The sequence below is a fragment of the Mycolicibacterium bacteremicum genome, from assembly GCF_002086115.1.
Lineage (GTDB): Bacteria > Actinomycetota > Actinomycetes > Mycobacteriales > Mycobacteriaceae > Mycobacterium > Mycobacterium bacteremicum.
This window is the reverse complement of the sequence record NZ_MVHJ01000004.1, coordinates 57672-170258: the sequence shown is the minus strand read 5'-3', so window position 1 is coordinate 170258 and position 112587 is coordinate 57672. Positions and strand designations below refer to the sequence as shown.

118 protein-coding genes and 1 pseudogene (2 of these 119 running past the window's edge) are annotated in these 112587 nt (G+C 67.4%); 62 read left to right on the top strand and 57 right to left on the bottom strand.

Features of this window, described 5'->3' with window-relative positions; translation table 11 throughout:
• Positions 1 to 819, top strand: partial view of a cytochrome P450 gene (locus BST17_RS06570; protein WP_083056338.1) — the 3' portion only. 411 nt of this gene lie to the left of the window's left edge; 819 of the gene's 1230 nt are visible here — the last part of the coding sequence; the start codon falls outside the window, past its left edge; the stop codon is at positions 817 to 819.
• 84 nt (positions 820 to 903) lie between these two features.
• Complete coding sequence (locus tag BST17_RS06565; RefSeq protein WP_083056336.1) at positions 904 to 1458, top strand: type 1 glutamine amidotransferase domain-containing protein; 555 nt, start codon at positions 904 to 906, stop codon at positions 1456 to 1458.
• 21 nt (positions 1459 to 1479) lie between these two features.
• Here BST17_RS06565 and BST17_RS06560 read toward each other — a convergent pair whose 3' ends face one another.
• From BST17_RS06560 to BST17_RS06535, 6 genes are read right to left on the bottom strand one after another with little or no spacing between them, the layout of a single operon-like run.
• Positions 1480 to 2094, bottom strand: coding sequence for a TenA family protein (locus BST17_RS06560; RefSeq protein WP_083056334.1), 615 nt, complete (start codon positions 2092 to 2094; stop codon positions 1480 to 1482).
• Positions 2091 to 2657, bottom strand: a complete 567-nt coding sequence (locus BST17_RS06555; RefSeq protein WP_083056332.1) for a TenA family protein — start codon at positions 2655 to 2657, stop codon at positions 2091 to 2093. The genes BST17_RS06560 and BST17_RS06555 overlap by 4 nt, the downstream gene beginning before the upstream one ends.
• Before the next feature lie 15 nt (positions 2658 to 2672).
• Positions 2673 to 3134, bottom strand: coding sequence for a ribose-5-phosphate isomerase (locus BST17_RS06550; RefSeq protein WP_083056330.1), 462 nt, complete (start codon positions 3132 to 3134; stop codon positions 2673 to 2675).
• Positions 3131 to 4879, bottom strand: coding sequence for a dihydroxyacetone kinase family protein (locus tag BST17_RS06545; RefSeq protein WP_083056328.1), 1749 nt, complete (start codon positions 4877 to 4879; stop codon positions 3131 to 3133). The genes BST17_RS06550 and BST17_RS06545 overlap by 4 nt, the downstream gene beginning before the upstream one ends.
• 14 nt (positions 4880 to 4893) lie before the next feature.
• Complete coding sequence (locus BST17_RS06540; protein WP_083056326.1) at positions 4894 to 5664, bottom strand: SDR family NAD(P)-dependent oxidoreductase; 771 nt, start codon at positions 5662 to 5664, stop codon at positions 4894 to 4896.
• Positions 5665 to 5673: 9 nt separating this feature from the next.
• The gene (locus BST17_RS06535; RefSeq protein WP_083056324.1) at positions 5674 to 6534 is read right to left on the bottom strand and encodes a sugar phosphate isomerase/epimerase family protein; all 861 of its coding nucleotides are present in this window, start codon (positions 6532 to 6534) and stop codon (positions 5674 to 5676) included.
• A 204-nt stretch (positions 6535 to 6738) separates the two neighbouring features.
• On the opposite strand from BST17_RS06535, the gene BST17_RS06530 reads away from it, so the two are divergent.
• From BST17_RS06530 to BST17_RS06510, 5 genes are read left to right on the top strand one after another with little or no spacing between them, the layout of a single operon-like run.
• Complete coding sequence (locus BST17_RS06530; RefSeq protein WP_083056594.1) at positions 6739 to 8073, top strand: MFS transporter; 1335 nt, start codon at positions 6739 to 6741, stop codon at positions 8071 to 8073.
• A complete protein-coding gene (locus tag BST17_RS06525; protein WP_083056322.1) occupies positions 8073 to 8900 on the top strand; it encodes a transketolase in 828 nt (275 codons plus the stop codon). The genes BST17_RS06530 and BST17_RS06525 overlap by 1 nt, the downstream gene beginning before the upstream one ends.
• Positions 8897 to 9880, top strand: a complete 984-nt coding sequence (locus BST17_RS06520; RefSeq protein WP_083056320.1) for a transketolase family protein — start codon at positions 8897 to 8899, stop codon at positions 9878 to 9880. The genes BST17_RS06525 and BST17_RS06520 overlap by 4 nt, the downstream gene beginning before the upstream one ends.
• Before the next feature lie 39 nt (positions 9881 to 9919).
• Entirely contained in the window at positions 9920 to 10579 is a 660-nt protein-coding gene (locus BST17_RS06515) for a GntR family transcriptional regulator (protein ID WP_083056592.1), read from the top strand.
• Between the two features lie 29 nt (positions 10580 to 10608).
• Positions 10609 to 11190 (top strand): TetR family transcriptional regulator, encoded by a 582-nt coding sequence (locus BST17_RS06510; protein ID WP_407937736.1) that lies wholly within the window; start codon positions 10609 to 10611, stop codon positions 11188 to 11190.
• A 53-nt stretch (positions 11191 to 11243) separates the two neighbouring features.
• Here the strand turns inward: BST17_RS06510 and BST17_RS06505 are convergent, their stop codons facing one another.
• From BST17_RS06505 to BST17_RS06495, 3 genes are read right to left on the bottom strand one after another with little or no spacing between them, the layout of a single operon-like run.
• The gene (locus BST17_RS06505; protein ID WP_083056316.1) at positions 11244 to 11741 is read right to left on the bottom strand and encodes an Rv2253/PknI dimerization domain-containing protein; all 498 of its coding nucleotides are present in this window, start codon (positions 11739 to 11741) and stop codon (positions 11244 to 11246) included.
• Positions 11738 to 13021: a cytochrome P450 gene (locus tag BST17_RS06500; RefSeq protein ID WP_083056314.1), complete on the bottom strand. Its 1284-nt coding sequence runs from the start codon at positions 13019 to 13021 to the stop codon at positions 11738 to 11740. Before BST17_RS06500 ends, BST17_RS06505 begins: the two co-directional genes overlap by 4 nt.
• On the bottom strand, positions 13018 to 13242 hold the full coding sequence (locus BST17_RS06495) for a ferredoxin (RefSeq protein WP_083056312.1): 225 nt from the start codon (positions 13240 to 13242) through the stop codon (positions 13018 to 13020). The genes BST17_RS06500 and BST17_RS06495 overlap by 4 nt, the downstream gene beginning before the upstream one ends.
• Before the next feature lie 124 nt (positions 13243 to 13366).
• Between BST17_RS06495 and BST17_RS06490 the strand changes: the two genes are divergently transcribed.
• Together BST17_RS06490 and BST17_RS06485 are read left to right on the top strand one after the other, a co-directional pair.
• A complete protein-coding gene (locus BST17_RS06490; protein ID WP_083056310.1) occupies positions 13367 to 13945 on the top strand; it encodes a TetR/AcrR family transcriptional regulator in 579 nt (192 codons plus the stop codon).
• Between the two features lie 87 nt (positions 13946 to 14032).
• Positions 14033 to 14872 (top strand): mycofactocin-coupled SDR family oxidoreductase, encoded by an 840-nt coding sequence (locus BST17_RS06485; RefSeq protein WP_083056590.1) that lies wholly within the window; start codon positions 14033 to 14035, stop codon positions 14870 to 14872.
• A 10-nt stretch (positions 14873 to 14882) separates the two neighbouring features.
• On the opposite strand, the gene BST17_RS06480 is transcribed toward BST17_RS06485, so the two are convergent.
• From BST17_RS06480 to BST17_RS06465, 4 genes are all read right to left on the bottom strand, one after another.
• The gene (locus BST17_RS06480; RefSeq protein WP_083056308.1) at positions 14883 to 16373 is read right to left on the bottom strand and encodes an aldehyde dehydrogenase family protein; all 1491 of its coding nucleotides are present in this window, start codon (positions 16371 to 16373) and stop codon (positions 14883 to 14885) included.
• On the bottom strand, positions 16343 to 17098 hold the full coding sequence (locus BST17_RS06475; RefSeq protein WP_234807569.1) for a carboxymuconolactone decarboxylase family protein: 756 nt from the start codon (positions 17096 to 17098) through the stop codon (positions 16343 to 16345). The genes BST17_RS06480 and BST17_RS06475 overlap by 31 nt, the downstream gene beginning before the upstream one ends.
• A 79-nt stretch (positions 17099 to 17177) precedes the next feature.
• On the bottom strand, positions 17178 to 17981 hold the full coding sequence (locus tag BST17_RS06470; protein ID WP_083056304.1) for a mycofactocin-coupled SDR family oxidoreductase: 804 nt from the start codon (positions 17979 to 17981) through the stop codon (positions 17178 to 17180).
• Positions 17978 to 18808, bottom strand: a complete 831-nt coding sequence (locus tag BST17_RS06465; RefSeq protein WP_083056302.1) for a mycofactocin-coupled SDR family oxidoreductase — start codon at positions 18806 to 18808, stop codon at positions 17978 to 17980. Before BST17_RS06465 ends, BST17_RS06470 begins: the two co-directional genes overlap by 4 nt.
• Before the next feature lie 80 nt (positions 18809 to 18888).
• Between BST17_RS06465 and BST17_RS06460 the strand changes: the two genes are divergently transcribed.
• The gene (locus BST17_RS06460) at positions 18889 to 19539 is read left to right on the top strand and encodes a TetR/AcrR family transcriptional regulator (RefSeq protein ID WP_083056588.1); all 651 of its coding nucleotides are present in this window, start codon (positions 18889 to 18891) and stop codon (positions 19537 to 19539) included.
• Here the strand turns inward: BST17_RS06460 and BST17_RS06455 are convergent.
• Both BST17_RS06455 and BST17_RS06450 read right to left on the bottom strand, forming a co-directional pair.
• Complete coding sequence (locus BST17_RS06455; protein WP_083056300.1) at positions 19490 to 21094, bottom strand: SLC13 family permease; 1605 nt, start codon at positions 21092 to 21094, stop codon at positions 19490 to 19492. The two genes, BST17_RS06460 and BST17_RS06455, sit on opposite strands and share 50 nt — an antisense overlap.
• A 90-nt stretch (positions 21095 to 21184) precedes the next feature.
• Positions 21185 to 21535, bottom strand: a complete 351-nt coding sequence (locus BST17_RS06450) for a CBU_0592 family membrane protein (RefSeq protein ID WP_083056298.1) — start codon at positions 21533 to 21535, stop codon at positions 21185 to 21187.
• 100 nt (positions 21536 to 21635) lie between these two features.
• Between BST17_RS06450 and BST17_RS06445 the strand changes: the two genes are divergently transcribed.
• Positions 21636 to 22565 carry a LysR family transcriptional regulator gene (locus BST17_RS06445; RefSeq protein WP_083056297.1) on the top strand — a complete coding sequence of 310 codons (930 nt, stop codon included), beginning with the start codon at positions 21636 to 21638 and terminating at the stop codon, positions 22563 to 22565.
• On the opposite strand, the gene BST17_RS06440 is transcribed toward BST17_RS06445, so the two are convergent.
• Entirely contained in the window at positions 22534 to 23106 is a 573-nt protein-coding gene (locus BST17_RS06440) for an isomerase (RefSeq protein ID WP_083056295.1), read from the bottom strand. The two genes, BST17_RS06445 and BST17_RS06440, sit on opposite strands and share 32 nt — an antisense overlap.
• 202 nt (positions 23107 to 23308) lie before the next feature.
• Here BST17_RS06440 and lysE point away from each other — a divergent pair, with 202 nt between their 5' ends.
• The 5 genes from lysE to BST17_RS06415 all read left to right on the top strand — a co-directional run bounded on the left by lysE (position 23309) and on the right by BST17_RS06415 (position 29092).
• Positions 23309 to 23908, top strand: a complete 600-nt coding sequence (lysE, locus tag BST17_RS06435) for an L-lysine exporter (protein ID WP_083056293.1) — start codon at positions 23309 to 23311, stop codon at positions 23906 to 23908.
• 153 nt (positions 23909 to 24061) lie between these two features.
• Positions 24062 to 24835, top strand: coding sequence for an alpha/beta hydrolase (locus tag BST17_RS06430; RefSeq protein ID WP_083056291.1), 774 nt, complete (start codon positions 24062 to 24064; stop codon positions 24833 to 24835).
• A gap of 115 nt (positions 24836 to 24950) precedes the next feature.
• Complete coding sequence (glgX, locus tag BST17_RS06425) at positions 24951 to 27101, top strand: glycogen debranching protein GlgX (protein ID WP_083056289.1); 2151 nt, start codon at positions 24951 to 24953, stop codon at positions 27099 to 27101.
• 30 nt (positions 27102 to 27131) lie between these two features.
• Complete coding sequence (locus tag BST17_RS06420) at positions 27132 to 27932, top strand: alpha/beta fold hydrolase (protein ID WP_083056287.1); 801 nt, start codon at positions 27132 to 27134, stop codon at positions 27930 to 27932.
• The gene (locus BST17_RS06415) at positions 27929 to 29092 is read left to right on the top strand and encodes a SpoIIE family protein phosphatase (protein WP_083056285.1); all 1164 of its coding nucleotides are present in this window, start codon (positions 27929 to 27931) and stop codon (positions 29090 to 29092) included. The genes BST17_RS06420 and BST17_RS06415 overlap by 4 nt, the downstream gene beginning before the upstream one ends.
• Before the next feature lie 12 nt (positions 29093 to 29104).
• Here the strand turns inward: BST17_RS06415 and BST17_RS06410 are convergent, their stop codons facing one another.
• Genes BST17_RS06410 through BST17_RS06400 form a run of 3 tightly spaced genes read right to left on the bottom strand, consistent with a single transcriptional unit; the run spans position 29105 to position 31610 of the window.
• Positions 29105 to 29926, bottom strand: a complete 822-nt coding sequence (locus BST17_RS06410; protein ID WP_407937737.1) for a metal ABC transporter permease — start codon at positions 29924 to 29926, stop codon at positions 29105 to 29107.
• 26 nt (positions 29927 to 29952) lie between these two features.
• Positions 29953 to 30693: a metal ABC transporter ATP-binding protein gene (locus BST17_RS06405; protein WP_083056281.1), complete on the bottom strand. Its 741-nt coding sequence runs from the start codon at positions 30691 to 30693 to the stop codon at positions 29953 to 29955.
• A complete protein-coding gene (locus BST17_RS06400; protein WP_165762224.1) occupies positions 30690 to 31610 on the bottom strand; it encodes a metal ABC transporter substrate-binding protein in 921 nt (306 codons plus the stop codon). The genes BST17_RS06405 and BST17_RS06400 overlap by 4 nt, the downstream gene beginning before the upstream one ends.
• 124 nt (positions 31611 to 31734) lie before the next feature.
• On the opposite strand from BST17_RS06400, the gene BST17_RS06395 reads away from it, so the two are divergent.
• Both BST17_RS06395 and BST17_RS06390 read left to right on the top strand, forming a co-directional pair.
• Positions 31735 to 31977, top strand: a complete 243-nt coding sequence (locus BST17_RS06395; RefSeq protein ID WP_083056277.1) for a hypothetical protein — start codon at positions 31735 to 31737, stop codon at positions 31975 to 31977.
• Positions 31978 to 31985: 8 nt separating this feature from the next.
• Positions 31986 to 32666 carry an alpha/beta hydrolase family protein gene (locus BST17_RS06390; protein WP_083056586.1) on the top strand — a complete coding sequence of 227 codons (681 nt, stop codon included), beginning with the start codon at positions 31986 to 31988 and terminating at the stop codon, positions 32664 to 32666.
• A gap of 18 nt (positions 32667 to 32684) precedes the next feature.
• Here the strand turns inward: BST17_RS06390 and BST17_RS06385 are convergent, their stop codons facing one another.
• Both BST17_RS06385 and BST17_RS06380 read right to left on the bottom strand, forming a co-directional pair.
• Complete coding sequence (locus BST17_RS06385) at positions 32685 to 34121, bottom strand: DHA2 family efflux MFS transporter permease subunit (protein ID WP_234807561.1); 1437 nt, start codon at positions 34119 to 34121, stop codon at positions 32685 to 32687.
• 94 nt (positions 34122 to 34215) lie between these two features.
• Positions 34216 to 35376 (bottom strand): hypothetical protein, encoded by a 1161-nt coding sequence (locus BST17_RS06380; RefSeq protein WP_083056273.1) that lies wholly within the window; start codon positions 35374 to 35376, stop codon positions 34216 to 34218.
• Positions 35377 to 35441: 65 nt separating this feature from the next.
• On the opposite strand from BST17_RS06380, the gene BST17_RS06375 reads away from it, so the two are divergent.
• On the top strand, positions 35442 to 36098 hold the full coding sequence (locus tag BST17_RS06375) for a L,D-transpeptidase family protein (protein WP_083056271.1): 657 nt from the start codon (positions 35442 to 35444) through the stop codon (positions 36096 to 36098).
• A gap of 9 nt (positions 36099 to 36107) precedes the next feature.
• On the opposite strand, the gene BST17_RS06370 is transcribed toward BST17_RS06375, so the two are convergent.
• Both BST17_RS06370 and BST17_RS06365 read right to left on the bottom strand, forming a co-directional pair.
• Positions 36108 to 37181, bottom strand: a complete 1074-nt coding sequence (locus BST17_RS06370) for a spore photoproduct lyase family protein (protein ID WP_083056269.1) — start codon at positions 37179 to 37181, stop codon at positions 36108 to 36110.
• Positions 37182 to 37184: 3 nt separating this feature from the next.
• Positions 37185 to 38138, bottom strand: coding sequence for a TIGR03557 family F420-dependent LLM class oxidoreductase (locus BST17_RS06365; protein ID WP_083056267.1), 954 nt, complete (start codon positions 38136 to 38138; stop codon positions 37185 to 37187).
• Between the two features lie 83 nt (positions 38139 to 38221).
• Between BST17_RS06365 and BST17_RS06360 the strand changes: the two genes are divergently transcribed.
• Positions 38222 to 38674 carry a hypothetical protein gene (locus BST17_RS06360; RefSeq protein WP_133053514.1) on the top strand — a complete coding sequence of 151 codons (453 nt, stop codon included), beginning with the start codon at positions 38222 to 38224 and terminating at the stop codon, positions 38672 to 38674.
• Here BST17_RS06360 and BST17_RS06355 read toward each other — a convergent pair.
• Entirely contained in the window at positions 38659 to 39321 is a 663-nt protein-coding gene (locus tag BST17_RS06355; RefSeq protein WP_083056262.1) for a TetR/AcrR family transcriptional regulator, read from the bottom strand. The genes BST17_RS06360 and BST17_RS06355 overlap by 16 nt on opposite strands.
• 124 nt (positions 39322 to 39445) lie before the next feature.
• Here BST17_RS06355 and BST17_RS06350 point away from each other — a divergent pair, with 124 nt between their 5' ends.
• Genes BST17_RS06350 through BST17_RS06340 form a run of 3 tightly spaced genes read left to right on the top strand, consistent with a single transcriptional unit; the run spans position 39446 to position 42377 of the window.
• A complete protein-coding gene (locus BST17_RS06350; RefSeq protein ID WP_083056260.1) occupies positions 39446 to 40132 on the top strand; it encodes a hypothetical protein in 687 nt (228 codons plus the stop codon).
• Entirely contained in the window at positions 40129 to 40938 is an 810-nt protein-coding gene (locus tag BST17_RS06345; protein ID WP_083056258.1) for an SDR family oxidoreductase, read from the top strand. The genes BST17_RS06350 and BST17_RS06345 overlap by 4 nt, the downstream gene beginning before the upstream one ends.
• A complete protein-coding gene (locus BST17_RS06340) occupies positions 40935 to 42377 on the top strand; it encodes a cytochrome P450 (protein ID WP_234807560.1) in 1443 nt (480 codons plus the stop codon). Before BST17_RS06345 ends, BST17_RS06340 begins: the two co-directional genes overlap by 4 nt.
• A 2-nt stretch (positions 42378 to 42379) precedes the next feature.
• Here BST17_RS06340 and BST17_RS06335 read toward each other — a convergent pair whose 3' ends face one another.
• Entirely contained in the window at positions 42380 to 42874 is a 495-nt protein-coding gene (locus tag BST17_RS06335; protein WP_083056256.1) for a TspO/MBR family protein, read from the bottom strand.
• A 119-nt stretch (positions 42875 to 42993) separates the two neighbouring features.
• Between BST17_RS06335 and BST17_RS06330 the strand changes: the two genes are divergently transcribed.
• On the top strand, positions 42994 to 43437 hold the full coding sequence (locus BST17_RS06330) for a MarR family winged helix-turn-helix transcriptional regulator (protein WP_083056254.1): 444 nt from the start codon (positions 42994 to 42996) through the stop codon (positions 43435 to 43437).
• A gap of 38 nt (positions 43438 to 43475) precedes the next feature.
• Here BST17_RS06330 and BST17_RS06325 read toward each other — a convergent pair whose 3' ends face one another.
• The 8 genes from BST17_RS06325 to BST17_RS06290 all read right to left on the bottom strand — a co-directional run bounded on the left by BST17_RS06325 (position 43476) and on the right by BST17_RS06290 (position 51345).
• Entirely contained in the window at positions 43476 to 43730 is a 255-nt protein-coding gene (locus tag BST17_RS06325; RefSeq protein ID WP_083056251.1) for a metallothionein, read from the bottom strand.
• A gap of 344 nt (positions 43731 to 44074) precedes the next feature.
• Positions 44075 to 45361, bottom strand: coding sequence for a sensor domain-containing phosphodiesterase (locus BST17_RS06320; protein WP_083056249.1), 1287 nt, complete (start codon positions 45359 to 45361; stop codon positions 44075 to 44077).
• A gap of 69 nt (positions 45362 to 45430) precedes the next feature.
• On the bottom strand, positions 45431 to 46213 hold the full coding sequence (locus BST17_RS06315; protein ID WP_083056247.1) for a TauD/TfdA dioxygenase family protein: 783 nt from the start codon (positions 46211 to 46213) through the stop codon (positions 45431 to 45433).
• A gap of 6 nt (positions 46214 to 46219) precedes the next feature.
• Positions 46220 to 47257: a D-alanine--D-alanine ligase family protein gene (locus tag BST17_RS06310; RefSeq protein ID WP_234807559.1), complete on the bottom strand. Its 1038-nt coding sequence runs from the start codon at positions 47255 to 47257 to the stop codon at positions 46220 to 46222.
• Complete coding sequence (locus tag BST17_RS06305; protein ID WP_234807558.1) at positions 47250 to 48596, bottom strand: ATP-grasp domain-containing protein; 1347 nt, start codon at positions 48594 to 48596, stop codon at positions 47250 to 47252. The genes BST17_RS06310 and BST17_RS06305 overlap by 8 nt, the downstream gene beginning before the upstream one ends.
• On the bottom strand, positions 48593 to 49432 hold the full coding sequence (locus BST17_RS06300) for an O-methyltransferase (protein WP_083056244.1): 840 nt from the start codon (positions 49430 to 49432) through the stop codon (positions 48593 to 48595). The genes BST17_RS06305 and BST17_RS06300 overlap by 4 nt, the downstream gene beginning before the upstream one ends.
• The gene (locus BST17_RS06295) at positions 49429 to 50652 is read right to left on the bottom strand and encodes a sedoheptulose 7-phosphate cyclase (protein ID WP_083056242.1); all 1224 of its coding nucleotides are present in this window, start codon (positions 50650 to 50652) and stop codon (positions 49429 to 49431) included. Before BST17_RS06295 ends, BST17_RS06300 begins: the two co-directional genes overlap by 4 nt.
• 27 nt (positions 50653 to 50679) lie before the next feature.
• Positions 50680 to 51345 carry an HAD family hydrolase gene (locus BST17_RS06290; RefSeq protein WP_083056240.1) on the bottom strand — a complete coding sequence of 222 codons (666 nt, stop codon included), beginning with the start codon at positions 51343 to 51345 and terminating at the stop codon, positions 50680 to 50682.
• A gap of 197 nt (positions 51346 to 51542) precedes the next feature.
• Between BST17_RS06290 and BST17_RS06285 the strand changes: the two genes are divergently transcribed.
• The 3 genes from BST17_RS06285 (at position 51543) to BST17_RS06275 (ending at position 54291) form a co-directional block, all read left to right on the top strand.
• On the top strand, positions 51543 to 52124 hold the full coding sequence (locus tag BST17_RS06285) for a TetR/AcrR family transcriptional regulator (protein ID WP_133053513.1): 582 nt from the start codon (positions 51543 to 51545) through the stop codon (positions 52122 to 52124).
• Between the two features lie 323 nt (positions 52125 to 52447).
• Entirely contained in the window at positions 52448 to 53317 is an 870-nt protein-coding gene (locus BST17_RS06280) for an MEDS and STAS domain-containing protein (RefSeq protein ID WP_083056232.1), read from the top strand.
• Complete coding sequence (locus BST17_RS06275; protein WP_083056230.1) at positions 53314 to 54291, top strand: anti-sigma factor RsbA family regulatory protein; 978 nt, start codon at positions 53314 to 53316, stop codon at positions 54289 to 54291. Before BST17_RS06280 ends, BST17_RS06275 begins: the two co-directional genes overlap by 4 nt.
• A 29-nt stretch (positions 54292 to 54320) precedes the next feature.
• On the opposite strand, the gene BST17_RS06270 is transcribed toward BST17_RS06275, so the two are convergent.
• From BST17_RS06270 to BST17_RS06260, 3 genes are read right to left on the bottom strand one after another with little or no spacing between them, the layout of a single operon-like run.
• A complete protein-coding gene (locus tag BST17_RS06270) occupies positions 54321 to 55646 on the bottom strand; it encodes a glycosyltransferase (RefSeq protein WP_083056228.1) in 1326 nt (441 codons plus the stop codon).
• A complete protein-coding gene (locus BST17_RS06265) occupies positions 55634 to 56629 on the bottom strand; it encodes a glycosyltransferase family protein (RefSeq protein WP_083056226.1) in 996 nt (331 codons plus the stop codon). Before BST17_RS06265 ends, BST17_RS06270 begins: the two co-directional genes overlap by 13 nt.
• The gene (locus BST17_RS06260) at positions 56626 to 57555 is read right to left on the bottom strand and encodes a WcbI family polysaccharide biosynthesis putative acetyltransferase (RefSeq protein ID WP_234807557.1); all 930 of its coding nucleotides are present in this window, start codon (positions 57553 to 57555) and stop codon (positions 56626 to 56628) included. The genes BST17_RS06265 and BST17_RS06260 overlap by 4 nt, the downstream gene beginning before the upstream one ends.
• Positions 57556 to 57598: 43 nt before the next feature.
• Between BST17_RS06260 and BST17_RS06255 the strand changes: the two genes are divergently transcribed.
• The 3 genes from BST17_RS06255 to BST17_RS06245 are packed head-to-tail and all read left to right on the top strand — an operon-like array spanning position 57599 to position 60147.
• Positions 57599 to 58633 carry a glycosyltransferase family protein gene (locus BST17_RS06255; protein WP_083056222.1) on the top strand — a complete coding sequence of 345 codons (1035 nt, stop codon included), beginning with the start codon at positions 57599 to 57601 and terminating at the stop codon, positions 58631 to 58633.
• A gap of 46 nt (positions 58634 to 58679) precedes the next feature.
• Complete coding sequence (locus BST17_RS06250) at positions 58680 to 59576, top strand: ATP-grasp fold amidoligase family protein (protein WP_083056577.1); 897 nt, start codon at positions 58680 to 58682, stop codon at positions 59574 to 59576.
• A gap of 19 nt (positions 59577 to 59595) precedes the next feature.
• Positions 59596 to 60147 (top strand): YaeQ family protein, encoded by a 552-nt coding sequence (locus BST17_RS06245; RefSeq protein ID WP_083056220.1) that lies wholly within the window; start codon positions 59596 to 59598, stop codon positions 60145 to 60147.
• 63 nt (positions 60148 to 60210) lie between these two features.
• Here BST17_RS06245 and BST17_RS06240 read toward each other — a convergent pair whose 3' ends face one another.
• The 4 genes from BST17_RS06240 to BST17_RS06220 all read right to left on the bottom strand — a co-directional run bounded on the left by BST17_RS06240 (position 60211) and on the right by BST17_RS06220 (position 64711).
• Positions 60211 to 60456 carry a F0F1 ATP synthase subunit C gene (locus tag BST17_RS06240; protein ID WP_083056218.1) on the bottom strand — a complete coding sequence of 82 codons (246 nt, stop codon included), beginning with the start codon at positions 60454 to 60456 and terminating at the stop codon, positions 60211 to 60213.
• Between the two features lie 962 nt (positions 60457 to 61418).
• On the bottom strand, positions 61419 to 62210 hold the full coding sequence (locus BST17_RS06230) for an SDR family NAD(P)-dependent oxidoreductase (protein WP_083056216.1): 792 nt from the start codon (positions 62208 to 62210) through the stop codon (positions 61419 to 61421).
• Between the two features lie 63 nt (positions 62211 to 62273).
• Positions 62274 to 63779, bottom strand: coding sequence for a flavin-containing monooxygenase (locus BST17_RS06225; protein ID WP_083056215.1), 1506 nt, complete (start codon positions 63777 to 63779; stop codon positions 62274 to 62276).
• The gene (locus BST17_RS06220) at positions 63776 to 64711 is read right to left on the bottom strand and encodes an alpha/beta hydrolase (protein ID WP_083056214.1); all 936 of its coding nucleotides are present in this window, start codon (positions 64709 to 64711) and stop codon (positions 63776 to 63778) included. Before BST17_RS06220 ends, BST17_RS06225 begins: the two co-directional genes overlap by 4 nt.
• Positions 64712 to 64817: 106 nt before the next feature.
• Between BST17_RS06220 and BST17_RS06215 the strand changes: the two genes are divergently transcribed.
• Positions 64818 to 65390 (top strand): TetR/AcrR family transcriptional regulator, encoded by a 573-nt coding sequence (locus tag BST17_RS06215; RefSeq protein ID WP_109750021.1) that lies wholly within the window; start codon positions 64818 to 64820, stop codon positions 65388 to 65390.
• Positions 65391 to 65652: 262 nt separating this feature from the next.
• Positions 65653 to 66279, top strand: a complete 627-nt coding sequence (locus BST17_RS06210; protein WP_234807556.1) for a hypothetical protein — start codon at positions 65653 to 65655, stop codon at positions 66277 to 66279.
• Between the two features lie 40 nt (positions 66280 to 66319).
• Here BST17_RS06210 and BST17_RS06205 read toward each other — a convergent pair whose 3' ends face one another.
• Both BST17_RS06205 and BST17_RS06200 read right to left on the bottom strand, forming a co-directional pair.
• The gene (locus tag BST17_RS06205) at positions 66320 to 68341 is read right to left on the bottom strand and encodes a heavy metal translocating P-type ATPase (protein WP_234807568.1); all 2022 of its coding nucleotides are present in this window, start codon (positions 68339 to 68341) and stop codon (positions 66320 to 66322) included.
• Positions 68342 to 68388: 47 nt separating this feature from the next.
• On the bottom strand, positions 68389 to 68601 hold the full coding sequence (locus BST17_RS06200; protein ID WP_083056209.1) for a heavy-metal-associated domain-containing protein: 213 nt from the start codon (positions 68599 to 68601) through the stop codon (positions 68389 to 68391).
• Between the two features lie 378 nt (positions 68602 to 68979).
• On the opposite strand from BST17_RS06200, the pseudogene ripB reads away from it, so the two are divergent.
• Positions 68980 to 69654, top strand: a pseudogene (ripB, locus tag BST17_RS06195) (NlpC/P60 family peptidoglycan endopeptidase RipB).
• 19 nt (positions 69655 to 69673) lie between these two features.
• Here ripB and BST17_RS06190 read toward each other — a convergent pair.
• From BST17_RS06190 to lpqS, 3 genes are all read right to left on the bottom strand, one after another.
• Positions 69674 to 70933, bottom strand: coding sequence for an MFS transporter (locus tag BST17_RS06190; RefSeq protein ID WP_083056204.1), 1260 nt, complete (start codon positions 70931 to 70933; stop codon positions 69674 to 69676).
• The gene (locus tag BST17_RS06185; protein ID WP_083056203.1) at positions 70933 to 72045 is read right to left on the bottom strand and encodes a PLP-dependent cysteine synthase family protein; all 1113 of its coding nucleotides are present in this window, start codon (positions 72043 to 72045) and stop codon (positions 70933 to 70935) included. Before BST17_RS06185 ends, BST17_RS06190 begins: the two co-directional genes overlap by 1 nt.
• Before the next feature lie 104 nt (positions 72046 to 72149).
• Positions 72150 to 72569, bottom strand: a complete 420-nt coding sequence (lpqS, locus tag BST17_RS06180; RefSeq protein WP_083056202.1) for a putative copper homeostasis (lipo)protein LpqS — start codon at positions 72567 to 72569, stop codon at positions 72150 to 72152.
• 437 nt (positions 72570 to 73006) lie between these two features.
• Between lpqS and BST17_RS06175 the strand changes: the two genes are divergently transcribed.
• Complete coding sequence (locus tag BST17_RS06175) at positions 73007 to 73756, top strand: response regulator transcription factor (protein WP_083056201.1); 750 nt, start codon at positions 73007 to 73009, stop codon at positions 73754 to 73756.
• Entirely contained in the window at positions 73756 to 74919 is a 1164-nt protein-coding gene (locus BST17_RS06170; RefSeq protein WP_083056199.1) for a sensor histidine kinase, read from the top strand. Before BST17_RS06175 ends, BST17_RS06170 begins: the two co-directional genes overlap by 1 nt.
• Positions 74920 to 74937: 18 nt before the next feature.
• Here the strand turns inward: BST17_RS06170 and BST17_RS06165 are convergent, their stop codons facing one another.
• Positions 74938 to 75633 (bottom strand): DUF305 domain-containing protein, encoded by a 696-nt coding sequence (locus BST17_RS06165; protein WP_083056573.1) that lies wholly within the window; start codon positions 75631 to 75633, stop codon positions 74938 to 74940.
• 324 nt (positions 75634 to 75957) lie between these two features.
• On the opposite strand from BST17_RS06165, the gene BST17_RS06160 reads away from it, so the two are divergent.
• From BST17_RS06160 to BST17_RS06150, 3 genes are all read left to right on the top strand, one after another.
• Positions 75958 to 77871, top strand: coding sequence for a flavin-containing monooxygenase (locus BST17_RS06160; protein WP_083056197.1), 1914 nt, complete (start codon positions 75958 to 75960; stop codon positions 77869 to 77871).
• 2 nt (positions 77872 to 77873) lie between these two features.
• Complete coding sequence (locus BST17_RS06155; protein ID WP_083056196.1) at positions 77874 to 78899, top strand: alcohol dehydrogenase catalytic domain-containing protein; 1026 nt, start codon at positions 77874 to 77876, stop codon at positions 78897 to 78899.
• A gap of 238 nt (positions 78900 to 79137) precedes the next feature.
• Positions 79138 to 80454 (top strand): HNH endonuclease signature motif containing protein, encoded by a 1317-nt coding sequence (locus BST17_RS06150; RefSeq protein ID WP_083056195.1) that lies wholly within the window; start codon positions 79138 to 79140, stop codon positions 80452 to 80454.
• A 101-nt stretch (positions 80455 to 80555) separates the two neighbouring features.
• Here BST17_RS06150 and BST17_RS06145 read toward each other — a convergent pair whose 3' ends face one another.
• The gene (locus tag BST17_RS06145) at positions 80556 to 82112 is read right to left on the bottom strand and encodes an FAD-dependent monooxygenase (RefSeq protein ID WP_083056194.1); all 1557 of its coding nucleotides are present in this window, start codon (positions 82110 to 82112) and stop codon (positions 80556 to 80558) included.
• Between the two features lie 8 nt (positions 82113 to 82120).
• On the bottom strand, positions 82121 to 82573 hold the full coding sequence (locus BST17_RS06140; RefSeq protein WP_083056193.1) for a MarR family winged helix-turn-helix transcriptional regulator: 453 nt from the start codon (positions 82571 to 82573) through the stop codon (positions 82121 to 82123).
• A 114-nt stretch (positions 82574 to 82687) separates the two neighbouring features.
• Here BST17_RS06140 and BST17_RS06135 point away from each other — a divergent pair, with 114 nt between their 5' ends.
• Complete coding sequence (locus BST17_RS06135) at positions 82688 to 83092, top strand: organic hydroperoxide resistance protein (protein WP_083056191.1); 405 nt, start codon at positions 82688 to 82690, stop codon at positions 83090 to 83092.
• Positions 83093 to 83145: 53 nt separating this feature from the next.
• On the opposite strand, the gene BST17_RS06130 is transcribed toward BST17_RS06135, so the two are convergent.
• Together BST17_RS06130 and BST17_RS06125 are read right to left on the bottom strand one after the other, a co-directional pair.
• The gene (locus tag BST17_RS06130; RefSeq protein WP_083056571.1) at positions 83146 to 84135 is read right to left on the bottom strand and encodes an agmatine deiminase family protein; all 990 of its coding nucleotides are present in this window, start codon (positions 84133 to 84135) and stop codon (positions 83146 to 83148) included.
• Between the two features lie 20 nt (positions 84136 to 84155).
• Positions 84156 to 85148 carry a nitrilase-related carbon-nitrogen hydrolase gene (locus BST17_RS06125; protein ID WP_083056190.1) on the bottom strand — a complete coding sequence of 331 codons (993 nt, stop codon included), beginning with the start codon at positions 85146 to 85148 and terminating at the stop codon, positions 84156 to 84158.
• Between the two features lie 103 nt (positions 85149 to 85251).
• Between BST17_RS06125 and BST17_RS06120 the strand changes: the two genes are divergently transcribed.
• The 15 genes from BST17_RS06120 to BST17_RS06055 all read left to right on the top strand — a co-directional run bounded on the left by BST17_RS06120 (position 85252) and on the right by BST17_RS06055 (position 97659).
• A complete protein-coding gene (locus BST17_RS06120; protein ID WP_083056189.1) occupies positions 85252 to 85848 on the top strand; it encodes a TetR/AcrR family transcriptional regulator C-terminal domain-containing protein in 597 nt (198 codons plus the stop codon).
• A 94-nt stretch (positions 85849 to 85942) separates the two neighbouring features.
• Positions 85943 to 87301 carry an LLM class flavin-dependent oxidoreductase gene (locus BST17_RS06115; protein WP_083056188.1) on the top strand — a complete coding sequence of 453 codons (1359 nt, stop codon included), beginning with the start codon at positions 85943 to 85945 and terminating at the stop codon, positions 87299 to 87301.
• A gap of 10 nt (positions 87302 to 87311) precedes the next feature.
• Positions 87312 to 88376 (top strand): ABC transporter substrate-binding protein, encoded by a 1065-nt coding sequence (locus BST17_RS06110; protein ID WP_083056187.1) that lies wholly within the window; start codon positions 87312 to 87314, stop codon positions 88374 to 88376.
• Positions 88377 to 88393: 17 nt separating this feature from the next.
• Positions 88394 to 89254: an ABC transporter permease gene (locus BST17_RS06105; protein ID WP_083056185.1), complete on the top strand. Its 861-nt coding sequence runs from the start codon at positions 88394 to 88396 to the stop codon at positions 89252 to 89254.
• Entirely contained in the window at positions 89230 to 90003 is a 774-nt protein-coding gene (locus BST17_RS06100) for an ABC transporter ATP-binding protein (protein WP_083056184.1), read from the top strand. Before BST17_RS06105 ends, BST17_RS06100 begins: the two co-directional genes overlap by 25 nt.
• 44 nt (positions 90004 to 90047) lie before the next feature.
• Positions 90048 to 90155 carry a cytochrome c biogenesis protein ResB gene (locus tag BST17_RS29825; protein WP_165762223.1) on the top strand — a complete coding sequence of 36 codons (108 nt, stop codon included), beginning with the start codon at positions 90048 to 90050 and terminating at the stop codon, positions 90153 to 90155.
• Between the two features lie 56 nt (positions 90156 to 90211).
• Positions 90212 to 91303 (top strand): YeiH family protein, encoded by a 1092-nt coding sequence (locus tag BST17_RS06095; protein ID WP_276071266.1) that lies wholly within the window; start codon positions 90212 to 90214, stop codon positions 91301 to 91303.
• A 95-nt stretch (positions 91304 to 91398) separates the two neighbouring features.
• A complete protein-coding gene (locus BST17_RS06090; RefSeq protein ID WP_083056569.1) occupies positions 91399 to 92346 on the top strand; it encodes an ABC transporter substrate-binding protein in 948 nt (315 codons plus the stop codon).
• A 12-nt stretch (positions 92347 to 92358) separates the two neighbouring features.
• Positions 92359 to 93045 (top strand): queuosine precursor transporter, encoded by a 687-nt coding sequence (locus BST17_RS06085; protein WP_083056181.1) that lies wholly within the window; start codon positions 92359 to 92361, stop codon positions 93043 to 93045.
• Positions 93046 to 93143: 98 nt separating this feature from the next.
• The gene (locus tag BST17_RS06080) at positions 93144 to 93809 is read left to right on the top strand and encodes a 5-oxoprolinase subunit B family protein (RefSeq protein WP_083056179.1); all 666 of its coding nucleotides are present in this window, start codon (positions 93144 to 93146) and stop codon (positions 93807 to 93809) included.
• The gene (locus tag BST17_RS06075; protein WP_083056178.1) at positions 93806 to 94684 is read left to right on the top strand and encodes a 5-oxoprolinase/urea amidolyase family protein; all 879 of its coding nucleotides are present in this window, start codon (positions 93806 to 93808) and stop codon (positions 94682 to 94684) included. The genes BST17_RS06080 and BST17_RS06075 overlap by 4 nt, the downstream gene beginning before the upstream one ends.
• Before the next feature lie 21 nt (positions 94685 to 94705).
• The gene (locus tag BST17_RS06070; protein ID WP_083056177.1) at positions 94706 to 95290 is read left to right on the top strand and encodes a GNAT family N-acetyltransferase; all 585 of its coding nucleotides are present in this window, start codon (positions 94706 to 94708) and stop codon (positions 95288 to 95290) included.
• 206 nt (positions 95291 to 95496) lie between these two features.
• On the top strand, positions 95497 to 96645 hold the full coding sequence (locus BST17_RS06065) for a uroporphyrinogen-III synthase (RefSeq protein ID WP_083056176.1): 1149 nt from the start codon (positions 95497 to 95499) through the stop codon (positions 96643 to 96645).
• A complete protein-coding gene (locus BST17_RS06060; RefSeq protein ID WP_083056175.1) occupies positions 96642 to 97352 on the top strand; it encodes a sirohydrochlorin chelatase in 711 nt (236 codons plus the stop codon). Before BST17_RS06065 ends, BST17_RS06060 begins: the two co-directional genes overlap by 4 nt.
• A 46-nt stretch (positions 97353 to 97398) precedes the next feature.
• Positions 97399 to 97659, top strand: coding sequence for a helix-turn-helix domain-containing protein (locus tag BST17_RS06055; RefSeq protein WP_083056174.1), 261 nt, complete (start codon positions 97399 to 97401; stop codon positions 97657 to 97659).
• Here the strand turns inward: BST17_RS06055 and nirD are convergent.
• Together nirD and nirB are read right to left on the bottom strand one after the other, a co-directional pair.
• Positions 97625 to 97996, bottom strand: coding sequence for a nitrite reductase small subunit NirD (gene nirD / locus BST17_RS06050; protein WP_083056173.1), 372 nt, complete (start codon positions 97994 to 97996; stop codon positions 97625 to 97627). The genes BST17_RS06055 and nirD overlap by 35 nt on opposite strands.
• On the bottom strand, positions 97993 to 100560 hold the full coding sequence (gene nirB, locus BST17_RS06045; protein ID WP_083056172.1) for a nitrite reductase large subunit NirB: 2568 nt from the start codon (positions 100558 to 100560) through the stop codon (positions 97993 to 97995). The genes nirD and nirB overlap by 4 nt, the downstream gene beginning before the upstream one ends.
• Positions 100561 to 100776: 216 nt before the next feature.
• Here nirB and BST17_RS06040 point away from each other — a divergent pair, with 216 nt between their 5' ends.
• Entirely contained in the window at positions 100777 to 101202 is a 426-nt protein-coding gene (locus BST17_RS06040) for an Hsp20/alpha crystallin family protein (RefSeq protein WP_083056171.1), read from the top strand.
• A gap of 145 nt (positions 101203 to 101347) precedes the next feature.
• On the opposite strand, the gene BST17_RS06035 is transcribed toward BST17_RS06040, so the two are convergent.
• Positions 101348 to 102109 (bottom strand): isocitrate lyase/PEP mutase family protein, encoded by a 762-nt coding sequence (locus tag BST17_RS06035; protein ID WP_083056170.1) that lies wholly within the window; start codon positions 102107 to 102109, stop codon positions 101348 to 101350.
• 115 nt (positions 102110 to 102224) lie between these two features.
• Here BST17_RS06035 and BST17_RS06030 point away from each other — a divergent pair, with 115 nt between their 5' ends.
• The 5 genes from BST17_RS06030 to BST17_RS29200 all read left to right on the top strand — a co-directional run bounded on the left by BST17_RS06030 (position 102225) and on the right by BST17_RS29200 (position 106613).
• A complete protein-coding gene (locus BST17_RS06030) occupies positions 102225 to 102518 on the top strand; it encodes an Rv0250c family protein (protein ID WP_019511717.1) in 294 nt (97 codons plus the stop codon).
• A 47-nt stretch (positions 102519 to 102565) separates the two neighbouring features.
• A complete protein-coding gene (locus tag BST17_RS06025) occupies positions 102566 to 103387 on the top strand; it encodes a succinate dehydrogenase subunit SdhC (RefSeq protein ID WP_083056169.1) in 822 nt (273 codons plus the stop codon).
• A gap of 31 nt (positions 103388 to 103418) precedes the next feature.
• A complete protein-coding gene (locus BST17_RS06020; RefSeq protein WP_083056168.1) occupies positions 103419 to 105350 on the top strand; it encodes a fumarate reductase/succinate dehydrogenase flavoprotein subunit in 1932 nt (643 codons plus the stop codon).
• Between the two features lie 2 nt (positions 105351 to 105352).
• Positions 105353 to 106102, top strand: a complete 750-nt coding sequence (locus tag BST17_RS06015) for a succinate dehydrogenase/fumarate reductase iron-sulfur subunit (protein WP_083056166.1) — start codon at positions 105353 to 105355, stop codon at positions 106100 to 106102.
• Between the two features lie 349 nt (positions 106103 to 106451).
• On the top strand, positions 106452 to 106613 hold the full coding sequence (locus BST17_RS29200; protein WP_165762222.1) for a hypothetical protein: 162 nt from the start codon (positions 106452 to 106454) through the stop codon (positions 106611 to 106613).
• Here the strand turns inward: BST17_RS29200 and BST17_RS06010 are convergent.
• Positions 106610 to 107092 carry a flavin reductase family protein gene (locus tag BST17_RS06010; RefSeq protein WP_083056165.1) on the bottom strand — a complete coding sequence of 161 codons (483 nt, stop codon included), beginning with the start codon at positions 107090 to 107092 and terminating at the stop codon, positions 106610 to 106612. The two genes, BST17_RS29200 and BST17_RS06010, sit on opposite strands and share 4 nt — an antisense overlap.
• 13 nt (positions 107093 to 107105) lie before the next feature.
• Positions 107106 to 108077, bottom strand: a complete 972-nt coding sequence (locus BST17_RS06005) for an isopenicillin N synthase family dioxygenase (RefSeq protein ID WP_407937735.1) — start codon at positions 108075 to 108077, stop codon at positions 107106 to 107108.
• 81 nt (positions 108078 to 108158) lie between these two features.
• Here BST17_RS06005 and BST17_RS06000 point away from each other — a divergent pair, with 81 nt between their 5' ends.
• Complete coding sequence (locus BST17_RS06000) at positions 108159 to 109865, top strand: AMP-binding protein (protein ID WP_083056163.1); 1707 nt, start codon at positions 108159 to 108161, stop codon at positions 109863 to 109865.
• A gap of 9 nt (positions 109866 to 109874) precedes the next feature.
• Complete coding sequence (locus BST17_RS05995) at positions 109875 to 110510, top strand: GAP family protein (RefSeq protein WP_083056162.1); 636 nt, start codon at positions 109875 to 109877, stop codon at positions 110508 to 110510.
• Here BST17_RS05995 and pe read toward each other — a convergent pair whose 3' ends face one another.
• Together pe and BST17_RS05985 are read right to left on the bottom strand one after the other, a co-directional pair.
• Positions 110511 to 111653: an acyltransferase PE gene (gene pe, locus BST17_RS05990; protein ID WP_083056567.1), complete on the bottom strand. Its 1143-nt coding sequence runs from the start codon at positions 111651 to 111653 to the stop codon at positions 110511 to 110513.
• A protein-coding gene (locus BST17_RS05985; RefSeq protein WP_083056160.1) for an MMPL/RND family transporter crosses the window boundary here: on the bottom strand, positions 111650 to 112587 show its end. It continues 2038 nt past the right edge of the window; only the last 938 of its 2976 coding nucleotides appear in the window; its start codon lies off the right edge, out of view; the stop codon is at positions 111650 to 111652. Before BST17_RS05985 ends, pe begins: the two co-directional genes overlap by 4 nt.

Genomic DNA, 112587 nt, shown 5'->3' with positions numbered 1-112587 from the left:
GGGCGTTGCGAATTCGTCGAGGAGATCGCACGCCCATATCCCATCCCCGTCATCTGCGCGCTGTTCGGAGCGCCCCGCGAAGACTGGATGATGTTCTCCGGATGGGCGGAGGACATCTTCAAGATCGTCAGCTTCGACATCGATCTCGCCGCGGAGGAACCCGCGGTTCTCAGAGCGTGGGACCAGTTCGACGACTACATCGATGAGATGATCGCCCATCGGCGCACCCAGTTGACCGATGACCTGTTGTCCGAGCTCATCCGGGCCGAAAGCGACGGTGACCGTCTGGATGCCGGCGAGGTCCGCATGCTGGCATTCAGCATCTTGATCGCCGGAACAGACACCACCCGAACGCAATTGGCTGCATCGATGCAGGTCCTTTGTGACCATCCGGATCAATTGACACTGCTCGGGGAGCACCCCGAACTCGCCATGCGTGCTGTCGAAGAGACGATGCGGCACTCCCCTTCGATGTGCAGCACCGTCCGCGGGGTCACCGAGGATGTCGAGATCGGCGACTATTCCTTTCCCGCAGGCACATTCATCCTCGTTAACACCTACGCGGCCAACCGGGACCCGATGGTCTACGCCGATCCGGCACGGTTTGACATCACCCGGCAGGCTCCACCACCCATCTTGACCTTTGGCGGGGGTGCTCATTACTGCCTCGGGGCCAATCTGGCACGACGTGAGCTGTCCGAAGCTCTCAAAGTCCTGTCGCTCCGGCTACCCGGCCCGCGACTCGCCGGAAGTGCGCCGTGGCGGCCGTTGTTGGGAATGAGTGGGCCCACCCGGCTGCCGTTGGAGTTCGGTTCGTGATTCGACGGTTCGAGCCGCTGGGCCGGCGGCCTGGGCCCGCCCGGCCGGTGGTTTGGTCCGGAGGCGATCGGGAACACTGCCGAGATGAGCAACATACTGACCGGGAAAAGGGTCGCCATCCTCGCCACCGACGGCGTCGAGCGTCTCGAGCTGACCGAGCCCCGCGACGCGGTGGACAAGGCGGGTGCGGCCGTCACCCTGCTGTCGTTGCAGGACGGCGAGATCGACGCGCGAGACCATGATCTGGAACCGTCGGGAAGCTACCGGGTGGACCGTCTGGTCAAGGACGCCGCTGCCGACGAGTTCGACGGACTCGTCATCCCGGGCGGGACGGTGAACGCCGACAAGCTGCGCTCCGACGAGGATGCGGTGGCGTTCGTCCGGGCGTTCGTCGAGTCCGGCAAGCCGGTCGGCGTGATCTGCCATGGTCCTTGGACATTGGTGGAGGCCGGCGTCGCCAAGGGCCGCACGCTGACGTCCTACCCGAGTCTGCGCACCGACCTCCGTAACGCCGGGGCGACGGTGGTCGACGAAGAGGTCGTCGTGGACGGCAACCTCATCACCAGCCGGTCCCCCGATGATCTGCCCGCGTTCTGCGCGGCCGTGGTCGATGCGATCGCCAAGGGGTCCGGCGACTAGGGCGCGCTGGGCGCCCGACGGTCAGCCGCGGTACGCGGCGGTGAAGAATTCCAGCTCCAGCCGCATCGCGCGCCGGTAGGCGGCACGGACCGCCGGGGTGTCCTGGCCGTGTTGGTCGAGCAGCCGCTCCAGCAGCGTGGCCACCTCGTCGAATCCGGGATCGGCGTACGTCTGCACCCACTGTGCGTACGGCCCGGCAGCATCCGCGTCCAGCGTCGACCCGATGTGCGCGTAGAGGCGCATGCACGGGGTCATCGCCGCACAGATGACGCCGAGCCCAGCCGTCGACGCGGTCGCCAGCAGGAATTCGGTGTAGGCCAGCGTGGCCGCGGCGGGTTGCACACCGGCCATGTCGATATCCCACTGCGCGGCGTACGAGGCGTGCAGACCGAGTTCCTCGCGCACGCCGGCGAGCAGATCGGCGAAGGTCAGCAGCGAGGCGGTGTCGGGGCTGCGCACCAGCGCCGACGCATAGGCACGCGCGAACGATTCGAGGAAGAAGGCGTCCTGGGCGACATACCCCGCGAACAGGTTCCGCTCCAGCGAACCGTCCGCGATGCCCCGCACGAACGCATTGTCGAGGACCTCGGCGACGATGTCGGCGTTGGCCTCCCACAGCCGGGCGGACAGGCTCATGCCGGGTCCTGCCAGGCCATGTTCCAGAACTCGACCTCCAGTCGCAGTACCTCATCTACCAGTCCGGCGTAGCGCTGCGGCTGGGCCAGTGCAGCCAGACCGTCGACGTATCCGGCGAATTCCGGCACCGTCCAGTGCTCGATGAACTCGGCGTAGGGCGACTCCGACGACCGGGCCGACGTCCAGCCCAGCAGGTAGACCCGCTCGATCACCCACAGTCCGGTGACCGCGGCATCGAATGGCTCGGAGTCCAGGCGTCCCAACAACTCCCGGTAGGCCAGCGTGGTGGGCAGCGGGTCGGGATCCGGGGCCAGCCCGCGTTGCGCCGCGTGACCGTCGAACCAGTCCAACTCGGCGACCAGCGCCGCGCACCCGCCCGCCAACACCTCCTGGGCCGGGCGCGGGGCACGGGCCAGCAGCCGCGCCTGGAATGTCAGCAGATCGGCGACGAACAGGGCGTCCTGGGCCAGCCACCGATCGAAGGACGCGGTGGCGAGGGTGCCGTCCCGCACCGCGGCGAGAAACGGGTGGTGGGTTGCGGCGGCCCAGAGGTCATCTGACACGCCGATGAGACTAGTTCACGCGTGCTGCGGCTCGTACCCGCAGATCGCCGCGACCTTCTCGGCCGAGGCCGACGACGGATCGAACTCGTAGCCCAGCCATTCGGCGGCCAGCCGGCGCGCCAACTCGATGCCGACCACCCGCTGCCCGAAGCACAGCACCTGGGCGTTGTTGCTCAGGATGGCGCGTTCCACCGAGAAGCTGTCGTGCGCGGTCACGGCCCGCACCCCGGGCACCTTGTTCGCGGCGATCGCGACACCGAGACCGGTCCCGCAGACCAGCAGGGCGCGGTCGGCGGTACCGTCGGCGACCATCCGGGCGGCGGTCACCGCGACGTGCGGGTAGGCGGTGTGCTCGTCGGCACCGACGCCGACATCGACCACCGAGGCCACCCGCGGGTCGGCCTCCAGGTCGGCGCGCAGGACGTCCTTGTACTGCAGGCCGGCGTCATCGCAGCCGACCACAATTCGTAATGTCATTCTTGCTCCGCTTCGCTTCGCGGCGGCACGGCCGCGCCTTCGATCAGATCGGCCACTGTCTGGATGCACATGGCCAGGGATATCGCGCCGGCGTCGGGGGTGCCGACGCTGCGCTCGGCAAGGGGACGGGCCCGACCGACCTTGGGCCGCAGCTCGGCGGTGGCAGCCGCGGCCTTCTGCGCCACCTCCACCGACTCCAGCCAGGCTGTGCGCCAATCGCTTCCACGCGCCACCGCGGTCTCGACACTGTCCACGAACGGGCCCAGCGCGTCCAGCATCGTCTTGTCACCGGGCCGCGCACCGCCGAGCGTGGTCAGCGCGTCGTGTCCGGCGCGCAGGGCGGCGGCCACATCGCGATCGGCGGGTACGCCCGCGTTGCCGAGGCGGTCGCCGGCCGCCGACAGTGCGGCGCCCCACAGCACGCCCGAGGTGCCGCCGGCCTTCGCCGCCCAAGCCTCGCCGGCGGTGGCGAGGACCGCCGCGGTACCGCCGGCCTCCTGCACGGTCGCCGCCGCGGCAGCGGCCGCCGCGGTGGACCCCTTGACCATGCCGCGACCGTGGTCGCCGTCACCGGCCACGGCGTCGATCCGGCCGAGTTCGGCCTCGGCGTGGCGCATCTGCGCCGCGATCCGGGAGATACCCTGTGCCACAGCGGCCCCGACGCGACAGGAGTGCTCGTCGCCCGCGGTGATCACGGTTGCCGACGTCGCGGCGGCCGCGGTGGTGCGCCGCGGCGCCATGGCCGCGGTCACCCTGCCCTTGCGGTAGGCCGGGGTGTCGCACGGCGAGGTCCACAGCCGCTCGAGTTCGTCGTCGAGCCACATCACCGTGAGCGAGCAGCCGGCCATGTCCAGGCTGGTGACCAGTTCACCGACCTCCGGGGACACCACGGTGTGGCCCGATCCGGCGAGCCGGGCCGCCACGGTCTTCCAGACCACGAACAGCTCTTCGTATTTGGTGCGGCCCAATCCGTTGAGGATGACCGCGACACGCTCCGATGCGCCGGCCGGCTTCTCAGCGAGTACACCGGCGACCAACAGCTCGGCCAGTTCGGTCGCGGTCGGCATCGCGTGGCTGGAGACCCCCGGCTCACCGTGGATTCCGAGGCCGAGATCCATCTGCCCGGCCTGCACGGTGAACAAGGGCTGGGGTGCGCCGGGCAGCGTGCACCCGTCGAACGCGACACCCAGCGTGCGGGTGGCGGCATTGGCCTTGGCGGCAGTCCGCTCGACAGTATCGAGGTCTGCACCTTCTTCGGCGGCCGCACCGGCGCAGCGGAACACGGTGAAGTCGCCGGCGATTCCCCGGCGTTTGGTGATGTCTTCGGCTGCGGCACTGGCGATGTCATCGGTCACGACGAGAAAACGCGCGTCGATGCCTTCGGACTGCAGTTGGGAAACCGCCAACCCGAAGTTCATCACGTCACCGGCGTAGTTGCCGGTCAGGAACAGCACCCCGGCGTCACCGTGCGCAGCCCGGGCGACCGAGGCGGCCTCCTGCGCCGAGGGCGAGGTGAAGATGTTGCCCACCACCGCACCGTCGGCGAAGCCGTGGCCCACCACGCCGCAGAATGCCGGATAGTGCCCTGACCCGCCGCCCACGACAACCGCTACCTTGCCGGGCGGGGTCGCGGTGGCCCGTACGACGCCGCCGGGCACACCGCTGACATGGTGCGCATTCGCATCGAGAAATCCGGCGAGCATGTCCTCGGTGAAGGTGGCCGGGTCGTTGAACAGTCGAGTCATGGCGCTTACCTCATCTAGTGAATGTGGCTGCCGCCGTTGATGTCAACGGTGGTCCCGGTCAGGTAGCTGGCGTCCTTGCTGGACAGGAAGGTGATCACGGCGGCGACCTCCTCGGTGGTGGCGGTGCGCCCGACCGGGATGTCGGCGGCCAGCTTGGCCTCCTGCTCATCGGTTGAGCCGACGCGGATGTTGGTGTCGACCGCACCGGGGGTGACGGCATTGACGGTGACGCCGGTGTCGGCGATCTCGCGGGCCAACGACTTGGTGAAGCCCAGGATGGCGGCCTTGGCCGACGAGTAAGGGACCTTGCCGAAGACGCCACCGCCGCGCTGCGCGCTGACCGAGGACATGTTGACGATGCGGCCCCAGCCCTGCTCGATCATGGCGGGCAGGAACGCCTTGGTGACCAGGTAGGTGCCGGTGGCGTTGACGGCCATCACCTTGTTCCACAGGTCGAGGTCGGTCTCCAGGAACGGCACCGGCGAAGTGATGCCGGCGATATTGGCCAGCGCACCGACCGGGGGCAGGTTGCCCGCGGTGACCTCGGCGGCGACAGCGGCATACGCGGCGTTCACCGATTCGTCCGAGGTGACATCCACCGCGTGACCGAAAGCCGGCACGGCGTACTGGTTTCCGACCTCGGCGGCGATCTTGGCGCTCTTCTCCCCGTCGAGGTCGAGGATCACCACGGCCCAGCCTTCCCGGGCGTAGCGCTCGGCAACGGCGATGCCGATGCCCTTCGGGGAGGTGGCGCCGGTAACCACGGCTGTTTTCTGGGCGGACATTGTGACTCCTCAGATCAGATCGGTGATCAACAGCCCGGCGGCGGTGGTTGCCGCGGGCCGCTCATCGTGGGTGACATCGCGGGTTTCGAGTTCCAGCGAGAAGTGGCCGGTGTAACCGGCATCGGCGAGCGCCTTGAGGCTGCGGCCGAAGTCGACCACGCCGTTGCCCACCGAGAGATTGATGTTCCCGGGCACCGCGTCACGGATGTGGACGTGTGCGATGCGCGGTCCGAAGCGGTCGATGAACTCGACCGGGTCCCCGCCGGAGGCGACGACATGGCTGAAATCCAGCACGATGCCGACCCGTCCGTCGAGACGGTCGGTCAGCGCCTGGGCACGTTCGAGGTTGAAGCACAGCCGGTGGTAGTGCAGGGACTCCGTCCACAACGCCACCCCGCGCCGTTCGGCGGCGGACGCCGCAGTCAGCAGCTCGGCGGCCACCCGGTCCAGGTCGGCCGGCAGTGACTCGATCGGCTGGTGGTCGAGCGCCCCGCAGGGCAGCACGAGCGCTCGGGCACCGGTCGCGGCCGCGAGTTCGACGAGCATCTCGGTGTGCCGGTCGCGGCCGTCGTGGTCATCAGGTCCAGACCCTCCCCCGTCGCTTCGCTCGACCCGACGATGGGCGTTCAGGTCACCGATATCACCGTTGATCGACCGGACCGTGAGCCCGGATGCGGCAACCGTGCGGGCCACCTCGTCCACCGCTACCTCGTCGAGCACGTAGGGCACGTGGTCGCAGACGCCGGGTAGGGCACCGAGATCGATCTCGGTGAAGCCCAGGCCGGCAATGGTCGTCAAGGCCCGCGCCAGGTTCTGGTGCCTGAAGCTGATCGTCGAGCAGCCCAGCCTGCTGCTGAATGGGCCGGTCATGTCCCCTCCGAACGTTGTGATGCCCGGCACACTATCTGAGTCGACTGTTAACAGCCAACGGGCAACATTAACTTGTTGTTGACTGTTGACAGCTTGCTGTGGGCGTGGTCACACTGAGGGCGTTGCGGCACTGTCAACCGTTGACAGTGACCGGATTCATCGGTCGGAACTCCAGCTGGAACTGGATTTGAAAGGATGTCCACCATGAGCGACGACGCTCTGAAGATGCGGGGCCCGGTCAACGGGACGCCGGAGGCCAAGCGGGTTGCCGTCGGCTCCGGAGTCGGTGCCGTCATCGAGACCTATGACTTCATCGGATTCGGTACCGCTGCGGCGCTGTACTTCGGCACCGCGTTCTTCCCGAACTCCAGCCCGGTCGCCGGCACGCTGGCCGCCTTCGCCACCCTCGGTGTCGGCTTCGCCGCCCGCCCGATCGGCGGCATCATCGGCGGACACCTCGGTGACAAGGTGGGCCGCAAGCCGGTGCTGGTCGCCTCCCTGATCATCATGGGTCTGGCCACCTTCGCCATCGGTCTGCTGCCGACCTATGCCGCGGTCGGCGTGCTGGCGCCGGTCCTGCTCGTGACCGTACGCATCATCCAGGGCCTGGCCTTCGGCGCCGAATGGGGTGGGGCCATCCTGATGAGCTACGAGCACGCCCCCTGGAAACAGAAGGGCCGCTACACCGGCATCGTCCAGGCCGGCTTCCCGGTCGGCCTGCTGCTGGCCAACCTGACCTTCCTGGTCAGCGTCCACCTACCCGGCGACTGGGCCTGGCGGGTGCCGTTCCTGGCCAGCCTGATCCTGGTGATCGTCGGCCTGATCATCCGCGCGAAGGTCCCCGAGTCCCCGGTGTTCACCGACGTCAAGGATTCCGGCAAGATCGTCAAGTCCCCCATCGTCGAGGTGGTCAAGAAGGACTGGCGAAACATCGTGCGCGGCATCGGCCTTCGCGTCGCCGAGACGGCGGGCTATGCCGTCGCGATCACCTACATGATCAGCTACCTGAAGAACTCCGGTCTGGCCACCGCCAGCCAGACGCTGACCGCGCTGTGCGTCGCCTCGTTCCTGGGCATCTTCGCCACCTTCGGCTGGGCCGCGCTCACCGACAAGGTCGGTCGCCGCCCGGTCTATCTGGGCGTGTGCGCCTTCGGCATTCCGTTCGGGGTGCTGATGTTCGCCATGGTGAACACCGGGCTGATGTTGCTGATCGTGGTGACCTTCGTGCTCGCCTACACCGTGTGCCAGAACGCGTTGGCCGGCGCCCAGGGCGCCTGGTTCCCCGAATTGTTCACCGCGGCGACCCGTACCTCGGGAGCCTCACTGGCCTACCAGATCTCGGCGATGGTATCCGGCTTCACCCCGTTCATCACCACCCTGCTCTTCGAGGGGTTCGGTTGGATGGGCCCGGCGCTGCTGTTCTCCTGCTATGCCGCGATCGGTCTGTGGGCCGCACTGCTCACCCGCGAGACCTGGGGGCCTGCCGAGCGCAAGGCCGCCGACGACGCGGTCGCCAACCACCACGAGCTGGTCCGCTGATGCGCACCGAACGGGTACGCCAGGCCGCCTACCGGATGCGCCACCATGCGCTGAACATGGGCGAGGCACAGGGCCAGGGCTATGTCGGGCAGGCACTGGGTGCCGCCGACATGCTCGCCGCGGTGTACGTCGATCAACTGAAGTACCGTGCCGAGGACCCGCACTGGACCGGTCGTGACCGCTTCCTGCTCTCGACCGGGCACTACGCGATCGGGCTGTATGCCGCGCTGGCCGAGGCCGGCATCATCAGCGTCGAGGAGTTGGAAACCTACGGCTCCGACGAATCCCGCCTGCCGATGTCCGGAATGGCGAGCTACACACCGGGAATGGAGATCTCCGGTGGGTCGCTGGGGCACGGGCTGACCGTCGCGGTCGGGATGGCGCTGGGCCTGCGTCACCAGGGCAACCCGGCGCGGGTGATCAACTTCCTCTCCGACGGCGAGCTCGACGAGGGGTCGACCTGGGAGGCCGCGATGGGCGCTTCCCACCACGGCCTGGGCAATCTGATCGCCATGGTCGACATCAACGCGCTACAGGCCGACGGCCCGACCGTCGGGGTGCTGCGCACCGAGCCGGTGGCCGACAAATGGTCAGCCTGCGGATGGCAGGTGGCACGGGTGGACGGTAACGACGTCGACGCCCTGCTGGCCGCATTCGACGCCGTCAGCACCGACCGACCGTCGGTCATCCTGTGCGACACCAGGATCGGCCGTGGGGTGCCGCTGCTGGAGAACCGGGAGAAGGCGCATTTCATGCGCATCGACGCCGACGAATGGCAGATCTGCCGCGAACAGTTGACCGCAGGTTTTGAAGGAGTACCAGCATGAGCGCGCCGGCCAAGTTGAAGACCTCGGCGATGATCGCGTCGTTCGCCGATCCCGGCCAGAAGACCAGCCCGGCGCCCTTCGGGCACGCGCTGGTCAAGGCGGCCCGGGAGAACGACCGCATCGTCGGGCTCACCGCGGATCTGGGCAAATACACCGATATGCACATCTTTGCAAAAGAGTTCCCGGACAGGTTCTTTCAGATGGGCATGGCCGAACAACTGCTGTTCGGCGCGGCGGCGGGAATGGCCGAGACCGGCCTGGTCCCGTTCGCGTCCACCTACTCGGTGTTCGCGGCCCGCCGGGCATATGACTTCATCTGCCTGGACATCGCCGAGCCCAACCTCAATGTCAACGTGGTCGGCGGGCTGCCCGGGTTGACCACCGGCTACGGCCCGTCGCACCAGGCGACCGAGGACATCGCGATCTTCCGCGGTATGCCCAACCTGACGATCGTGGACCCGTGCGATTCGGTGGACATCGAGCAGGCCGTACCCCAGCTCGCGGAGCACCCGGGCCCGACCTACCTGCGCCTGCTGCGCGGCAACGTCCCGACCGTGCTGGACGAGTACGACTACCGCTTCGAGCTCGGCAGGGCCGCAGTGCTGCGCGGGGGCGCCGATGTCGTGCTGATCTCGTCCGGCCTGATGACCATGCGCGCGCTGCAGGCTGCCGAGCAGCTGGCCGCACACAACGTCGACGTGGCCGTCGTGCACACCCCGACCATCAAACCGTTCGACGCCGAAACGGTTCTGGCCCAGGTGGATACGGACCGCTTGGTGCTGACCTGTGAAAACCACACCGTGGTCGGCGGATTGTTCGAGACCGTCGCGTCGGCAGCAGTGCAGCGTGGGGTGGCCAAACAGATCACCCCGGTGGCCCTGCCCGATGAGTTCCTGGCCGCCGGCGCCCTGCCGACCCTGCACGACCGGTACGGCCTGGCCACTGCGCGCCTGGTCGCCACCGTGCTGGAACGTCTGTAGGGTGTTGACAACTGAATGTTGACAGTCAAGGAGCGCGGCATGACCGTGGATTCCACCTCGTTGCTGCGGTTGGAGAAGACGAGCCTGCGTGAGCAGGCGCTGACCGCGCTGCGCCGGGCGATCACCACGGGTCAGCTGACGCCGGGCACCCACCTGGTGGAGACGGACCTGTCCGATGCGCTGCAGATCAGCCGCGGCACCCTGCGCGAGGCCATGCGCCAACTCCAGCAGGAGGGGCTCATCTCCGCGGGGGCCCGCGGGCGGTTGTCGGTGCGCCACCTCGACGCCAAGGAGATCCGCGACATCTTCAACGTGCGTGCCGCGCTCGAATCGCTGGCCGCGCGCGAACTCGCGTCGCGGACCGAGCGGGCCGACATCGTGGCCACGCTGCGCGGTGCCGTCGACGACATGGATCGGTGGGCCGAGGCCAATCTGGAAGACCGCATCGAGGCCGACCTCCGGTTCCACCGCACCATGTGCCGGCTCACCGGCAACGAGACGCTGGTACACCAGTGGACCTCGCTGGAGGGCAGCATCCGGATGTCGATCATGTTCGCCGGTGTCGACCGGGCGATCCGTAACATGAATGCCAAGCGGCATTACGACATCGTGGATGCCATCGAATCTGGCGACGGCGACAGCGCCGCGGCCACCGTGACCGAGCACATGGCCGGAGCAGCGCACACGTTGGTGGGCTGATCTGCAGGTAGATGGGGGACACTGGCGCAGTGTCGAAATCGGGGGATGCAGAAGGCTTGCGGGCACGTAAGAAGCTCAAGACCCGGCTGGCCATCCGCACCGCGGCCTTCTCGCTGTTCGCCGACAACGGCTATGACGCCACCACCGTCGAACAGATCGCCGCCGCGGCCGACATCTCCCCGCGCACGTTCTACCGCTATTACACCGGCAAAGAAGCGGTGCTTCTCAACGACGGTCAGATCGAACCCATCGTCGAGGCGTTCGCCACGGCACCGGCCGATCTGCCCGTCGTCGCCGCCTATCGCCATGCCGTCGCCGAGGTGTTCGGCGCGATGTCGGAGCAGGACCGCGCCGATTTCGAGACCGGTCAGCGGCTGACCTTCCAGATCCCGGAGGCGCGGGGCCTGCTCTACGGCGAGTACGTCCGGTTGATCGACCTGATCGCCGAGGCGCTCACGCATCGCCCGGACGCGCCGGAGGATGCGCCGGGGCGACGGGTGCTCGCGGGGGCGATCGTCGGGGTGCTGATCTCGGCGGCGCACAACACCGTGATGCCCGATGATTCACTCACCGCCGCGCTGACCCTGCTGGAACAACGGCTGGCCGGCTGAGTCACTGCGACAGCACGTCGTGGACCACGCCGCCCGCAACGGCGGTGGTGGCGTCAGGATGCACGGCTCAGACGGAACGGCATCTCGATGACGGTCGGGTCGCTATCCCCGCACGACCCACCTGCCGTCGTGGTCCGGTCGATGCCCGTGAAGACATCCGAGCCTGGCTCCAGCTGACCGCTGGCCACGTCGATCGGATAGAACTGGAACAGCTGCCGTCCGGCCGCGGTGCCGCCGCCGGCGCAGTGCTGCCAGTCGGGAATCTCCCGGCGGACGTACCACAGCCCATCTGTGGTCGAGATCTCTGCGGTCCAACCCTGGTCGCTGCTGACCGTGCCCTCGCAGGTCTGGTATTTGGTGCAGGTGGTGCTGATCGTCCAGGTGCTGACCACGGTCTGTTCATCCATGTAGACGTTGTTGGTGCGCGCCCAATCACCGTTGGACACTGCGTCGAACACGCCGTTGACCGCGCCCAGCCGGTCGGCATGCGCCACCGAAACGCCGAAACCAGCCCAGGCCAGTAGAACCGCCGCGACGATGCGTGCGATCAACCGGCGGCCGCGGTGAACTCGATGTGCAACTCGGTGAGACCGCGCAGCAGGAAGGTCGGCTCGTAGACGTAGTTCCGCGCGCCTGCCGCGCCGTGCTTGCTCTCGTCGATTCTGATGTCGGACATCCGGTCCAGCAGCCTGCGGACGGTGATCTGCCCTTCGACCCGGGCCAGTGGCGCACCCGCGCAGGTGTGGATTCCGCGCCCGAAGGCGATGTGCTCACGGACGTTCTTACGGTCCGGCCGGAACTCGTGCGGATCGTCGAACTTGCGCGGATCGCGGTTGGCCGCGCCCAGACACAGCATCACGATGGTGCCCGCCGGCAGCGCCACCCCACCCAGGGTCGTGCTCTTGCGAACGAGTCGGAAGTCGACCTTGGTGGGAGAGTGCATCCGCACCGCTTCCTCGATGAACGTCGGGATGCGGCTCGGATCCTCGCGCAGTGCCTGTTGGAACTCCGGCCGGTCTCCGAGTGTCTGCACGGCGGCGGTCAACAGCTTGGTGACGGTCTCCTGCCCCGCGGCGAACAGGAAGGTCGCCGGCTTGACCAGTTCGATCAGTTCGGGTGTCGATCCGTCCGGATACAGCGCGGCTGCAATCCCGCTGAGCACATCCTCGCGCGGGTCGCGTCGACGTTCGGCGAGGTATCCGAGGAACTTGTCGTCGAGGTACTGCAGGGGATCGAGCCCCACGGGTTCACCGTCGAGCGCGCCCACCCTGTTGCCGTCGGGTCTTTCGGCGCCCAGCGCGGCCAGGAACTCGGGCCGGTCGCCCTCCGGTACACCGAGCAGGTCGATGATCGCCGACGTCGCAAATGGCTTGGCGTACTCGGACAGGAATTCACAGCGCCCGCTGTCGATGAACTGGTCGATCTGGCTGTCCACCAGGCGCCACATGTAGTCTTCGTTCTCTTTGAGGCGGCGGGGCGTGAGCAGCTTGCTCAACAGGGAACGCGCCTTCTCGTGCGCGGGCGGGTCCATCACCACCATGTGCTCGTGGATGGGGAAGAGGTGCCGATGCTCCTCGATCTGGGCACTGATGTCGTCACCTTCCGGGGTGAACGGCAGAGGCGGGAACGGCCCACCGATCGCATTCACCGCGGAGAACGAGTCGTGGTCCTTGAACGCGGCCATGACCTCCTGGTAGCCGGTGACGGCCACCACGCCGTAGTGCGGCTCCCTGGTCACCGGTCCCAACTCGCGCATCCGATCCCAGTATTCATACGGCGACTGGCTGATGATCTGGTCGGAAAAGAAGTCCGCTTCGGCGAGATCGGTCATGGCTGAGTCCTTTCGAGTTCCTCTTCGCAGACGCTGATCGCCCCGCGCGGGCAGGCGTCGATGGCCGCACGGACGGCGGGCCACATGTCCGGACCCGGTTGCCTGGTGCATGACGCGACGTCGTCGTCGCCGACATCGAAGACCTCGGGCGCCGTGTCGAGACACAACGCGTGCCCTTCGCACAGCTTCGGGTCGACGGCGACCATCCGTCGCAGGGACATCCCGCACCTCCATCCGGGCCGATTCTGACACAAAACTGATCGATCGACCAGACTGTTAGAATGCCGCATGCTTATCACGGGCCGTCCGCGGCGGTCAACCGGCCAGCGGCTCGGAGGTCGTTGAGTGGCCGCGTCCACCAGGCCGCGCTCAGCAGACCCCGGCGCGCGGGAACGGTTGATCGCGGCCACCGCCAAACTGATGCGCGAGGACGGGTACGCCGCGGCCACATCCCGGCGGGTGGCCGCCGAGGCCGGCGTCAAACAGGCGCTGGTCTACTACTACTTCCCCACCATGGACGACCTGTTCGTGGAGGTGCTGCGCAGTGGCGCCGATGCCTCGCTGGCCAGCATGCGCGCCGCCCTCACCGACGACGATCCGCTGCGTGCTTTATGGGCTGTGAACAGCGATAACAGCTTGAGCATCCTGAGCACCGAGTTCATGGCGCTGGCCAACCACCGCAAGGTCATCCGCGCCGAACTGCGCGCCTACGCCGAACGGGTCCGCGATATCGAGACCGCCGCCGTCGCCGTCGCACTGCGCGCCCGCGGCGTCGACATGGATAAGTACCCGCCAGTGGCGGTGTCCATGCTGATCGCCCAGATAGCCCGCAGCCTCTGCAACGAGGAGGCCGTCGGAGTGACGCTCGGCCACGACGAGCTGCGCCGTCTCATCGAGGCCCAGCTGGACACGCTCGCGAAATAGGCCCAAGGGTTGACACCCGGGTCGTTTCGGGCCTAGCTTCCTGATCGATCGATCAGTACACAGCGGGCAATCAGAATGAGGTGGATCGTGACAGGACGGGTAGCAGGCAAGGTCGCCTTCGTCACCGGCGCGGCGCGCGGACAGGGCCGCAGTCACGCGGTGCGGCTGGCCGAGGAAGGCGCCGACATCATCGCGGTCGACATCTGCGGACCGATCACACCGGACGCCCAGATCGCGCCATCCTCCCCGGATGACCTGGCGGAGACGGCGGATCTGGTCAAGGGACTCAACCGGCGGATCGTCACCGCCGAGGTCGACGTCCGCGACTTCGACGCGCTGACGGCGGCGGTGGACAGCGGAGTCGAGCAGCTGGGTCGGTTGGACATCATCGTTGCCAATGCCGGCATCGGCAACGGCGGGCAGACATTGGACAAGACGGCCCAGCACGACTGGGACGACATGATCGGCATCAACCTGTCCGGCGTCTGGAAGACAGTCAAAGCAGCTGTCCCCCATCTCATTTCTGGTGGGCAGGGCGGATCCATCGTATTGACCAGCTCGGTCGGCGGGCTCAAGGCCTATCCGAACACCGGACACTACATCGCGGCCAAGCACGGTGTGATCGGATTGATGCGAACCTTCGCGGTCGAACTCGGCCAGCACTTCATCCGGGTCAACGCGGTGTGCCCGACCAACGTCAACACCCCCATGTTCATGAACGAGGGCACCATGCACCTGTTCCGGCCCGACCTGGAGAACCCGGGCCCCGAGGATATGAAGGTGGTCGCACAGATGATGCACGTGCTGCCGATCGGCTGGGTCGAACCCGTCGACATCAGCAACGCCGTGCTGTTCCTCGCCTCCGACGAATCGCGCTACATCACAGGACTTCCCGTCACCGTCGACGCAGGAAGCATGCTCAAGTAGCGGCCTGCCCTCAGCTCATCCCGATACGAATGTTCTTAACCTGTTGAAACTCCCGGAGGCCCTCCAGGCCCCCGGTGCGCCCGGATCCGCTCTGCTTGTAACCGCCGTACGGGCCCTGCGGTGAGATCCGGCTGCCCTGATTGACCCACACCGATCCGGACTGCAGCTGCCGCGCAACCGAATGCGCGCGCACGAGATCCCTGGTGTGGATGAAGGCATTCAGCCCATACGGTGTGTCGTTGGCGATGCGCACCGCCTCATGATCATCGGTGAAGCGGATCAGCGATACCACCGGCCCGAAGGTCTCGTTCTGCGCGAGTGCGGACCGGTTGTCCACATCGCCGAGCACCGTCGGCTCGACGAAATAGCCTTGTGCCAGTGCTCCTTCGGTGATTCGTCCGCCACCGGTGAGCAGACGGCCACTTCGCCGGTCGACGGCATCGCCGATGACGCCGAGGATCCGCACCAGGGCAGCCTCGGAGATCACCGGGCCGAAACCGGTGGTCGGGTCCAGCGGGTCGCCCACCCGCGCCGACGAGATCACGGCCAGGAACCGCTCGACGAAGGCGTCGTACACGGCATCGTGCACAAGGATCCGGCTGGCGCAGGCGCAACTCTGGCCGGCCTGCATCAGCGGACCCTGATGGGCCGACCGGGCAGCGGCGGTGTCGAGGTCGGCATCGTCGAAGATGATGTTGGCCGATTTGCCACCCAGTTCGGTGACCACCGGAGTCAGGTTGTCCGCCGCGGCCCGCAGGATGTGACGCGCGGTGTCTCCGCCGCCGGTGAAGTGGATCTTGCCGATGCCCGGATGCCGCACCAGGGCATCCCCGCCGTCGGCGGTGGCCGGCAGGATGTTGACCAGACCCGGAGGCAGCCCCGCTTCCAGACAGAGCTCACCGAACCGCAGCGCAGCCAACGGCGCGAGCTCGGAGGGTTTGAACAGCACAGCGTTTCCGGCGGCCAAGGCAGGTGCGACGCATGCCGCGGCCACGACGAGCGATCCGTTCCACGGGGCGATGACCCCGACCACCCCGTAGGGTTCCCGCTCGATGAAATTGAGATCGGTACTGCCACTGACCGGAGTACTCGACCCGTGCGGCTTGTCGACATACCCGGCGAAATGCCGGAGGAACTGGTCCAGCATGACGGCATTGCCGGCATACGAGATCGGCACGCCGTAGTCGCGGGTGTTGAGTTCGGCCAATTCACCCAGATGCACCCGCACCACGTCGGCCAGGTCGATGAGCTTGTCGCGACGTTGATCGACCGTCAGCCCGAACCATTCCCGCTGCGCCTCCACCGCCACCGACACAGACAGGTCCACCTCGGTGGCACCGGCCAGGGCAACCGTGGCGTTCGACTCACCGGTGCCCGGAAAGACGTGCCGATGCAGACCCGCTGACGTGACGGCGGGCCGGTCGGTACCGATGAGCAGGCCAATGGGATCGAGACCGACATCGGCCGTCGTCACCGGTTCGACGCTCCGTCCTGCGCCCATTCTTCGGTCACCCGCTCCTTCTGCTCGGCGATCACCTGGTTGAGGTGCGACCCCTTCGGCCACCCGTAGTGCGCCGCGAAATGCAATGCCAGCTCGTCCATTTCGGCAAAGGAGATGTCGCGGCTCTTCAGCGCGGCATAGACATGGCTGAGAATCGGATACGGAGAGTCCTGGAAGGCGACACAGGCCACCGTGATCAAGCGTCGTTCCTTCATGCCGAGCCCCGGCCGCAACCACATCTCACCGAAGACGAAGTTGAGGATGCCGGCTCCTTGGAACGGGTTGTCCCGCTGCGGGGCGTACGGCAGGCAGTTGATGTCCCGGAACGACTGCTCGCCGACAGCGAGCCGCGCCTCGGGATCACTGGGCGTGCTCAGCGGCAGCAGCGGCACCGGCGGCGGCACCGGAAGATCCTTCTCACGGTGGATGCGCTCCCACTGCTCGTCGACCACCATGTTGAACCGCGAGGCCTTCGGCCAACCGGCATACACCGCGAAATGAAGGACTGTTTCCTGCATCTCGACGATACTGAGGTCTCCGCTGTTGAGCGCGGCATACACATGGTCACGCATCGGCCCCTCGGAGTCCGCCGCCGCAACACACGGCAGGGTGACGAACCTGCGCTCCCGACGGGTCAGACCGGGCCGCTGCCAGACCTCGGCGAAGACGAAATCGAGCAGATGCTGCGTGGCCGGAGTCGAGTCGGCCGGAGCCGGCACCGTCATGATGTCGGCGTATGCCCGTCTGCCGCGCTCGAGCCGATCAGAAGCCAATACGGTCACGTCATGTCCTTCGTCGAAGGGATCATCGGATGGTGACGCCCGCGTCGACCTTGAATTCGAGGCCGGTGACATAGCGGGCTTCGTCGGAGATCAGGAACAGGACGGCATTGCTGATGTCGACGGCCTCGGCCATCACGATCGGAAGCGCGTTCTGGAAGACGGGGCCCAGGTCGCTGCGAGTGTCATGGAGCAGTTGGTGTAGCGAGGCCGGTTGCATACCGGTCGGCACCCCGGTCGGATGCACCGTGTTGACCCGGATGCTCATTGCGGCAAGCTCATTGGCCAGCGCCCTGCTCAAGCCCACGACACCCGCCTTGGATGCCGTATACGGGGTGTGCAGTGGTGAGCCCTTGATACCGGCCGCCGAACTGATGTTGACCAGGCTGCCACCGCGGTCCACGAGGTGCGGAATCGCCGCCCGGCAGGTGTTCCACGTCCCGATGAGGTTCACGTCGACGACCGTGCGCCACTGCTGCGAGGTGGTGGTTTCCCAGGTTCCGCCGGTCAGTACGCCGGCGTTCGCGACAGCCGCGTCGAGACCACCGAGCTGGCCGACACCATCGTCGACCGCCGCGGTCAGTGCCCGCTCATCACGTACGTCCACCACGTGGGTGACCGCCCGGCGACCAGCCTTCTCGACCAGCTCGGCCGTCTCCTTCAGCTCGTCCGCGGTGGCAAGCGGGTACTCGATCTCGGGCAGGGATTCGCAGATGTCGACCAGAATGACGTCGGCACCCTCCTGCGCCAATCGGACGGCGTGACTGCGGCCCATACCCCGGGCGGCGCCGGTTATCAGTACGCGTTTGCCCTCGACGCGCCCGCTCATAGCTTGTTGCAGAATCCGGCATCGACCGGGAACGTGACCCCGGTGACGTACTTGGCCTGATCGGACACCAGATATGAGACCGCGGCGCTGATGTCCTCGGGTTCGAGCAGCGAGACCGGCATCGGGTTCTGCAGGTGTGGCCCGCCGTCGGGGTAGGCCTCCAGGAACGCCGTCATGGCCGGGTTGGTCGCCATCATGGTGTTGACCGCCGTGGGATGCACGGTGTTGACCCGGATGTTCTGCGGAGCAAGCGCATTGGCAAGCGTCCGCATCAAGCCGACGATGCCGTGCTTGGAGGCCGCATAACCCAGACCGCCACCCTGCGAGCCGCCGAAGCCCTTCAGTCCCGCCGTCGAGCTGGTGAACACGATGGCGCCACCGCGACCTCCGGCGATCAGATGCGGGATCGCCGCCTTCGCCGTGTGGAACGAGCCCACCAGGTTGACGTCGATGACGGCAGTCCACATCGCAAGGTCTTCTTCGATGCTCACCTCGCGGAAGGCAGTCGGCGCGATACCGGCGTTGGCCAGCACGATGTCCAGCCTGCCGAAGTGCTCGACTCCGGCATCGACAGCGGATCGCAAGGCTCCGAAGTCCCGCACGTCGGCCACCGAAGCGCGCATCTTGCCGCCGGCCGCCTCGACGAGGGCGACGGTCTCATCCAACTCCTGGCGGGACGCCATCGGGTACCCGTTGGCGTCGATGTCGGCGCAGATGTCCACGCCGATGATGTCGGCGCCCTCGGAGGCGAGCCGGACTGCGTGACTACGCCCCTGACCACGCGCCACACCCGTGATGAAGGCGACTCTGCCCTCCAGTGAACCCATTGTTCCTCGCTCCACATCCGTCTGAGTAACCGTGTTACTCCCGGTACAGTAACGTGGTTACTCCACGGAAGGCAAGGGTGATGGCGGCACATGTCCCGTCGGTCGACAGCGGCGACCGATTGCTCGACGTCGTCGCGGAGATGCTCGAGCAGGACGGGTACGACGCGGTGCAGCTGCGCGCGGTGGCCCGCCGGGCGCAGGTGTCGCTGGCCACCATCTATAAGCGGTTCGGCACGCGCGACGAGATGATCTTCGCCGCCCTGCAGCACTGGATGCAGCACAACCGATATGCCGATCTGGGTGGTGACTCCCCGAAATCCGATGCGTCGCTACATGAATCACTGATGCAGCTGTTGCGGCCCATTTTCGAGCCATGGGAGCGCCACCCCAGGATGCTGACCGCCTACTTCCGGGCGCGGTCGTCGGCCCAAGGCCAGCAGTTGTTCCGCTTCGGCCTCGAGCTGGTGGCACCGGCCGGACTCGAACTGTTGGCCGATGTCGACGACGAGTTCGTCGCGAGCCTCGACGCCATCATCACCACCGTCATCTACGGCCTGCTCAGTAGGCACTCGGCCGGCGAGATCGACGTCACCGACATCATCCCCATCCTCGACCAGACGGTGTTCTGGGTGGTCCGCGGTTACGAGTCCGGCACCGCCGAGCCGAAACCGGTTGCGCGCGTCACGAGCCGAGGCCGAGCACCGCGACCATCAAGGGCAACAACGCGATGATGAGGATCGCGCCGGCGATGTCGAAGGTCACGCCGGAGCGGATCATCGTGGTGATGGGCACGGCGCCGGAGCCGTAGACGATGGCGTTCTGCGGCGTGGACACCGGCAGCATGAACCCGAAGGACGCTGCGAAGGTGGCGGCCAGCGCGGGGACGAACGGATTCACTCCTGCGGCAACAGCGATCGGGATGATGATCGGCACCACCACGGCGGCCGAGGCCGTGTTGCTCGTCGTCTCCGAGACAACGATCGCCAGCAGGACCGCGAAGATCGTGATGGCCAGCACGCTGGTGAAGCCGAGGCTGTCGGCCACCGAGGTGCCGATCGTCTCGGCGAGACCGGTGTCGGCGAGCAGGGATCCGAAGATGATGCCGGTGCCGAAGAGCACGACGGTGCCCCAGTCGATTGCCGCGGCATCCTTCCAGCGCAGGGTGAATTCGCGCTGACCCCAGTCGGTGGGCAGCAGAAATAGCAGTGCTGCACCGAAGACCGCGACCGTGCCCTCGTCCAGGCGGTCACTGACGGTCGAATAGATGTCGGAGTCATTGCCGAAGATCAGGGCGATGACGCCCGGCAGCACCCACAGCGTGACGGTGATGCCGAAGGCGATCAAAGTGTTCTTCTCCGCGCGGGACAGCCGACCCATCTCCGCACGCTGCTCAGCCACGTACTCGGTGACGCCCTCGATACGCTTGAGTTCGGGCCTGTTGAGCTTGATCAGGACGAAGGCCAGCACCAGGAACATCGCCAGACAGATCGGGGCGGCCAGCACCATCCACTGCCCGAAGGTGATCTTCTCCCCGGTCGCCTCCTCGATGAGGCCGCGCCCGATCAGGTTGGGCGGACTGCCGACCGGGGTGAGCAACCCACCCACACTCGCCGAATAGGCGAGCATGAGCATGACCGCGGCACCCATCTTGAGCCGCAACGGATCGAAGTCGTCGGCCACCTTGCCCTGCGCCTGCAGGATCTTGGCGACGACGCCGATGATGCCGATCGCGGTCGGTAGCAGCATCGCCACCGTGGCGGTGTTGGACACGAACGCCGAGAGCAGACAGGTGATCGCACCGAAGGCCAGGATGACGCCGGTGGTCGACTGCCCGACACGCGGCAACGCCAGGATGCGGAAGGCGAACCGGCGCGCCAGGCCGTGCTTGAGCATCGCCTGGGCGAGGATGAACGCCCCGATGAAGGTGAATACGGTCGACGATCCGAAGGGCGCCAACACATCATCGACGGGCGCCACGCCGAGGAAGACGATAACGGCGACACCGAGCAGACCGCCGATCGGAATGGGGATCGGCTCGGTCACCCACAGCACGATCACGCCGAGCAGGACACCGGCCAGCGTCTGCTGCTGCGGCGGGATGTCCAACGGCAGCAGCAGGAACACGACGGCCACCACCGGTGCGAGGAACAGACCCACGGTGCGACGGCCCTTTTCGAACCGTTCCTCCTGCGGACTGAGCCGCTGTTCACCGAGGCTCCGGTAGGTGGATCCGCCCATCAGGGCGCTGTCGACATCGGTCTTCTTCACAGGCTGCTCTGTGGTCATGGCCTCTCCTGCACGTCACGCCGTTGTGGCGCAGGTCACTAGCGACCTAGCAGATGTGCCCGTTCGGAGCGCTCGGTAATCCTCGGGCGCTCATGCGCAGGGTTGTGCCTCGGCGGATGCGACCCGAGCGGACGGCGCGGCGATGACCCGCCGCAGCGAGTAACGCGGGGCCGGCATGGTCGAGACGAGCACCAGCCGGTGCCGGCGCGCCTCGCGCAGGTGGGTCGCCAGGGTGGCCGCGCCGATCAACGCCCAGACGAGGTTCGACGCGGCGCTCGGCCAGGCGCCGTACATTCCGGCAGCCACACCCGCCATCACTCCGCCGGCGATGTTCAACGTGGCGTATCGGCGCGACTTGCCGCACAGCCAACCACGACTGACCGCCAGGTACGCGAACAGCGTGCCTACCGCCCCCACCCAACCCAGGGTTGCCGCAATCATCGAGAACCGCCTTCGTGCCAACCGAAACCAGCAGAAGTATCAGCGTCGCAAGCGTTAAACACAATTGAATAAATCTGTACTGTCAGTGTAGTTTTTGTGAATGGACATCGATCCGCGCCGGTTGCGGTATCTGTTGGCGGTGGCCCGCGAGGGCGGCGTCCTGGCCGCGGCCGACGACCTGCAGATGACGCCGTCGGCGGTGTCGCAGCAGATCGCCCGTCTGGAACGGGAGACCGACCGTGTCCTGATCACCCGCACCTCCAACGGTTCGGCGCTGACCCACGAGGGTCAGATCCTGGCCGAGGCCGCCCAGCAGATCGAACGCGCGTTGGTCGAGGCGCAGTTGCAGCTCGAGCGCGGCGAGGCCGAGATCCACGGCACCATGCGCCTCGGTGGGTTCCAGAGTTTCCTGTCCGTGGTGGTCGCACCGATGCTGCCGGAGTGGCGCCATCAGTTGCCCGGTATCCGGTTCGAGGTCGTCGAGGCCGATCAGGAACCGCTGATGCGCGCGCTCAAGGATGGCGAATTGGACGCTGCCATCGTCGAATTGGACTCCGCGGACATTCCGAAGCGGCCGCCGGCCGGCATCGTCGAGGTACCCCTGCTCGACGAGCCGTGGAAGCTGGTCGTGCCGTCGGGCACCCTGGCCTCCGATGTCACCGAACTGGGACGCCTACCGCTGCCCTGGGTCGGGGTCGAACCATCCTCGGCCACGGCCCGGGCGGCCGCGCGGCTCAGCCGGTCCAGCGGGTTGAACCAGCCGATCGTGCACCGCTACTTCGGCACCCAGACCGCACTCGCGCTGGTGGCCGCGGGCGAGGGTATGACGCTCATTCCGATGCTGGCGCTGCGCGGTATGCCGCAGGACGGCGTGGAGACCGTCGACGTGCCCGGGCTGGGGACCCGCCGGGTGGTCCTGCGCAGCTATGCGCGTGGCAAGCACGCGAGCGCGGTGCTCGATGCGGTCCTCGCGCTCATCCACGAGGCGGTGCTCGACATCACAGCCGACGAGGCCGCGCACGCCTCCTGACCAACCGGCCGAACTCGACCGTCGACCGCTTCACCGATTCCACTTCCAGCGACAGCAGCAGCGTGTCGACCATGGCGAACGGCAGCGTGGTCGCGACCGCGCCGCGGCCGTATTCGATATGCCACGATCCGGGGTGCACGGTCAGACCGCGAGCCTGGCCGCGCCGCAGACAGGTGCTCTCACCGGGCAGCAGCGGGGGCAGGGCCTCGGTGTCATCGGATTCGAGATCGAAGGAGTCGATGCGCCCGGCGAGCAGGAATTTGTGGATGTCGACGTGTTTGTAGCGGCCGGAGAATCCCTGGGTCCCGGTGGGCGATCCGAAGATGACCACGTATTCGCGTGGGCTGAAGTAGAGGAACCGCACCTTGCCGAGCACGCCGCCGGCCTTGCTGCCCACCCACCGGCCCGGTCGCGGGTCGATCAGATCCGGGTACTTCTCGGCCAGCAGCCGTGTCGCGGTGCCGACCAGGTCGTCGCCGCCACGGGCTGCGACGTCGGCCGCCACGTCGTGCAGGACGGTCGGGTCGATCCGGTGGGCCATACCGATGACCTTACGGTGCCGCCGGGCTCAATCGGCGGCGGTGATCCAGTCGGCCACCTCGATGGCCCGGTCGATCGGTCCGCGACGGACCGAGCGCAGTGATCTGCCGGCCGACGACCCGCTACCGCGACATTAGTACTGCTAATCCGACGTAAGAATCCTTAGCTGTACTTGATCAGCGCAGCGTTCTAGGGTCGTTCCCATGGCATCACCGCTGTTCATCGGCTTTCTGACCACCATGGCGCTCATCGCCGCGATCGGCGCGCAGAACGCGTTCGTACTGCGTCAGGGTATCCGCGGTGAGCACGTGGTCCCGGTGATCGCGCTCTGTACGGTCTCGGACCTGATCCTGATCGCCGCGGGCATCGCAGGGGTCGGGGCGATCATCACCGCTCACCCCACCGCGGTCACCGTCGTCAAACTCGGCGGGGCGGCGTTCCTCATCGGGTACGGCGCGCTGGCCGCCCGCCGCGCGCTACGGCCGAGCGCACTGACCCCGGCCGCAGAGGCCCCGGCGAGGCTGGTCGAGGTGCTGCTCACCGCGGCCGCGCTGACCTGGTTGAACCCGCACGTCTACCTGGACACCGTGGTGCTGCTCGGCTCGCTGGCCAATGAGCACGACGATCAGCGCTGGCTGTTCGGCGCCGGCGCAGTTGCGGCGAGCGCGCTGTGGTTCACCGGATTGGGCCTGGGCGCTCGGAAGCTGGCCGGACTGTTCGCCAACCCGGCGACGTGGCGGGTTCTCGACATCGTCATCGCCGTGGTGATGGTGGCGCTGGGCGTCTGGATGGCCCTGTCCTAGAAATACCATCGACGGTGCATGCAGATCGTCCTGCCGGTGCTTCGTTCGATCTGAGTGCACGCTCGGCAAGCACACGACCGTTCAGCCCTCGGGCACTGACCACTTACCCGGCAGGTAATTGCCGGGCCGCACCGCGGCGCCGATGATTGCCGCATGAGCGCATCCCGGAAGCCCCCAATCCTGTTGCTGCACGGCGTATTCGGTAGCCCCGAGCTGATCGGGCCGTGGGCCCGGTTCCTGCGCGAGTCGGGCTACGACGTGCATGTTCCGGCGTTCCCGGGCCGCGACCCCAGCGATGACGATGTCCTGGAACACACCGGTGTCGCCGAATGCATCGCGGTCGCGCTGCGCGCCTATGACCAGATCGGGGAACCGGCGATCGTGATCGGGCACAGCTTCGGCGGCCTCGTCGCGCAGAAGGTTGCCGCCGCCCGGGACTGCGTCGCGGTGGTGCTGCTCGCCGCCGTCCCGCCCGGGGTGCTGTGGCCCCAGCTGCGATCCCTACCGCACCTGTTCCCGGTGCTGCCGGCGATCCTGGCCGGGCGTGCCTTCCGGCCGTCGGCCTCCACCATGCGGGCGGTGCCGCTGCGCACCCTGCCCACCGCCGAGCAGGAGGCCCTGATTCCCCGCCTCGTCCGCGACTCGGGCCGGGTGTTCCGCACCATGTCGCTGGGCTCACCGATCATGCGGGTCAAGGCGGCCGCGGTCACCTGCCCGGTGCTGGTGCTCGTGGCCGGGGCGGACCGCAACGTCGCGCCGTGGATGTCGCGCCGGCTGGCCGCCAGATATGGCGCCGAGCGCCACGACCATCCGGGACTACCGCACTGGATCATCGCCGAGTCCGCGTTGCCGCGGGTAGGTCCGCCGACGCTGGCGTGGCTGCAGCGGGTGGCCCCGGGCCGGTCTGGACCGGCGGCCGACGAGTGACCCAATTCGCAGCGTAGGGACGGGGCTGAGCGGGTACACCGACACACCGATAAGAACGCACCGTGTTCGTCGCCGACGCCGAACTGCGCGACCTGTCAGCCAGAGAAGGAAGCACATGCCGGAAACGCCCCACCCGACGCCGTCCGACCCGACCCAGGAGGTGTGGCCGGGCAAGGCCTATCCGCTGGGTGCCACCTACGACGGTTCCGGCACCAACTTCGCGCTGTTCAGCGAGGTCGCCGAGAAGGTCGAGCTGTGCCTGTTCGACGCCGACGGCAACGAGACCCGCTACCGGCTGCCCGAGGTCGACGGCTTCATCTGGCATGGATTCCTGCCGGCCATCGAACCCGGACAGCGCTACGGCTACCGGGTGCACGGACCCAACGATCCGGATGCCGGGCACCGGTGCAACCCGAACAAGCTGCTGCTCGACCCCTACGCCAAGGCCATCGACGGCAACTTCCACTGGGATCAGTCGCTGTTCGGGTACAACTTCGGCGAACCGGAGAGCCGCAACGACGACGACTCCGCGGCCAGCATGCCCAAGTCGGTGGTCGTCAACCCGTACTTCGACTGGGGTGTGGACCGCCCACCGCAGCGCGAGTACGCCGACAGCTTCATCTACGAGGCCCACGTCAAGGGTCTGACCGAAACGCACCCGGACATCCCCGACGCGATCCGCGGCACCTATGCCGCGATCGGCCACCCGGCGATCATCGAGCATCTGCAGTCCCTCGGGGTGACCGCCATCGAGTTGATGCCGGTGCACCACTTCGCCAACGACTCCACCCTGATCGACAAGGGGTTGTCCAACTACTGGGGCTACAACACCATCGGCTTCTTCGCCCCCGACTCGAAGTATTCGAGCAGTTCCACCCCGGGCGGGCAGGTCCAGGAGTTCAAGGCGATGGTGCGCACCCTGCACGAGGCCGGGATCGAGGTCATCCTCGACGTCGTCTACAACCACACCGCCGAGGGCAATCACATGGGCCCGACGTTGTCGATGCGGGGTATCGACAATGCCGCCTACTACCGGCTGGTCGACGATGACAAGCGCTACTACATGGACTACACCGGCACCGGCAACAGCCTCAACGTCGGGCACCCCCACTCGCTGCAGCTGATCATGGATTCGCTGCGGTACTGGGTGACCGAGATGCACGTCGACGGGTTCCGGTTCGACCTGGCCTCCACGCTGGCCCGCGAGTTCTACGACGTCGACAAGCTGTCGACCTTCTTCGAACTGGTCCAGCAGGATCCCACGGTGAGCCAGGTGAAGCTGATCGCCGAACCGTGGGATGTCGGGCCCGGCGGCTACCAGGTGGGCAACTTCCCGCCGCAGTGGACGGAGTGGAACGGCAAGTACCGCGACACGGTGCGCGACTTCTGGCGCGGCGAGGACGCCAGCCTTGGCGAGTTCGCGTCCCGGCTCACCGGCTCCGCCGACCTCTACGAGCACACCGCTCGCCGGCCGGTCGCATCGATCAACTTCGTCATCGCCCACGACGGATTCACGCTGCGCGACCTGGTGTCCTACAACGAGAAACACAACGAGGCCAACGGCGAGGACAACAACGACGGCGAGAGTCACAACCGTTCGTGGAACTGCGGGGTGGAGGGTCCCACCGACGACCCGGAGATCCTGGCGCTGCGCGCCCAGCAGGAGCGCAACTTCCTGACCACGCTGTTGCTGTCCCAGGGTGTGCCGATGATCTGCCACGGCGACGAACTCGGCCGCACCCAGGGCGGCAACAACAACGGCTACTGCCAGGACAACGAGATCACCTGGATCAACTGGGCCGACGCCGACCAGAACCTGCTCGACTTCACCGCCAAGCTGGCCGCCCTGCGCGCCGAGCACCCGGTGTTCCGGCGACGCCGGTTCTTCAATGGCCGGCCGGTGCGACAACGCGGTTCGGTGGGGGTGCCGGACATCTCCTGGTTCCGCCCCGACGGCTCGGAGATGAACGATGAGGACTGGGACACCGGATTCGGGAAGTCGGTGGCCGTCTTCCTGAACGGCAACGGCATCCCCGACCTGGATCCGCGCGGCCAGCGCGTCACCGACGACTCGTTCGTGATCTGCTTCAACGGCCACCATGAACCGCTGGAGTTCACGCTGCCCCCCGCCGAGTTCGGCGAAGCCTGGGTACCGGTCATCGACACCGCAGCCGCCCCCGAGGTCACCGAGGAGGCTGTCCCGGCCGGCGCCGCGCGCAAGCTCGCCGCGCGGTCGGTCACCGTCTTCCAACAGGTCACCGACTGACCCCAGGCGCGCGCCCTATGCTGAGCGATCATGGACGCGCGCGTCAGGAACAACGTCAACCAGCTCGGCGCCGAGGGTGCGCCGGTGCTGCTGTTGGCGCACGGTTTCGGCTGCGACCAGAACCTCTGGCGACCGGTCGCCGAGCGGTTGGGCGACCGGTTCCGGATCGTGCTGATGGATCATGTCGGTGCCGGGGCCTCCGATCCCGCCGCGTGGGAGGTCGAGAAGTACTCGACGCTGGCCGGCTACGCCGAGGACGTCCTCGATATCGTGCGCGAGCTGGATCTGCGCGAGGTGACCTTCGTCGGGCACTCGGTGGCCGCCATGATCGGCGCGCTGGCCATCACCGCCGAGCCGGAGCGGTTCGCCAAGCTCGTCATGGTCACGCCGTCACCGCGTTATATCGACGACGGCGACTACCGGGGTGGGTTCTCGCGGGCCGATATCGAGGAACTGCTGGAATCGATGGACGCGAACTACCTCGGGTGGTCGCACGCCATGGCACCGGTCATCATGGGCAACCCGGATCGCCCGGACCTGCACGCCGAGTTGGAGGCGACGTTCTGCCGCACCGACCCGGACCGGGCCCGGGTGTTCGCCCGGGCGACCTTCCTCGGCGACAACCGCGCCGACCTGGCCGACGTCCCGGTCCCCACGCTGGTGGTCGAATGCTCGCAGGACGCGATCGCGCCACGCGAGGTGGGCGCCTACGTGCATGCGCACGTGCCCGACAGTGAACTGGTCACCCTCGACGCGATCGGTCACTGCCCGCACGTCAGCGATCCGGATGCCACGGCATCGGCCATCGCGGCGTTCGCCGGGCCGACATGACCGAACCGGACCACGCGGACTTCTGGGACAACTCGCCTTCGGGGCATCTGATCCTCACCGATCAAGGGCGGATCGTGGCGGCCAACGCCACCTTCGTGACGTGGACCGGCCATCCGGCGGAGTATCTGCGAGACAAGTCCTTCGCCGAACTGCTCACCGTGGGCGGGCGCATCCACTACGAGACGCACTTCGCGCCGATCCTGCGGATGACTGGCACCCTGGACGGGGTCACCGTCGATGTCCGCGCCGCGGACGGTTCGAAGTTGCCGATGTTCTTGACCGCCAATGTCAGAGCCGCGTCGGAGGAGAGCCCCGAGACGTGGCGCGTGACCGCGGTGGACGCCTCCGACCGGCGGGCATACGAACGCGAACTGCTCGAGCAGCGGCGGCGCGCCGAGCAGGAACGGGAACGGGCCAGGGCTTTCGCCGACACCCTGAGCCGCTCCCTGCGACCCCCCTTGCTCTCACCGCCGCCCGGGCTCGAAGCCGCCGATCACTACCACGCCGCCGCTGCGGAGGACGTCGGCGGCGACTTCTACGACCTCTTTCCGTTGTCGACCGACACCTGGGGGTTCTTTCTCGGTGATGTCTCGGGCAAGGGGGTCGACGCCGCGGTCATCACCGGACTCACCCGCTACGTGCTGCGATCGGCAGCGGTGTTCGACGACGATCCGCTGCAGGTGCTGCACAACCTCAACGCCGTCCTGCAGCAGCGGTTGGGTGTCCCCGTGCACCGGATGTGCACCGTGGTCTACGGCAATCTGGTGCGCCGCGGTGACGGCTTCGACGTCGAGCTGGCCAGTGCCGGGCATCCACCGCCGTTGCTGCTGACCGGCGACGGAAACGCCTATTTCGCCGACACGCAGGGCGGTCAGGCCGTCGGCATGATCGAGAATCCGCACTTCCTGAGTGCCCGAATGCATCTCGGCCCCGGCGACACCCTGGTGCTCTACACCGACGGCCTACCCGAGGCGCGGGTGGGACCCGGCCAGGAACGCTACGACGACGACGGCAAGACCCTGCTGCGGTTCGCCCGCCGGCTCGCCCCGGCCGACCCGGTGACCGTCATCGACGCCGTCGGTGCTCTGCTGTCCGAACTTGCCGGCGGCGTCGACGACGACGTCGCGGTGCTCGCGTTCGGCGTCCCGACGAGCGGTTGAGGACCCGCGGTCTCAGGCCCGGGCCCGGTGGAGCCGGGTGGCGAGCAGTCCGTGGCGGGGACCGAACAGGTAGGCAACGGTGAACGCGATCCCGTTGGCGAGCACCACCATCGGTCCCGACGCGGTGTCCAGGTAGTAGCTGGTGTACAGGCCCACCAGGGCGCTGCCGGACGCGATGGCCGGGGCGATGACCAGCATCTGGGCGAACCGGTCGGTCAACAGGTAGGCCGTGGCGCCCGGGGTGATCAGCAGCGCGACCACCAGCACCACCCCGACGGCCTGCAACGCCACCACCGCGGTCAGGGCGAGCAGGCCGAGCAGGGCGGCGCTGAGCAGCCGGGGATTGATGCCGATGGCGTGCGCGTGACTGGGATCGAAGGCGTACAGGGTGAAGTCGCGGCGTTTGACGATCAGCACCGCCAACACGACGGCGCCGAGCACCGCCACCTGTAGCAGGTCCGCCCGGGACACCCCGAGCAGATTGCCGAAGATGATGTGGTTCAGGTCGATCTGGCTCGGGGTGACCGATATCAGCACCAGACCGAGCGCGAACAGCGTCGTGAAGACCACGCCGATGGCCGCGTCCTCCTTGGTCCGACTGGTATTTCGAACGACACCGATGAGAGCGACCGCAGCGAACCCGAAGACGATGGCGCCCAACGCGAACGGGGCGCCGACGATGTAGGCCAGCACCACCCCCGGCAGCACCGCATGCGAGACGGCATCACCCATCAGTGACCATCCGATCAGCACGAGCCAGCAGGACAGCGTGGCGCACACGACCGAGGCAATAAGGGTGGTTGCGGTCGCGCGCACCATGAACTCGAGGCGCATCGGTTCGAGCAGGAACTCCACGATGTTCACCGCTCACCCGCGTCCAGCACGTCGAGGCCGAAGGCGCGGGCCAGGTTCTGTGGTTGCAGCACCACGTCGGGACGGTCGTGCATCAGGACCGTGCGCATCAGCAGGACAGCCTCATCGGCCAGATCGGGAAGTGCGCGCAGGTCGTGGGTGGACACCAGGATGGTCGCCCCGCTGTCGGCGAACTCGCGCAGCAACGCGCTGATGGTCGCCTCGCTGCGGGTGTCGACACCGGCGAAAGGTTCGTCCAGCAACAGCAATTCGGCCTCCTGGGCGATGCAGCGGGCCAGGAACGCCCGTTTGCGCTGCCCTCCGGACAGCTGCCCGATCTGCCGGTGGCGGTAGTCGGCAAGGTCGACCCGTTCCAGCGCCTGCTCCACCGCCCGCTTGTCCGCCGGGCGCGCGCGGCGTACCGGACCCATCCGGCCGTACCGGCCGGTCAGCACGACGTCGTACACCGACAGCGGGAACGCCCAGTCGATGTCCTCGCTCTGCGGCATGTACCCCACCACGCCGGCCCGCCGGGCCCGCGCCGGATCGGTCCCGTTGATCCGCACCGCCCCGCTGTCCGGGCGAACCAGACCCATGATCGCCTTGAACAGCGTCGACTTACCGGAGCCGTTCATGCCGACCAGCCCACAGATCCGACCCGGGTCGATCGTCACGGACGCCTCCTGCAACGCAGGCACCTGTCCGTAGTGCACGGTGACCGAATCCACCTGCAGGGCCGGAGTGCTCACGGGACCCGCTTGGCGGTCAGGGCGGTGGCGATGGTGTCGGCATCGTGGCGGATGAGGTCGAGATAGGTCGGTACCGGACCGTCTGCCGCGGACAACGAATCGACGTAGAGCACGCCGCCGAAGTCGGCGCCGGTCGCTTCCACGACACGCTGCATGGGTGCGTCGGACACGGTGGACTCGCAGAACACCGCGGGCACCCTGTTGGTCTCGACGAAGTCGATGGTCGAGGCGATCTGCTGCGGGGTGGCCTGCTGCTCGGCGTTGACCGCCCAGATGTACTTCTCGGTCAGACCCGCGTCGCGCGCCAGATAGGAGAAGGCGCCCTCGCAGGTGACCAGTGCACGCTCGTCGGGCGGCAGCGCGTCGAGTTCGGCGACCAGGTCGTCGTGTACCTGCTGGAGCCGGCCGCGGTAGTCGGCGGCATTGCGCTTGTAGTCCTCGGCATGCGCGGGATCCAGTTCCGCGAACGCCGCCGCCATGTTGTCGGCGTAGATCTGGACGTTGAGCGGGGACATCCAGGCGTGTGGGTTGGGCATCCCGGCGTAGGCGTCGTCGACGATGTCCACCGGGGTGACGCCCGCGCTGACCACCACGTGCGGAACGTCGAGCCCGTCGACGAACTGGGCGAACCACGCCTCCAGGTTCAGGCCGTTGTCCAGGATCAGATCGGCCCGGGCGGCCTTCTTGACATCGCCGGGGGTGGGCTCGTAGCCGTGGATTTCCGCGCCCGGTTTGGTGATGGACTCGACCGTCAGGTGGTCACCGGCGACATTGGCCGCGATGTCGGCGAGCACGGTGAAGGTGGTCAGCACGGTCGGCCGGTCCGTCGAGGACGAGTCGGTCCCGGGGGCGCAGGCCGCGGTCAGGACGGCCACGGCCAGGGCCGCCGCACCGCGGAGACTCCATGAACCACGCATCGCACCATTTCCCATTTCGCCGACTCGATTCCCAGGTTTCGGTAAGCCGAAACCTTAAAGGTGGATTCACCTGATCGGCAAGCGCGCGGGTTTAACGCGGCTGCTTTCGGGCTACCACGCCAGCATGGCTGACACACCGACCGACGGCATCATCGACGACGCGGCACCCGGCGACATCGTCTCGCTGGACAACCGCGCGGGCGCGCACAAGGTGGTGCACAAGGAAGAGGTGGACGCCGGCTACCTGGTCACCTTCGAGGCCGATGACGGTGAGACGTTCCAACTCGAGCTGGCTGCCGGGACACCGGCGCGGCGTGCACTGGAATCCAAGTGGGAGTCCAGCCAGAGCCCCACCCCGCACTCGTGAGCGAGTCGATGCGCACCGCCGAGTACGCCCCGGGCCGGCCGGCCGACATCTACGGCACCCCGGGCCCGGCCACCGCGTTGTTGTGGCACGGCACGCAGACCGACTCGCGCGCCGCCGTCCAGATCCTGGCTCAGGCGCTGGCCGACCGCGGCCTCGCCGTGATCGCCCCGGACTGGGACTCCCATGCTCCCGACGGCGGCCGATCGGACCTGCTGGCCTCGGCCACGTTCGCACAGCAGCAGGCCTCCGGCGCCGGTCTGGTCATCATCGGCTGGTCGCTGGGCGGTGTCGCCGCCGCGGGGCTGACCCTGCGCGCGTCGGAGCTGAACATCGCTGTGACGCATACGGTCTGCCTGAGCGGAGCATTCTGGGCCGACGACCCCATCTCCGGTGGTGTGGTGCAGTCCGGCGCACCCGCCGGAGCGACACCCACACCGTTCACGCTGCTCACCGGCGACGCCGATGACGTCGTACCCGCGTCGGCCTCCATCGAGTTCGCGGCCGAGCTGCGGGTGATCGGCTGGCCCGCCGAGGTCATCGAACTACCGGCCGACCACGGGTCGATCGCGGGTGCCCGGTACGTCCCCGACGAGGACCGGTACGAGGCGGCCGACGATCCGCAGACCCGCAACGTCGTGGATGCCGTGGCGGAGCTGATTCTCGCGCGCACCGGGCATTCCGGGCGCTGATCGCCACCGCACCATCCGTCAGTGCACCGGTGTACCGCCCGCCGGGCTCGGTTCCGATGCGGTGAAGAACGCCGCGATCACCGCGACCGCACCGATGGCGGCCGCCGCGACGAACGCCGCGTGCACCCCCGGCATGTCCGGTGCGCCACCGGATGCGGACGCCTTGGCCATCACGGTCACGAACAGCGCAGTGCCGGCCGCGCCCGCGACCTGCTGCAGGGTGGTCATGATGGCGCTGCCGTGCGAGTACAACCGGTCCGGTAGCACCCCGAGCGCGTCGGTCATCAACGGCGTGAACATCATGGCCAGCCCGACCATCATGATCGTCTGCAGCACAACGAGTTCCCAGATCGGCGTGGACGCCGACAACATCGCGAAGCCGCACAGCGCGAGGAACAGCATGACCGAGCCCGGCACCACGAGCCGGCGGGCGCCGTGCCGGTCATACACCCGACCGACCAGCGGGCCCGCCACCCCCATCAACAACCCGCCCGGCAGGCTCGTCAGCCCGGCGATCAGCGCGCTCTGCCCCAGCACATCCTGCACATACAGCGGGATCATGATGATGGCGCCGAACAGACCCATGAATCCGATGACCACCAGGCCCACCGACACCGCAAATCGCCGGTAGGTGAAGGGGCTCAGATCCAGGAACGCCCGCTGAACACGCTGCAATTGCAGCTGCCGCGCGCCGAAGGCGACCATCGCGACCGCGCCCACCGTCAGCGGAATCCACGCCGGCACACCCTGCCCACCGTGACCGCCCAGTTCCGATAGGCCGAACACCAGACCGGCGAACGCGAGGGCCGACAGCGGCACCGATACGGCGTCGATCGGGGTGGGTTGCTCGCGCTCATCGGCCACCCGCAGCCACACCACCCCCGCCGCGAAGGCGAGCAGAGCGATGGGCAGCACGATCCAGAACGTCCACCGCCAGTTCAGCGATCCGAGGATGAAGCCCGACAGGGTCGGTCCCACCGCCGGGGCGACCGCGATGACGATCGAGATGGTGCCCATCGTCTGTCCGCGCCGTTCGGCCGGGATCAGTTTCATCACCGTGGTCATCAACAGTGGCACCATCACCGCGGTACCGCAGGCCTGCACGATGCGACCGGTCAGCAGTACCGGGAAGCCGGGGGCCAACGCCGAGATCAGCGTGCCGCCGCTGAACAGCGACATGGCGGCCACGAAGATGGTGCGCACCGGAAAGCGTTGCAGCAGGGAGCCGGACATCGGGATGACCACGGCCATGGTCAGCAGGAAGCCACTGGTCAACCATTGGGCGGTGCGCGCCGCGATGTCCAGATCCACGATCAGCACCGGCAGCGCGACGCTCATGATGGTCTCGTTGAGAATCATGACGAAGGCGGAGAACACCAGCAGCGCGATGATGACGCCCGCGCTCGGCGGGGCCGTCGACTGCCGTTCACTACCCACGATGGGCCCGGTACTCAATTCACACTCCCTGGATTGCCGCACTTATTTAGTGCGACTACCCAGAGTAGGCGCGACCACGCGGGCCGGGAAATCGATTCTCGACCCGGGACTGTCAGCGTGCGGTGCGCAGATCGCGATGCCGCGCGGCCTGATAACGATGCCTGGCGGCGATGGCCACCTCCATATCGGCCAGCAGCGGGTCGAGGAACTCACGGCGGTACTCGCCGTCGCCGACTGCGCGCGCGCTGACGTACATGAAGGTGAGCGCGGTGAGGAACGCCGTGACGTGCAGGTGCGCCACCGACACCGGCAACGTGATGTCGAACCAGACGCTCTGCGCCGCGGCTCCGCCGGTCAGCTTGTCCGAGACAGCGGGATTCAGCACGATCAGGCCCATCGTGAAGAACACCGCGCCCGTCACAGCGGCGAGGATCACCATCTGGGTCACCTGTGAGATGGTCGCCACCAGAAGCAGATTGGCGCGCTCACCGCGCCGCAGCGGGGTGGTTTCGACGTTCTGCGGCAGCCCTTCGAAGGGGGTACCCACCAGACCGTGGTGTGCCGCGGGGAGGTCCGGAGCGGGCAACAGATCGCGGATGCCGGAGATCAGGAATCCCACCGCTATCGCAGCCAGGAAGCCGAGCAGCAGGCTCATCCGGGGCACATCGAGGTCCGTGGCGATGGTCCAGACCAGGGAGTTGAAGAAGACGAGCACCGTCAGCAACACCACCGGCAGGGTGCGGATGATCAGTCGGCCTGCCGAGCGCAACTGGTGCAGCGCCACCCGTGCCGACCATCCCAGTACCGACCCCACACCGGTTGCGGTGGCGATCAGGATGGCGGCGACGACCGACAGATCGACGACGGTGTCCTGCAGCAGGCCGGCGGCGTCGTCGCCGAACCAATCGGAGGTGAGGCCGACCGCGACCGCGACGGTCGATGCGGTCCACCGGGCGCCGGGGCTGCGGATCCGCCCGGCCGCTTGTCCGGCCAGCGCCATCGCGATCGGGATGCATCCGAGCACGATCAGGGCCACCCATTGAGATGCCGTCGGGTCGTCGTCGATGTCGATATCCCGGTCGCCGGAGGCGATGGTCGCCACCAGGCTCATGACCATCAGCACCGCCCAGGCGACGAGGGCGGGTGCCGACCGTGGCACGACGCCACGCAGTCGGGAGCTCACCGGCAGCGCCGACGGCAGCCCCCGGCGCAGAAACCAGCCGTCGGCGTCCGGTATGACGGCGGCGCTGCGGGTCGGCCCAGATTCCGGCATGGGTGCAAAGCTATCCGGCCGGACGCGCACAATGGGGTCGACGCATCGACGGGAGGACAGCACGCATGTCGAAGGGATTCGGGCGCTTGATGGCCTGCACGGCGGTCGTGCTGCTGGGCGCGCTGGCCTCACCGCCCGCGTCGGCTCAACCCGTGCAGTCGCAGCTGATCGTGGTGCAGGCACCCCGGGCCGACTCACCGGTCGGCACGCTGACGGCCTACGAGATGGTCGGCCGCGACTGGCAGCAGGTTCTCGGGCCGATCCCGGCCGATCTCGGCGAACTGGGTGTGGGTGAACCGCAGGATGATGTGTTCCGCACCCCGGTCGGCACCTTCCCCCTCGGGATGGCGTTCGGCCGTGAGCCCAATCCGGGGACCGCCCTGCCGTACACCCGCGTCGACGACCAGGACTGGTGGGACGAGGATGTCGACTCCCCGACCTACAACACGCTCGTGCGGTCACCCACCATCCCGTCCGAAGACGCCGAAAATCTGGGGCGGTCGGGCGTGATGTACGACTACGCGGTCCTGGTCGACCACAACCCCGCCCGCATTCCCGGCCGATCGGCGGGCATCTTCCTGCATGTCACCGACGGCGAGCCCACCTGGGGCTGCATCGCCGTCGCCCGCGATGACATGCGCGCGCTGCTGCAGTGGCTCGATCCCGCCGCATCGCCAAGGATCACGATCGGGGTCGGCGAGCAGATGCCGCCGACCGGCTGAGAATCGACCTCAGAACGCGTACCGGATCCGGCACGTCGGCAGCTTCTCGGCCACCAGATCGGTCAACTGTGCCACCCACCGACTCTTCCACGTCGTCTTGTAGCGGACATTCCACTGGCCGTTCTGGCTGCGCTTGAGTTGCTGCAGGTCGGGCCGCCAGAGCAGGTCTTCGGCCTTGGGGTGCCAGCCCATGTTCACCTCGTGCAGTGCCTCGTTGTGCGTCAGAAAGATCACCTCGGCGGCGAGTTGGGCCTTGGTGCGGTCGTTGGTGTTGTCCGCGATCTGCTCGAGCAGTTCCGACCAGTCGGCCAGCCAGTTCTCGTGCACCACCACCGGACTGAAGTTCAGGTGGACCTCGTAGCCGGCGTCGACGAAGTCGTCGATGGCCGCGATCCGGTCGGCGATCCGGGAGGTGCGGATGTCGACCAGCTTGGAGGTCTCGGCGGGCATCAGGCTGAAGCGGATCCGGGTTCCGCCGCGTGGGTCGTAGCCGAGCAGGTCGCGGTTGACCAGCTTGGTGGCGAAGCTGGCCTTCGCATTGGGTGTACGGGTGAACAGCGCCACGAGGTCACGCACATTGTCCGAGACCAGCGCGTCGACCGAACAGTCGTTGTTCTCCCCGATGTCGTACACCCAGCGCGACGGATCGCATTGATTGGGAATGGTTTTGGGGCCTTGACGGGCGGCATGCCGTTTCAGGTAACCGATGATTTTCTCGATGTTGGCGAACACCGTGACCGGATTGGCGTAACCCTTGCGCCGCGGCACGTAGCAGTAGGAGCACGCCATCGCACAGCCATTGGCGGTGGACGGCGCGATCCAGTCACTGGAGCGTTCGTTGCGGCGGGCCGACAGACTCTTCTTCTCGGCGAGCACCAGCACTTCGCGTTTGATGTTGACCCAGTCCTCGACGTTGCCCGCGTTGCCGTAGAGGCCCGGAATCGACTGGTGTGAGGGCACTTCGATCAGTTCGGCACCGGCGAACCGATCGAGTACCTGTTGGGCACGCGGAAACCGATCGATGTCCGGTTCCAGATAGATCCGTTTGACATCGAGCAGGCGGTGGGCCAGGTCGGCGGACACCGGTCAGCGCAGCTGCGGAAGGACGTCGCGCTGCCAGGCGGTGAAGAAGCCGTCCATGTCCGGGCCCATCTGCGAGACATACACCTCATCGATATCGGCCTCCACGTACTCGCGCACCTGCGCGGCATGCTTGTCCGGGTTCGGTCCGCACGCAACGGAGTCGGCGATGTCCTGTTTCGGTACCAGCTGCTGCAGCGCGGCGAAATCCTTTGGCCGCGGCAGGATCTGCGAGGTCTGACCAGGTAGGCCCTGGTTGCCCCAGATCCGGTGGGCGGTGTCGACGGCAGCATCGGCATCGTTGTCCCAGCACACCTTGGTTCCGGCCTGCACCGGCTTGTCCCCGCCCCCGGACTCGCGGAACGTCTTCACCAGGTCGGCCTCCGGCGTGACCAGGACATAACCGTCGCCGATGCGGCCGGCCAGTTCGGCGGCCTGCGGCCCGAATCCGGAGACGTAGATCGGCAGCGGCTGTTCCGGGCGGGTATAGATGCGCGCCTCCTGCACCTCGTAATGCACACCGTGGTGGCTCACCTCGTCACCGCCGAGCAGCAGCCGGATGACGTCGATGGACTCTTCGAGCATCTCCAGCCGGACCCCGACCGACGGCCACGGGTCGCCGAGAATGTGCTCGTTGAGCGCCTCGCCACTACCGACGCCGAGCACGAACTTTCCGTCCAACTGCACCGCGGCGGTCGCGGCGGCCTGGGCGATGATCGCGGGATGGATCCGCATGGTCGGGCAGGTCACCGCGGTCGACACCGGCAGTGAGGTGGCCTCCGACAGCGCACCGATGATGCCCCAAACGAACGGACTCTGACCCTGTTCGTCGTTCCACGGATGAAAGTGATCCGAGATCCACAGTGCCTCAAACCCCGCGTCTTCGGCCCGTTTGGCCTGGTCAATCAGCTGCTTGGGGGTGAACTGCTCGCTCGAGAGGAAGTATCCGATCTTTGCCATGGCGCAGGACTACCCCGCCGGGGCGCGTTTACTCCCGACGCGGCTCCGGGTAACCCGCCGTCAACGAGATGGAGGTCAACGAGATGCGAAGCGGAAAGCACGCGCGGCGGATGTCGCACAGCACGACGATCAGCTTGACGATCTCCTTCGCCGTCGCGTTCGCTGCGGTGGTCACCGCGCTGGTGATGAACATGGTCGGTACGACCGACCCGGCACCCACTCAGCAATCGGCGCCGGCGCCGGCGGTCAGCGCCGTGCAGCCGGTGACGCAGGAGGGCCGGCTCATCGCGGTCTCGCCGACCTCGCTGACCGCGCTGGGCGCCGATGGCGTCGCCCGGACCTTCCTGGTCGACGGGCAGACCCACGGGATCACCCCGGCCGGCAGCCAGATCGGCGGGACGGCGGGCGCCTTCGCGGTCAATGATGAGGTCTCGATCATCGGCGTCGCGCGGGGTGGGGACAAGGTGGCCACTACCGTCGTGCACCGCGACGCCACGGGTCCGCAGGGCCCGCCGATGGATTACGCCTTGCCGTGATGGCGGGCGCGCGCCACGTCGGCTGCGCCGTTACCGGTGATCAACCACAACGTGGCCAGGCTGTCGATCAGGTCCTCGACACTGACCTCGGTGGTGCCGTTGACGAACGCCAGGATCGCATCCGCCGTGCCGCCGATGATGAAGGCCGGAGCGACGCGGGCGAGCGGGTCGGATTCCAATTCGACGTCATGCACGGTCCGGGCGTGACCGATGAGGACAGCTGTCAGCCCGGTCATGACACTGTCGCGATGCTGTTGCACCGCAGCCGAACTCGATACCGAGCCGAGTAGCACCCGGGCCTTTTGCGAGTCGGCGGTCAGCGTGCGGACCACCGCCTCGACTGCGACGTGTGCTTGCCGCTCCAGCGGCTCGGTCAACGCCTCGGCCACCGCCGCCAGGGTGGTGTCTCGCACCTCGGCGGCGATCCCGTCCACCGCGCCATTGGCCACTTCGTCGAGGTCGGTGAAATTTTCGTAGAAGTAACGCTTGTTCAGGCCGGCGGCCGCGCACAGCTTGTCGACCGTCATGGTCCGCCAGCCGTTCTCGGCCATTGCCGCCACCGCGGTGTCGAGCAGCCGGGTGCGACGCTGCAGCCGACGCTCGTCGGCGCTGCGCCCGGCATAGCTGCGCCGCGGGGTCTCGGACATCCCGAGATCGTCGCACCCGTCGGGGCCTCGTCGCGAACCGGCCGTTGACACCACGCATTCATTCTGGCACGGTTCAGTACCAGAAATAAGTGGTACAACTTCGTGCCTGATCAAGGGAGTGCGCATGACCACCTTGCCTATCAACACCAAGCAAGCAAACAAGGCCGAACCACAGAGCATGTCGGTACTCGACGACCTGCGGGTGACGGCCGGGAGCACGCCGACCCTGGCTCGCCGGCTCGGCTGGGACTACCTGCGCGAGCTCGGGCAGGCTGGACGGTTCGATCAACTGGCCGAGCTCTTCGCCCACGGGCACGCCCCGGCGGGACCGGATGGTCCGATGGAGGGTCTGATCATCGGCAAGCTGTTCGGCATCCCGGAGACCTATCTGGCCAACCCGCTGATGAAGATCGATCCCACCTGGCGGGGCAAGACCTTCGACATCGCCTCCGGCACCGGCTTCAACCGGCTGTCCCCGCTGGGCCGATTCTCGCTCCGCGCTGTCGCGCCGCTCTACAGAGGTCTGCGCAGAGTGGGCCGCGAAACCGTCGGCTTCGAGTTCCGGCACCGGATCGATACCGCCGCCATCGCGCCGTTCATCCAGGTTCGCGCGTTGGACTACGGCGTCGAGGAGTACCGCAATCCGAGTGTGCGGACCTTCCCGATCAAACGCACGCGCGACGAGGTCGTAGAACTGACGCCGGGCCTGTACCTGGGGCGCGCTCTGCTCACGCTGCCCAGCGGCGAGGTCCGGTTGATTGCCTACTTCGGTCTGCGTGAGTTCAGCGACGAGAAGGCCGCCCGGGCATGATCACCCTCGACGGTGCGGTCTGTTGCATCACCGGTGGGGCTCGCGGCATCGGGAAGGCCACTGCCGCCGAATTGGCCCGCCGCGGCGCCAAGGTGTGGATCGGCGACCTCGATATCGCTGAAGCAGAGCGAACCGCCGCCGAAATCGGCGCCAGCGCCGTCCATCTGGACGTGACCGATCCGGCGAGCGTCGCCGCCTTCCGCGACGCAGCCGGCGTCGACGGCCCGCCCGACATGCTGGTGAACAACGCAGGCATCCAGTACATGGGAGCCTTCGTCGACACCCGCCTGGAGCTCTACCACCGCGAGGTCACCGTCAACTTGATCGGACCGATCAACGGCGTGCACGCCTTCCTTCCAGGCATGCTGGCGCGCAATCACGGGCACATCGTCAACGTCGCCTCGATGGCGGCCAAGGTGACCACCCCGGGGATGTCGGTGTACTGCGCCACCAAGTATGGGGTTGCAGCGTTCTCCCGCGCTGTTCGTGCCGAAATCGATTCCACAGCAGTCACACTCAGTACGGTGATGCCTACCGCGGTACACACGGAGCTGACCGCCGGGGTGTCCCTGGAGTTGCTGCCGACGCGCGAACCCGAAGACATCGCCAAGGCGATCGCCGACAGCGCTGCCCGCCCTCGTCGCGAGATCACGGTGCCCCGCTGGCTGGCCCCGATGGGCACCATCGAGGAGGCCACCCCCGAGCCGGTGCTGCAAGCGCTCAAGCGGATCGCCACCTTCCGACGCCCACCCGGGGACTACGACCCCGACGCCCGGCGCCGCTACCTGGACCGGATCGGACAGTGACGACGCTACTGCCGGGCGAGCAGCTGGCATCGGCGAAGCTGCACCTGCAGGCCGCCGCGGCCGCGGTGACGTCCCGGTACCCGAGCCAGGAATATCCGTTGGCCCGGCCGCCCGACGGATCCGGACTCAAACCGGTGCTCGGCAACTACGGATTCCCGCTCATCGGGCACGTCCTGAGTTCGATCGTCGAACCGCTCGAGTTCGCGCGACGGCGGTACGAGCGCTACGGTCCGGTGTCCTGGGCCGGCGGCGTCGGTTTCCGGATCGTGCAGTTGATGGGGCCGGAAGCTCTGGAGACGGTGTGGGTCAACCGGGACAAGGCGTTCTCCAGTACCCGCGGGTGGGCGCCGGTGATCGGACCGTTCTTCCACCGCGGCATCATGCTGCTCGATTTCGAGGAGCACCGTGACCACCGGCGCATCATGCAGCAGGCGTTCACCCGGTCCGCACTCGACGGATATCTGAGCCTAATGCGTCCCGGGATCGCGCGCACCGTCGAAAGCTGGCCCGCCACCGAGCGTTTCCCGTTCTACGACGGGGTCAAGAAGCTGCTTCTGGACCAGGCCGCCGAGGTGTTCGTCGGAGCACACCTCGGCGCCGAGTCCGACCGGCTGTCCGAGGACTTCCACGACACGGTGTGCGGTGGCCAGGCGCTGATCCGTGCCGATGTCCCCGGCGGTACCTGGGCGCGGGGGCTACGGGCCCGCGAACGCCTGGAGCGCTACTTCGCCGGGCAGGTGGCGGCACACCGGGCCGGCGACGGCGCCGATCTGTTCTCGATGCTGTGCCACAGCCGAAGTGCCGACGGTGACCGGTTCAGCGATCAGGACATCGTCAACCACATGATCTTCCTGCTGATGGCCGCCCACGACACCAGTGCGATTGCGATCTCCATGCTGGTCTACGAGTTGGCCCGCAACCCCGACTGGCAGCACCGACTCCGCGAAGAGGCCTGGCACATGCCGAACGACGAACTGGGCGTGGACCAACTGGACCGCGACTACCCGCTGTTGGACGCCGCGTTCAAGGAGATACTGCGCATGTACGCACCGGCGGGCACCCTCTTCCGCCAGGCGGTCAAGGACACCGAGGTGGCCGGCCACTACATCCCACGCAAGGCTCAGGTGGCGATCAACGTCTACGCGTCGATGCGGCTGGCCGACTGGTGGCCGGACCCGGATCGGTTCGATCCCGACCGCTTCACCGGTGGTGGCGCCGATTTCGGAGCCGTCAGCCGATACGCCTTCGCACCGTTCGGCGGCGGGGTGCACAAGTGCCCGGGCCAGCAGTTCGCCGATATGAACGTCAAAGCCGTGATGCACCAGTTGCTTCGACGATTCGTCTGGTCGGTGCCCAAGGGCTACCGGCCCCGGATGACCTGGGGCACGGGCCCCACACCGGCAGACGGGTTGCCGGTCTCGCTGCGTCGGTTGGACTGACCTCAGCTGTTGAGCGACCAGATTGAGTAGTTCAGCATGGTCGCGAAGAGCACCCACGCCAGATACGGGACGAGCAGTACCGCGGAGAGGCGGTTCACCCGCCAGAACAACGCGATGGTCGCGGCCACCGCGATGTCGAGCAACAGGATGTCGATGAGCGCCACACCACGCCATCCGAACCCGAAGAACAGCGGTGACCACAACAGGTTCAGGACCAGTTGCACCGCATAGACGATGATCGCCGGATTGCCGGGCCGGGGGTCGCGTCGCCATACGAGCCACGCTGCGACCGCCATCAACACATACAGCACGGTCCACACCGGACCGAACACGTTCGGCGGCGGCGCCCAATCGGGTTGCGCCAGCTGTCCGTAATCCCCTGCGGCATCGATCGATGCCAGCCCCCCGAGCGCAGCGACCAGCGCGACGGCGATCAGTGAGACGATGAGCGCGGGGATGTGGTTGGACCGGCGGGCGGTCGAAGTCTCAGAGGGCATCGGCGTCCTTTTCTGCTCACTGCTCGGCACTGTTGCGGTGCTGACACAATCTCGGGTGACTCCACCATATTGTTCAGCCTGCTGAATAATTGCAAGTGTCGGTGAGAGAGAGGTCCTTGATGGACGACTTGGACGGCTGGCCGACGGGTCGGTTGCTGTCGATGGCGGCGCGGCTCGTCGAGCAGTCCTGGGAACACGTGCTGCGCGAATACGACCTGTCCAGTGCGGGACTGGTGGTGCTCCACGTGGTGGCTGCCGCGCCGGCGACCCAACGCGAGATCGCCCACGCCTGCCGGGTGACCGACCAGACCGCAAGTCGCACGATCGAACGGTTGGAGCGTCTCGGGTACGTCAGCCGTCAGGTCGATCCACGTGATGAACGCCGAAAGTCGGTGACGAGCACCCCGTCCGGGCGGCAGGTGTATGACGCGCTGCTGCAACGCGAGCGGCATGATCCCTCGCTGGTGGCCGCGACTGGAGATGACGAGCCGGTGCTGCGGCGGATGCTGCTGGGATTGATCCGGAAGCAGCAAGCGCAGCGGGGCCCCGAGCCGACCGCCTGACTACGGTGGCTGTCCCACCGGAGTGCGTGACGGATTTGTCACGCCCCGGACGGCACCGGATAGCGGTCGTTGATATCGGCGCTGGAGGCCTTGCGGGCGCAATGGGCGCAGCAGAAGATGCCCTCATCCGCCTCGACGCCATGGCCCAGTATCCGGCATCCGCAGTGGGCACATTCGGGTGCGAGCTGGACGGCGGCGCATTCGACGCTGTCGAAGGTGGCTGAGCGTCCGTCCGCAAACGTCACCGAGAACGCCTTGTCGTAGTCGTTGCCGCAGGTGTCGCAGATGGCCATCGCACGCTCCTCATATCGTCGTATCGCAATACCGGCACGGGTGCCCGGGACGCCGGACCTCAAACCGATGAGTACCTGGCCGGATTACATTCGCGCAGCTGTGGGTATGAATCCCGGCGCACACGCGGGCGTAGGAGGTCAGCCATGAGGACAACGGTGGAACGGGGCACGGCGCGCTGCCCCCGCTGCGGTCGGCAGGCCGACTACTCCTTCGCTGCAGGTGAATCCGACTCACTGTGGTACGAGGTGCACTGCGGTGGATGCGGTCATGAACATTCGGAAGAAGCCGGAACCCTCGCCGCCGCATGACCGTCTGAGAGCCAGCCACATCGACGATCCACCGGTCAGGCGCCGGCGGCGTGTATCCGGCCCAACAGCAGCCCGCCGACTGCGGCCACCAGGCTCCGATCGAAGGTCAGCACGAAGTCGAAGAGTCGGTCGTCCTCACGCACAGGCCCGCGCGGCGGCCTCTCGCGGGCAATGAGCGCCGAAGCTGTTCGTGGTCCCAGCGTCACCACCGTCCATTCGAGGCACAGTGGATCGGTAGCGTCCAGTTGGACCCCGCGCACCCCCGGGGCCGGCACGGCAGGCACACCACGGCCCAGAATCGCGGTCAACGGCGCCGTCCGCGCGAGGGTCTCGTATCGACGCAGCGTCGACGTCGAGAGGTTCTTGCTGTCCTGGACCGCGGCGAAGATCATTGCCGGATCCACAGTGTCGGCTGCCTGACGCTCGATATGACGCGAGAAGGCCGTGAGTGTCTCTTTGCGCGCCGTGCGAACGGAAACGCCGGGCTCTCGGGCAGCACGATCGAAAGGCGAATCCGCCGGCCGGGCGACCGGGCGTGGCACCGTCCTGTCCGGCAAGAGTGCGACACGAGGGGCCACAGTGGCCAGATCCTCGATGCCCGGGGTGTGCGGGCGCCCGAACCTGAATCCCTGGCCGAGCGCGGCGCCGACGGCAACTGCCCGCTCGAGATGCAATTCGCTCTCGATACCCTCGGCCACGATGACGGCACCGGTGCGCTCGTGGTAGGCCAGCACCGCGGCCAAAGTCTGTGATTGATGTCGATGCGTTTGACCGTGAATGAGGTTGAAGTCCAACTTGATGACGTCCGGTTCGACGATGTCGAGCAGGGCCAGCGAATCCGCATGGGCTCCTACGTCGTCCAAGGCCACCGCGAAGCCGTCGCAGCGCAGTTGCTCGACCTTGCACAGCAGTGCCGCCGGATCACTGAGCAGACCCCGCTCGGTGAGTTCGACGACCATGACGTACTCGGCCGCAGCACGAGACAACGGCCCACCGTCCTGAGGTACGTACCGGCTTGCCGGTTCGCAATTCACTGCCAGCATGCTTCCGCGCGGTAGCCCGATTTCGAAGGCCGCATTCACCGCAGCGGTGATACAGGCCTGGTCCAGCGAATCCAACCGCTGGGTGCGTGCGGCGTGGGCGAACACGGAAACGGGATCAGGTAGCCCCGCCCGCGGCCACCTTGCCAAGGCCTCGTATCCGACGATCTCTGATCCTGGGAGCGACACGATCGGCTGAAACGACATGCGCAGGCCCTCGGCACGTACGGCGGCGTCCAGATCCGCGCCGGGATCGCTGTCTGCAGCAGTTGTGACAGCCATTCCGTTCAGTACAGCACGGCAACCCGCTTCGCGCCGAACATTGGGGTACCGCAGCCGTTTACACGTCAGTCAAAATCTTCGGTCGGCCGCATCGCCGACCATCCCCCGGTGCAGCACCCGGTCCCCGACGACACCGGTGTGGTCGGCACAGTGCATGACGCACCGGTTGTCCCACATGACGACATCCCCTGGCGCCCACCGATGACGCAGAACATTGTCGGCGCGCGTGGAGAACGCGAACAGATAGCTCAGGGTATGCGCGGCCTCATCCTCGGTCATCCCGCTGACGGCCACACACCGTTGCAGTGCAGTCAGATACAGCGACATGCGGCCGTTCACCGGATGTCGGCGCAGCAGGGGATGCACGGCCGAGCACTCCTGCCCATCGGCGAGTGCGACACCGGTCGCGATATGCGTCACAACCCGGTCCGCCAGGCCTTCGCGGATGTTGTCGGGCAGCGCGTCGTATGCGCGGTACTGATTGCAGAACAGGGTCTGCCCGCCCTGATCCGGCACGGTGACCGCGCGCAGTGCGGTGTAGGCGGGCGGTGACCGCACATAGCTGGTGTCCACGTGGAAGGTCGAGCGCGGCGGCCGGGTACGCCCGACGTTGCTGACGACGTTCAGATCCGGATGGGTCGGCACCGGTGTCTCACCATCGGTGAACCGGATGTCGCCGAAGCTGCGCAGGAATCGCAGCAGCGCGTCATCGTCGGTGTGCTGATCGCGCAGGATCACCACACCGTGGTCGGCCAGCACCGTCCGCAGCCACGCGACCTGTGGCGCGTCGAGGGCGTCGACCCGGATTCCGGTCACCTCGGCGCCCAGCGGCATCAGGGCATTGGCATGCATATGTCGTCACCTTCCGGCGAGTTCGGCCAGGGAGTCGTCGAACAATTGCCGTACATCCGTCCCGGCGGCGGCGGCCATCATGGCGATGACGCTGCTCGGCGCGAACGAGCAGTACAGTCCCGCCTCCAGGAAGAAGGGTTCGCCCGCCGGGTCGATCCGGAAGTCGAACAGGCTGTAGTCACGGCACCCCAGCGCACGGTGGCATCGTTCGGCGGCTGCCCAGACCCGTTGCGTCACCGGGTCGTCGGTGGGCACCATCCAGGCCCGGTCGGTGCTCTTGGCCACCAGGTGCAGCGCACCATCGGTGTCGCGGTCCAACTTGTCCGCGCCGGTGCGGATCGGCTTCGACGCCGCGTCCACCGCGTACTCCTCCAGCGGCAGTGGTAACAGCGCACCGTCGCGCACCACGATGCCGCACCGAACCTCGCGGCCGAGCGGTATGAACGATTCGACGAGCACCGCGTCGTCGTGAACCAGGGCGTCGTCGACGGCACGGTCGTAATCACGGGCATCGGTCACCAGCGTCACACCCACCGAGTTGTCCGCCGACACCGGTTTCACCACAACGGGATAGTCCAGGTCGGTGCGGGTGCGGTCGTGCACGACGCGTCCGGCAGGTACCCGCACGCCGGCCGCGGCCACCACAGCCCGGGCCTTTGCCTTGTCCGCGCCCAGCGCCATGACCGCAGCGCTGCTGCCGATGTACGGGATGCCCAGAACATCGAACAGCGACCGGTAGGCGGTCATGCCGGGCAGACAGAACATCTGCGGGACCATCACGTCGGGCGCAATGCCCTCGATATGAGATATGGCCTGCGACAACGACATCTGTGGCGCTGCCGCCAGCGACTGTGGCGACAGGTCGGCCGGAAAGGACCACCGGCCACCTGGCGTCACATGGGCCACCAGCATCCGGTTGCGCCGCGGGTCCGACAGCGCGTCGAGGCTGGCCCGGGCATACAGCTTGGAGAGCTCGGCGAAGAACTCGTCGACCGGGGAGCCGACGAGTTGGAGCACCGTGGGCACGGTGGCGGCGTCAGTCACCGCCGGGCTCCACCAGCTTGCCGATGTTGAAATCGATGCGGCTCCACCCACGCCCGCTACGCAGGTTGTGCAGCAACAGGGACGGGATCTGGAGGTGGTGCACCAGCAGGTAGGGCAGCGGATCCTGCCGGTCGAAGATCGCGTCCTTGCCGGAGATGATGCCGCGCAACCGGTTCCACCTGCCGGGCTGGGTGAGCAGGCGCCACAGCTCGTGATAGATCCAATAGGTGGCCCGCGCACTGTGATCCGGCACCACGATCGGGTGCCCGTCGTCGAGATACGCCCGCGCCACCCGGGCATCGTCGTAGAACATGGTGATCGCCGAATGGGTGCGCGGATTGCACTCGATGGCATACACCCGGCCGTCGGCGGCCTCGATGAAATCGAACGACACCTGGCCGGTGAGATGCAAGCCCGCCACGAACCGCTCAACCCACGAACGGATTTCGGGGTGGTCGACGTGTGCGTAGTTGACCTGGAAGGCCGATGATTCGCAACAGCCGTAGACCTGCACCGCGCCGTCGCGCACCGTGCTGTGCGTGCAGTACTCCTGGCCGTCGACGAACTCCTGCAGGATCCAGGGGTCGTCATCGGAGATTCCCAGTGACCGGGCGAACTCTGCATTGCGCCGGGGCGTGTCCGCGGACAGCCGGGTGAGGTCCATGCGTCCCACCGGGTTGTAGGCGATGCGTTTGAGGATGTAGCTGCGTCCCGCCGGGAATGCGAAATGCTCGATCTGGGTGGGATCGGTGATCCGGTGCGAATCGGGGACCCGCAGTCCCATGGATCGGGCCAGCTCACTGAACCGGGCCTTGTCGTCCAGCGCGCGGACGGTCTCGGCGTCGGCGTGCAGCACCTCGCACCCGCCGCGCAGCAGGTCCCCGACGGCGGCGTCGTACACGCTGGCCGCCGGGCTCGACACCGGTACGAACACGTCGACGCCCTCGCGGCGCACGATGTCGGTCAGTGCGCGGGCGTAGCCGGGGTGGCCGGGTTCGGGGACGATGAGGAAGGCGTCGACGCAGCGGGAGAACCGGTGGCCGGTGAACCGGTACTTGGCGGATTCGACCAGGACCACGCGGTGTCCGGCGGCATGGAAAGAGCGCGCCAGTTGCAGCGCCTTCGTCATCTTGCCACCGGTGATCAGCACGGTCCTGGCGGCCTCGCCGGCCACGGCCCGCCGCGGCGCCGACCCGCCGCGCATGAGAGCCACCGCGACGACCGCAAGGTCGATCGGCAGGGTTGCGCACAGCGCGGCCAGCGCCGCGAGAGTGCGTCCGGCGTTCGCAGCACCGCGGTCGGCAACCGTGGTGCGGGCTGCGTGCGCGAGACTCGTCACCGACCGGCCCGACGGATCAGGGTCACCCCGTCACGGAGCGGGAGGAGAACCTGCTCCACGCGTGGGTCATCGGCGATGGCCCTGTTGAACGCCGAGATCGCCTCGCCGTTGGCCGTTCGCTGCTGATCGAGGTAGGGCTGCCCCTGCATGAGGGTGTTGTCGACGACGATGACCGCGTCCGGACTCAGCAGTGGACTGTCGAGCAGGTAATCGACGTAATCCAGATAGCCGGCCTTGTCGGCGTCGATGAAGACGAAGTCGAACGGCTCACCGCCGACGGTCTGTGCCAGGGCGCGCAACGTGTCCATCGCGGGTCCGACGGCGACCGTGATCCGCTGCCCCGCCGGGGATACCCCGAAGCTCTGCTGGGCGAACCGGGCGACCTCCTCGTCGACCTCGCAGGCCAGCAGCGAGCCGTCGGCGGGCAGCGCCTCGGCCATCGCCAGCGCCGAATACCCGGTGAACATCCCGATCTCGAGGACGCGCCGCGCGCCGCTGAGCCGGACCAGGAACTTCAGCGCCTGCCCCTCGACATGGCCGGACAGCATCTCCTGTTCCAGGAACACCGCTCCGTCGGGGGCGTCCCGGTTGGCCCAGTCCGTCTCGGCGGTGCGGGCGGCCAGTCGCGCCAGGTCCTCGGACTCCGGCGTCGTGCAGTCCGCCACGTACCGGTCCAGTCCCGCGGCCAGGTCACGGGCACGCCGTAACCGATCGGCGAGGTCGCCCGGCGCGCCGTCGGCACCATCGAGCGCACGTACCAGGTCGTCGAGCTCGGCGGCCAGGATCGTCGTGGGGGTGACGGGCCGGGCGGCCCTGGCGGCCGTCTGCCCGCTCACACGCGACGGTCCGGGCCGGCGGGGGTGAACATGTCCACGCCGTCTCCCCCGCGGTCGAACTCCAGGCACAGCTTCTTGTGCAGCGTCAGGGTTTCGGCCAGTTCCTCGGTGGTGACGTCGTTGAGAAAGCGGCAGCGTCCGATGGGATCGGGGACCGCAGCCCGCAGTTGACCGTCACGGGTCTTGAGGATCGACTCTGTCGCCGCGGCAAGCAGTTCCGGGGTCAGGTGCTCGCTGTCGAGGGCCAGGCCCAGAGTGCTCATCACCCCGAGTACGCGGTCGCGCTCCGCGGCGGACAGATGGCCGCGAGACTCGGCCAGCGTGGTCGACAGAGCCATGTCGATGTTGATGGCGTGGCCGTGGAAGAAGGGCCGCTGCGGGGTGAGTTCCAGCGTCGGGCTCCAGGTGTGGCCGAAGGCGATGACCCGGTCCAGATCGATCTCGTGCAGGTTGGGCGCTTCCAGGTCGAGCATCGTGGCGATGGCCTGGAAGGTCAACCGGTCACCGATCTCACGCAGTTCCGGGGTTCCGTCAAGGTAACCGAATCGCGTGCGCAGCAGATCCGCCCCATGGGCATCCAGCAGATCGAAGATCTCGGCGTTGCCGACGACGGCGATCTTGATCAGCTCGGCCATCCCGTTGCGTACCTGGTCCTCGGGAAGCGTTCGCAGAAAGGAGAAGTCGAGAAAGACCCGGCTGGAGGCGTGGTAGGCGCCGAGTCGGTTCTTGTGCTTTCCGTGGTTGACGGCGACCTTGATGGACACGCTGGCATCGATCAACCCGATGAGCGTGGTCGGGATGCGGATGTAAGGGGTGTTACGCCGGTAGCTGGCACACGCGAACCCGGCGACGTCGGTGGTCAGTCCGCCGCCGACCACGAGGACGGGTTCGGTGCGCACCAATCCATACGCATCGAACTCGCCGACGATTCGCTCGAAGGTCTTCAGGGACTTGGCGGTCTCCCTGATCTGGATCGGGAGCACGGTCAACGTGATCCCGTGGTGGGCGAAGTACGCGTCGATCTGTGCGCGGTACAGCGCGTACACGGTCTCATCGACGACCATCAGGGCGCGTCCGTAGTGCCGGTAACAGTCGGCCAGAGCGGATTGCTCGGGGTCGAAGACGCCGTTCACATACTGCAGGTCGTACTCGATCTTCTCGTAACCCTCGACATGAAACGTGCTGTCGGACACGGTCACTCGGGCCTTCATGGTGCTCATGGTTCGGTCTCCTCGCAGTGCGGTCGGTCAGGACTTGACCAGCGCGACGACGTCGTCGGCGCGCAGCGCGTCCACCGTCGTCTGCGCGGGGGTGAAATCGCCGCCCGACGTGTTCTCGTTCGGGAAGGCGATGCAGGTCAGGCCGGCAGCGGTGGCCGCCTGAACTCCGCCGGCGTTGTCTTCGATGGCAACAGCGTGGGCGGCGTCTTCACCCAGTTGATCGAGCGCGTAGCGGTAGGCTTCGGGGTCGGGCTTTCCCGCGCTGACCGACGAGCTGTCGACGATCAGATCGAAGGAGTCGCTGTCGATTTCGGGGGCCAGCGCCGAGAGCAGGGACCGGATGTTGTCCGCCGAGGTCGTCGTGACGAAGCCCAGCCTCAGTCCGTCCTTTCGGGCGCGCTGGATCGTCTCGGCGACGCCGGGACGTGCGGACACCTCGGCCGAGGACAGCAGTTCCTGGAATACCGCGGACTTCGTTTCGTGGACGGCGCCGGCATCGACATCCTGGTTGTGGTCGCGGGCGTACTGGGCGATCCGGTCTTTGCCACCGTTGCTGCCCAGCATGGCCCGGTAGTCGTCGCGCGACCAGTTCCAGTCCAGGCCGTGTGCCTCGAAGGCCTCGTTGAAGGCCCGTCGTTGCAGTTCGGAGGTGTCGGCCAGGGTGCTGATGGAGCCGAAGAACAGTGCGGACATGGGAATCCTTCCGGTTGTGCGCGCGCCTGTAGCCGGCGGCCGCGCTTCTCGATCCCGTGAAAAGCCTCGCCTACTGCTGGACGAGAAGTACAGTTCTGATCAAAGCGTTCACTCCCGAACTTGTCTACCACTAATGGACAAAAAGTCCATTAGATAACTTTTGCGGACTGGTAGCGCGACTCGGCAGGGAGGTGACGGTGGCACCGGCCGACGACGGGTCCGCAGAGACCCAGGGCCAAGACGCCCGTGTGGCGCGCACCCGAGCCGACGTCAGTCGAGCGGCGCTGCAGGTTCTCATGGAGGAAGGGTGCGAAGCCCTGTCGCACGCGCACGTCGCCGAGATCGCCGGGTACTCCAAGACCACGCTGTACACGCACTGGCCCGCGCGCCTCGACTTGATCATGTTGGCGCTCGACGCGCTGGGCGAGATGCCGCATCAGGAGCGCACCGGTGATCTCCGGACCGATCTGGTCGGCGAACTCCGGGTCTTCCGGCAGGCCGTGGTCGACCTGCGGCTCGATCACATCCTGTCCGTCATGGCCCATTGGGCATCGGTCGAGGACATGGCGCGGGTGCGCGACCGGATCAACGGTGAGGGCCAACGGCCGTTGCGGGACATGCTGGCCGAGGTGCTCACCGGCGCCCGACTCGACGCCGCCGTGTCGATGCTCACCGGCGTCGTCGCCTGTCCCTCATTGATGTTCGGGACCTTGCCCGACGACGCGGTGATCGACGCCGCCGTCGATGTCGTGCTGACCGCGGTCGGGTCGGCCGGCTGACCCGCAGACCGGCGCCAAGGACGGTATCGGTAAAAAGATTGGCGCACAGCCCTTCACCTTCATGCCGCCGTACCACGGAAGGCCGTGACGGCAACACTCAGGCACCCGGCGAGGGCTGTGCGCCGGGTGCCTGATCTATCGGAAAACTAGGTCTTGTCCGGGTCCATGGCGTCCTTGATCTTGCCCGCACCGCGCCCGGCCAGGTGTCGTGCCAGATCTCGACGTTGCGGTGTCGATCCCTCATCCGCCGGAGTTGAGCCATATTTCGCGACGTTTGCTGCTTGTGCGGTCAACTCGCCGTTGCAGGGCCTAGAGTCGACGGGATGCGAGCGTCTCGAGTCCTCGACTCCGTCGAGGGCTACGGTCGCCATGACCATCTGTGCCTCGCCTTCGACAACGCCGACGAATACGCCGCCCGCGCGCATGACTTCCTCGCGGACGGACTCGCTCAGGGTTTGCAGGTGCACTACGTCTTCGACGGAGGCACTCACACGGATGCGAGTATCCAATCGATCCGAGATCGACTGTTCGCTGAACTCGCGCCGCGCCGCGCCGACGCCCTGAAGGTGACATCGATCTGGAGCACCTATGGAGTGGGACATGTCGTGTCGGCGGAGGACCAGATCGCGGTATATGCCAAAGCGACATCGGCGGCGCTGGCGGCCGGGTTCACCGGCTTCCGCGTCGCGGCCGACATCACCGCCCTGGTGACCACCCCCGAGCAGTTGGACGCCGTCGCGCACTACGAGCACCTCATCGACCGATACATGAGTCGGCACCCGATGTCGGCGATGTGCGCGTACGACCGCTCGGTGCTGGGCTCCGGCGCCGTCACCCGAGTGGGATGCATACATCCGGTCAGCAACGTCGGCACGTCATTCCGTTGGCACGCCGCCGACCCGGTGGCTTCGCCGACATCGGAGGCGGTGGCGCTGGCGCTGACCGGCGAGGTCGACCGGTCGACATACGACCTGTTGCGCGCCGCGCTGGATCGCACCGACATCGCGCGCGGACAACCGGTCGTGCTGGACGTGGCCGGACTGACCTTCGTCGACCACCACGCACTGGCTGCAGTGGACGACCTGGGGCGTCGGTACGACACGCAGATCGCCGTGCTCAACGCCGGGCACATGGTGGGCCGGATCGCCGAAATCATGGAGTTCGAGCACCTGACCATCGGCCGGCCGGAATGAGATCCGGCGCGGCGGCCGGCACCGACGGCTACTTCCACGAGGCGGCGTTCTACGGCAGCGACGACGAATTCCTCGCCATCGTCCTACCCTTCGTCACCGACGGGGTGGCCGCCGGGGAGCCGACGCTGGTCACCCTCGCCGAGTCCAACAGCGCGCTGCTCGAATCGGCCCTGACGGACACCGCCGGTATCACCTTCATCCCGGCGGGCACGCACTACGCCCGTCCGGCCACGGCCATCCGGTCCTACCAGGAACTGATGGCCGACTACACGCAGCGCGGTGCCGCCCAGATCCGCATCGTCGGCGACGTCCCCCACCCCGGATTCGGTGCTCCCTGGGGATGGTGGGCCCGCTACGAAGCGGCCGTCAACGACGCGTACGCCGCTTTTCCGGTGTGGGGTTTGTGCCCATACGACGTGCGCACCGCCTCAGCCGCAGTCCTCGCCGATGTCGCCCGTACCCACCCGCGACTGGTGACCAGTGATGGCCGGCATCTGCAGAATCCCGAGTTCGCCACGTCCGCAGTCGTTCTCGATGATCTGATGAATGGTCCGCCGTCGGCGGAACCGGGCCCGCCCACGATCGAGTTGTTCGATCCGACGGCGGCGGCGGCCCGCTCGGCCGTGCAGAGCGCTGCCGCCGGCGGTCCGACAACGGTGACCGCCGGGGAGGTGCAGGATCTGGTCTTCGCGGTCAGCGAGGCAGTCGAGAATGCCGCCGTGTACGGCGCAACCCCCGTGCGGGTGCGGGTGTGGCGGCATGTCGATCGGCTGGTCGCACACATCACCGATGCCGGGCCGGGTCCACGCCACCCACTGACCGGCCTGATCCGTGCCGTGGACTCCGCGTCCGCCGGTGTCGGACTGTGGCTGGCGCACCAGATGTGCAGCGACGTCACGCTGCACCGCAGCCCGGAGGGCTTCACATTGCGGGTGGCCGTGGGAGCGGCCGTGCCGCACGCAGCCGGTCACTGAGCCGTCGCATCGGATCCCCGGTCGCGGTGTCACCAGGACAGATCCGGATTCGCCTCGCCACAGCTCAATTCCACTACCGCCGCATCCAATCGGACGGCCTCACTGATCTCCGCGGCGTCCAGGGTCCACCGCCGTGCACGACTGATTGCCCAGGACGCCCGGCACCGCACGCCCGTCCCGTCACCGCGGACATCGACCTCACCGACCCCTGCGGCGCTACAGAGGCCCACGATCGCGTGGACCGATGCCGGTCGCATGACGGCGCGTCCGTCGACGTCGATGACGAAGCGGCACCGGCGCAGCACGTCCTCGGGCACGGCGCCGGACCGGACCCGAGGATCGTCCAGCTCGAGGGCCGCCAGCAGATCATGGTCGTCGACCCAGACGCCGACATCACCGTGCAGGAAGCAGCCGAGGGTGCGCAGCAGGGACGCCGCCGTGTGACTTTCCGCGGCGACCCGGACGACGATGTCGGGAATCGCGTACCACACCCCGTGGGTGCGGGCGTCGGGATCGGTGATCCGGCGGGCCAGCGCCATCGCCTCGCGGTTCTTGCGGGTGATCCGCTCCGCGACCGGACGTTCGCCCCAGTCCGGGCCGTCATGCCAGGCCACCGCGTCCCGGGCGTGGTGCAGAACCGCACCACCGGCCATTGCGCGGTGCGCGAATTCCCAGTCCTCGCCGCCGTAGTGGGTGAACGACTCGTCGAAGCCACCCACGTCGTGAAAAAGCACTGAGGTGCAGCACATCACCGCGCTGATCACGTAACGGTAGGAACGGTGGTCGACACGCAGCAGGTCGGCGCTGCGCGCATACTCGTCGCGAAGCCAGGACGGCTCGGCCAGTTCCAGGGGGCGCAGTTCGCCTGTCCACCAACGGGATAAGCCATCCGGGGTCATCGCGTTCAGATCCGCGTGCCGACGGCGGCCCACCACCAGGGCATCAGGCAGGACGGACGGCAACGCAACGATGCGCCGCAGGTAGCTGGGTTCCGGGATCGTGTCGGCATCCAGGAAGCACAGCACGTCGGCATCGGTGGCATTCGCTCCGAGGTTGCGGGCGGCGGCGGCCCGGAAGCCCAGGTCTGGTTGCCGGACCACCCGGACACCACTGGGCACGGTCGGCGCCGCAGCGGAACCATCGTCGGCGACGATGATGCTGAGCAACTCGGGCGGGTAATCCTGCAACGTCAGCGCCCGCAGCACCAGACCCAGCTGGCGGTGCTGGTTGTAGAACGGGATCACCACCGCGACCGACGGGGTACGACCGCTGATCGGCGGCGCCAGGTCCCATCGGTTGCCGGGCACCGTGTACCTGTTGCCCGGCAGCGGAATCGGCTGCGTCACCGGTGCCATTGCCGGAGTATCCGGGCGTACTGTGCCGCCGCATCCGCCGCGGTCGGTGTGCATCGGGTGTCCTCGGACAGCCAGGTGAGCGCGGGTTCGTCGAGGGCTCGTTTCAGCGCCGTCCGCAGACCGATCTCGGTGTCCGGATACAGTTCGAGGGCGTCGGGATTGCGACGCATGATCTCTTCGCTGTAGCGGTTCACCGGCGCCAGCGGGCGCCGGCCCACCCCCAGCCAACTGTTCAGGGAGCCCGACGCGGACACGTGCCGGTGCGGTGCCACCGGCACCGTCACCGTCCGCAGGATCTCGACGAGACCGTCCTCGACATAACCGGTCAGCCGGAATCGCACACCGAGATCGGCTGCCCGGGAACACAGTTCGTCGGCCAAATCCTCATGCCCGTCGGAAGGTCTGCCGATGGCGACCAACTCGGCATCGCTGCCCAAGTGCCCCAACGCCGTGAGCACCTCGTGGTGTCCCTTGCCCGGGTACACATAACCGAAGACGCCCACCGAAATAGTCTTGGTCGTCACGATCTTGGCCGCGGGCTCGAAAACGACGGGCAGTGGGACCACCGCCACCCGCTCCGGCGCGTACCCGGCGAGCAACCGGTGTTCGTGTTCGCTGTTGACCACCACCCCGTGCACCTGGGCGCAGACCGCGGCATAGGCCTGGGTGCGACGGGTGAAGTTGTGCCCATCGGACGGCTGCGGGAGATCGTGCAGTGTGGCGGTCACCCGGCAGCCGACGGCCGACGCGCGGCCGACCACCTCCGCCACCACCTCGGCGGCCGCCTGTGGTGACCCACCGAAGAGCCGGTCGGTGAACTGCAGATGGATGGCCGGAGGCACAGCACGCCAGTCCAATTGGTCGGGATGTTCGACGTGCCACAGGGCCGACTCGGTGGCACGGGCCATGGCCGCATGCAACTGCAGGCCGAACTGCGTCACACCGTGGCGCGGCGGCCCCACGACCAGGTGGGTCAGCGTCATCGCAGTACCGCCGCGCTCAGGCCCAACAGGTCCATGGTGTGGCCGTGGCGTTCCACGGCAAGCGGTATGTAATCCGGGTTGGCTCGGTACCAGTCTAGTTGGGCGTTGTGCACCCGAATCGGATCGACCTCCTGGTTGCCGACACGCCATCGGGGACGGCTGGACGCGTCGAGTCCGTGCGCGTTCAGGACCCGCTCGTCGAGCGGCGCGTACACCGAGGACAGCAGTTCACGTTCGCGCGCCACCGGTTTCGCGTCGACATCCAGGTGGTTCAGGATCCGCGCGGCGAGGTCCAGCAGAACCGGATTGCCCGGATGGTTAATGGTGTGGGCTGCGGCGGCACCGTGCCCCAGCAGCACATCGGACACACCGATGTCGGTGTGCAGGTGTTCGCGGCGCGCCAGTTCGGCGACGCTGGCCTCGGCGACGGTCCGGATGGCGTCCGCGGAGACCTGCACGTCGAACATGTCGACGCCGTCGCGCGCGGCCACCACCGTCCGCAGATCGTGATACGGCACCACCGGTGGAACCACCGAGCGGTCGGCGGGGTGGCGGACGATCGCCTGGAACGGATACAACCCGGCGTACCGGATGACCGGCCAGCGGACCACTCGGCCCGCGGGAGGCAGAACGGCAGCCAGATCAGCGGTGCCGATCGGTAGGTCCCGATAGTTCGTCCTGATGGGCTGGCTGAGCAGCACGGAGGTCTGCGCGAGCAGCGCCCGCAGGAACGGGAGATCGGTGCTCTCCAGTTCGTGGACCGGCGGCATCCGGGCCGTGCGGTACGGGCGGTCCGGCACCGCGTCCAGGACCAACCGCAGCGCCTCCGCCTGACAGTTTCCCACCACCAGCCAGAGCGGCCGGTCGTCGGCCGCCGGCTGGTAGAAGTCGCGATAGTGCCGCGCGCGGCCGGAATCGAAGGTCACCATGTCCAGCGTAAATGTCGCGCCGACGGGGTACAGACTCGCGGTGATCACCCTGGCATCGGTTCCCGCCGCGCATCCGTATGTCCACGCAGTGCTCGATCCCGACCACATCACGCTGCTGCCCGACCCGGTGCCGGCGGGGATCACCCAGCCTGGCCAGTGGTGGCCGCCCCGACTGCTGGAACCGGCGTTCCTGGCCGATCACATCGACCGCATCGAGATTCTGCACGTGCACTTCGGCTTCGACGCCACCCCTGCGGCGGTGCTCCGCGCGGTAACCGATCTGTCGGCCGCGCATCGGGTGCCGCTGGTGGTCACCGTCCACGATCTCGACAACCCACACTTCCTGGACTCGGCCGAGCACCGGGAACGGCTGGGGGTGCTGGTCGAGGCGGCCGCGCAGGTGATCACCCTGACTCACGGTGCGGCGGCCGAGGTCGAACGTCGCTGGAATCGCAGCGCGCTTGTGCTGCCGCACCCACCGGTGCTGTCGCCGGAGGGCATCGGTAAGCCGCGGGCGCGCCGTGCCGAACCGGTGGTCGCCGTGCACGCCAAGGCGCTGCGCGCCAATATCGACCCGTGGCCGGTGCTCGACGCGCTGTTGCCGCACGCCGGCGCAGGCTGGACGTTGCGCCTGGACATCGACACCGACGGCGTGCAGTCCCACCGCAACACCGGTCACCTGGACCGCTATGCGTCGGCGGGCGTCGATGTCCGAGTTCACCCTCGGTTCACCGACGACGATCTGGCGGATTACCTGGGCGAGATCGACGTCCTGGTGCTGCCGTACCGGTTCGGCACGCATTCGGGATGGGTGGAAGCCTGCTTCGACGCCGGGGTGTGCGCGGTGGTGCCTGACTGTGGGTTCTTTGCTCAACAGCACGACTTCCCCGTCTATCACTACAGCCGCACCGAACTCGACGCGGCGGGCTTGGTGGCTGCGGTGGAGGCGGGGTTGTCCGTCCAGCGACTACAGGGTGCCGATCTGCGGGCGCAGCGCCGCCAACTGCAGGACGAGGTCCGGGACCAGATGACCGCCCTCTACCGCCGACTGCTCTGCACCGCGGCGGCGGCATGACCGGTCGGTCGGAAACCCGGACGCGCCGGGTCCGTAATCTGTGGCGGTGAGATCGGACGGGGTGCGCCGGCGCGAGCGCAGCCGAGCCGTGCGCGCGGTGCGGCTGTGGCGTACCCGCAACCCGCAGACGTTCCGCGACAAGGTCCGCTACAAGATGCTGCGGGATCACCGCCAACTCCTCGTCACGTTCGCCGACAAGGCCGCCGTCCGCGACTATGTCGCGACAGTTGTTGGTGAGCAATATCTTCCGCGCCTCTATGCGTTCACCCGCGACCCGTCCGATCTGCTGGACGTGCCGCTGCCCGACAGCTACGTGGTGAAACCGACCCATGGCAGCGGGGCGGCGATCATCGTGTCCGATGATGCAGCGGCAGGGAACCGCCTGCCCTCCGATCACCACGACTGGACCTACCAGCACGTGTGCCCGGCTGCCGCCGAACGCGGGGACATCATCCGGATTGCGCAGGGCTGGGTCGCGCAACTCTACGGGCAGGGCCCGAACCGCGAATGGGTGTACGGCCAGGTGCCGCGCGGCATCATCGTCGAAGAACTTCTCACCGAACCGGGGGGCGGGGTCCCCCGGGACTTCAAGTTCTTCGTCTTCCACGGACGTTGCGTCTACATCGAAGTGGACGACGGCCGATTCGGCCGGCGGACGCAGGACTTCTTCGACCGCGACTGGGTGCACCTGCCGCTCAGCGGCGGGCCGCCGTGGGCCGATCCCACACCGGAGCGTCCGGTGCTTCTGGACGAGATGATGGACCTGGCCGAGAAGTTGGGGGCCGAGACGGATTTCGTCCGGGTCGACCTCTACTGCATCGACGACCGCATCGTCTTCGGCGAGCTGACCAGCTTCCCGGCCGGCGGTGACAGCCCTTTTGATCCCGAGCACTACAACGTCGAGTTCGGCAGCCACTGGACGGTGCCGCGCCGCTACCGGTGACCCCGGGGGATACTAGGACGTGGCCCTTTCCGCAACAGTGTTCAAAGTCGAACTCGGCGTCTCCGATGTCGATCACGGCTACTACGCCGATCACACGCTGACCGTGGCCCGCCACCCCAGTGAGACCGATGAGCGAATGGTCGTGCGGCTGTTGGCGTTCGGGCTGCGCGCACACCGACTCAGCGATATCAACGGTGAGCTGACATTCGGTGCGGGCCTGTCCACCCCGGGCGTGCCGGATCTACGGCTCGCCGACTACACCGGCCGCATTCTCGAGTGGATCACCGTGGGCCAGCCCGACGAACGCGTCCTCGGCAAGGCGGCCGGCCAGGCCGAGCAGGTGCTGCTCTTTCCGTTCGCCGCCGGCGTGGCGACCTGGTGGCGCACCGTCGGCCCCAAGGTGGCGGGGTTGTCGAACCTGTCGGTGCTGCAGATTCCGCACGCTGCGGTACAGCAACTGGCCGAGACGGTGGACCGGCGGGTATCGGCGCAGGTGATGGTGATGGAGGGTCAGGTGACGATGACCGTGGGCCAGGTCGACGTCAGCTTCACGCCGGAGTCGTTGCAGTGACCTGATCCATCGACACGCGTGCCGCCCCGGGCGGGCCGGCCGCCGGCACTACATGGCGAACCGCTACTGGCCCGGCGTGGCGAACACGAACAACGCCATGAAGGCGACGTTGATGAAGAACGTGGCTTCGACCAGCCCCACGGTGATCAGGAACGGCGTGAACAGCCGGCTCTGCGCTTCCGGTTGGCGAGCCACTCCCTCGATGAATTTCGATCCGGCGAGGCCGTCGCCGACGCCGGCACCGATTGCGCCACCCGCCAGTGTGACCGCCCCCGCGAGAAGGGCGCTACCCATCAGTTCGTCCGTCATATCGCACCTCCACATTGAGTTGCCTAACTACTACCAACTGTAGTACTACGACGGTTTGTAGTAAAGGTTGAATGTTGTCCGACAGGGCTTTTCGACGCACTGTCCCGATGCCATCGCCGTACCGGCGGCGGGCGGTCGCATGCCGGCTGTTCCTATTTGTTGGGATCGGTAATGGACGCGGTGCTCTCTACTTGCAGTCGACGGCAAAGAGCCGACGCTGATCACAGCGGTGATGACCAGAAGAGAGGCCAGACCATGCGCTATCCGAACCGAAAGAGGATGCTGGCGGCAGCGATGCTGTCAGCGGGCGTGGCGATATCCGGAGCCACACTGTCCGTAGGTACCGCCGCCGCCGAGGTTCCTCCGAGCGGCCCGAACACCTGGTGCCCCGGAGATCCGCCCGTGGAGACGGGAAACAAGAAGTTCAATCCGGTGCGCTGGGACGAAAGCCATTGCCACGAGTACTGGTTCGTGTACTCCGGGCAGGGCAACGTCGCCTTGAACATCTGGGACGGGCCGAACCCGCCCGGGCCACCCCCGGGCCAGGGTTTCCGGCCGCCGCCACCTATTCCGCCGGGCTGGTGCTGGGGCCTCTTTCTCCCGTCGCCGTGCCCGCCCGGAGTTCAGGGGCCGTCGCCACACTGACGACGGCTTTGAGCATCGCGTCCCGCCCGTTCACGAAAGGCGTCGTGACTCTCAGCGGGAGGCGGTGAGCACCGCTCTCGCCGGGCAATGGAAGCGCTCTTCGAGGCGAACACGGCCGCCGGTGTCCGTGCGGTTCCGGCGGCCCGGAGTCCTCGACATCAGCCGCGAGTACTCATTACGTCACAGTCGGCGCCCTTGGCCGCGACCGCCGCATGTTCGACACGCGAGGGTGCCCTCTCCCCGATAAGGGGCCCCTTCGCGGTCCGAGGTGACTCAGCTCAGCTTGGAGCGCCCTGCGATTCCAGGCACGGGCAGGTCTACTTGAATGGATTGAGGTCGCGGCCCAGGTAGTACTGAATGCGTTGTGGGATAGGGCGCATGGCGGCAGCTGCGACTTTGTTGACAGTACCCGGCACGCAGACCGGGTTGCCCTTGGTGACCGCGGCCCAGCCCTCGCGGACCACGGGTTCGGGTTGTTGCCACAGGAAACCCGGTAGCCGGTCGGCGGCATCACGAGTGCCCATGACGTCGTGAAACTCGCTGTGCGTGAAGCCGGGGCAGAGCGCGGTGACGTGGATGCCGTGGGGCTTGAGTTCCATGTCCAGGGACTGGGACACGTCGAGCACGTAGGACTTGATGCCGGTGTACAGCAGCCCCCCACCCGGCGGACTCATCGCGGCCAGCGATGACAGGTTGACGATGCGTCCCCACCGGCGGTCCTTCATGCCGGGGATGACGCGGTGGGCGAGTTCGGTCGGGGCGGTCACCATGAGTTGTATCTCGGCGGCCACCGACTCCCACGGTGTGTTGGAGAACGTCGTACTCGACGACAGGCCGGCGTTGTTGATGAGCACGTCGATGGGTAAATCGATGCGGCCGGCGTGATCGGTGATGGCGGCCGGGGCGGCGGGGTCGGTGAGGTCGGCGGCGAAGACCTCGCAGCGCACGCCGTGCGCCTGCCCAAGTTCGGCAGCCAGCTCTTCGAGGCGCTCCGCCCGTCGGGCGACGAGCAGCAGGTCGAGTCCCTCGGCGGCGAGGTGGCGGGCGAAGGCGGCTCCGATGCCGGCGGAGGCACCGGTGATCAGGGCGGCCCGTCGAGTGGTCGACATGGGGATTCCTCTCGTGTCATGGTCGGTTCGGGGTCGTTATCGGATGCCGGAAGGCAATGCGCGTCAAGCGTTCTCGGGAACTCCGCAAATGGTGTAGTTGTCCGCGTCGAAGCTCTTCGTACGGGCGCGGAACCGGAAGGTGAACGTCGGCCACATGACCGAGTTGCGGCCGCGGGAGTCCAGATACCAACTGGAACAGCCGCCGGAATTCCAGACGGTGTTGGTGAGCGCGTCGGCGACCCACTCGTTGTACTGCTGCTCCGCGTCGGCGCGAACATCAACGGAGGCGACACCGCCGGCGCGCATCACCCGCAGGGCCGCGGCGAGGTAGGCGGCCTGGGATTCGAGCATATAGACGATGGAACTGTGGCCGAGGTTCGTATTCGGTCCGTACATCAGAAACAGGTTGGGGAAACCTGGCACCGTGATGCCGAGGTGCGCACTGGGACTGCCCGCCCAGTGCGCGGCCAGCGTCGCACCGTCGGTGCCGGTCAGCAGGTGCGCCACCGGTGGCTCGGTGGGGGTGAAGCCGGTCGCGAAGATGATCGTGTCGACGTCGTGATGTTGGCCGGCGCCGTCGCGGACACCGGTTTCGGTGACCTCTGCCAAAGCGGTCGTCACGACGGCGACATCGTCGCGGGCCAGCGTGGGCAACCAGTCGTTGGTGAGCAGGATCCGTTTGCAGCCGATGGTGAAGTTCGGGGTCAGTGCTCGGCGCAGCGCCGGGTCGGGCACCTGGCGGCGCAGTTGCGCCTTGGCAACGAGTTGGACCAGCGGCAGCAGCCAGGTCAGGTGCGCCAGCGCCGCGAGATAGATCTCGCGGTAGCCGTACACCATCCCCCGCACAAGCTTCTGTGTCAGCGGAATTCGGCGGTACAGGCTCTTTTCGAGACGGCCCAGGGTGCGGTCGAGCCGGGGCATCACCCATGCCGGGGTGCGTTGGAACACCGTCAGGTGGGCGGTGCGGTCGGCGATCTCGGGCACGAACTGCACTGCCGAGGCCCCGGTACCGATGACCGCGACCCGCTCGCCGGTCAGATCGTGCTCATGATCCCAGGTGGCGGAATGAAACACCGTGCCGCCGAAGACGTTCAGTCCCGGCACATCGGGCAGCTTCGGGGTGGACAACGCACCGGTCGCGGCGACCAGGGCCGTCGCGGCCAACTCGCCGAGGGAGGTCTGGACCTGCCAGCACTGCCGGTCGGCATTCCACACCGCGCCCAGGAGCTCGCACCCGGTGATCAGCCGTCCGCGCAACCCGGTCTGATCGGCGACCGCGACGAGGTAGCGGTAGATCTCGGGTTGGCGGGCGAAGGTGTGACTCCATTTCGCGCTGGGGGCAAAGGAGAACGAGTACAGCGATGTCGGCACGTCGCACGCACACCCGGGGTAGGTGTTGTCGCGCCATGTCCCGCCGACCTCGTCGGCACGCTCGATGATGAGCACGTCGGCATGAGGGTCGGCGCGCAATACCGCGGCCGCGGCGGCCAAACCGGCGAACCCGGCGCCGACCACCAGGGTATGGACAGCCCCGGGCAGCGTCCGGTCGGTTGACGACGAGGCACTCATCGGGTGCCACCGCCGACGTGGCGGTCCAGGAACGCGATCTGATCGGTGACGATCTGCTCGAAGTGCGGGTCCAGGTAGGGCTCGAAGTGGGAGATGTCGTAGGACTTCACCTCTCCCTTCGGTATGCGGGCCACGATCTTTCGAGCCTTCGCGTACGGCGTGACATCGTCCTTCGTGGCGAGTTGCACCAGGGTCGGCGCGGTGATCTTCGCTGCCGCGCGACCCGGTGAGTAGAACGGGATCCACAGTGCGATGCGGGCGGCCACGTCGTTCTCGGCCTCAAGTTGCGCACGCATATGCTCGGCCGCTTCACCCCCGGCCATCTCCTCGACGAGTTCGTACGCGCCGGGTGAGGTCATCATCGCGAAGTCGCCGGGCCTGCCGATGGACGTGACGCGGTGCGGCGCACGCCCGAGCCACGCGCCGACCTGGTCGCGAAGGCCTGCGGCGACGAGGCGCGCGACCAGCTTCGGAGATTGAGAGAACGCCGAGGCAGGTCCGCTGACGTGAGGCACCTGGACGATGGCGGCCGCGAACGCGCGGTCGCGGGCGGCCAGGCTGAGCACGTGGCCGCCGCCGAACGAGGAACCCCAGCCCACCACCCGCGTGGTGTCGACGTTGTCCAGGCTGCGGGCGTAGGCGATGGCGGCCCGCCAGTCCGCCTGCTGTTTGGCGATGTCGAGGACGCGGCGGGGTTGCCCCTCGCTGGCTCCCCAGTGCCGGTAGTCGAACACCAGCGCGGCATAGCCTGCCTGGGCGAATCGTGCGGCGTAGGCATCCAGGCGCAGTTCGCGGAAGGCGGCGAAGCCGTGGGCCAGCACGACGATCGGCGGATTCTGCGTGCCGTCGGGCCGGTAGAGCCAGGCGGCACACGTCGTGCCGTCGGAGTCGAAGGTGACGTCGTGTCGGACGTAGTTGCTTGGTGATGCCACGATGCGCTCCCTTGGCGAGTATGTTGAATGGCGTTCAACAGAACGTAGCATCTTCTTGAATGGCATCCAAGAAGATGTGATCCAGCCGTTTCACAGAGGGGACGTCATGGCACGCAACAAGCGGCCACAGGCCGCCGACGAGAAGCGCGCCGAGATCGTGACGGCGGCCCGGCGTCTCTTCATCGAGGACGGCTACGACGCCACCTCGATGAGCCGGCTCGCGAAGGAAGCCGGCGTCGCACCGAACACCATCTACTGGTACTTCGCGGACAAGGACGATGTGCTGATCGCGGTTCTGACCGCTGTCATGGCCGACGTGTGGCCGCAGTATGAGGCGATCGCGGGCCAACCGATTGCCGAGCGGGTGCTATGGATTGTCGGTCAACTCACCGACATGAGCCGGCTTGTGACCACCGTGCATGCCCGCGTCGAGCACTCCGCCGCCATCGCCGAATGGCATCAGAACTTCCACACGATCACCGGCAGCCTGCTGCACTTCGAACTTCAGAGCTACGGGCTTCCTGCGTCGACCGTGGACGCCGAAGTCATGATCGGCATCTTCACCGTCGAAGGACTCCTCATGCACCACCACGATGAAGCGCAGCAACGAGCCATCATCGACGCTTTGACTTCGCGCTGGGTGGCGAAGCCGCCGGAGGTGCCTGCTCGGGAAAAGTGACGGTGCGACGTCAGGCTCGTGCCCTCGTCATGCGCCTCCGGCAGCCCACCGTGAGAGGGCATTACAGATGAGTCTCGGTCGGGTCCAGATGTGATGTCGTCCCGTGTTGTCGCTGTTGGCGCCCTGCCATCATCGGACGGTGGCTATCAAGGCGGCGCCCAGAACCGACAGCAGGCTGGCGGCCCGGTGTGCGGCGTTGGCGTCTCTCGGAGCTGCGGTTGTTCACTTTGCGGTGGTACCGGCACATTGGCAGGAATGGCCATTGTCCGGCGCATTTTTCGCCGTTCTCGCTCTGTTGCAACTGATCTGGGCGCGGGCGGTGCTGGTCAGGACGACGGTCTCGGTTCTGGCCGCGGGCGTCGTGCTCAACGTCGGCGCGATGGCGTTGTGGGCACTGTCCCGCACTGCGGGCACCCCGTTCGGCCCGCACGCCGGCCAACCGGAAGTGGTGCAGGGTGCTGACCTGGCGGCACTGCTGCTTCAGATCTACGTCGTGATGGGTGCCGGCTGGATCTGGTATCGCGGCGCGCAGGGCAACCCGGTGTCGTTGATGGCAAGTGCGACAGTGCTACTCGGTGCGGTCGCTGTCGTCACACTGGCCTCGACGGTGGGCGTCGTGTCTGGACAGCGTCATGGCCACCATCACAGCCCCGCCGAGGCGGGTGCCGACCATCACGGTCCAACCCCATCGGATGCCGGTCATCACGGGACCGATGCCGGGCATGCCGGGGATCATCACGGCGACGATCAACACGGACACGCACCGGCCTCTGCTGTTCCCCTGAATGTCACACCCGTTGCGCCGCCCCTGGCACCACCTGCCGAGGCCGCACCGCTCCCGGTGGCCCCAGCGCAACCATTACACGACCACACCAGCCACGAGCATTAAGCAGCCCACCTCCACAACGGTTTTCGGGAGGACTTTCCGATCAGCTTTGTAGGACGGTGCTGGTACCGGCTTCTGGACGAAGGTCCAGTCGCCGCAACAGCTGCGCATTCGCGGCCACGACGATCGTCGACAGCGACATCAGGATGGCACCGATCGACATGGGTAGCACGAAGCCGACAGGTGCCAGGATTCCGGCGGCCAGCGGGACCGAGATGAGGTTGTACCCGGCGCCCCACCACAGATTCTGTTTCATCTTGCGGTAACTGGCCCGCGACAATTCGATGACAGAGAGCACCGATCGCGGGTCCGAGCTGGCCAAAATGACACCGGCCGAGGCGATTGCGACATCGGTACCGGCGCCGATGGCGATGCCGACGTCGGCTTGCGCGAGGGCGGGCGCGTCGTTGACTCCGTCGCCGACCATGGCGACCTTCCTCCCTTCGTGCTGCAATGCAGCCACTGTGGACGCTTTGTCTTCGGGGCGAACTCCGGCGAAGACACGGTCGATGCCCAGTTGCTGACCGACGGAGTGGGCGACGGCTTCGGCATCACCGGTGATCATGACGACCTGGACCCCGAGCTTGTGCAGTGCATCGACGGTATCGCGTGATTCCGGGCGCACCTCATCGGCCAAGCTCAGACCGCCGATGACCGCACCGTCGCGGGCCACGTGCAGGATGATGGCGCCGTCGGCGCGCCACTGTTCGGCGAGGTTGATCTCGGATTCGCCGAGTTCGTCGAGCAGTCGGGGCCCGCCCACCCGTATCTGGTGGCGGTCGACGGTCGCGGTCACGCCGACAGCCGGCGACGAGGTGAAGCCGGCCGCGTGGGGAAGGACGAGGCCGCGGTCGGCGGCGGCGCGGACGATCGCCCTGGCCAGGGGGTGCTCGCTGTCTGCTTCGGCCGCGGCCGCCAGCGCGAGCACGGTGCGCTCGTCATGGCCGTCGACGGCCTGTACCGCGGTGACGGTGGGTTCACCTCTGGTGAGAGTCCCCGTCTTGTCGAACAGCACGGCGTCCACGGTGCGCATGCCTTCCAGCGCGAGACGGTCCTTGATCAGCACACCGCCGCGGGCTGCCCGTTCGGTTGCGATGGACACCACCAGCGGAATGGCCAGCCCCAGCGCGTGCGGGCACGCGATGACCAGCACGGTGATCGCGCGGACCACCGCGGCGTCGGGATACCCGGCAGCCGCCCATAGCGCCGCGGTGAGGGCCGCGGTGGCGACGGCGAACCAGAACAACCACCCGGCGGCTCGGTCGGCCAGACGCTGGGCTCGCGAGGAGGAATTCTGCGCTTCGGCGACCAGGCGTTGGATGCCGGCCAGCGCGGTGTCCTCGCCGGTGGCGGTGATCTGCACGCGCAGGCCGGAGTCGGTGGCAACGGTCCCGGCGGTGACAGTATCCCCAACGCCGCGGGCGACCGGCCGGGATTCCCCCGTGACCATCGATTCGTCCATGTCGGCGCGGCCGTCGACGATGGTTCCGTCGGCGGGGACGCTCCCGCCCGGGCGAATCACCACCACGTCACCGACACGCAGATCGGCCGGTGCCACGGTGACGGTGTGCTCCCCGTCGACCTTCTCTGCCTCGTCTGGCAACAACGCGGCCAGTGAGTCCAAGGCTGACGTCGTCTGAGCCAGCGAGCGCATTTCCACCCAGTGCCCCAGCAGCATGATGACAATGAGCAGGGCCAGTTCCCACCAGAATTCGAGTTCGTGGTGCAGCACGCCGAGGCTGGCACCCCACGAAGCGAGGAACGCGACGGTGATGGCCAGTCCGATCAGCAGCATCATTCCTGGCTTGCGGGAGCGTATCTCGCTGACGGCGCCGGTCAGGAAGGGCCGGCCGCCGACTACGTACATGACCGTCCCCAGCACCGGAGCTATCCACTGTGCGCCGTCGAGGGAGGGGATGTCGTAGCCGACGAGCATGGCGAACATCGACGAGAATGCCACCACCGGGATGGCGATTATCAGGTTGATCCAGAACAGTTTCCGGAACGCGGCCACGTGGTCGCCGTGCCCGCCGTGACCGTGGCTTTGGTTTCCGTGATGTTGCAGCTCGGTCGCGGCGTCTGGACCTTCCTGATGTTCGGCGTGACCTCCGTTCACCGGACCCGCACCGCAGTGTATCCCGCCTCAGCGACGGCGGTTCTGACCTGCGCATCGTCGACGGATCCGTCCGAAGTCACGGTGAGGGTGCCGGTTTCGGCGCTGACCTCGACATCGGCGACTCCGTCCAGCCCCCCGACCTCCGCACGCACGGAAGCTTCGCAATGGCCGCACGACATGCCTGTCACGGTGTAGGTCGTCGTGCTCATGCGCGCTCCACTTCCTCTCGGCCGGCCTTCCCGGTGCGATCTCTAAAGCCCGAAGTTATACCCCGCGGGGGTATAGCGCAAGCCTGCAGATCGCCGTGACAGCGCCCTGTCCAAAGTGGCGATTTCCTTCATTGAATCTTCATGGAAACACTGGTGAATGCGCATACCGCGGACTCACACTGAGTGCGTAGCAAATACGTATGTTGTTGTCACATCGATCATCTGATGACCTGACAACTCGGCCTGAGGACGCATCATCGACAGCAACATGAAGGAGGCGATGTGACCCAGGGGAATCGATGCGGATGCGGAAGCAGGGCGGGCGGCATCCGACAGCAAACTCGCTCTCGCGCATCATGTGCCGGCGCGCGGTATGCCGTGGCGATCTGCCTGGCCGCAGCGTCACTACTGGTGTCGACACCAACCGCGACCGCCGAACACGCAGGCGGGCATTGGGATCCGAGTCTGCCGCAGGTTGTCAGTGCGGGCGCACCCGGCGACCCTATTGCCATCGCCAACGCGTCGTTGCAGGCCAGTGCATCCGCGACACAGACCGCCCTGGCCATGGGGCGTCGGTTTTTGAGCACCTTGGGCATCCTGGGCCCGACAGCAAGCCCCGCCACCAGCATCCGCGGCAACCGGGTCTACGGCGCCCAGGCCATCGAGCACGTCATCCGCCGGGCCGGCACCCAACTCGGTGTGCCCTACTCCTGGGGTGGCGGCACGCTGGAAGGCCCGAGCCGCGGCATCAACCAGGGCGCGGGAACGGTGGGCTTCGACTGCTCCGGGCTGACCCGCTACGCGTTCGCCGGTGTGGGCATCGTGCTGCCCCGCTACTCCGGTGATCAGTACGACGCGGGACGCAAAGTCGCCCCGTCGGAAGCCAAGCGGGGCGACCTGCTGTTCTAGGGCCCGGAGGGCGGCCAACACGAAGCGATCTACCTCGGCGGGGGCCGGATGCTCGAAGCACAGCAGACCGGCGTGCCCATCAAGGTCTCCCCCGTCCGCACCTCGGGCATGACGCCCTACGTGGTACGCATCATCGAAAGCTGACCCGCGATCGTCGGCGGCGTCATGTAGTGACCCTCCCGTCGACGGCCGGTGCGGGATCGAGGCGGCCACGCCGGTCCAGGCCGAACAGTCCGATGGCGGACACTCCTCCGATCAGGCTGAGCAGCACCCACACAAGTTCAGGTCGGCCCAGAGCATTCATCGCCTGAAGCAGCCATCCGGTGGCGAGATTGCCGGCCAGGATGCCCACGCCGACGATTGTGTTGTAAAAACCGTAATGCGTCCCGACGAGGCGGCCGTCGGCCAGCGACACCACCGTGTCCATCTCGAACGGGAACACCGCAGCCGAGCCCACCGCGAGTATGCCCGTCGCCAGCAGCAATGCCGCCACCGCCGCCACCGTGCCGGCTCGCCCGGCCTCGGGCAGCACCACCAACGGCAGGAAGGCGGCCGCCAAGATCAGCATGCCGATCGTGAGCGATCGCCCCGAACCCCACCGCCGGGCGAACCAGCGGGTGATACGCATCTGCCCGCCGATCGCGACAAGTCCGGATACCACGAAGATCATCGCGGTGACCACCGAATCGTGGCCTGGCAACAGCTTCCGGGCATGTAGCGGCAAGGCCAGATAGACCTGGAACGACAACACATAGGAGCCGATCATGGCCGCGGCGAACAGCAGAAACGACCGGTTGGATGCGACCGAACGCCAATCCTGCAGCACCGAGGTCTTCGTGGCCGGCGCCGCGGCGATCCGTTGTGGCAGCGCGAACAGTTGGGCCAGGGTCAGGGCTGCGAACACGATCGCGGCTGCCGCTGCGGTCATCCGGAAGTCCACGAACATCAGTGCCAGACCGACCAACGGGCCGGCCAGAATTCCTGCCTGATAGAAGACGTTGAACAGTGCGAACGCCTCGACCCGCCGCTCACCTGCATCGGCGGCCACGTAGGCGCGCACCGCGGGATTGAACAGTGCTCCGGCGAAACCCGTTGCCGCCGAGGCAATCAACATAAATGGTAGAGATTCGGCGACGACAAGCAGTCCGAATCCCACTGTGCGCAACACACAGCCTCCGACGATGAGCGGTTTGTATCCGAGCCGATCAGCCAGTGTGCCACCGATGAGGAACATGCCCTGCTGGGAGAAGTTGCGCACACCCAACACCAATCCGACCGCCCACGCGGCAAGACCCAGCGGACCCGCCAGATATCCGGCCAGATAGGGCATCAACATATAGAAGCCCAGATTGATGCCGAACTGGTTGACCATGAGCAGCCGGCTTGGCCAGCCGAAACTACGAAACTGCGCGACCAAACCCATCAGCGACTCACCGCCATGGGGTCGACGACCTGCGCGCACCGGGTCCACGACGTCACCACCTGCGACAGCGGATCGTCGATGGTGGCCGGCTGCAGCGGAGGCGCGGCACCGAGCAGGCCGTGGGCTCGGCAGTACTCGTCGTTGTACACGGTGTCGAAGTATCGCTGGGGACCGTCGGGGAACACCGCGGCGACCGTCGCGCCACTGGGTCGGGTACGCGCGGCCCAGCCGGCAACCAACGCGACCGCACCGACACTCCAGCCACCGCTCGCGTAATGCGTGGCAGCCAGTGTGCGGCACGACCACACGGCTTCTTGCGGTGCCACCCAGTGCACCTCGCTGAAGGCGCCGTAATCGACGTTGCCGGGATAGATACTCGAGCCCAGTCCGCGCATCAGCCGGGTGCCGGCCGGCTGGCCGAAGATGGTCGAGCCCACGGTGTCGACGCCGATCAACGTCATCTGTGGATTGAACTCACGCAGCACGCGTGCCACGCCCGCCGAATGCCCTCCGGTCCCAACCGAGCACACCAGCACATCCACCGGTCCGAGTTGCTGGTGCAGCTCGAGTGCCAACCCACGGTAGGCCTCGACGTTGTGCGGATTGCTGTACTGGTCGGGATGCCAGGCGCTTGGATCAGATGCCACGATCTGCGCCACGCGATCCTTGCGGGCCTGCTGCCATCCCCCCTCGGGGTGGGGCTCGGAGACCACCTCGACCTGAGCGCCGTATGCAGTGAGCATGTTCTGGATTATCGGCTCCAGCCCCGGGTCGGTGACCAATGTGATCGGGTGACCGTAGACCATTCCGGCCAGCGCGAGACCCAAACCAAGAGTGCCGCTGGTGGATTCGACAATCCGCGCGCCCGGGGACAAGGAGCCGTTGGCGCGGGCCCGGGCGACCATGTGCAACGCGGGACGATCTTTCATCCCACCGGGGTTGAATCCTTCGAGTTTGGCCCAGAAGCCGCGTCCGAGGGTCGTGAAGGGTTCGGTGATGCGTAAGACCGGAGTCTGGCCGACCATGGTGGCGGGCCGCTCATATCGGCCCAGGTCGGGCGTCCCAGGTAACGGGACCGTACCGGCCGAGTGGTTGGACAGGACATGGTTCATCGTGAGATGTCGCTTCTGTGACGCCGCGACCGGGCGCGGCAGCTGATGACGGACAGCAGGCACCGGCGGCCCTCCGAGGGAGGACATCACCTGGCGCTGACCGATCAGCGGCGCGCGATGCAGGACTGAGCGAGAACGTCTCGCCCCGACAACGTGTGCGACCTCGGTCGCGGAGGGCCGCGAGGCGTCGCTGTCACCCGGTGGCGCCACAACGCCGGGACACTCAGGAGAAACGCCACCAGCGCAAGCATCAGCACCGTCATGGTCGCCCGTGGCAGTACTGCTTCGGCGACGGCGTCCGGCGCGGGCGGGGTGCCGCCGCGCGACACATGCGGATGTTCGACAGCGATCAGCATTGCGGCATCGGCGCCGTGTGCGATCAGCGCATGCGGTCCGTGCTGATCTGGCGCAGACTGCACACCGACCAGTGCGGATTCCGCCCCGACGATCGCGATCAGAAACGCGATTGCCGCGGCCACGACTGCTCGTCGTCGCCACGAGGAGATCACGCCGGAGATGCCCACAATGTTGCCAACTGTAACAGCGCTTCTGACCCTGGCCACGTCCCCGCGGAGTCGACACCGGACTGTGATCTGCCGAAGACGCTGCGACATGCCACCGACTACGACTATCTCAAAACGTCCCGCCTTCCTGGAAATGACGACATCGCAGCCACTTTCGTTGCATATTGAACTCGTACCGGAACGTCTCCGCGCTCACAGTGCGCCTGGTCATCTACGGTTTCAGTCCGTAGATGATCGTTGCAACCATCCCCTGGCGTGGCGCGGTAAACCGTTTGCTGAGATCAGTGCGCGGCGCACGCAGCTGGATGCAGCACTCATCCCAGCGTGGCGAGGACAGCTTCGGATTCGATAAGTGTTGTATGAAGATCCGCTCAAGATCGCTCCCAGGCGCACTCAGGGCCCACTCAAACCGCTCACGGGCAGGCACCATAGGACTCATGGAGCACCCCGCAGGGCCGTCCGCGGCGTCCGCAAAGGGCTACCGAGCACTCGTCATCGACGACGAGGTGCCGCTGGCCGAAGTCGTCGCCAGCTACTTGGAGCGTGAGCAGTTCGAGGCCATCGTCGCCGACAACGGTCTCGACGCCATCACTGTCGCCCGCGAGTTCGATCCCGACGTCGTCATCCTTGACCTGGGTTTGCCCGGCATCGACGGTCTTGAGGTCTGCCGGCAGCTGCGGACCTTCTCGGATGCCTACGTCGTGATGCTGACCGCCCGCGACGCCGAGATCGACACCGTCGTCGGCCTTACCGTCGGGGCCGACGACTACATCACCAAACCGTTCAGCCCCCGCGAACTCGTTGCCCGCATCCGGGCCATGCTGCGCCGCCCTCGCATCCTGCACAGTGCACCGGCCGCGACCGGTGGCCAGCACGTGGCCACACCACCCAGACAGTTCGGGGTGCTGAGCATCGACGTCGACGCTCGCGAGGTACGCGTCGACGACGCCCCAATACTGCTCACCCGCACCGAGTTCGACATCTTGGAGGCGCTGTCGGGTCGACCAGGTGTCGTGCTCAGCCGCCGCCAGCTCCTCGAAATCGTGCGTGACGGCCCGTGGGTCGGCAACGAACACCTCGTCGACGTACACATCGGCCACCTGCGCCGCAAACTCGGCGACGACGCGACCCAACCGCGCTACATCGCCACCGTGCGCGGCGTGGGTTATCGCATGGGCACCGGGTGATGACGACACCCCCACCGGCAGCGAAGCGATCCCGCCGACCGGGCATCGGCCTGCGACTACTGGCGGCTCAGGCGATCGTGGTCATCACCGGGGCGCTGACCACCACCGCCGTGGCCACCATCGTCGGACCGCCACTCTTTCGCGAGCACCTACACCGGGCCGGGGTACCGGCCAATTCTATGGAGGAAGTCCACGCCGAAGAGGCCTACGGCTACGCGACCGTCATATCGATCGGTGTCGCGGTGGCAATGTCCGCGCTGGTCGCTCTAGCCGTCAGCTTCTACGTCAGCAGACGCCTGCAGCGATCGGTCACCGAGGTCGCATTGGCGGCCAAAGCCGTCGCGAAAGGTCACTACGAGACCAGGGTGTCACCGCCGAATCTCGGCGAGGACTTCGACGCGCTCGCCGTGGCGTTCAACCAGATGGCATCGCGGCTGCAGACGGTCGACTCGACACGTCAACGGCTCTTCGGCGACCTGGCTCACGAAATCCGAACCCCGGTGGCCGTGCTGGAGGCGTACATCGAAGCTATCGAAGACGGCGTGCGCACCCTCACCCCAGCCACCGCGGCCATGCTGCGCGACCAAACCCGACGCCTCGTGCGCTTCTCCGATGACGTCGCCGCACTGGCCAAAGCCGAGGAGAGCTCATTCACGTTGTCACCCAACATGGTCGACATGGGCAACGTCGCACGCCGCTGCATCGCCGCCGCGAAGGAGCGCTACGACACCAAAGGGGTCGCCCTCCGACTCAACCACCACCGGGAGATGCCGGCGTTGTGGGCTGACGAGCAACGACTGGCCCAGGTACTCGGGAACCTCATCGACAACGCCTTGCTGCACACCCCCGCCGGAGGAACCGTCGAACTCAGCTGTGCCTACCACCACGACCGCGTGATCGTCACCGTGGCCGACGACGGCGACGGGATCGCCGAAGAGCACCTGCCCCGAATATTCGAACGGTTCTACCGCGCGGACGCCGCCCGCGACCGTGGACATGGCGGCGCAGGCCTCGGCCTGGCGATCGCGAAGGCCCTGGTCGAAGCACACTCGGGCACCATCGACGTGACCAGTGCGGGACCAGGGCGGGGCGCAACCTTCACCGTCGAACTACCCGTTGCGTCAGGTATCGATGCGCCCGTCACGCGGGAGGCCGATCGCTAACGGCCCAGACTGGACCCTCTACCGATCCAACAGTGCACGCATATCCTCGATTTCGGCCTGCTGAGACGTCACGATACTGCGAGCCATGTCCACCGCGGCCGGGAACTGGCCGTCGTCGATCTCCTGCTCGGCCATCGTGACCGCACCCTCGTGATGCTCGATCATCTGTTCCAGGAACAACTTGCCGGCTTCGGCGCCCTGTGCATTCTGCAACGCGGCCATATCCTCTTCGGACATCATGCCGTGCCCGCCGCCTCCCATCGCCGGCATCTCGCCCATCCCGCCGCCGGACATATCGTGGCTAGGCATGGAATGTCCGGGCATGTTGTGCCCCGGCATGCCCGGACTGCTCGTGCTAGGCATAGCCGCGCCCCACTGCTGCAACCAGCCCTGCATCTGCTCGATCTCCGATGCCTGCGCGGCTTTGATCGTGCTGGCCAGCGCCACCACTGCAGGATCCACACCCTGCTTGCCCAGCAGCATGTCGCTCATCTCCACCGCCTGCTCGTGATGAGGAATCATTCCTTGCGCGAATGCCACGTCGGCGTCATTGTGCGCATCGGCTTTTGCCGTGGTGGTGCTCGAACTCGCCGCCGACGGCGAGGTGGCCGTGGTCGCCGGCTCATTGGTCGTCGATCCGCTCGAACAGGCACTGAGCAGCAGGGCGGACGCCATCAGCGCCATAACCCCGTATCCAAATACTTTGTGCTGCATCGGGCACACCCTTCCTCGACTGATCAGAGAACGCATCAGGGCGCTGCTGACAGCACCCGCCATTCCAGGCTCAGACTCGCCGATATGAGTCTCTTCGACTTTCCGTGAAGATTTGATGAAGAGATGCCGCGGCGACGTCATGTTCCGTGACCTCTGTTCACGATCCACCAGACGCCCCGCCACTTCCCGAGAAGCCGCGCGGCGAAAAGGGTAAAGCGTGCGCTGCCCGGCGCGCTGTGCTGCCGGGATAGTCGGCCAGTTCAAGAAACACTGCGCGCACCCACCCCTTGCTCCATTCCGCAACGCACCGTAGCGTAACCACCCGTGACGCGCAGCTTCCACGCCGGCCGGCCCTTCGATACCGCCGACGCCGATATCGCGGCGGCATTGGAGCAGGTCAGTATCCCCACCCTGCTGCTGTCGCTGGTCCACATCACCGGCGACCCACGCTTCATCCGCGACTACAAGCAGGCCGGGCTGTTCCTCAACGAAGTGCAGGGCTTCATGTCCGAGGAGGACAAGGCCCGCGTCCGCGCCGAGGCCCTCCCCGTGATCGCGGTCTACCGCGACGCGGGCTGCCCGGTCCCCGCACCGCTGTCACCCGAGTTGGTCCGCGAGATGCTCGACTGGGCCGCCTGCGAACACGTCGGCGATGACAACCTGCCGCTCGTACTGGAGGAACTCGACCTCGACGGTGTCGATCCGCGGCGACCACAGAAGCTCGACGACGCGCAAGACTTCCACGCCATCGTGATCGGTTGCGGTGAATCCGGTGTGCTCGCCGGCGTCCGGCTCAAGCAGGCCGGTATCGGCTTCACCATCCTGGAGAAGAACAGCGGCCCCGGCGGAACATGGTGGGAGAACTCCTATCCCGGCGCCCGCGTAGACATCGCCAACCACTTCTACTGTTACAGCTTCGAACCGAGCAATCACTGGGACCACTTCTTCGCCGAACAGCCCGAGCTGCGGCGCTACTTCGCCGACGTGGTCGCCCGCCACGACCTCGGTCCGCACATCAGGTTCAGCACCGAAGTCCGCTCGGTCAGCTGGGATGGCGACCGCTGGCAGGTCACCACCGGCGATGGCCAGACGTACACTGCCAACGCCGTCATCACCGCGGTGGGTCAGCTGAACCGGCCACAGATCCCCGACTTCCCCGGTGCCGACACCTTCGCCGGTCCGTCGTTTCATTCGGCGGCCTGGGATCACAGTGTCGATGTCACCGGCAAACGCGTCGCGCTGATCGGCGCCGGCGCCAGCGGCTTTCAGATCGCGCCGGCCATCGCAGCAAAGGTCGACAGCCTGAGCATCTTTCAGCGCACTGCGCAGTGGATGTTCCCCAACCCGATGTACCACGAACCCGTCGCCGACGGCGTCCGCTGGGCCATGGAGCATCTCCCCTACTACGGCCGCTGGTACCGCTTTCTGTTGTTGTGGCCCGGTGCCGACAAGGGACTGGACGCCGCGCTGGTCGATCCCGACTATGAGGACCAGTCCGACGAGAAGAACTACGCGGTCAGCGAGATCAACGCCATCGCCCGGATCATGTTCACCGACTGGATCACCACCCAGGTCGGCGATGATGCCGAGCTGCTGGCCAAGGTCCTGCCCGATTACCCCGCCACCGGTAAACGCACCCTGCAGGACAACGGCAGCTGGCTGAGCACCCTCAAGCGCGACAACGTCGACCTCATCCGAACCCCCGTCGAACGGATCACCGAAACGGCGGTTGTCACCGCCGACGGCGTCCACCACGACGCCGATATCATCGTCTACGCCACCGGTTTCCGCGCCACCGAGGTGTTGTTCCCGATCACCGTCACCGGCCGCGACGGCCTCGACCTGCACGAGGTCTGGGGCAGCCGGCCGTACGCGTACCGCAGCATCACCGTGCCGGGCTTCCCCAACTTCTTCATGACCTACGGTCCGGGCGCCCACCTGGCGCACGGCGGCAGCCTCATCCTGAACTCCGAGTTGCAGATGCGCTATATCAACCACTGCCTGGAACATCTGATCACCGCCGGGCTGCGCTCCATCGAACCGCTGCCCGAGCCGACCGCCGAGTGGCACCGGCGTTCGCAGGAGGAGATCCGCAAGACCGTCTGGGCACACCCCTCGATCACGCACTCCTACTTCAAGAACGCCGACGGTGAGATCCACACCGTCAGCCCGTGGCGGCTGAGCACCTATCACGCCGCCGTGCGCGAACCCGTCTGGTCGGACTTCCGGGAGGAATGAGCATGCGTTCAGTAATGGTCGATGCCGAGGGCACGGTGCGGGTCGACACCCGCCCCGACCCGGTGCTGCCCGGTGCCGACGGCGCCATCGTCGCGGTCGAGTCGGCGGCGATCTGCGGGTCCGATCTGCATTTTCTGGAGGGCCACTACCCGATCATCGATCCCGTCGCGCTCGGCCATGAGGCGGTGGGCACGGTCGTCGAAACCGGTTCGGATGTGGTCAATGTCGCGGTCGGCGACCGCGTGCTGGTGTCCTCGGTCGCCGGGTGCGGGCGGTGCGCAGGATGCGCCACCCATGACCCCATCCGCTGCGTGCTCGGCCCGCAGATCTTCGGCTCCGGTGCGCTCGGCGGCGCGCAGTCCGAACTCCTCGCCGTACCGGCGGCGGACTTCCAATTACTGAAGATGCCCGAAGGCATCACCACCGAGCAGGCGCTGCTGCTCACCGACAACCTGGCCACCGGGTGGGCGGCGGCGCTGCGCGCCGACATCCCGATCGGCGGCACCGTTGCCGTGATCGGGTTGGGATCGGTCGGCATGTGCGCCCTGCGCAGCGCGCTGACCCTCGGCGCCGCGACCGTATACGCCGTCGACCCGGTGCAGACCCGCCGCGACCGCGCCGCCGTATGGGGCGCCATTCCGATCAGTCCCCCGGCGGTACAGGCTGTTCGAGAAGCCACCGGCGGCCTCGGCGTGGACGCCGTCATCGATGCCGTCGGCACCGATACCACCATCAACGACGCCATCGACACCGTCCGGACCGGCGGTACGGTGTCGATCGTCGGCGTGCACGATCTGCAGCCCTACCCGCTGCCCGCACTGGGCTGTCTGATCCGCAGCCTGACCATCCGATTGACCACCGCCCCTGTCCAGCAGACCTGGCCCGCGCTGATCCCGCTGCTCCAGGCCGGCCGGCTCGATGTCGACGGTATCTTCACCACCACAATCCCGTTGGACGAGGCGGCCGCCGGGTATGCCACTGCCATGGCCCGCGATGGGGATCACCTGAAGGTACAGCTGATCCCCTGAGCCCGGGCACGTCTGCCATCGGGCGATCGGCGCCGAGAACGCCTCGAGATTTCCTTGCACATCTATTCGAACATATGTACGATAGAGGACAAGTTCGAATGCAACATCGCTCCCGATCTCCATCCGGTGAGCGCCAGACCGTGGCCCCGGTCGCGGCGAGGTTGCCTGGTCCTGCGGGGCCGGGCATGTGTTGCCTCATCGTGCCCTCGGGCACCGAGTGTGAAAGCCGGTATCCATCATGGACGCCACCCGTTTCGAGTGCTTTGTTGATGAGTTGATCGATGCCCTCACCCCGGCGGATGTGCCCGAAGATGATGTGGGGCGGATGCTGTTTCACCTCTTGGAGTGTCCGCGGCGGATTGTCGACGAGGAACCGCTGCTGGCAGTGCTGGCCGGGGCGGTGACCGTGCGCAACCTGGCCGACCATGTCATCGCATCGGCGGTGGCCGCTGCGGAGCGGGCCGGGATCCCGGCCCGGCGGCACCTCAAGACCGGCACCGATCTACTGACCCTGCTGGGGATGGCCCCCGGTGCGGCGGTACGGGCCGTGCGGGTGGGGCGCGCCGCGCATCTGCTGCCGGCGCTGACGACGGCGCAGCGGTTGGGTGGGATCGGCATCGAGTTCGCCGATGCCGTCGGAAGAGGCGTGGCGCATATCGATGCCAGAACCGAACTCTCAGAACAGGATCGGTCGAGTGTGGTGACGAAGCTGATGACCCAGACCACCCCGGCTGAGGTCGCCCGGAAGGCCCGAGGGATCGCCATCGACAAAGTCGGGGCGCAGCCGGCCGAGACCCGGGCGGTGCCGGTCGCCGAGGACGCCGACCTCAACGAGATGACGCTGGCGCAGACCGACGAAGGACGAACCGCCGCCACATTGGACCTTGATCTGAATACCGGGGAGGAACTCTGCGCGGCGTTGGACCCGTTGTGTCGTCCGGTGCCACTGCCGGACGGCTCACCTGACCCACGGCCGATCGGGCAACGACGGGCGGACGCCTTCGGGCAGATCCTGCGGACCTACCTGGCGCATTCGGACCGGCCGCTGTCCGGCGGGGTGTTGCCGCACGTCACCCTCGTTCGCCCCGCCACAACCGATGATAGGGCTGTGGATTCGCTCGGATTCGGTGGACCCGTCAGTGCTGCTACGGCGGAGCTGATCGCGTGTGACTCCACACTGACTCAGGTGATCGTCGACCACACCGGGGTGCCGCTGGACGTCGGGCGGGCGGAGCGACTGTTCACTCCGGCCATCCGAAAAGCCCTGGGCATCCGCGACGGTGGGTGCGCGCACCCGGGGTGCGTACGGCCGGTGTCCTGGTGCGACGCCCACCACATCCAACCCTGGAGCGAAGGCGGCACAACAAGTCTCGACAACGGCGTGCTCTTGTGCCGGCTGCACCATACCCTGATCCACCACGGTGGCTGGCGGGTCCACCTCGGCCGAGACCGTCACCCCTGGTTCATCCCCCCGCACGACCCGGCCGGGCCCGAACCGGAACACCTGCGCTCCCATAACCGCCGCACCATGACCGACCGACCGGTCGCCGCATAGCCAAAGTTCCACCGCACCTTGACAACTACACAGTGATTGCCCTTACGGCGGGGCCCGGCGAAGATTGCGTCGGCGGGCCCCGCCACGGCGAGCGTGACGCGTCAGGCGAATGTCCACTTCAGGAACTCGACCAGGGCGGCGCCATCGATCGGTCCTGCGTACCCGAGATGCCCGTCCGGGCGCACCACGAAAGCCCCTGCGCCCTCGACACCGTAGGCCTTGGCGAACTCACCCGCGCCGTCGCGGAGCAACGGCAACATGGTGGCCTCCACATCCGCCTCGGGATGCGCGATGACATAGACATCGAGCATCCCGCGGGCGGCAGCGACGGCACCGTCGACTGCTGCTTCAAGTTCCTCGAAACCCGTTGCGGTGTCGGCATATAGCACCAGGGTGTGCCGCGTCCCGGCCAGCAGTGTAAACAGCCGCACCGGTTCGGTCTCTGCGGACCTGGTCAGTCCGCGGGCATCCGGGGCCCGTCCGCCCGCACCGGGAGCCACGATGGGACTGTCGGCATAACTGACCAGTAGCTGCGCCTCGCGGCGGATGATGAAGTCGGGGTCGGTCGAATCGGCGCCGATGCCCTCCCGCGCGCTGCGCACGGTGCGCCCGACCACTTCTTCACCGATGGGTCGCCGTTCCGCGTCATAGCTGTAGAGCAGTCCGTCAGCCGCGTCGCGGAACACGGCCAGCGCCAGCTTCCACGCCAGATTGTAGGCATCCTGAATACCGGTGTTCATGCCCTGCGCGCCGGTCGGCGGATGGATGTGCGCCGCGTCGCCGGCAACGAACACCCGACCGCGTCCGTAGGCGTCGACGATGCGGTGACTGACCCGGAACACCGAGGACCAGCGGAGATTTCGGGCCGTCGTCGGCTCGGGTGACAGCCGGTCGAGCACCGCCTGGATATGGTGCAGTTCGGGTTTGGTCCCGTCGCCGAAACCGTGCTGCACCCCACCCGGGCCGATCGCGAGTTCCGGGGGCACCAACATCGACATCCGATAGCGGCCCCGGCCGGGCAACGGTATACAGACCAGCAGATCATCGACCTTGCCGTCGGTCTGATGCATGGCACGCACCGTGTACCCGCGCGGCAGCGACCAGTCGACTTCGACATCGCCGAGCATGTACTGCTCCTCGAAGGCGGCTCCCTCGAACGCCAGACCAAGAGTCTTGCGCACGATCGAATGCGCGCCGTCGGCACCGATGAGGTACTGCGCGCGCACCGGGGTCGCGTTGTCGAGCATCGCGGTGACACCGTCATCGTCCTGCTCGAAACCGGTGAGCCGAACCCCGCGTTCGATGCGTACGCCGCGCGCCGTCAGCTCGCGGCGCAGGATCCGCTCGGTGCTGTACTGCGGCAGGCCGACGAACTGAAACGGCACGTCGGGGGGCAATGTCAGCTCGATCTCACCGACCCGTTCCCCGTTGACGTACGCGATCTGGCCGCGGAAATGCACCGCCGCGTCGAGGATCTGCCGCACAATTCCCATCCGCTCGAACACTTCAAGCGTACGGGGCTGCACGCCAACGGCTTTGGCGTACTGGGGCGGCTCGAGCAGCGGATCGATGATCCGGACATCGACTCCGCGGCGGGCCAGTTCGACGGCGGCGGTCAGTCCGATCGGGCCGGCGCCCGCAATCAGTACGTCGGTCACGCGGGAAATTATGCCCCAGCGTCAGTTTCACGCACGTGTGAACGCAGATTGTCCCGTAGTGTCGCGATGCCCTTCTGCATGGCGCGCAGCTCATCGGGTTCCAGACCGGTGGCGGCCACCAGATCCATCTCCAGCCCCTGCTCCCGCAGGGCCCGGCCGGCATCGGTCAGGCTGACCACGACCTGACGCTCATCGGCGGTGGAACGCTGCCGGGTCAGGTAGCCGGCCGCCTCCAATCGCTTCAGGATCGGGGTCAGGGTGTTGGACTCCAAGAAGAGCCGCTCCCCGAGGCCGCTGACCGTCTGCCGATCCTGCTCCCACAGGGCGACGATCACCAGGTACTGGGTGTAGGTGATGCCGAGCTTGTCGAGGATCGGCTTATAGGCCTTGCCGTAGGCGAGGTTGGCCGAGTAGACGGCGAAGCACAGGAAGTCCGATAGGGGCGGCAGCTGCGGTGGCATGTACCAATTGTAGCGCGCACGATTTAATCGGGAATGATTCAAACGACGGCGGAGTTCTACCCAGCAGTCAGGCCGGAACGACCGACCGACGCGAGATTTCCCAAGGAGAACACCATGTCCGTTGTGTACACCGCCGCAACCCATACCACCGGCGGGCGACAGGGCGAGTCATACAGCTCCGACGGCAACCTGGACATCCAGCTCACCGCCCCCGGCGCCGGGGGCACCGGCACCAACCCCGAGCAGCTGTTCGCCGCGGGCTGGTCGGCTTGCTATCTGAGCGCGATGGGCCTGGTGGCCGGCCAGCACAAGGTGAAGCTGCCCGCCGAGACGGCCGTCGATGCCGAGGTCGACCTGGTCAACGGAGACGGCGGATTCTCATTGCAGGCCCGCCTGAACGTCAGCATCCCGGGCGTCGACCCCGAGACCGCGCGCAAGATCGTCGACGGTGCCCACGAGGTCTGCCCCTACTCGAAGGCAGCCCGTGGCAACATCCCGGTGGCCATCAACCTGGTCTGATCAATTCCGGCCCATGGCCTGGGGTACCCGTCGGTGCCCCAGGCCTTCGGCGTTCAGCGGGACGCGGGCTGCTGCTGGGTGATGCAGTGGATCCCGCCGCCGCGGGCGAACAGCGGCCGGGCATCGACCGAGACCACCCGGCGGCCCGGGTACTGCTCGGCCAGGATCGCGACGGCGTCGGCATCGCGCGGGTCACCGAACCCGCAGGCGATGACGCCCGAGTTGACCACCAGATGGTTGATATAGCTGTAGTCGACGAACCCCTCGTCATCGGTGAGCACCTTCGGTGCGGGCATCTCCACCACCTCGAAGCGATCGCCGAGCGCATCACGAATTCGCTTGCACACCAGCGCATCCGGGTGACTCTCGTCGGTCTGGGTGTGCAGCAGCAGCCTGCCGGGCTCGGTGAACGCCGCAACGATGTCGACGTGCCCGCGCGTCCCGAAGCGCTGCGAGTCCCGGGTGAGGCCGACCGGCAACCAGATGACCTCGGTGACACCGAGGGTGCGGGCCAGCTCGGCCTCGACATCGGCCTTGGTCAGGCCGGGGTTGCGTCCGGGGTCCAGTTGCACGGTCTCGGTGACCAACACCGTGCCCGCGCCGTCGACCTGGATGCCGCCGCCCTCGTTGACCAGCGGCGAGGACACCACCGGCACGCCGGCCAGCTCGGCGACGACGGCGCCGACCTTGCAGTCCCGGTCCCAGCGCGCCCAATCCTGGCCGCCCCAGCCGTTGAAGACCCAGTCCACCGCCGCCACCGAACCGTCGTCGGCGTGCACAAAGGTGGGACCGATATCGCGCATCCAGGCGTCGTTCAGCGGGACCTCGACGGTCTCGATGTCCTGGGACAGATACTGTTTCGCGAAGGTGATCTCATCCGGGTCGACCAGCATGGTCACCGGTTCGAACTCCGCGATGGCGTGTGCGACGGCCGCCCAGGTGGCACGCGCCTCGTGTTGCTCGTCGGCGCTGTCACCAAGGGAGTAGCCCGCGGACGGGAAGGCCATCCATACCCGGTCCTGCGGGGCACCTTCGGCCGGCATCACATAACGCGCCTGCCCGCTCACTTCACGACCGCCGTCGCCGCGTGGCCGTCACCGTACGGGCGCTCGACGTCCACCGGCGCGGTCAGCCGTCCGTAGGTGTCCGGACGACGGGTCAACAGGAACGGGAAGAGCTCGAGCCAGTCGCGGCGCTGATCCAGATCCAGATCCGCGACGAGCACCGCCTCCTCGTCACGCGGTGCCGACACCAGCACCCGCCCATACGGATCCGAGATGAACGACGATCCGTAGAAGGACAGCGCGCCCTCGTCACCGGTCCGGTTGGGCACCACCATGAACAACCCGTTGCTGATGCCATGCCCGACGATGACGTGCTGCCACAACGGTTGGGTGTCGAAATCGGGGAACACCGGCTCGGACCCGATGGCCGTCGGGTAGACGACGATCTCCGCGCCGCCGAGCGCGTAGTTGCGGGCCACCTCGGGGAACCATTCGTCCCAGCAGGTCGGCATGCCCAGACGCGCGCCGAGACCGCCCGGGTTGTAGACCGGGTAGGGCTCGTCCGCGGGGGACTGCCCGGGACCCGGGCGGAAGTAGGTGTCCTCGTAGTAGCCGGCCGAGATCGGGATGTGCAACTTGCGGGTGCGCCCGACCAGTTCACCGCCTGGTGACACCAGAATCGCGGTGTTGAACCCGAGACCATCTGCCTGCGGCGCCTTTTCGTACAGCGATGCGTGCACGAAGATCCCGTGCCGGCGCGCCGCCTCGGCCGCCATGGCGAATGTCGGGCCGCCCAACAGATCTTCGGCCGAGTCACCGGGATTCGGACCCGCCTGGATATCGGCCGGATAACGCAGCAGGGTGATCTCGGGCAGGAACACCACCGCGGCACCGGCGTCGGCCGCGCGGGCGATACCCCCGGCGAGCACACGCACCAACTCGTCGGCATCGGGGCGCCAGCGGTGCTGCACCAGCGCGACGCGCAGCGGTGGCCGCTGCGACGGCGTGGTCCGCGACAGGGGTTGAGCGGGCTCGGCGGTCAGAACCTGCATGTCGACACTCCTAAAACGAATTAGTTTCGTTTATTGTGTGACCAACAGCCGCCGTTGTAAAGAGCAGAATCGACATCGCCGTGACGACCGGAGGGGCAGAACTGTGGGGCGACCCAAGCTAGCGATTCTCTCGCCCGACCGAATCGCCGATGCCGCAATGGATCTGGTCGAATCGACGGGCGGGTTCACCATCCCCGAGCTGGCCCGCACACTGAAGGTCAGCCCGTCCTCGCTGTACAACCACGTCACCGGACGCGAACAGATCATCGAACTGCTGCGCGAAAAGGCGATGAGTGCGGTCACCCTGCCCGCGAACGAGGGACCGTGGATCGACCTCCTCGCCGACATCATGCGGTCCTACCGCCGCAGCTACGCCCGCTATCCGCGGCTCATACCGCTGTTGACCGCCCACCCGATCGGCAGCACACACGCCGTCAGCATGTACAACGCGCTGGCCGTCATCCTCACCACGGCCGGCTTCGACCCCGCCGACACCCTGCGCATCATCACCCTCATCGACTCCTTCGTCCTGGGCTCGGCCCTGGATGCCGCCGCCCCCGAGGCGCCGTGGGGTTCCAGCCCCGAGGTCGGTCCCGAACTCGCCGCCGCGCTGGCCACCGGCATGTCCACGACGGACCGGGCCGAGGACGCCTTCGAGTTCGGCATGGCCGTGCTGCTGCGCGGTTTGGGGAAACACTGAGAATTTCGCTGATCCAAACTGTTCACCCGGCCCGCACCGCCCCGTCGAATGGAGTTGCCCCACCCGACGAACCGATGCGAGGACGTTCTCCCCCATGGCAGCGCAGCCACGACAACTGCACCTGAACGCGTTCCTACGGAACATCGGCCAGCACGAGGCCGCCTGGCGGCTGCCCGAGACCCGAATCTCGGGTATCACCGATATCGACCACTACATCGACCTGGCGCGCATCGCCGAACGCGGCACCCTGGACGCGATCTTCTTCGCCGACCACCCGGTGCTCAAGGACAAGACCGAGTTCCGGCCGTTCGACGCGCTGGATCCGTTCACGCTGGTGACCGCGCTGTCGGGAGCCACCCGCCAGATCGGGCTGGTCGCCACCGCATCGACGACCTACAACGACCCCTACAGCTTGGCCCGCCGGTTCGCCACGCTGGATCATGTCAGCAAGGGCCGCGCCGGGTGGAACATCGTCACCACCGCCAACGCGGCCGCCGCGGCCAACTTCGGCTACCCCAACCACCCCGACCCCGACCACCGGTACCGCCGGGCCGATGAATTCCTGCAGGTCGCCCTGCAGTTGTGGGACAGCTGGGAGGACGACGCCATCGTCGGAGACAAGGACGCGCCGCGATTCGTCGACCCGGCCAAGATCCACCGCATCGACCATGTCGGCGAACACTTCTCGGTCACCGGTCCGTTGGAGGTGCCGCGCTCGCCGCAGGGCCACCCGGTGCTGTTCCAGGCGGGGTCGTCCGAGCCGGGCAAGGAGTTCGCCACCCGCTACGCCGAGGCGATCTTCACCGCCCAGCCCACGCTCGCCGAAGGCCGCGACTTCTACACCGACGTCAAGAACCGGGTGCGCACCCACGGCCGCAACCCCGACACCGTGCACATCCTGCCCGGGCTGTCGGCGGTCATCGGCGGCACCGAGGCCGAGGCCCGGGCGTTGCAGCGCCAACTCGAAGAGCTGACGGTTCCGGACTACGGTCTGGAACAGCTCAGCAGCATCGTCGGCTTCCCGGTCACCCACGACGACCTGGACCGCCCGCTGCGCTTCCCGGACAACCACGACAACGCGACGCACTTCATCAAGAGCCGATATGCGTTGATCAAGCGGCTGGTCGAGACCGAGAACCTGACGGTGCGGGAACTGTTGCTGCGCCTCAGTTCCGGGCGTGGGCACCGGCTCATCGCCGGCACGCCGGAACAGGTTGCCGACGACATCGAGTTGTGGTTCACCACCGGCGCCGCCGACGGCTTCAACCTGATCCCGCCGGCCCTGCCCTCGTCACTGGCCGCCTTCGTCGATCACGTGGTGCCGGAACTGCGGCGCCGCAACCTTTTCCGCACCGAGTACACCGGTGACACCCTGCGCGAGCACCTGGGCCTGCCGCGGCCGACCAACCGATTCAGCGCCGGGACGGATTCCTCCGTGTCGGCCGCCAGCTAGGAGCAATTCCATGCGTCCGTTGTCCACCCTGTTCCGGCTCGCGGCCGTCACCGCCGTGACCGCCGGGGCGCTGACCGCGTGCGGTTCGGCCGACTCCGACAAACCCGGCGAGGCACTGGCCGTCGATGCGGCGCTGCCCATCGAGGTACCGGCGGGCACCAAGCTCGTCGTCGCCGACGATGCCAACCGGATGAAGACGTTGTTCGAACTGTCCGGTGAACAGGACAAGCTGACCGCCGAGGTCAGCTACGCCAACTTCAGCAGCGGACCGCTGCGACTGGAGGCCATCCGGTCCGGCAACGCCCAACTCGGCCGCGTCGGCGATGTCCCGCCGATCCTGGCGCAGTTCTCCGATGCCGGGGTGCCGACCGTCGGTGCCGTGCGCTACGACGGTCCCGGGGCGACCTTGGCCACCGCCCCGGGCTCGGGCATCGAGACCTTGGCGGACCTCGCCGGCAAGCGCATCGCCATCAACGAGGGCACCGCGCAACAAGCCATCGTGCTGCGCAACCTCAAGGCCGCCGGACTCAGCATCCAGGATGTGCAACCGGTGAACCTGGGACTCGCCGAGTTCGCCGACGGCCTGCGCGCCAACCAGGTCGATGCGGCCGTCCTCAAGCAACCCGACCGCTTCCGCTACCTGGCATCCACCGAAGGCAAGGGCAGCAAAGAGATCCCGAACGCACCCGGCGCGAACCCCGGCCTGTACTACGTCTACGCCAGCAATGTCGCGCTGTCGGATCCGGCCCAGGCGGCCGCGATCCGCGAGTTCGTCATCCGCTGGTACCGCGCCGAACAGTGGCTCAACGAGAACAAGGACGTCTGGATTCAGGAGTACCTGATCAAAGACCAGAACGTGACGCCCGAGGATGCCGAGGTGATCGCCGAATCCGATGGCCTGTCCAGCATTCCCGGATTCACCGACGAGGTGATCGAAACCCAGCAGGAGACCATCGACCTGCTGCAGAGCGCGGGCGCCTTCAAGGGCAAGGAGCTCACCGCCCGCGACGAATTCGACGTCCGCTTCGGTGAGTTGACGCCGGACGCCCCGCTGCCCGCGGGCGCCACCCAGTAACCGCCACCGGGGGACAGATGACCAGCACCCACACCGCACCGGCCCCGCCGCAGGCCACCACCGAGTTCCCGAACCTCGAACACCGCTCGGGGACCAACCGGCGACGCCGGCTCGGTCCGGGCCGGGCCATTCCCGGTGCGCTGGCGCTGGGTCCGCTGCTGCTGCTGGCCATCTGGTTCATCACCTCCGAGACCGGGGTGCTGGACCCGGGCACACTGCCCCACCCGTTCGACATCGCCCGCAGCGCAGCCGAACTGTGGTCCGACGGTCGGCTGCCCGACAACGTCCTGGCCTCCCTCAAGCTCGCCACGATCTCGCTGGCGATCGGTGTCGCGCTCGGCCTGGTGCTGGCGCTGATCTCCGGGTTGAGCCGCATCGGCGAGGCCGTCGTCGACGGACCCATCCAGGTCAAGCGCGCGGTGCCGACACTGGCGATCATCCCGCTGGCCATCATCTGGTTCGGCATCGGTGACACGATGAAGATCATCATCATCGCCACCAGCGTGCTGATCCCGGTGTACATCAACACCACCGCTCAGCTCAAAGGTGTCGACCTGCGCCACGTCGAGCTGGCCGAGACGGTCGGGCTGACCCGGGCCCAGTTCATCCGCAAGGTCGCCATCCCCGGCGCGCTGCCCGGCTTCTTCACGGGATTGCGTCTGGCGGTGACGATCTCGTGGACCGCCCTGGTGGTCGTCGAGCAGGTGAACGCCACCGAAGGCATCGGCTACCTGATGACCCAGGCCCGGCTGTACGGGCAACTGGACATCGTGGTGGTGGGCCTGGTGGTCTACGCGGTCTTCGGCCTCACCGGTGACTACGTCGTGCGCGCCGTCGAAAGGAGGGCGCTGTCATGGCGACGAGCACTCGGGAACTGACCAACGACTCCGCCCGCAGCAGTGCAGGTTACGGCGATCCGGTCGCCGCGGTCCGCCGGCTGTCCCGCTCCTTCGGCGACACGACCGTGCTCGACGCGGTGGATCTGACCATCCACCGCGGCGAATTCGTCGCCCTGCTGGGCCGCAGCGGATCCGGCAAGAGCACCCTGCTGCGCGCACTGGCCGGGCTGGACCACGGCGTGGCCGGCGACGGTGACCTCTACGTCTCCCACGATGTCTCGGTGGTGTTCCAGGATTCCCGGCTGCTGCCCTGGGCCCGGGTCCTGGACAACGTGACACTCGGCCTGTCCGGCCGCGACGTCACCGACCGGGGCGCCACCGTGCTGGCCGATGTCGGGCTGCCCGGCCGCGAACACGCCTGGCCCTACGAGCTCTCCGGCGGTGAGCAGCAGCGCGTCGCGCTGGCCCGATCCCTGGTGCGTAACCCGGCGCTGCTGCTGGCCGACGAACCGTTCGGCGCGCTGGACGCGCTGACCCGGATCCGGATGCACACCCTGCTGCAGGATCTGTGCGCCAAGTACCGTCCCGGCGTGCTGCTGGTGACCCATGACGTCGACGAGGCGGTGGCACTGGCCGACCGCGTGCTGGTGCTCGATGGCGGCCGGTTCGTCGCCGACCGGACCCTGGACTTCCACGGCGAGGCCGAACGCAACTATCGCAACCCGCAATTCGTCGCGCACCGGGAGGCGCTGCTGAGCGCGCTCGGAGTCACGTTCGACTCGCACTGAGCGCAACCCCTGACCCTCCCACCCGTCCGCCCTATGGTCGGCGAATGGCTCAACCCGCGAAGTTGAACGAGGACTGGCTGGCCGTCATCGCCGGTCTCACCCTGCTGGCGCTGGTACTGGTGGGGGCGATCCCGGGCAGTGTGATCCCGTGACCGAGACTGCGAGCGCGAGCGCGCCCGCGGAGCGCACCGACGAGCGGACCGCCAAACTGCCCTACGCGATCGCCGGCGTCCTGGTGGTCATCGCGCTGGGGGCGGCCACCCGGTTCTTCGAACAGCAGGTGCCCGGCTGGGCGGCCGACACCCCGCTGGCCAAGGTCGCCAAGTCGATCGAGTTCCCGGTCTACGCCATCGCGCTCGGCCTGATCGGTAACGTCATCCTGTCGAAATTGGCGCTGCGCGAGGCACTCTCGCGGGGTTTCCGCACCGAGTTCTTCATCAAGACCGGGCTGGTCCTGCTCGGCGCCTCGATCAACCTCAAGCTGCTGGTCACCGCCGCCGGGCCGGCGATCATCCAGGCGCTGCTACTGATCAGCATCGTCTTCGGGTTCACCTGGTGGCTGGGCGGCCGGCTGGGGCTGGACGACAAGCTGCGCGCCCTGCTGGCCTCGGCGGTGTCGATCTGCGGTGTCAGCGCCGCCATCGCCGCGGCCGGCGCGGTCCAGGCCAAACGCGAGCAGCTGGCCTACGCCGCCTCGTTGGTGATCATCTTCGCGCTGCCCTCGATCTTTCTGCTGCCGTGGCTGGCTTCGGTGTTCGGGCTGCCCGACGCCGTCGCCGGCGCCTGGATCGGCGGCAACATCGACACCACCGCCGCCGTCGCCGCAGCCGGCGCGATCGCCGGTGAGGACGCGCTGCAGATCGCCACCATCGTCAAGACGACCCAGAACGCGCTCATCGGCATCGTGGCGATCGCATTGACCGCCTACTTCGCGCTGAAGGTGGAGCGAAAGAGCTGGGCCGGGGCGAGCGAAGCGACGGGAAATGACACAGCGGCCCGCCCCTCGCTGCGCGAATTCTGGGACCGATTCCCCAAATTCGTGCTCGGGTTCATCGCGGCCTCGGTGATCGGCACGCTGTACCTGCAGTTCGGCGGCGACAAGGTCGACATCGCCACCGTCAACGATCTGCGGACCTGGTTCCTGATCTTCGCGTTCGTCGCGATCGGGCTGGAGTTCTCGCTGCGCGGTCTGCGCGAGGCAGGGTGGCGCCCGATTGCGCTGTTCGCCTCGGCGACCGTGGTCAACATCGTGGTCGCGCTGGGCCTGGCGCTGCTGCTGTTCGGCAATTTCACGGTGTAGCCGGCCCGCGAGGGAGCGCAAAGTCCGCACGGCACCGGCGTGTCATGGTGCAGACACGCTCGCTCGCCGGGGAGAACAGCGGTTACGCTCACGGCGTGCCGACACCCTGGTCCCGGCGAGCCTTTCTGCTGGCGCTTGCCGCCGGGTCGGCGGCCGCGGCCACCGCGTGCACATCTGAGCCGCCGACCGGCGCCGTCGCCGACGACGGGTCGGTCACCGTCACCCACGCCTTCGGTGAGACCCGCATCCCCGCCGCACCGACCCGCGTCGTCAGCGCCGGACTGACCGGCCAGGACTGCCTGCTGGCGGTCGGCGTCGTCCCCGTCGGGGTGACCGAATGGTTCGGCGGGCAGCCGTTCGCGACGTGGCCGTGGGCGCTGCCCGCACTCGGGGCCGCCCAGCCCGCCGTGCTCAACCTCGACAACGGCATCAACTTCGAGGCCATCACCGCGCTGAACCCCGATCTCATCATCGCCACCAACGCCGGCCTGGACCGCGCGACCTATGACCGGTTGTCCGGCGTGGCGCCGACCATCGCCCAGTCCGGGACGCAGGCCTTCTTCGAACCGTGGAAGGACCAGGCCACCGCCATCGGCGCCGCCGTGTTCAAGCACGACCAGATGCAGCAGCTGATCACCGACATCGACACCCGGTTCACCACGGCGGCCACCGCAAACCCCGCATTCAAGGACAAGCGGGCGCTGCTGCTGCAGGGCAGCCTGGACGGTGGCGATCTGGTGACGACACCACCGGGCTGGCGCACCGAGTTCCTGACCCAGCTCGGATTCCAGGTACCCGAGACCGACCCGACGGTGCCGCGGGACCGGATGGCGCAGGTGCTCGGGGAGGCCGATGTGCTGATCTGGTGCGCCGACGATCCCGAGATCGCGGCGCTGACCGCGGACCCCCTCGTCGCCGAGCAGGGCACCCGCAACGTGTTCACCGGCCGCGACCTGGCCGCCGCGATCGCGTTCAGCTCGCCGTTGTCGCTGCCCGCGGTGGCCGACCAGCTGCCACCGCTGCTGACGCCCGCGTTGGCCTGAGAAGATATCCGGGTGAGCAGCCCGACCGACACCGAACACCGTCCCTCCTACGCGCAGGTCGGTTCGGCCTACTATCCGATCTTCGTGGCGGTGTTCACCGCGCTGGTGATCATCTCCAACGTCACCGCCACCAAGGGTGTCGAGTTCGGCCCGATCATCACCGACGGCGGGTTCATCGTCTTCCCGCTGACCTACGTCATCGGTGACGTGCTGTCGGAGGTCTACGGTTTCAAGGCCGCACGACGCGCCATCTTCACCGGGTTCGCGATGAATGCGCTTGCCGCCGCCGCATTCTGGGCGACGGTCTATCTGCCGGCCGCCGATTTCTACCCCAACCAGGAGCACCTGGAGAACATCGTCAGCGCCTACACCGGGCTGATCATCGCCGGGATGGCCGGGTTCCTCGTCGGGCAGACCCTGAACGCCTGGTCGCTGGTGCTGATCAAGGAGCGGACCAAGGAGAAGCACCTGTGGGCGCGGCTGGTCGGGTCGACGTTCATCGGCCAGCTCGGCGACACCGTGGTGTTCTGCGCGATCGCGGCCGGCGTCATCGGCATCACCTCGTTCACCGATTTCCTGATCTACACCGCGCAGGGCTGGTTCTACAAGACCATCGTCGAGGTGGTGCTGCTGCCCGTCACCTATCGGGTGATCGCGGTCGTCAAACGCCGCGAACCGACCTATCAGCCGGTGGTGTGAGCAGCCGAGGATGATGGTTGATGAACCGTTGTTAAGGCTCCTCTGGCAAACCCCTCAGACACGTCGAGAAAGAACTTACCCGGCGGTAGCTTCGGCAGATGACGGTGACATCGGAAGTCCACGTGCCCGGTGAGCTGGGCACCGTTCGCGAATACGGGGACCAGGCGCTGCTGCTCGAGTTCGACGGCACCGCGGCGGTATTGGCCTGGACCGACACCCTTCAGCACGCCGACCTGCCCGGTGTCCTGGACATCGTGCCCGCGTCCAGAACCGTCCTGCTGAAGCTGGCGGGCCCGCGATATCTGGCACCCACCCGGCAACGGCTGAAAACCCTGCGTCTGCGCCGCCCGATCGACGAGCAGGCCCGCGCCACCCAACCCGACGTCGTGATCGAGGTGACCTACGACGGCGCCGACCTGGCCGACGTCGCCGCGCTCACCGGCCTGAGCGTCGACGAGGTGGTCGCGGCACACACCGGCACCCCTTGGCAGGTCGGGTTCGGCGGCTTCGCACCGGGATTCGCGTACCTGATCGGCGGTGACCCCCGCCTGCAGGTGCCCCGCCGCGCCGAGCCACGGACCCGGGTGCCGGCCGGATCGGTGGGCCTGGCCGGCGAGTTCAGCGGGGTCTATCCCCGCGAGTCCCCCGGCGGCTGGCAGTTGATCGGCCGCACGGCGGCCGTGCTCTTCGACGTGACCCGCGCACAGCCTGCCCTGCTGACGCCGGGCATGACCGTCGCCTTCCGGGCGGATCGGCAATCATGAGCGTCACGCTGGAAGTGCTGCGGACCGGCCCGCTGGCCCTGGTGGAGGATCTGGGCCGGCCCGGCATGGCGCACATGGGGGTGACCACCTCCGGTGCCGCCGACCGGCGGGCGCATACGCTGGCCAACCGGCTGGTCGCCAACCCCGGTGCGCATGCCACCGTCGAGGTCACCTTCGGCGGCTTCTCGGCCCGGGTGCACGGCGGGGACGTCACCATCGCCGTCACCGGGGCCGACACCGATCCGGCGGTCAACGGAGTTCCGTTCGGTACCAACAGCATCCACTACGCGCGTGATGGTGAGGTGATCTCGCTGGGCGCACCGCACTCCGGGATGCGCAGTTATCTCGCGGTGCGCGGCGGTATCGACGTGGCCCCGGTGCTGGGGTCGCGCAGCTACGACGTGATGTCGGCGATCGGCCCGGCACCGCTGCGCGCCGGTGACGTGCTGCCGGTCGGCGACCACAGCACCGACTTCCCCGAACTCGACCAGGCGCCCGTCGGCGCCATCGCCCCGGAGATCCTGGAGTTGCAGGTGGTTCCGGGCCCGCGGGACGACTGGTTCGTCGACCCCGACATCCTGGTCCGCACCAACTGGCAGGTGACCAACCGTAGCGACCGGGTCGGCATGCGACTGGTGGGAATGCCGCTGGAGTACCGGTGGCCGGACCGGCAGTTGCCCAGCGAGGGCGCCACCCGCGGCGCGATCCAGATACCGCCCAACGGTTTTCCGGTGATCCTGGGTCCCGATCACCCGGTGACCGGTGGCTACCCGGTGATCGGTGTGGTCACCGACGAGGACATCGACACGCTCGGCCAGGTGCGGCCCGGGCAGACGGTCCGGTTGCACTGGTCGCGGCCACGCCGCCCGTGGTGAATTGGTGGTAGAAACGGCGGTGTGCGCAGTCACACGCAGGGCCAGGGCGCGGTCCGGGACGTCCACACCGCGCGGTTGATCCACACCGCCGATCTGGACGCCGAGACCCGCACGGATGCGCACCGGATGGTGGTGGACGCCTTCGCCGGCGATCCCGACGGCGCCTTCGACGACTCGGACTGGGAGCACGCCCTCGGCGGCATGCACGCCCTGATCTTCCACCGCGGCGCGATCATCGCGCACGGTGCGGTGGTGCAACGTCGGCTGCTGCACCGCGAGACACCACTGCGCTGCGGCTACATCGAGGCCGTCGCCGTCCGGGAGGACTGGCGGGGCCAGGGGTTGGCGACCGCGATCATGGATGCGTTGGAACAGGTGTTGCGCGGGGCGTACCAGGTGGGCGCGTTGGGCTCCTCGGAAGCCGGCCTGCAGCTGTATCTGCCGCGCGGTTGGCGGCAGTGGCGGGGCCCCACCTCGGTGCTGGCACCGACGGGCATCACTCGCACCCCCGAGGATGACGGCGGGGTGTACGTACTGCCGGTCGACGTCGAGCTGGACTTCGATGCGGAGCTGAGCTGTGATTGGCGGGCCGGGGACGTCTGGTAGCGCCAGGCCGCCACCTCACCGTCCGCGCCCCCGGGAGGTGAGCGGATGTTCACGGCCGGGTTATCGCCGGCAGTGCCCGCGCAACAATGCGCTCCTAACCTCTGACCGATGTCGTCCGCAGCCGCCCCAGCAGTCCGGCCTGCTGCGACACCCGCGCGCAATCGCGGGGTAACAGCCCAGAAACACCGACTGAATACACAGGTGACATGACTGAACCTGACTGGGCACCGCTCACCGGGTTCCGGGTGGCGGTGACCTCGGCTCGACGCAGCGAGGAGCTGGCCGCCCTGCTCACCCGGCGCGGTGCCGACGTGACCAGTGCAGCCGCCATCACGATGGTGCCGCTGCCCGATGACGACGAGCTGCGCGCCAATACCGAGGCGCTGATCGCCACCCCGCCCGACATCGTGATCGCCACCACCGGCATCGGGTTCCGCGGCTGGATCGCCGCCGCCGACGGCTGGGGCCTGGCCCACGACCTGACCGCCGCGCTGGGCAACGCCCGCATCGTCTCGAGGGGGCCCAAGGCCACCGGCGCACTGCGCGCGGCGGGGCTGCCCGAGGAATGGTCGCCGGAATCGGAGTCCTCCCGCGAACTGCTGCACTACCTGCTGGAGGGCGGCATCGTCGGCATGCGCGTGGCGGTGCAACTGCACGGCACCAACGACGACTGGGATCCATTCCCCGAGTTCCTCGACGAGTTGCGGTCCGCGGGCGCCGACGTGGTGCCCATCCGGGTGTACCGCTGGAATCCCGCACCCCGCAACGGACCCTTCGACCAACTGGTGCTGGCCATCGCCGATCAGCGCTTCGACGCCGTCAGCTTCACCTCCGCGCCGGCGGTGGCCGCCCTGCTGTTGCGCGCGGCCGATCTCGGTGTCGAGTCGGCGGTGCTGGATGCGTTGCGCACCAATGTGCATGCCATGTGCGTGGGCCCGATCACCGCGCGCCCGCTGGTGCGTCTGGGCGTGCCCACCTCGGCCCCGGAGCGGATGCGCCTGGGCGCCCTGGCCCGCCACATCACCGACGAGCTGCCGCTGCTGCAGTCGCGTCGGATGCGGGTGGCCGGGCATCTGCTGGAGATCCGCGGCACCTGTGTGCTGGTCGACGATGTGGTCAAGGAGCTGCCCCCGGCCGGGATGGCGACCATCCGCGCGCTGGCCCACCGGCCGGGCTCGGTGGTGTCACGCCACTATCTGCTCAGTGCGCTGCCGGGGAGCGGCAGCGACACCCACGCCGTCGAGACCGCGGTGCTGCGGTTACGAACTGCGCTGGGCGACAAGAACATCGTGTCGACCGTGGTCAAGCGGGGCTACCGATTGGCCGTCGACGAGTACCCGGTAGGGGTGTCATGAACCGCGATGCCTCCGCGGTGCTGGTGGCGCACGGCACCCGCAAACCCGGCGGGGTCGGCATGATCGGTCAACTGGCCGAACGTGTCTCCGACGTGCTGGACCGGCCGGTGCACGTCGCGTTCGTCGATGTGCTGGGACCGACACCGTCCGAGGTGCTCGACGGACTGCCCGCCGACCGGCCCGCCGTGCTGGTGCCGGCGTTCCTGGCCGGCGGCTACCACGTCCGCGCCGACGTCCCCGCACACGTCGAGGCAAGCTCACACCCGGCGGTGACCGTGACCCCGCCACTCGGGCCGGGCCCGGGCGCGGTGCGCGTACTGGCCGACCGGCTGCAGGAATCCGGCTGGCGCCCCGGCGATTCGGTGATCATGGCTGCCGCGGGCACCTCCGATCGCAGCGCGCAGTCCGACCTGCGCCAGACCGCGGCCATGCTGTCGGCACTGATCGGCGACCGGGTCGAGCTCGGTTATGCCGCCACCGGCGCACCCACGGTGGCCGACGCGGTGGAGGTCGCCAGAGCGCGTGGCCGCGGGGGACGGATCGCGGTCGCGTCCTACCTGCTGGCCGACGGGCTCTTCCAGGATCGGCTGCGCAACTCCGGCGCCGACCTGGTGGCCGAGCCGCTGGGCATTCACCCCGGGATGGTCCGTCTGATCGCCAACCGGTTCCGGCGCGCCGCCGCGGTCCGACTGTCCAGCGCCGCCTGACCAGCCGATTCGAGCCCGGCGCACCTGCTGGGCTAGGATCGTGCAAATGGCTTCGGTGGGGCACAGTGATCGTCTGCGCGCGCAGTTGGTGAATGCGCTACGGGATGCAGATCGGCCCATGACCACCGCCGAGTTGCGGGATCATGTTCTGCGGCAGGGTCATTCGACTGCCGTCATCGAGTCGGTGTATCGCAATCTCACCGTGCTGCAGCGCCGTGGCGATGTCGTGCGGCACCCCGGGCCGGGCCGGGACGCCTACTGGGCGATCGCCGTCACGCAGCGATCTGCACAAGACCGTCCGGCGTGATCCTGGTCCGGTAGACCGGTAGCGACTTCGTCGGATCATCAAGGCAGACGCCGTCATCCAGGGCGAAGGCCTGCTTCTTGATCGGTGTCTGCACACACGCCCGGCCGGCCCGGTCACCGACGATGCCGCGGGACATCACCGCCGCGCCGGAGAACGGGTCGATGTTGCCGACCGCGTGCAGCGATCCGTCGTCGAGGCGGAACAGCGCGGCCTGCGCACCGCCGGGCAGCAGCACCCCGGCCCCGCGGTTGGCCAGCAGCCGGTCCAGCGGGCATGCCGTCGTCCATACGGTATCCACCTCGGCGACAACATCTTTGCGGTCGTCGGTGATGGTCATTTCGCGTCCTCCTGCGGCGTGAACTTCGGCATACCGATGGCCACCGGCACCTTGCGTCCCGACGTCTCGGTGAACTCGATCGTCGGATCGGCCACCTCGGGCGCGTTGACGAACGAGACGAAGCGCGACAGCTTCTCCGGGTCGTCCAGGACGCCCTTCCATTCGCAGGCGTAGCCCGCGACGTGGCGGGCCATCGCCTCCTCGAACTCCGCGGCCAGCCCCAACGAGTCGTCGCAGACGACCTCGCGCACGTGCTCGAGCCCGCCGTCGAGCGCCTCCAACCACGGCGCGGTGCGCTGCAACCGGTCGGCGGTGCGGATGTAGTACATCAGGAAGCGGTCGATGTAGCGGATCAGCGTCTCGTCGTCGAGATCACCGGCCAGCAGTTGCGCGTGCCGCGGTGACATCCCGCCGTTGCCGCACACGTACAGGTTCCAGCCCTGCTCGGTGGCGATGATGCCGACGTCCTTGCTCTGCGCCTCGGCGCATTCGCGGGCGCATCCCGAGACCGCCATCTTGATCTTGTGCGGGGCGCGCAGGCCGCGGTAGCGCTTCTCGATCTCCACGGCCATGTCCACCGAATCCTGTTGTCCGTACCGGCACCAGGTGCTGCCGACACAGCTCTTCACGGTGCGCAGGGACTTGCCGTACGCGTGGCCGGACTCCATGCCGCCCTCGACCAGACGGCGCCAGATCTCGGGCAACTGGTCCACCCGCGCGCCGAACATGTCGATGCGCTGCCCGCCGGTGATCTTGGTGTACAGGTCGAAATCCCTGGCGATCTGGCCGATCAGGATCAGCTGTTCGGCAGTGATCTCGCCGCCGGGTGACCGCGGGACCACCGAGTAGCTGCCGTTCTTCTGAATGTTGGCCAGGAAGTGGTCGTTGGAGTCCTGCAGGGAGGCCTGCTCGCCGTCGAGGACGTGGTCGGAACTGGTCGACGCGAGAATGGAGGCGACGGTGGGTTTGCAGATATCGCAACCCTTTCCGGTGCCGTACTTCTCGATCAGCCCGGAGAAGGTGCGGATCTCGGTGGCCCGGATGAGTTCGAACATCTCGGCGCGGGACTGGCCGAAGTGCTCGCACAGCGCCTTGGACTGCTCGACGCCCTCGGCCTCCAGCAGCTGCTTGAGCAGCGGGACACACGATCCACAGGAGGTACCGGCCAGCGTGCACTTCTTCAGGCCCGCGACATCGGTGCAGCCATCGCAGATGGCCTCCTTCAGATCGCCCTTGGTGACGTTGTTGCAGGAGCAGATCTGTGCGATGTCGGGTAGCGCGCCGACACCCAGCGCGCCCGCGCCGCCGTCGCCGGCGGGTGCGATCAACGACAGTGGATCACCGGGCAATTCGCTGGCCACCATCGGGCGCAGCACACCGTAGGAGGAGGCGTCGCCGACCAGGATGCCACCGAGCAGGGTCTTGGCGTCATCGGAGAGCACCAGCTTGGCATAGGTCTGCTTGACCGGATCGTTGACCACGACGTCGAGGCTGTTGGGTGTGCGGCCCTGCGCGTCACCGAAGCTGGCGACATCGACACCGAGCAGTTTGAGTTTGGTGGACATGTCGGCCTCACCGAATTCGGCCGCGCCGCCGAGCAACCGGTCGGCGACCACCTCGGCGCTGGTGTAGCCCGGACCGACCAGGCCGTAGCAGCGGCCCTCGATGGCGGCCACCTCACCGATGGCATAGATGTCCGGATCGCTTGTCACGCAGCCCCGGTCGGTGATGACGCCGCCGCGCTGGGCGATCTCCAGACCGGCGGCGCGGCCCAATTCGTCGCGGGGACGCACACCGGCGGCGAACACGACCACGCCGGCGTCGATGCTGGTGCCGTCATTGAGGGTCAACCGCACGGCGTCGTCGTCCTGGGACTTGCGCAGCGGCTTGTTGCGCTGGGCCGGTGCGATGGTCTCGGTGCCGACGCCGGTGTGCACCTGGATGCCCAGGCCGCGGATCATCCGGTTCAGCAGCGCGCCGCCGGCGGGATCGAGCTGCGCGGCCATCAGATGCGGTGACATCTCCAGCACGTGGGTCTGTAATCCGAAGGCGCGCAGCGCGTTGGCAGCCTCCAGCCCGAGCAGACCACCACCGATCACCACGCCGACGGGAGTCTTGGACTTGGCCGCGGCCAGCGAGCCGGCACGGATGGCGTCCAGGTCGTCGAGGGTGCGGTAGACGTGGCAGTGCGGCAGGTCGTGGCCGGGCACCGGCGGGACGAAGGCGTACGAGCCGGTGGCCAGCACCAGCGCGTCGTAGCTCAGGCACTGCCCGTCGACGGTGGTGACCGTCTTGGCCTCCCGGTCGATGACCTTGGCCGGCATCGCCAGCCGCAGACTGACGGCGGTGTCGCCGGCGTAGTCGTTCCCGGGCAGCGCCAGCCGCGCGCGGTCCCAGTGTTCGGTGTAGCCGGTCAGCCCGACGCGATCGTAGGCAGCGTCGGCCTCCTCGGAGAGCACCGTGATCCGCCAGGTGCCGTCGGTGTCGCGGGCCCGCAGGGCCTCGACGAAGCGGTGTCCGACCATGCCGTGGCCGACCACGATCACATGCTTGGCTGCTTGCATACCGGTGACGGTAGAAAGCCGATATTGCCGCAATGTGCCCTCGTGTGAAGTGGCCGTCACGGCTTCCTCACATGTCCGCGGCGGAACGTGTGAGTGCTTCGCTGACGGCGAACGCCCAGCTGGAACTTCAGCGTGGTCCGCTCAAGTTCTATTTTCAGCGGACCGGCACCGGGCTGGTCGCCACGACACCATCACCACGAGTTGAGGAGACGATTCATGAGCACCACCCCCGTACGCACCCGTCCCGCCTCGCCGGTCGACATCTGGCTGCGCGACTTCTTCGGCAGCCCCGCGCCCGTCTCGGCGGACTTCCATCCGGCCGCCGAGGTGGTCCGCGACGGTGACGACGCCGTCGTCCGGTTGGAACTGCCGGGCTTCAGCACCGAAGCCGTCGCCGAGGACATCCGCATCGAACTCGACCGCGGACAACTGGTGATCCACGGCGAGCGTCGCGACGAGCACGCCGAGGGCCGCACCCTCTCCGAGGTCCGGTACGGCGCGTTCCGCCGGTCGTTCAAGGTGCCCGCCCAGGTCTCCGGCGACGCCGTCTCCGCGTCGTATGAGGCCGGCGTGCTGACGGTCCGGGTGGCCGGCGTGTATGCCGGCACCGAGCCGCAGCGCATTTCCATCACCACCAAGTAGGCAACACGCAACGAGGCCCCGCGATACGTCGCGGGGCCTCGTCGTCGTGCAGGCGGCGTCGTCGTGCAGGCGGCCGGTGAGATCGACGTTTCTGCGCGGTATTGCCCACCGAGAGCGCACGAACGTCGATCTGACGGCAGCGGCGCTACTTCTTCCAGGGGGTGACGAGTTCCTTGATGCGCTCGGTCAGGGTGAACTGCAGGAAGGGGCCGAAGCTGATCCGGCCGACGCCCAGCGGCCCGAACCGCGCGGGATCGTCGTCGGCCGGCAGTGCGATCGCGTTGACCGGCAGCGGCAGTTCCTCGACGAGCCGGCGATAGGTGTCGTCATCGTGGCGGCCCACCGGGTACAGGCTGTCCGCGCCGGCGTCGGCGGCCAGTTTCAGCTTGTGCACGGCCCGGTCGAACCGGTCGGACTCGTCACCGACCTCGCGCAGGAACAGATCGGTACGCGCGTTGATGACGACGTGCACGCCGGCCGCGTCGGCGGCCTTGCGCAGTTCCCCGATCAACGCGGCATGATCTTCGTCGGACCGGATGCGGCCACCCTCGGAGTGCACGGTGTCCTCGATGTTGAGCCCGACCGCGCCCGCCGACAGCAGGCCCTCGATGAGCCGCGCCGGCGACTCGCCGTATCCCGATTCGATGTCCACCGAGATCGGGACGTCGACCGCCCCGGTGATCTGGGCGACCCGGGTGACCAGATCGTCGAAACTCATGCCCTCACCATCGGGCTTGCCGACCGAATCGGCCACCGGGTGGCTACCGACCGTCAGCGCCGCGAAACCCGCGTCGACCACGGTCTTCGCCGACCAAGCGTCCCATACCGTCGGCAGGATCGCGGGGTCGCCGGGGCGGTGCAGCGCCAGCAGCGCGTCGGCCCTCTGCGTGAGGTCGTCATTCGACATTTATGACCCTTTCTGGGATGTAGACGTGATCTGTCTCACTCATCAACTGCGTGTTGTGGCTAACATCGAATGCGTACTGTGATCCTTGACACCCTTCAGCCCAAGGAGGTCACCCTTGTCCACCACGACTGAGCTTGCCGAACTGCACGAACTCATCGGCAACCTTCGCCGCTGCGTCACATCGCTGCGCGCGCGCTACGGCGACGCCCCTGCGATGCGCCGCATCGTGAACGACGCCGAACGCATGCTCAACGATATCGACCGGTTGGACATCGATGCCGCGGAACTGGAGATGCGTGGAGCACCAGCGCACCCCCGCGCCGCCGAGAAGATCACCATCCCCGATCACGACTACTCCAGGGATTTCTGGAGCGGTGTCGATGACGAGGGTCTCGGCGGCAGCCGCTAGACCGCAGGGGTGAAGAGCCCCGACACAACAGAAGAAGAGGGAACCCAGTGAGCGCTCCGACCTCGAATCCTCAAGGTACCGGCGTCTTCTCACCCACCAGAGCGCGGATCAAGGAGCGCACACTACGTACCGATGCGTGGTGGAAGTCTCCGCTGATCACCGATCTCGGCTTCGCCGCGTTCGTCATCTATGCGACGGTCCGGGCGTTCATGCAGAACAACTACTACGTCGCCGAGTACGGGTATCTGACCCCGTTCTACTCACCGTGCGTCAGTACCGGGTGCGTGCCCGAGGCCAGTCACTTCGGACAGTTCCTGCCCGATGTCTGGTGGCTGCCGTATGCCGCGGTGTCCCTGCCGTTCCTGCTGCTGTTCCGGCTGACCTGCTACTACTACCGCGGCGCCTACTACCGGTCGGTCTGGCAGTCGCCGACGGCCTGCGCGGTGGCCGAACCGCACGCGAAGTACACCGGTGAGACGCGGTTCCCGCTGATCATCCAGAACACCCACCGGTACTTCTTCTATCTGGCGGTGCTGATCTCGGTGATCAACACCTACGACGCGATCATCGCCTTCCACAAGCCCGACGGCGGGTTCGGCTTCGGCCTGGGCAATCTGATCCTGGTCATCAACGTGGTGCTGTTGTGGACCTACACGGTGTCCTGCCACTCCTGCCGGCACGTCGCGGGCGGGCGTCTCAAGCACTTCTCCAAGCACCCCGTCCGGTACTGGATGTGGACGCAGATCAGCAAGCTGAACACGCGGCACAAGCTGTATGCGTGGATCACCCTGGGCACCCTGATGTTCACCGACTTCTATGTCATGTCTCTGGCTGCGGGCTGGTTCCCCGACCTGAGATTTGTTGGCTGACAACTCAATTACGGATTAGTGAGGTTTTTGCATGACTGACCTGGAACGGCACACCTACGACGTCGTCGTGATCGGTGCCGGCGGGGCGGGACTACGCGCGGTGATCGAGGCCCGCGAACGCGGTCTGCGTGTGGCGGTGGTGACGAAATCGCTGTTCGGCAAGGCGCACACCGTGATGGCCGAGGGCGGCTGCGCCGCGGCTATGCGCAACGTCAACACCAAGGACTCCTGGCAGGTGCACTTCGGTGACACCATGCGCGGCGGCAAGTTCCTGAACAACTGGCGGATGGCCGAACTGCACGCCCAGGAGGCCCCGGACCGGGTCTGGGAGCTGGAAACCTATGGGGCGCTGTTCGACCGCACCAAGGACGGCAAGATCAGCCAGCGCAACTTCGGCGGCCACACCTATCCCCGGCTGGCCCACGTCGGTGACCGCACCGGCCTGGAGATCATCCGCACCCTGCAGCAGAAGATCGTCAGCCTGCAGCAGGAGGACAAGCGCGAACTGGGCGACTACGACGCCCGTATCCGGGTCTTCCACGAGTGTTCGATCACCGAGATCATCAAGGACGGCGACCGGGTGGCCGGCGCGTTCGGCTATTACCGCGAGACCGGGAAGTTCGTGCTGTTCGAGGCGCCCGCGATCGTGCTGGCCACCGGCGGTATCGGCAAGAGCTTCAAGGTGTCGTCGAACTCCTGGGAGTACACCGGTGACGGCCATGCCCTCGCGCTGCGTGCCGGCTCGGGCCTGATCAACATGGAGTTCATCCAGTTCCACCCGACCGGGATGGTCTGGCCGCTGTCGGTGAAGGGCATCCTGGTCACCGAGGGTGTGCGCGGTGACGGCGGAGTGCTGAAGAACTCCGAGGGCAAGCGCTTCATGTTCGACTACATCCCCGACGTGTTCAAGGGTCAGTACGCCGAGACCGAAGAGGAAGCCGACCAGTGGCTCAAGGACAACGACTCCGCGCGTCGCACCCCTGATCTGCTCCCCCGCGACGAGGTGGCCCGTGCGATCAACGAAGAGGTGAAGGCGGGCCGCGGCACCCCGCACGGCGGGGTGTACCTGGACATCGCCTCACGCATGCCGGCCGAAGAGATCAAGCGCCGGCTGCCGTCGATGTACCACCAGTTCATCGAGCTCGCCGAGGTCGACATCACCAAGGACGAGATGGAGGTCGGCCCGACCTGTCACTACGTGATGGGTGGTATCGAGGTCGACCCGGACAGCGGCGGCGCCGCCACGCCCGGTCTGTTCGCCGCCGGCGAGTGCTCGGGCGGCATGCACGGCTCCAACCGCCTGGGCGGCAACTCGCTGTCGGACCTGCTGGTGTTCGGCCGGCGCGCCGGACTCGGTGCTGCCGACTACGTGCGGGCGTTGTCCGCCGACACCCGGCCGGCGGTGTCCGAGGACGCGCTCAACCGGGCGGCCGAGCTGGCGCTGGATCCGTTCGAGCCCAAGGCGAACCCGGAGAACCCGTACACCCTGCACGCCGAGCTGCAGGAGTCGATGAACGACCTGGCCGGCATCATCCGCAAGGAGGGTGAGCTCCAGGAGGCACTGGGCAAGATCGACGAGCTGAAGAAGCGCTACGCCAATGTCGTCGTGGAGGGCGGCCGCATCTTCAACCCCGGCTGGCACCTGGCCATCGACCTGCGCAACATGCTGCTGGTCAGTGAGTGCGTCGCCAAGGCCGCACTGCAGCGCACCGAGAGCCGCGGCGGCCACACCCGCGACGATCATCCGCAGATGGACCGCACCTGGCGCAACAAGCTGCTGGTCTGCAAGACGGTCGACGGCGCCGGCGACAAGCCAGGTGACCCGGTGGTCCCGGACGTCATCGTCACCCCCGAGGAACAACCGGTGATGCGGCCCGACCTGCTGGCCACCTTCGAACTGTCCGAGCTCGAGAAGTACTACACCGATGACCAACTGGCCGAACACCCGGACCGGAAGGGCTGATCATGGCTGCTTACAACGCAAAGCTACGGGTATGGCGGGGCGACGAGTCCGGCGGTGACCTGCAGGACTACACCGTCGAGGTGAACGACGGCGAGGTGGTGCTCGACATCGTGCACCGGTTGCAGGCCACCCAGGCCGGCGATCTGGCCGTGCGGTGGAACTGCAAGGCCGGTAAGTGCGGGTCGTGCTCGGCGGAGATCAACGGCCGTCCGCGGCTGATGTGCATGACGCGTATGTCGACCTTCGACGAGAACGAGACCGTCACCATCACCCCGCTGCGGACCTTCCCGGTGATGCGCGACCTGGTGACCGACGTGTCGTTCAACTACGAGAAGGCGCGCCAGATCCCGTCGTTCACCCCGCCCAAGGATCTGCAGCCCGGCGAGTACCGGATGCAGCAGGAGGATGTGAACCGCAGCCAGGAGTTCCGCAAGTGCATCGAGTGCTTCCTGTGCCAGAACGTCTGCCACGTGGTGCGTGACCACGAGGAGAACAAGGAGAACTTCGCCGGCCCGCGCTTCCACATGCGGATCGCCGAGCTCGACATGCATCCGCTGGACACCGTCGACCGCCAGGAGATGGCGCAGGACGAGTTCGGGTTGGGCCTGTGCAACATCACCAAGTGCTGCACCGAGGTCTGCCCCGAGCACATCAAGATCACCGACAATGCGCTGATCCCGATGAAGGAACGCGTGGCAGACCGCAAGTACGACCCGATCGTCTGGCTGGGCAACAAGCTCTTCCGGCGATAGCCGGAACATCAGCACGGTCGGCGATAGCTCGCCGTTGACTCTGCGCGCACGGCGCAAAAGTACGAGTGACCCGCACCCTGGGCGCAGAGTCAACGCATACCCCCGCGCCGAGCGTGCACTCAGACCGAGTTTTCGGCCCATTTCGCGATCTCAATGCACCGTCGCGGTGACGCCACGGGCCATTCTCGTTGACTCTGCGCGCACGGCGGGAAAGTATGAGTGACCCGCACCCTGGGCGCAGAGTCAACACCGAGGAGTCGACAGGCGCGATCCCTGGGCGGCGCGCGATATCGGGCGTACGGTTGGGGAAGCGACCACGAACGACCGATCAGCGATCAGAGGCTCAGCCATGTCACACCGAGAAACGATCAGCGTCAACGATATTCGCACGGCCATCCGCGAGCTCACGGTCCGCGCGCAGCTTGCCCGCAAGGAGGGCCGCACCGGTGACGCCGCCGAACTCGACCAGCGGATCAGCGGGTACCGCGAACAGCTGGCCGCCCGGCCCTAGCCGCCGAGTTTGCGGAAGGTGCTGCGGTGGAACACGATCGGCGGCACATCGTGCACGACGATCTCACTGACCTGTAGCACCACGATGGTGTGATCCCCGGCCGGGACCTCCTGGGTGATCGTGCTCTCCAGCCACACGCTGGTGCCGTGCACGAACACCGCGCCGCTCTCGCGCGACTGGGTCTCCAGCCCGGCGAACCGGTCACCGGTCTTGGCGGCCAGCGTGCGCGCCGCGGCGTCATGCGACTCGCCGAGCACGCTGATGCCCAACGATGGCAGGTTCTTCAGCTTCGGCCAGGTCTCCGAGGAGTTCTGCACGCAGAACGACACCAGCGGCGGGTCCAGTGACACCGGCACGAACGTGCTGGCCGCCAGACCGACCCGCACGCCGTCGACCTCGGCGGCGATGGCGATGACTCCGGTCGGGAAATGCCCGAACGCCTCGCGCAGTGAGGCCGGGCTCAGTTCTGTGTCGCTCATAACACTTCCATCTTCACATGTAACGGTGCGCGGCGGCGACGTCGGGGTGCGCCCGTAGTCGACTCTTCCAGGCATTGCGGCCGTATACCGCATATATCCGGTCGTGTGCGGTGTCGTCGGTGACACCGCGGGCGCGGGCGGCCAGGTCCGCAGGCAACTGCAGCACCGGGATCGTCGCGTCCAGTCTGGGGTTGAAGAAGTACGCCACCGACAGGCGTTCTTCATCGTAGATCCGCACCCGGTGCTCGGTGGCCCGCAGGTAACCGCCACTGGCGATCTCCAGCATCTCCCCGATGTTGACGATCAGCGCCCCGGGCAGCGGATCCACCTCCCGGAACTGCTCACCGACGCGCACCTGCAGTCCCCGGCTGCCCGGTTCGGCCAGCAACAACGTCAACACCCCGGCATCGCGGTGCGCACCGACGCCCTGGTCGGTGTCGGCGCGGCCCGGATAGCGGATGACCTTGATCAGGGTGGCCGGGGTGTCGGCGAACGCGGCGTCGAACACGTCGTCCGGGTTACCCAGCGACGCGGCCCAGTGCCCCAGCAGGGTGCGCCCGACGCCGGCCAGCGCGGCATCCCACTCGGCGACGACAGCCGGCAACTCGGGCAACCCGGCCGGCCACTGGTTGGGGCCCTGTAATCGCAGGTAGGGCTCGGCCGGGTCGGTCAGCGGCAGCCGTTCCGGGCCGATGTCGATCTGCTCGCGCCAGTCGACCGTGCCCCCGGTCAACTCACCACCGAGCCGGGTGTACCCGCGAAAGTGCGGGCTGTTGACCATGGCGATGGCGTCCTTGTCGGCCTGCGGCAGGGCGAACAACCGCCGGGCCGCGGACAGCAACCGGGAGATGAGGTCCTCGGGGACCCCGTGCCCGGTCAGATAGAAGAAGCCGACCTCGTGTGCGACCTGCCGGAGCCGGCGACGCAGTGCCTCCGGTTCTGCACCGAGATCGACGACCGGCAACGCGGTCTGCACAGACACCACGTCCCCCATCCTGACCCGGATATCCGTCGGGTGCCATGGTCACGCTCAGCCTGAACGCAACCTTTGAGTAGCCTGACCCCCATGCCCAACGCGTCCATCCTGACCGTGCTGCGGGACCGCGCTGGTGACACCCCCGACGGCCTCGCCTTCACCTTCACCGATTACGACCGCGATCCCGAGGGCGTGGTCGAGACGTTGACCTGGGGTCAGCTGTACCGGCGCACGCTCAACCTGGCCGACGAGATCAGCCAGCACGGCGCGCCCGGGGAACGGGCGCTGATCATCGCGCCGCAGGGATTGCCCTACATCGTCGCGTTCCTGGGCGCCATGCAGGCCGGGTTCATCGCCGTCCCGCTCTCGGCCCCGGTGCCCGGCTCGCACGACGAGCGCACCAGCGCCGTCGTCGCCGACACCTCCCCCGCCGTGGTGCTGACGACCGCGGCACTGTTCGACGTCGCCACCGGGTACGTCGACGACGGCGCGGCGATGACCGCTGTGGTCTCCGTGGACACGCTGGACCTCGACGGGCGGGAACCCACGGCGACCGACATCAGCGATGGCCCGGACATCGCCTATCTGCAGTACACCTCGGGCTCCACGCGGGCGCCGGCGGGCGTCATGATCAGCCACCGCAACCTGATCGCCAACTTCGACCAGCTGATGCCGGACTATCTGATGCAGCACGGCGGCGCCTTCCCGCCCGGGGGCGCCCTGGTCTCCTGGTTGCCCTTCTACCACGACATGGGTCTGATGCTGGGCGTGGCCGCGCCCATCCTGGCCGGGGTCGAGGCGGACCTGATGAGCCCGATCGCCTTCCTGACCCGCCCGGCGCGCTGGTTGCGGGCGATGGCCCGGCACCGGGTGGTGGTGTCCGGTGGCCCGAACTTCGCGTTGGACCTCGCCGCCCGGCGCACCACCGACGAGGAGCTCGCCGGTCTGGACCTCAGCGTCGTCGACAGCATCATCTGCGGCGCCGAGCGGGTTCAGCCGCCGACGGTCACCCGGTTCCTGGAGCGGTTCGCCCCGTTCGGTTTTGCGCCGGAGGCGCTCATGCCGTCCTATGGGCTGGCCGAGGCGACGGTGTTCGTGGCCAGCGGCGGCAAGGGGCGGGTTCCCGAGGTCATCGAGTTCGACGTCGACGAGTTGGCCCGCGGCGCGGCCGTGCGCCGGCCCGGTGGAACACCACTCATCCGGTACGGCGTCGCGGTGTCACCATCGCTGTTGATCGTCGACGCCGACACGGGCCGCCCCTGCCCGGAGGGCACCGTCGGGGAGATCTGGACGCACGGCGACAACGTCTCCGCCGGCTACTGGCGTAAACCCGACCTGACCGGAACCGGTTTCGGGGCAACGCTGGTCGACGGACCGCCGGATCTGCCGGCGACCGACTGGCTGCGCACCGGCGACCGCGGATTCATCTCCGAGGGCGACCTGTTCATCGTCGGGCGCATCAAGGACATGCTGATCGTGCGTGGCCGTAACCACTACTCGGAGGACATCGAAGAGACGGTCCGCGGTCTCACCCGCGGGCGGGTGGCGGCCATCGCGGTCGCCGACGACCAGTCCGAGCAACTGGTCACGGTCGTCGAACTCAAGAACCGCGATCAGCCGTTCGACGAGCTCAAAACCGAGGTGACCGCGGCGATTTCGCGTTCCCACGGCGTCCAGGTGGCCGATATCGTGCTGGTGGACCCGGGCTCGATCCCGACGACCACCAGCGGCAAGATCCGCCGATCGGCCTGCGTGGAACAGTACCGGCAGGGACAGTTCGTCCGGCTGGACGCGTAGCCCCACCCGATGTGGATCACCCTCCTGGTCATGGCTGTCGCCGTCAGCCTGGAGCCGTTCCGCATCGGGATGTCGGTGGTGATGCTCAATCGCCCACGGCCACAACTGCAGTTGGCCGCCTTCCTGACCGGCGGCTTCCTGATGGGGCTGGCCGTCGGGGCGGTGGTCCTGCTGGTACTGCAATCCCAGCTACCGGATTCGACCCGGTTCACGCTACCCAGGGTGCAGATCGTGATCGGCGGGTGTGCGCTGCTGGCGGCCGCCGTCATCGCCGTAACCAAGGGTAAGCCGCGCACCGTCCCGGACTGGGTGCGCAAACTGCTCGACGGCCAATCACTCTGGGTCGCAGGGATTGCCGGGTTGGGCATCGCGCTGCCGTCGGTGGACTACCTGGCCGCGCTGGCGGTCATCGGGGCTGCCGACGTCAGCTCCGGCACCCGGTTGACCGCCCTGCTGGTGTTCAACGTGGTGGCCTTCGCCCTGGTCGAGATCCCGCTGATCGCCTACCTGTTGGCCCCCGAGCGCACCCGCGCCACACTGACCGGTTTCAACGACTGGCTGCGGGCGCAGGGCAGACGTGCGGTGGCGGCGCTGATCGCGATGGTCGGCGTGGTGTTGCTGGCGGTGGGGTTCGCGAGCCTGTAGCTAGGGCTTGGGCGGCGGCTGGTTGTTCAGCACGAACTGCAGCCCGGCCATCAACTGCGACACCGGATCTGCGCCACCGCCGAATGCGGCCTGGGTGGCCGGGGCGGTGACCTCGGCCGGATCGTAGCCGTTGACCGGGTCGACGGTGATGGGCGCGGTCAGCGGGTTGTCGTTACGGGTGTAGCCGGCATCGACGTAGGGCTGCAGCACCCGGTCGAGTTCGGTCAGCGTCTTCTGATCCACACCGAGGTACTTGAACGGCAGCACCAGCGGCAGGTGCTCCTCGGGGATCATGTACGTCGTGGTCTTGGCGCCGCGGGAGTTGACAGTGGTCCGGATGTTCTGCGGCGGAACCATACTCGGATTGGTGAACGCGACGGCGGTGTGCCCGGTGGCCAGACCGACGATGGCGTTGGCCACCGAGATCCAATTGTCCGACCGCTGCGGCCAGTCGGCGATGCTGTCGTAGGCCGAGACGAACAGGTGGGTGTCGTACTGGCTCTCCACCTCGGGCGGCATCCGGTAGTCCAGCGACGGGACGACGCTGCCGACCGGGAAGTTCTGACTCAGGAAGCTCTCACCGAAGGCGTGCTTGCCGACCGGGTTGCCGTAGGTGGCAAAAGCCAGTTGATCCGGTGGCGGCGCCGTCGGATCGTTGGCCAGCCGGATCTTGACATCGTCGAGCACCGAAGCGCCCTCGGACAGCCCGACGGCCATGCCGGGCCCGCCGGCGCGGATGGCGGCCAACAGGTTCGGGCCGCCGACGTCGATGGACTCGCCGTAGCTGGGACCGTCGATCCCGAGGCCGGGGAACTGATCGTCGAGACGGCCGATACCGGGGAACAGCCGCTCCAGGGTGTGGCCCTGGACCTGGCCGGCCGGGTAGTCGACGATCTGACGGTTGAGGTCGGGGAACCACTCGGCGCCGGTGCGCATGATGTATTCGTCGTACGGGATGCCGAGCACGTGCGCGCCGCCGAGTGCGTAGCCGCGGCCCTCGATGGTGCGGGCATGACCCGGGCCGGCCGGACCGGGCACCGCGGGGCCCGGTGGCGGCTCGTCGGCGGTGGCGATCCCGATACCGAGCGGACCGGTGGCGCCGATCGTCATGAGCGCGGTAGCCGCCGCGAGTAGCTTCTTCATGCCGTACTGCTCCCTCGCGCCGTGGGTCGAGATGGCCACCAGTTCGCCTTACCGACCAACGTGGCCATGGCGGGCACGGTGACGGTTCGGACCAGGAAGGTGTCGAGCAGGATGCCGATGCCGATGACGAACCCGCCCTGCACCACAGTACCGATGCTGGAGAACAACAGGCCCCACATCGAGGCGGCGAAGATCAGGCCGGCCGCGGTGATGACACCGCCGGTGGAACTGAGTGTCCGGACGATGCCGAAACGCCCGAGCGGCGCCTCGTCCCGCATTCGGGAGACCAACAGCAGGTTGTAGTCGGCACCGACGGCGACCAGCACCACGAAGGCCAGCGGCGGGACCGTCCAGTGCAGCTGCTGATCGAGGATGACCTGGAACAGCAGCACCCCGAGGCCCAGCGCCGCGAAGTACGAAATGACCACGGAGCCAACCAGATACAGCGGCGCGATGATCGCGCGCAGCAGCAGCATCAGGATTGCCAGCACGACGATCACGGTCACGATGACGATGTAGCGGATGTCCTTCTCGTAGTAGTCCCGGGTATCGGCCAGGGCCACCGGATACCCGCCCATCGACACCGAGGCGTCGGCGAGTTCGGTGTTGGGCAGCGCGCCACGGGCGGCGTCCTCGATGGCCTTGACCTGGTCCATCGCGGCCGGGCCGAACGGGTCGAGCTTGGTGAACACCAGATAGCGCGCCGCATGGCCGTCCGGCGAGACGTAGGCCTTGCTGGCCATCTGGAAATCCTGCAGTTGCAGGACCTCGGGCGGGATGTTGAACCCGGCCATGGCCGGCGAGTTGGCGTTCTCGGCCATCGTCAGCAGGAACGCCGCGGCCTGGTCCAGACCGGTGCGCATCACCTGGATCTGATCGACGATCTGGTCCACCCCGTCGGCGACCTGCCGGCTGCCGCTGGCCGAGCGCTCGG

Bases quoted from the DNA above. Each gene is read 5' to 3' on its own strand.
- BST17_RS06320 (WP_083056249.1), bottom strand. From the start codon at position 45,361: ATGGCTGTCACAACTGCTGCAGACAGCGATCCCGGCGCGGATCTGGAC.
- BST17_RS06115 (WP_083056188.1), top strand. From the start codon at position 85,943: ATGGCAGCGCAGCCACGACAACTGCACCTGAACGCGTTCCTACGGAAC.
- BST17_RS06295 (WP_083056242.1), bottom strand. From the start codon at position 50,652: ATGAGCACCATGAAGGCCCGAGTGACCGTGTCCGACAGCACGTTTCAT.
- lysE (WP_083056293.1), top strand. From the start codon at position 23,309: ATGGCATCACCGCTGTTCATCGGCTTTCTGACCACCATGGCGCTCATC.
- BST17_RS06075 (WP_083056178.1), top strand. From the start codon at position 93,806: ATGAGCGTCACGCTGGAAGTGCTGCGGACCGGCCCGCTGGCCCTGGTG.
- BST17_RS06530 (WP_083056594.1), top strand. From the start codon at position 6,739: ATGAGCGACGACGCTCTGAAGATGCGGGGCCCGGTCAACGGGACGCCG.
- BST17_RS06280 (WP_083056232.1), top strand. From the start codon at position 52,448: ATGCGAGCGTCTCGAGTCCTCGACTCCGTCGAGGGCTACGGTCGCCAT.
- BST17_RS06100 (WP_083056184.1), top strand. From the start codon at position 89,230: ATGGCGACGAGCACTCGGGAACTGACCAACGACTCCGCCCGCAGCAGT.
- BST17_RS06360 (WP_133053514.1), top strand. From the start codon at position 38,222: ATGCGAAGCGGAAAGCACGCGCGGCGGATGTCGCACAGCACGACGATC.
- BST17_RS06420 (WP_083056287.1), top strand. From the start codon at position 27,132: ATGGACGCGCGCGTCAGGAACAACGTCAACCAGCTCGGCGCCGAGGGT.
- BST17_RS06265 (WP_083056226.1), bottom strand. From the start codon at position 56,629: ATGACGCTGACCCACCTGGTCGTGGGGCCGCCGCGCCACGGTGTGACG.
- BST17_RS06475 (WP_234807569.1), bottom strand. From the start codon at position 17,098: ATGACGGTGCCGGCTCCGGCCGACTCGACTCCGGCCACGCAGCATCTG.
- BST17_RS06010 (WP_083056165.1), bottom strand. From the start codon at position 107,092: ATGAGCGACACAGAACTGAGCCCGGCCTCACTGCGCGAGGCGTTCGGG.
- BST17_RS06080 (WP_083056179.1), top strand. From the start codon at position 93,144: ATGACGGTGACATCGGAAGTCCACGTGCCCGGTGAGCTGGGCACCGTT.
- BST17_RS06380 (WP_083056273.1), bottom strand. From the start codon at position 35,376: ATGCCGGAATCTGGGCCGACCCGCAGCGCCGCCGTCATACCGGACGCC.
- BST17_RS06230 (WP_083056216.1), bottom strand. From the start codon at position 62,210: ATGTCGACCACTCGACGGGCCGCCCTGATCACCGGTGCCTCCGCCGGC.
- BST17_RS06445 (WP_083056297.1), top strand. From the start codon at position 21,636: ATGGACATCGATCCGCGCCGGTTGCGGTATCTGTTGGCGGTGGCCCGC.
- BST17_RS06140 (WP_083056193.1), bottom strand. From the start codon at position 82,573: ATGCCACCGCAGCTGCCGCCCCTATCGGACTTCCTGTGCTTCGCCGTC.
- BST17_RS06325 (WP_083056251.1), bottom strand. From the start codon at position 43,730: ATGGCCATCTGCGACACCTGCGGCAACGACTACGACAAGGCGTTCTCG.
- BST17_RS06395 (WP_083056277.1), top strand. From the start codon at position 31,735: ATGGCTGACACACCGACCGACGGCATCATCGACGACGCGGCACCCGGC.
- BST17_RS06470 (WP_083056304.1), bottom strand. From the start codon at position 17,981: ATGAGCGGGCGCGTCGAGGGCAAACGCGTACTGATAACCGGCGCCGCC.
- BST17_RS06155 (WP_083056196.1), top strand. From the start codon at position 77,874: ATGCGTTCAGTAATGGTCGATGCCGAGGGCACGGTGCGGGTCGACACC.
- BST17_RS06535 (WP_083056324.1), bottom strand. From the start codon at position 6,534: ATGACCGGCCCATTCAGCAGCAGGCTGGGCTGCTCGACGATCAGCTTC.
- BST17_RS06350 (WP_083056260.1), top strand. From the start codon at position 39,446: ATGACCACCTTGCCTATCAACACCAAGCAAGCAAACAAGGCCGAACCA.
- BST17_RS06125 (WP_083056190.1), bottom strand. From the start codon at position 85,148: ATGCAGGTTCTGACCGCCGAGCCCGCTCAACCCCTGTCGCGGACCACG.
- BST17_RS06290 (WP_083056240.1), bottom strand. From the start codon at position 51,345: ATGTCCGCACTGTTCTTCGGCTCCATCAGCACCCTGGCCGACACCTCC.
- BST17_RS06150 (WP_083056195.1), top strand. From the start codon at position 79,138: ATGGACGCCACCCGTTTCGAGTGCTTTGTTGATGAGTTGATCGATGCC.
- BST17_RS06335 (WP_083056256.1), bottom strand. From the start codon at position 42,874: ATGCCCTCTGAGACTTCGACCGCCCGCCGGTCCAACCACATCCCCGCG.
- BST17_RS06165 (WP_083056573.1), bottom strand. From the start codon at position 75,633: ATGCAGCACAAAGTATTTGGATACGGGGTTATGGCGCTGATGGCGTCC.
- BST17_RS06170 (WP_083056199.1), top strand. From the start codon at position 73,756: ATGACGACACCCCCACCGGCAGCGAAGCGATCCCGCCGACCGGGCATC.
- BST17_RS06455 (WP_083056300.1), bottom strand. From the start codon at position 21,094: ATGACCACAGAGCAGCCTGTGAAGAAGACCGATGTCGACAGCGCCCTG.
- BST17_RS06355 (WP_083056262.1), bottom strand. From the start codon at position 39,321: ATGTCCGAGACCCCGCGGCGCAGCTATGCCGGGCGCAGCGCCGACGAG.
- BST17_RS06525 (WP_083056322.1), top strand. From the start codon at position 8,073: ATGCGCACCGAACGGGTACGCCAGGCCGCCTACCGGATGCGCCACCAT.
- BST17_RS06465 (WP_083056302.1), bottom strand. From the start codon at position 18,808: ATGGGTTCACTGGAGGGCAGAGTCGCCTTCATCACGGGTGTGGCGCGT.
- BST17_RS06190 (WP_083056204.1), bottom strand. From the start codon at position 70,933: ATGGGTTTGGTCGCGCAGTTTCGTAGTTTCGGCTGGCCAAGCCGGCTG.
- BST17_RS06055 (WP_083056174.1), top strand. From the start codon at position 97,399: ATGGCTTCGGTGGGGCACAGTGATCGTCTGCGCGCGCAGTTGGTGAAT.
- BST17_RS06175 (WP_083056201.1), top strand. From the start codon at position 73,007: ATGGAGCACCCCGCAGGGCCGTCCGCGGCGTCCGCAAAGGGCTACCGA.
- BST17_RS06315 (WP_083056247.1), bottom strand. From the start codon at position 46,213: ATGCATGCCAATGCCCTGATGCCGCTGGGCGCCGAGGTGACCGGAATC.
- BST17_RS06200 (WP_083056209.1), bottom strand. From the start codon at position 68,601: ATGAGCACGACGACCTACACCGTGACAGGCATGTCGTGCGGCCATTGC.
- BST17_RS06450 (WP_083056298.1), bottom strand. From the start codon at position 21,535: ATGATTGCGGCAACCCTGGGTTGGGTGGGGGCGGTAGGCACGCTGTTC.
- BST17_RS06015 (WP_083056166.1), top strand. From the start codon at position 105,353: ATGGCTGCTTACAACGCAAAGCTACGGGTATGGCGGGGCGACGAGTCC.
- pe (WP_083056567.1), bottom strand. From the start codon at position 111,653: ATGAAGAAGCTACTCGCGGCGGCTACCGCGCTCATGACGATCGGCGCC.
- BST17_RS06135 (WP_083056191.1), top strand. From the start codon at position 82,688: ATGTCCGTTGTGTACACCGCCGCAACCCATACCACCGGCGGGCGACAG.
- BST17_RS06460 (WP_083056588.1), top strand. From the start codon at position 18,889: ATGGCGGCACATGTCCCGTCGGTCGACAGCGGCGACCGATTGCTCGAC.
- BST17_RS06515 (WP_083056592.1), top strand. From the start codon at position 9,920: ATGACCGTGGATTCCACCTCGTTGCTGCGGTTGGAGAAGACGAGCCTG.
- BST17_RS06130 (WP_083056571.1), bottom strand. From the start codon at position 84,135: ATGCCGGCCGAAGGTGCCCCGCAGGACCGGGTATGGATGGCCTTCCCG.
- BST17_RS06500 (WP_083056314.1), bottom strand. From the start codon at position 13,021: ATGACCGATCTCGCCGAAGCGGACTTCTTTTCCGACCAGATCATCAGC.
- nirD (WP_083056173.1), bottom strand. From the start codon at position 97,996: ATGACCATCACCGACGACCGCAAAGATGTTGTCGCCGAGGTGGATACC.
- BST17_RS06375 (WP_083056271.1), top strand. From the start codon at position 35,442: ATGTCGAAGGGATTCGGGCGCTTGATGGCCTGCACGGCGGTCGTGCTG.
- BST17_RS06550 (WP_083056330.1), bottom strand. From the start codon at position 3,134: ATGACATTACGAATTGTGGTCGGCTGCGATGACGCCGGCCTGCAGTAC.
- BST17_RS06000 (WP_083056163.1), top strand. From the start codon at position 108,159: ATGCCCAACGCGTCCATCCTGACCGTGCTGCGGGACCGCGCTGGTGAC.
- BST17_RS29825 (WP_165762223.1), top strand. From the start codon at position 90,048: ATGGCTCAACCCGCGAAGTTGAACGAGGACTGGCTGGCCGTCATCGCC.
- BST17_RS06565 (WP_083056336.1), top strand. From the start codon at position 904: ATGAGCAACATACTGACCGGGAAAAGGGTCGCCATCCTCGCCACCGAC.
- BST17_RS06390 (WP_083056586.1), top strand. From the start codon at position 31,986: ATGCGCACCGCCGAGTACGCCCCGGGCCGGCCGGCCGACATCTACGGC.
- glgX (WP_083056289.1), top strand. From the start codon at position 24,951: ATGCCGGAAACGCCCCACCCGACGCCGTCCGACCCGACCCAGGAGGTG.
- BST17_RS06215 (WP_109750021.1), top strand. From the start codon at position 64,818: ATGGCACGCAACAAGCGGCCACAGGCCGCCGACGAGAAGCGCGCCGAG.
- BST17_RS05995 (WP_083056162.1), top strand. From the start codon at position 109,875: ATGTGGATCACCCTCCTGGTCATGGCTGTCGCCGTCAGCCTGGAGCCG.
- BST17_RS29200 (WP_165762222.1), top strand. From the start codon at position 106,452: ATGTCACACCGAGAAACGATCAGCGTCAACGATATTCGCACGGCCATC.
- BST17_RS06540 (WP_083056326.1), bottom strand. From the start codon at position 5,664: ATGTCCGCCCAGAAAACAGCCGTGGTTACCGGCGCCACCTCCCCGAAG.
- BST17_RS06560 (WP_083056334.1), bottom strand. From the start codon at position 2,094: ATGAGCCTGTCCGCCCGGCTGTGGGAGGCCAACGCCGACATCGTCGCC.
- BST17_RS06035 (WP_083056170.1), bottom strand. From the start codon at position 102,109: ATGTCGAATGACGACCTCACGCAGAGGGCCGACGCGCTGCTGGCGCTG.
- BST17_RS06275 (WP_083056230.1), top strand. From the start codon at position 53,314: ATGAGATCCGGCGCGGCGGCCGGCACCGACGGCTACTTCCACGAGGCG.
- BST17_RS06495 (WP_083056312.1), bottom strand. From the start codon at position 13,242: ATGTCCCTGCGACGGATGGTCGCCGTCGACCCGAAGCTGTGCGAAGGG.
- BST17_RS06020 (WP_083056168.1), top strand. From the start codon at position 103,419: ATGACTGACCTGGAACGGCACACCTACGACGTCGTCGTGATCGGTGCC.
- BST17_RS06110 (WP_083056187.1), top strand. From the start codon at position 87,312: ATGCGTCCGTTGTCCACCCTGTTCCGGCTCGCGGCCGTCACCGCCGTG.
- BST17_RS06345 (WP_083056258.1), top strand. From the start codon at position 40,129: ATGATCACCCTCGACGGTGCGGTCTGTTGCATCACCGGTGGGGCTCGC.
- BST17_RS06365 (WP_083056267.1), bottom strand. From the start codon at position 38,138: ATGGCAAAGATCGGATACTTCCTCTCGAGCGAGCAGTTCACCCCCAAG.
- BST17_RS06065 (WP_083056176.1), top strand. From the start codon at position 95,497: ATGACTGAACCTGACTGGGCACCGCTCACCGGGTTCCGGGTGGCGGTG.
- BST17_RS06225 (WP_083056215.1), bottom strand. From the start codon at position 63,779: ATGAGTGCCTCGTCGTCAACCGACCGGACGCTGCCCGGGGCTGTCCAT.
- BST17_RS06520 (WP_083056320.1), top strand. From the start codon at position 8,897: ATGAGCGCGCCGGCCAAGTTGAAGACCTCGGCGATGATCGCGTCGTTC.
- BST17_RS06240 (WP_083056218.1), bottom strand. From the start codon at position 60,456: ATGACGGACGAACTGATGGGTAGCGCCCTTCTCGCGGGGGCGGTCACA.
- BST17_RS06440 (WP_083056295.1), bottom strand. From the start codon at position 23,106: ATGGCCCACCGGATCGACCCGACCGTCCTGCACGACGTGGCGGCCGAC.
- BST17_RS06480 (WP_083056308.1), bottom strand. From the start codon at position 16,373: ATGGGCGCAGGACGGAGCGTCGAACCGGTGACGACGGCCGATGTCGGT.
- BST17_RS06105 (WP_083056185.1), top strand. From the start codon at position 88,394: ATGACCAGCACCCACACCGCACCGGCCCCGCCGCAGGCCACCACCGAG.
- BST17_RS06040 (WP_083056171.1), top strand. From the start codon at position 100,777: ATGAGCACCACCCCCGTACGCACCCGTCCCGCCTCGCCGGTCGACATC.
- nirB (WP_083056172.1), bottom strand. From the start codon at position 100,560: ATGCAAGCAGCCAAGCATGTGATCGTGGTCGGCCACGGCATGGTCGGA.
- BST17_RS06410 (WP_407937737.1), bottom strand. From the start codon at position 29,926: ATGCGCCTCGAGTTCATGGTGCGCGCGACCGCAACCACCCTTATTGCC.
- BST17_RS06060 (WP_083056175.1), top strand. From the start codon at position 96,642: ATGAACCGCGATGCCTCCGCGGTGCTGGTGGCGCACGGCACCCGCAAA.
- BST17_RS06330 (WP_083056254.1), top strand. From the start codon at position 42,994: ATGGACGACTTGGACGGCTGGCCGACGGGTCGGTTGCTGTCGATGGCG.
- BST17_RS06185 (WP_083056203.1), bottom strand. From the start codon at position 72,045: ATGAACCATGTCCTGTCCAACCACTCGGCCGGTACGGTCCCGTTACCT.
- BST17_RS06270 (WP_083056228.1), bottom strand. From the start codon at position 55,646: ATGGCACCGGTGACGCAGCCGATTCCGCTGCCGGGCAACAGGTACACG.
- BST17_RS06400 (WP_165762224.1), bottom strand. From the start codon at position 31,610: ATGCGTGGTTCATGGAGTCTCCGCGGTGCGGCGGCCCTGGCCGTGGCC.
- BST17_RS06415 (WP_083056285.1), top strand. From the start codon at position 27,929: ATGACCGAACCGGACCACGCGGACTTCTGGGACAACTCGCCTTCGGGG.
- BST17_RS06430 (WP_083056291.1), top strand. From the start codon at position 24,062: ATGAGCGCATCCCGGAAGCCCCCAATCCTGTTGCTGCACGGCGTATTC.
- BST17_RS06545 (WP_083056328.1), bottom strand. From the start codon at position 4,879: ATGACTCGACTGTTCAACGACCCGGCCACCTTCACCGAGGACATGCTC.